Here is a 107270-nt window from a genome sequence, read left to right as displayed (position 1 = left end):
GTCGGGCCAGTTCGCTCAGGGAGGTCTGGGCGAACAGGGTGCGCAGGTCGATCTCGGCGCCGAGGTCCTGGTGCAGGCGGGCTTGCAGTTGCACGGTCAGCAGGGAATGGCCACCGAGTTCGAGGAAACCGTCGTGACGGCCGACCTGATCCAGGTGCAGCAGGTTTTTCCAGATCTCGGCGATGGCGATCTCGGTGTCACCTTGCGGCGCTTCGTAGGCCTTGCTGGCGAGGGCTTCCAGGCCGGGCTCGGGCAGGGCGCGACGGTCGAGCTTGCCGTTGGCGGTGAGGGGCAGGGCGTCCAGGTGCACGAAGGCGCTGGGCACCATGTACTCGGGCAGGTGCTTGAGCAGGGCGCTGCGCAGTTGCTCGGCCGGAACCGGTTCACCGCAGACATAGGCCACCAGGCGCTTGCTCTCGGGTTGGCCGGGATGGTCTTCCCGGGCAATCACCACCACTTCGCGGACACCGGGGCACAGCGCCAGGGCGGCTTCGACTTCGCCGATCTCGATGCGCAAACCGCGGATCTTCACCTGGAAGTCATTGCGGCCCAGGTACTCCAGCGCGCCGTTGGCCAGCCAGCGTCCGAGGTCACCGGTCTTGTACAGGCGGGCGTCCTGCTCGTTGCTGAACGGGTCGGCAATGAAGCGCTCGGCGCTCAGTTCCGGCTGGTTCAGATAGCCCCGGGCAACGCCGATGCCACCGATGTGGATTTCCCCGGCGATCCCCAGCGGCTGCGGTTTGCCACGGGCGTCGAGCACGTGCATCTGGATGTTGGCAATCGGTTTGCCGATGGGCACGCTCTCGCCGGGATCGCCAGGGCGGCAGTGCCAGGCGGTGACGTCGATGGCCGCCTCGGTCGGGCCGTAGAGGTTATGCAGTTCAACACCCGTCAGTTGCCGTTCGAAACGCCGTTGCAGAGCACGGGGCAGGGCCTCACCACTGCACAGCACGCGACGCAGGGCAGGGAAATCCTGGCTGTCGCGGTGCTCCAGGAACAGGTCGAGCATCGACGGCACGAAATGCAGCATGGTGATGCTCGCCTCGCGCATCACCCGGGCCAGGTAGTCCGGCTCCTGGTGGCCGCCAGGACGGGCCATGACCAGCTCGGCGCCGGCCAGCAACGGCAGGAAGAACTCCCAGACCGACACGTCGAAACCGAACGGGGTCTTTTGCAGGATCCGGTCGCTGGCGTCGACGCCGTACTGGTCCCGGGCCCAGAGCAAGCGGTTGACCACGCCGAGGTGTTCATTCATTACCCCCTTGGGGGTGCCGGTGGAGCCCGAGGTGTAGAGCACGTAGGCCAAATGCTTCGTGGTCAGGCCCAGGGTGCGAGGGTCCGGGTTGTGTTCGGGCTGTTCGACACGCTCGTCGTCATCGAGCACCAGCACCGGGATTGCCAACGCCGGCAACTGCTCCAGCAAGGCCCGGCTACTGAGTACGGCACGGGGACGACTGTCGTCGAGCATGTAGGCCTGGCGTGCGCTCGGCAGGTCCGGGTCGATGGGCACGTAAGCGCCACCGGCCTTGAGAATCCCCAGCAGGGCGACGACCATTTCCGGGCCGCGCTTGAGGCTCACGGCCACGCGGTCATCCGGCTTGACCCCCAGTTCGATCAGGCGATGAGCGAGCTGGTTGGCCTGGCGGTTGAGTTGTTCGTAGCTGAGCAGCGGCCCGCTGTCGCCGCGTACGGCACAGTTATGGGGACGTTGCTCGGCCTGCTGTTCGAACAGCCTGTGGATCAACACGTCCCGCGGATACTCGCGGGCGGTGGCATTGAACTCGACTTGCAGGCGCTGGCGTTCGGCCGCGCTCATCAGCGGGTAGTCGCCCACCGGCGTGTCATGCTGCTCAAGTACCGCTTCGAGCATCGAGACGATGCGTTGTTGCAGAAGACGGGCTTCTTCCACGCTGTAGTAGGCGGTGTTGAAGTTGAAGTCCAGGTGCACGTCTTCGAATGGGTGGTAGTCACGCACGAAGATCGCCATGGGCGTCTGTTCGTAGCCGTTGTCCATGGTGATGACGGTGGAAGAGGTGCCGCCGAACTGGTCGTCACCGTCCAGGCTTTCGAATGACAGCGAAACGTCGAACAGTTGCCGACGCCCGGCCTGTGCGAGGCGCAGGATGCGGTTGAGTTCGGCAATCGGGAAGCGCTGGTGGCGGTAGCAGCGGCGCAGTTGGCCGCCGGCGGCGTGCATCAGGTCCAGCAACGAGGCGTCGAGATCGACGGGCAGGCGAATCGGGCTCACCGAGGAAAACATCCCTGCGGTTTCCTTGGTGCGAGCGTTGGTGCGGTTGTGCACGGGCATGCCGATGACCATCTCATCGACGCCCACGGTACGGCAGAAATAGGTGGCGACCACGCTGATCAACACATGAGCCACCGACAGGCTGCGCTCGCTGGCGAACTGCGTCAGGTCGTTGTAGAGCGCCCGCGGCAGCATCGCCTGGACTTGCGCGCTGGGAGCCAGTTCATTGGCCTGGCCGGTCTTGAAGTCGGCCCGGCGTTGCAGCAGCGACGGTGGCAATTGTGCGTAGGTTTCCTGCCAGAACTCGCGGTCGCGCTCGTAGCGCGACGATTGCAGGTAGGCCCGGTCGTCCTCCAGGAACGACAGGTAGGAATGCCCTTGGGCGACTTCATCGTTGCCGGCCAGCAAGCCGTTGTAGGCGGCGCCCACGGCATGGCCGATCAACGCCACGCCGATACCGTCGGTGACCAGGTGGTGATAACGGTTGAGCCAGTAGTGACGGTTCGGGCCACAACGCACCATGCGCGCTTCCCAGAGCTGGCCGGTCAATTCCGGGAACGGTTGGCGGAAGGCGTTGCGCAGGTACTCCATCGCCAGTCCGGCATCGGCTTCGGCCTCGGAAAACTCCACGACGTCCAGCTTGACCTTGACCTCGGGCAAGACCCGTTGGCGGCCGATACCACCTTCATGGCTGAAGCTCAGCCGCAAGGCGTCATGGTTGTTGGCGACCAGCTCGATGGCTTTCTCGAACAGCGGTATGTCGATTTCGCCCTTGATCTCCAAGGACATGCCGATGTTGTAGTAGGGCAGGTCCGGGTGCGCGATCTGGTCGAGCCAGATGCCCTGCTGGACGGAGGCCAGTTCGTGGGTGGCGCAGTCTTGCGTGGGCAGCTTTTCGGTCGACGAATCCATTTCGGAGCACCTGCAGGCAGAATCAATTGAGGTTTGTCTCCGTTCGAATGGCGGTGCATGAAGGCCTGGGCGACTGCCAATCGGCGGATGCAAATAGTCGTGGAGAGGGACATCGGGGCCGTAGGCAGGCGCCTGATGCAAGGGGGGGCGTCGGGGGGGCTGTGGTGCGGCTGTCGATGGGCCGTCCTGCCGTCCGGTCACGCCTGATGTCCCTTCACAAGGTGGGGAAAAATTAGAGGATCCGTTTCCCGATGTCTGTCATGGGAAGCAGGGACAACGACGGGAAACGCGGCCGTGCGGCGCTTGGGCGTGGTCGCGCGAGTCTGTTATACCAACGACCCTGAGTGAGTTTGCGAGGGTTGAACATGCCACTGATCGCCGAATCGGATCGTCCGGTCTCCAAGTTCTGGAGCCTGTCCCGTTTTCCCAATCACCCGCAGGCAGGGGCGGTCGAAGTGATCGATGCGCTGGCGATTTCCAAAGAGGATTTCACCCGCCGCTACGTCGATCGCAACCGGCCCTGCCTGATCAAGAATGCCGTGCGGCACTGGCCGGCTTTCCACAAGTGGAATCGCCTGGACTACCTCAAGGCTCACTCGCACAACAGTAAAGTGGTGGTCCGCTCGCAGATCGTCTCGGAAGTCATCGGCTGGTCCAATCCCAAGGTCAAGGCCGAGCTGACCGAGTACGCGAACACGGTCTACCGGGACATGCCGTTCCATGAGTTTCTCGACAGCCTGGGGGAGGGCGATTCGCCGCTGGTGGCCGACAGTTGCCGTTTCTCGGAAGGCTCGGCCATCGAGCGGATGAAGGGGGACGTCGGTGGCCTGCCGTTCATGCCTCAGTTGGGCAAGACCCGGGCCTATCCTCCCCATCGCAGTTTCCTGTATCGCAACTCCTACACCGATTGGCACTTCCATGTCACCGACGAGACGTTCATGGCCCAGGTGGTCGGGGCCAAGGAGGTCCTGCTGCTGCCGCCGGACGAGAAGAGTTGGCGGGCGCTGCGACCGGTGATCGAAGAAGCGGGCTACCTGTACGACATCGATACCGGGCGCTTCCCCGGAACGCTGGACCTGCGTGCCCTGCGCACGGTGGTGGAGCCGGGCGATGCGTTGTACATCCCGGTCTACTGGTGGCATGCGGTCCAGTCGATGGACGACGCATTCGGCGCCACGGTCGCGGCCACGTTCCCGACCCCTTTGCATGTCAGCGGCAACATCAGTTCGCCCATCGCCAGGCGGGTGTTGCGCACCTATCTGTTTTCCCGTTATGCGCCCCTGGTGCTTGGCGCGGTGGCGTATTCCCTGGTCTATCGACTGATGAGCAAGTTGGTCGATGTCGCCACCTCCCGCGATGTGCGCACATGAGCCTGGTGAGCGACCGCAGGGGCTTCGATCTGGGGCGGGGTTTCTACTTCCTCTGGTGTGGCGAATCCCTGGCGGTCATCGGCACGGCGCTGATGGAGTTCGCCCTCGGCGTCTGGGTGTACACCCACACCGGCTCGGCGGTGGCGTTCGCCAACGTGGTACTGGCGGCCACCTTGCCGGCCGTACTGTTCCTGCCGCTGGCGGGAGGGCTGGCCGACCGGATCAGTCACCGGGTCATCATTGTCTGTTGCGATGTCAGCCTGGCGGTGCTGTTGCTGGGCGTCATGGCGTTGCTCTGGTTCGAGCGGTTGGAGCCGTTGCACCTGTATATCTTCAATTGCCTGGCGTCGATTGTCAGCGCGTTCCGCAAGCCGGCGTACCAGGCGGCCGTCAGCACGATTGTCGCCCCGGATAAATTCACCCGGGCCTCGGGGCTGATCAGCATCAGCAAGAACGCTTCGGCCCTGGTGGCGCCGCTGCTGGCGGGGGCGATCATGGCGAAGGCCGGGCTGGTGACGATTCTGGCGGTGGATCTGGTGACGTTCTGCTCCGGCACGCTGTTGGTGATCAAGGCGTTTTCCCATGTACGGCCGGTAGCGGCCCATCACGACACGATGACCAAGGGCACGGTGTTCGGCGGTGCCCTGGGCAATGTCGCCGCGGCATTGAAGTTCTTCGTCGCCGAGCGCCTGATGGCGGGGCTGCTGGTGTACACCATGATGCGTAGCGCGCTGTTGGCCCTGGCGACGTTGATGATGACGCCGTTGCTGTTGTCGACCCTGGGCAGCCAGGTCCTGGGCATGGCCTATACCTGGGCGGCCCTGGGTGGTCTGGCCGGTGCGGGGTTGTTGATTTCCATGGGCAATCCGCGCCGGTTGATGGCGATGGTGGCGGTGGCCGACCTGTTGCTGGCGGGGTGCGTCGTTGCCCTGGGGATGGTCTCGCAGGCCGTGGCCTACTGCGCCCTGGCGTTCGTCGCGATCACCATGGCGAGCATCGCCGATGCCAGTGTGAACGCGCTGTGGATGCGCAGGATTCCCTCCGGCAGCCGCGCCAGTGTGTTTGCCTTGATCAGCATGTTGACCATTGCCGCCACCAGCCTGGCCGTCATCGTCGGCGGCTTCCTGGTCGACCATTGGTTCCAGCCGGCGCTGATGCCGGGCGGCCTGTACGCCGATTCGATCGGGCGCTGGCTGGGGACAGGTCCAGGGCGTGGCGTGGGGATGCTGTTCGTGGTCGCCGGGGCGCTGTTTGCGCTGCTGCCGCTGGGCGTTCTTCTCTACGCACCGATGCGCCGCCTGGACGAGGCGCCCACGCCGATGGCCGTGGTGCGGATGGCCGACGGCCCACAGGTCGACCCGCTGTGATGCTGTACCGGATTCCCGTGACAGACAGGCCGGGCCCGCTGGGTCAACCTTCCCAGGCTGGTCCGCTGCGCCCCTCATCGCCACCGGAATCGACAACCCTCAACAAAAGGAGCACCTATGCGCCCGTCGTTTTATGATTCCAGCCGTTTTCCGCACCTCAAGAACCTGGCCGACAACTGGGAAGTGATCCGCGAGGAGTTCCTGGCCCTCGATGCACCGACCCTGACCATCAACCGCGTGGGCAAGTCGATCACCGAGATCGTCGATGAAGTGGCCGCGCACATGGAGGCCGGCGGTGAGTATGGCTGGCTCTGGGGCTGGGGCGACGACATGGACGTCATGCCGGAATGGACCCAATACGGCCTGGTCGCCTATGACACCCCGATCCCCTATGCCCGCGCCGCCATGCCCGGGACCATCGACCTGCTGAGCAAGATCCCCGGGATCAAGCTCTGCGCCTTGCTGCGCATGGAGCCGAACGTTTTCCTTGGCACCCACTCGCATACCGGCACTTGGGAAGAAGGCCTGCTGCACATGCAACTGACCATCGATGCCCCGACCACCCAGAACTATGCCTACCTCAACGTCAATGGCAACTTCAACCAGAGCACCAACGGCAACCTGGTGATCTTCGATGGCTCCCTCGACCACTTCGCCGTCAACGCATCCCGGGCTCACCGCACCGTGCTTTATCTTGAGTTCTATCGTGAGAAGCACATGGCGGCGTGAGGTGCACCGTGACGTGTCTGTACTTGCACTTGGCTTGCGCGGTTCCGGCTAACGCATCGCGGTGCTTCTGATATAACGAGCCGGCGGCGAGCCCAGTGTCTTACGGAACATACTGATGAACGAACTGACGGATTCGTACCCGAGCGCTTCTGCGGTTCGTTGCACCGACTCACCTTCGGCAAGGTTCTGCAACGCCACGATGATTTGCCATTGCTTGCGCCATTGGCCAAAGGTCAGCCCCGTTTCGCTCTTGACCAGGCGCGCCAGGGATCGCTCGCTCATGGCGACCTGGCGTGCCCACTGGGCCATGGTGCAGCGATTTGACGGGTCCTGGGCCAGGCCGCGGGCGATGAAACGCAACTGCGTGGCGGCGGGAAGCGGCAGGTACAGCTGTTCCGAGGGGGCCAGCGCCAATTGTTCGAGGAGTACGCTCGCCACGCGTGCGTTGGCAGAGGCGGGCGGATAGTTCTGAGCCTGGACACTTAGGTGCAGGATCAACTCCAGGACCAAGGGGGAAAGCACCAGCGTGCAGCATTTCTCCGGTAAAGCGGCGGCGCCGGGCTCTACGAACAGATAACCGATCTTGCCGTTGGCGGTCACCCGATTGCTGTGGGCGATGCCGCCCGGAATCCATACGCCGAATCCCGACGGCACCATCCAGACACCATCCTCTACGGTGCATACGATGCCCCCGTGATAAGCCACCACCAGTTGGCCCTTGCGGTGCGTGTGCACGGGAAACTCGGTGTCGTTCCGCTGGCTCTCCAGCATCAGCGCGACGGCGGGCTGGTCGAAGCTATCCAGTTCGAATTGATCAACCGCATAGCGATTCGTCTCGTTCATGGCACTCCATCCGGATTGTCCGAATTTGATTATAGGTTGGCAGCATACTCAATATCGGCAGGATCTCGCAGTCCCTACCATCGTCATCAAGGCCATCAAGGTGATTGCCTACGGCGAGAATCAACCGATGCTGAGCGAAATCACAGTTGCCCACCTCTACCTTCCACCCTTGCTGCTCTATCTGGGCGTTGCCACCTTGGTGTACGGGGTGCTGGAGCGGAGCGCGCGGAGTTGGCTGGATTGGACCTGGCACCCGAGCATGACGCGTTTCTTCGTGTCGCTGATCGTCCTCTCGATCCTGGTCCTGAAGTGTTGAGGGCGGCGCGATGACCATCAATCAACTCCTCAAAATGTTCGTCACCCTTGGGCTCGGCCTGATTGCGCTGCTGTTCTGCACGCAGTTGTGGCGCGCTTATGAGCTGGCCCCCTGGACGCGGGACGGGCGGGTCAGCGCGCACGTCATTCGTATTGCCCCCGAGGTGTCTGGCCAGGTTGAACAACTGCTCGTGGGAGACAACCAGTGGGTTGCCAAGGGTGACTTGCTTTATCAGATCGACCGCAGCGCCTATCTGCTTGCCCAGCAACAGCGCACGGCCGAGCTAGCCGAGGCGCGCAGCGTCTTCGAACAGCGCAGCGCACAGCTCAAGCGTCGCAACCAGCTCGGTGATGCCATTGCGCGGGAGGAGATCGACAATGCGGCCCGGGACCTGGCGGTGGCCAGGGCGCGTCTGGACGCCGCCCAGAGCCAGCTGGCCCAGGCGCGGCTTGACCTGGACCGCACGACCATTCGCTCTCCGGTAGACGGATACGTGACCCAACTGCGCCTTCAGCCGGGTGACTACGCCTCGACGGGCGAGACCAATATCTTTGTGGTCGACAGCCATAGCTTCTGGGTCACCGGGTACTTCGAAGAGACCAAGTTGGCGGGTATTCGAGTGGGCGCTACGGCGTCGATCAAGCTCATGGGCTTTTCGCCGTTGCTCGAAGGACATGTCGCAAGCATGGGCAGGGGTATCGCCGACGGCAACGAACAGCGCGGCAACAATGGTTTGCCTCAAGTGGCGCCGACGTTCAGCTGGATACGCCTGGCCCAACGGGTGCCTGTGCGAATCGAACTGGACCAGATACCGCCGGACGTGGAGCTGGCAGCGGGGATGACCGCCAGCGTCGAGGTCGTCGAGGTTGGGGCTGCGCCACGTTGGAGGCTGACGCAGTGGCTTCAGGCGTTCCTGTGAGGGGGCGCGCATTGCGAATGCTTGGCGCGTTGGCGGGATCATGGAGCCCCCAGACATCGGGCTACATGTTGCGCAGTCTTGCGGCGGCCTCTCTGGCGCTATGGCTGGGTTTCCAGTTACACCTGGAGGCGCCATTCTCGGCGGCTTCGACGGTGTTGCTGCTGATCCATCCACTTCAGGGCACGGTGGTCGGCAAGGGGTTCAATCGGGTCCTGGGAACCGTGGTGGGGCTGGCCGTCGCGTTGCTCCTGACCGGCATGTTCGCCCAGAAAATGTTGCTGTTCATCCTCGGGATCGGGGTATGGCTCGGTCTCTGTGTGGGGGCCATGACCCTGCTTCGGCACTATCACGCCACGGCGGCCGTTGTCGCCGGCTACACGGTCTGCCTTGCCCTGGGCCCCGCCATCGTCACGCCGCAGTTGGGTTTCGATCATATCGTCGCGCGCTGCACGGCGGTCGCACTGGGGGTGTTGAGCCTGAGCCTGGTGGCCACCTTGTTCAGCCGCAAGACCGTCGAGCCCAAACTGAACCGGGCCCTCCAGGACGTCTGCTCTCGCACCGTGCGGTTGCTGGCCACGCGATTCAAGGGGGAACACAGTGCGGATCCGGCGATTGCGCAACGCCCGCTCGCCATCGACATCAGCAAGGTGGACGAGCTGCTCGGAATCGGCCGAGGTGAGTCCTTGCTGATCCGTTCCAGGCTTGCGGCCCTGCAGGCAGGGCTGGCGTATCTGCATGCCGTGGTCTTGGACGGAGGCGAGACCCAACGGTGTGTTTCGCCTTCGTTCGCCCGAACGGGCATGGACCTGCAACAGCTGGCCAACGCATCGCCTGGCTTTTGCGTGGCGGCCGATCGTGTCCGGGAGATGCAACACCGTCTTGCGCAATTGCCGGAAAACAACACGAGCCAACAGCGCTTGAAGGAACAATTGGCAGACCTGTCCAGCGCCTTGTCGAGCTTCGCCAGCCTCGAGCAGGCGCCTCAGACGTCCGCTCGCGCGGTGGGTTTCCACCGACATTATGGCGACGCGCTGCGTAACGGCTTGCGAGCGCTGTTGGTGACGTTGGCAACCGCAGCTTTCTGGTACCTGTCCGCCTGGGACCAGGGACCAACGTTGCTGGCGGTATCGGGGCCGTGCTGCACCTTGCTGGCCACCAGCCCGGCGCCCGTCCAAGGCCTGGCCCGCTTCTTCGAGGGCACCGTCTACGCAATAGTGGCGGCAGCGGCGTGCAAGTTCCTGGTGTTGCCGCACATCAGCGGGCTCGCATTGCTCACAGTCGTGATGATTGCGTTCTGGGCCGTGGGGATTCAGGCCACGACCCGTCCGCGTCATGCCCTGCAAGGCATCGCTTATCTGATCGGCTTCAACACGCTCGTCAGCACAGGCCTGGCCGCCCGGTACGACTTCGCCGACTTCGCCAACCAGGCTCTCGCCTGGATCGTGGCGCTTGCCATATGTCTGTTGGCCTTCCAGCTGCTGCCGGGAAAACCCCACAGCCACCCTGACGTCCTGAGGAGGGCGATGCACAAGGACACCCAGCGGCTGCTTCGTCATGGACACCGGATGGACCTTCTCAAGTGGCAGGCAAGACAGCAGCACCGATGGGTGACCTTGCAGGCGCTGTCGGGGGCAGATGACCAGCAGGCTGCGCGGGCCGGCGTGACGGCCCTGCAATTGAGCAGACAGTTGTTGCGACTGCAACACAAAACCCGCGATCTGGAGCCTGAATCGTCGCTCGGCAAGTGCGCGCGAAGGGGCGACCGACGGATTTCGAAGCACGCTTCCCAACCAGTGATCGGCGCGGCCCAGGCACGTCGAACGTCAAGATCACTGACCCGCCTCGGGGCCCATGACCTGGCGGCTGGCTATCTGGAGTTGGCGAGGCTGCTCGAAACCTATGCAAGCGTTGCAAGCGCGGATATCCGCAAAAGCTTTCGTTAACACAACCAAGGTGAAATGAAATGGAGCCACTTTTTATTCGGATACTGTTCGGCTTGATCATGTCTGTTCCGTGGGTCGCACAGGCCTCGGACGGCGCTGATGCGCTGGAGCGCCGGCAGCAGTCCTTCAAACAGGAGCAGACACGCCCTGCGGGTGGGCATTACTCAGAGACCAGGGCACCTACGGCCGGGAAAGGAAAAACTTCTTCGGCAAGCTGATCACCGCCGGCAGCACTGATCGTCAGGGCTGCCAACACAAATGTTCAATGATTAATCTTGGTTTTCGCTGATACGAAGCATATGCTTACAATATATGAAACGTATAGAGGGCGACCCCAATGGGCATCGTGAACATCGACGACGAACTGCATGATCAACTGCGCCGGGCCACCAAGGTGTCTTGTCGCTCCATCAACGCGCAGGCGGCTTTCTGGATCAAGGTCGGCATGTTGTGCGAGATGAACCCGGAGCTGACCTTCAACGAAGTCATCCGCCGTGAGCTCGACAGCGCGGGCGTGCGCGCCCAGCCACTGGTGATGAGTTGAGCATGGTCAAAAGTCCGGAACAGGTGGCGCTGTTGGCGGAATCCGGCCGACTCCTGGCGTCTGTGTTCGAGCTGCTGGATCAAACCGCGCTCGCGGGGATGTCGACCCTCCAGGTCGATGCCATGGTGGAGCGGTTCATCGTCGACGAGCTCAAGGCCCGACCGGCGAGCAAGGGGCAGTATGGCTTTGCATTCGTGCTCAACTGCTCGGTAAACGAGGAGGTTTGCCACGGCGTGCCATCGTCCTCCAGGATTCTGCGCGATGGCGATATCGTCAATTTCGACATCACCCTGGAAAAGAATGGCTATATCGCCGACTCCAGCAAGACTTACCTTATCGGTAACGTCAGCGCCGCTGCCCGGCACCTGGTCCAGGTCACATACGATGCGATGTGGCGAGGCATCCGCGCGGTACGCCCAGGCGGGCGGTTGGGTGACATTGGCGCAGCCATCGAACATCACGCCAAGCGCAACGGTTACTCAGTGGTGCGTGAATACTGTGGCCATGGCATCGGCCAGCAAATGCACGAAGAACCCCAGGTGCTGCATTTCGGCAAGCCCGGCACCGGCCTGGTGCTGCGCGAGGGGATGGTGTTCACCATCGAGCCCATGCTCAACCAAGGCACCAGCCACGTCAGGACCCAGGCTGATGGCTGGACGGTGGTGACCCGGGACGGGGCGCTTTCCGCGCAATTCGAGCACACCGTTGCGGTGACGTCTTCGGGGGTATCGGTGCTGACGTTGCGCTCGGATGAGGTGGACAGGGTCTGAATGGTCTGGATGGGCATCGCGAAGTCATGATGCTGTCCATGGCATGCATGCTCAGGTACCTGGTTCTTCGGAGTAGCCCAGCTCGCGGATAAACATCGAGAACAGTTCCGGGTGAGAGGAAATGTCCAGCTTTGCGTAGAGATGCCGCCGGTGTGCCTTGATAGTTTCAGGGGAGATCCCGAGCCGCTGCGCCATCGCCTTCGACGAATAGCCGCGAAGAATCAGGCGAGCGATTTCAAGCTCCCGTTCCGAAAGCACACCTTTGCCAAATTTCGCCAGTGCATCGCCGACCGGGGGCAGCAGCGGCACCGAGATCCCGCTGCGGGTCCAGTTGAGCTTGAGCAAGGCCGACACCCATGAGCTGACCAGCGTCAGTTTGCCCAACTCGTCCGGGTCAAAGGCGCGGCGCATGCCCAAGGACAATGACAGCACGCCGTCCGGCAACTGCAATAAGTATTGCACCTCATCTTCCAGCACATGTTCCTTGAAGTAATTGAGGTAGTAATCCGTTTGCCGGAAGTGATCCGGAGCGACTTCTTCCAGGTGATAAAAACCGCTGACCAGCCCTTCGCGAGCGGCCTGGTAGAAAGGGTCGAGCAGGTACAGGCCATCCAGGTACAGTTCACTCGCCGCCGGTGCCGGTGCCGCGTCGTACTCGGCAAGCACATGGGGCGCGGCCTGGGCAGGAAAGTGGATCGCCAGGGCGTTGTCGAACGGCACCCATTGGCGTAGCACCAGGATGATCTGACGCCAGAACCTGGGACTGCCGATCTGCTCGATTGCCCGAGCCAGAGCGGTATGACTGACAACTTCATGAAAGAGAATGTCCACGGCGGTTTCCTTGGCGCGAGGAGGGCATTGGTGCTCGATTCCATGAAGCTGTCAACGGGGGTACCCCTTAGGGGGAATTGTCCGGTAGAGGACAGCTGCCTACAGTCCATCCCTACCAAGCGGGCCGGCGAGCCCGTCACGCATCGCATTTTCGTTCTGCCTCCTAACTCATATAACAAACGAGAGGAATGAACATATGACGTCCCACAGTGCGCCACCCTCCGAGCTCAAACCCACCCTGAGCGTCCCTGATGTCGTTGCGATCACCGTCTCCTCTGTGACACCCGCCAGCTCCGTGTTTGTCATCGCGCCCTTTGCCATCGCCCAGGCCGGTACCGGGGTCATCTGGGCATTCGTGCTCGGCGGGGTGTTGGCGCTGATGTTTGCGCTGTGCTACGCGGAACTGGGTCGAGCCCACAGCGCCGCGGGTGGGGAGTACGTGTTCGCCAAGCGAGTGTTCGGTGGCATGGCCGGCTATACCACGTTCCTGACCGTGCTCGCAATGCTGCTGTTCATTCCACCCGTCCTGGCAACGGGAGCGGCCACCTACCTCAATGCGGCACTGGGCACCCAGTTCGATGGGCAGACGGTCGCCCTGGTCATCGTCGCGCTGAGTTACCTGCTCGGCATCCTGAATATCAAGCTCAATGCCTGGGTCACGGGTGCCTGTCTGTTTCTCGAGGTGGCGGCCCTGATGGTGATCGTGGTGCTGGGCTTCGGCCATGCGCAGCAACCCATCGGCAGCCTGTTCAGCCCCGTTGCGCTCGACAATGGGCTCCTGCACGCAGCACCCTGGGCACTGGTCATCGGTGCGGTCGGCACCGCATTGTTCTCTTTCAACGGCTACGGCGGCGCCGTGCTGCTCGCAGAGGACATGAAGTGCGGCGGCCGCGGTATCCCCAGGGCGGTGTTGTGGTCGCTGGTACTGGTGGTCAGCATCGAGCTGATCCCGCTGGTCGCACTCCTGGTGGGCGCGCCATCCCTCGAACAGATGTTGGCCAGCCCTGATCCGATCGGCTATCTGCTGACGGTCCATGGCAACGAGACGCTGTCACGGCTGGTGAGTGCCGGCATCTTCCTCTCCGTGTTCAACGCCATCGTTGCCTTGGTGATCCAGATCGGCCGGGTGATCTACAGCAGTGGTCGCGATGAGCTGTGGATGCCGACCCTGAACCGCGCCTTCACCCGCATTCACCCTCGATGGGACTCGCCCTGGCTGGCGACGCTGTTCCTGGCCGTGCCTTCCGCCGCATTGACCTTCAGTTCGAACCTGGCGGAACTGACTTCCTTCACCGTCCTGCTGATCCTGTGCGTATACCTGATCGTCGGCCTGTGCGCATTGTTCAGCCGTGTGCTGCGCTGTGACCGCGAGCACCCGTACCGGATGCCGCTGTGGCCTGCTCCAGCGCTGGCGGCCGTGGTGGGGGCGGGGTACCTGCTGACCTCCTTGCTGAGCAGCGCTTCGTCCCGCGACATTTTCATCCTGCTGGGAATCCTGGTGACTTCCGTGCTGCTTTACACAACGTACGGCAAGCTGAGCCCGGCGTTCCAGAAACTCTGAACGAGAGACAACATGCGAGCACGTGACTTTGGCATCACCGTGGGCCTGGGCCAACCCGGCCCGAACAACGCTATCACCGACGTGCCTGGCGTCCGGGTCGGCCATGGGACGCTGGATACGGTCTACGACGGGAAACCGGTGCGCACCGGTGTGAGCGTGATCGAGCCACGCGGCGGTGCCGCGCGTTTTCAGCCGTGTTTCGCCGGCTGCCATGTACTCAATGGCAACGGCGATGCCACCGGCCTGGAATGGATTCGTGAAGCGGGGCTGCTAACCACGCCGATCGCAACCACCAATACCCATAGTGTTGGCGTGGTGCGCGATGCGCTGATCGCCCATGAGCATGCGACATTGGCTGATAGCTCCGTTTACTGGTGCATGCCCGTGGTGATGGAAACCTACGACGGCGTGTTGAACGACATCTGGGGCCAGCACGTGAATGCGGACCTGGTACAGCAAGCCTTGGCCGCCGTGGACGCCGGGCCTGTCGCCGAAGGCGCGGTCGGTGGAGGGACAGGCATGATTTGCCATGAGTTCAAGGGCGGGATCGGTACCGCCTCGCGAAAGCTGTCGGCGGAGCAGGGCGGATGGACACTGGGGGCCTTCGTGCAAGCCAATCATGGGCAACGCCGTGAACTCAGGGTCGACGGATATCCGGTGGGCCGGGCGCTGCTGGACCTGCCGTCGCCCTACGCCGAGCAGGACACGCCCGGCATGGGCTCCATCGTGGTCGTGCTCGCCACCGATGCGCCCTTGCTGCCCCACCAGTGCCAGCGCCTGGCACAGCGGGCTTCGCTGGGTGTCGCCCGGACTGGCGGCGGGACCGACGACTCCAGCGGCGACATCTTCCTGGCTTTCTCGACGGGAAATACCGGATTGGCGCCAGCCGATTACAACCGGCGGGACTTGCCGAAGACGGCTCAGGTGGCAATGGTCAACAACGACCATATCTCGCCATTGTTCGCCGCAGCGGCCGAAGCGGTGGAGGAGGCCATCGTCAATGCCTTGCTTGCCGGCCGAGCCATGCATGCTGCGGACGGGCGCGAGGTGCCGGCCCTGGAGGGCACTCGCTTGCTGCAAGCGCTGGAGAAAGTGGGTTGGCGGCCTTGAACACCCTGAGCATCGCCTTCGGTCGCCCGGATCCGCGCGCCGTTACAAGGTCATCCACAACCGCTCGCGCCTGGCCGCGGTGGAGGTGCCGACTCGCTGTTGCACCCTGACCCACCTCCAGGTGCCGCTGCCCATGGCCAGCACCATGGCCGGCGTCGTCAGCCTGCGCTCCCACTTGTGCAACTGGCGCAACCTCAGCAACTCCTGGGGTAATGCCGAGCCGGGCAGTTTTCGCGCGGCAGCCAACGTGAGGGCTTGTACGACCATGCCCGATACCCAGAGCAGTACGAAGAAAATATGCATCGCCTTGAGCTCAGATAAAGCATGGCGTCATGCCGGTCCATGCAGCGTGGCGTCGCGCAACATTGCCCTGGCCATGAAGAAGCCGCCGAAAGGCAGGCAGGCGCCCAGGATCGCCCTGCGAACTCTTCGAGCGTGTGGAATTGGCCCATGCCGCGGCCTATCAGGTACGCGTCTGCGCCGCCACTTCGAGCGTCACGACCCAGGCTTTCGATCTGCGCGTCCGCCATTCGCTCGACGAGGTGCGAGGCGCCGACACGCTGGTCGTGCCGGGGCTGGCCAACCTTCAGGACATGGTGGCGCCGGCCGTGCTCGACGCGATCCGCGAGGCCCATGCCCAGGGCACGCGCATTGCTGCTGCAATGGCTCGACGAACGCTTGAGCCTGCCCATCGACGTGGCCGAGATGGCCGCCTATGCCAAGGTGAGCGTCAGGACGCTCAATGTCGTTTCACCGAGCAGATGGGCATCAGCCCCGTGCAATGGATGATCCAGGCCCGTGTGGACCGTGCCCAGTGCCTGCTGGAAACCACCGACTTGCCCATCGAACGCGTCGCCGCGGAGGTCGGGTTTGGTTCGTCCGTTTCCTTGCGCCAGCATTTCCTGCACACCGTTGACACGTCACCTTCTGCCTATCGCCAGGCTTTTCGGGTGACAAGCGGCCTCTGCAGCTATACCGGCGACACCCTGGAGTCATAAAGGGCAGAACATCGGTTCGTGATATCGGTCCGCCTTCCCGGGGCGGCTAGGCCATGTCCGTCAGCGCCGGAAAGATCCGGTCGCGCCCGGCACCCTTGGCCTGGTACAGCGCTTCATCCGCCGCCATGACGAATTTCTTGTCGGTGGTGGCCTGGTCTTGTGGGGCAAGAATGCTCCAGCCGAGACTGGCCGTGACCCGTTGCGAAGGGCTCGCCGCGTGGTGGATGTTCAACTGGTGGATAGCGCGATGGATGCGCGTGGCGATCTGGTAAGTCCCGGCGGGATCTGTATCCGGCAGCAGCACCAGGAGTTCCTCACCGCCATAACGAACGGCGATATCACCCGGGCGACGCATGCTGTTCATCACCGCAGCGCCGACTTCTGTCAAACACCTGTCGCCCTCGACATGGCCGTACAGGTCGTTGAAGCGCTTGAAATAGTCGATGTCGATCATGATCAGCCCGAGCGGGCGGCCATTACGACGGCTGCGGCTCATCTCGATGGGCAGTATGGTATCGAGATGGCGGCGGTTGAACAGCCCCGTCAGGGCATCCTGGGTGGCCACCTTCTGCAGCGCCACGTGAGCCGCTTGCAGTGATGACTCGGCTTGCATCACATACCTGATTTGCCGCAGGAGGGCCTTGCCGCAGTAGGCCAGGCAGAGCAGCAGGATCAGGATCACGGCGACGGCGATAGCGGCCTCGGTGTACCAGGGTTGCATCAGGCTGCTCTTGGTCACCCCGACCGACATGAACAATGGATAGCGCGGGTTCAGTTGATAGCTGAACAACTTATCGACCTTGTCCAACACCGACGGCACCATGACTGTGCCGGACGTTGCCACGGGCAGGTGCCGGCTGAAGATCTCACCGGACGCCAAGCTCTGGCCCACCGCCGATGCCATGAACGGGGCACGGGTCAGCACCGTGCCATCCGCCAGTGCAAGCACCACGACGGTGTTCCCGTTGGACAGGAACTCGTTGTAGAAACGAATGAAATAATCCACGCGCAGGGTGGCCAGGAATACGCCGGCGAATGCACCGTCCGGACCGTTGATTCGCCTGGAAACCGGGATGACCAGATCGCCGGTGGAACGGCTCCGGATCACCGGGCCCAAGTGCAGCCCCTGGTCGTCGGGGTGAGCCTGGTGGTATTTGAAGTATTCACGGTCGGCGTTATTGGCCGAAGGCGGGTACGTGTCCTTGTCGGTGCTCAACCACTCACCGGATCGGCCATAGACAAACAGACCCGCCAACTGCGGCATGGCCAGGACCTGACTCTTGAACAGGCGATTCATGCGCGGGCGCTGGAATTTATCGACGCCGTCGACCTCGATGCGCTCAAGAATGCCAATGGACAGTACTTCGATCTGGGTCAGGGAGTCTTCGGCTTGCTGCGACAATGCATGGACGAGGTCGGCATTGTCCTTGCCGGCTTCGGCGAATTGCTGGTGATAGCTGCTGGCCAGGTAAATCAGCCCCAAACCCAGTACCGACGTCACCGCGAGGACCAGCAGAAAGTAGGCGAAACGATTCGCCGCGAATTCCCGGGCAGTGGGATAGGATGCCTGCGTGGCCGCTACCTCGCCAGGGGCAATGGATTCCTCGAGGGGCTTCATGGGTAGGTTTGCACCGTCCTGGTCCTTTGTGGCGGCTTTGACGGTCGTGGTACCACTCGATCCTTCAAAGTCAGCAGTTCCGTACTTCCTGGCTGGCGAGAGCCATCGAAGCCGCTCACGCGCTCCAGATCAAATCAATGCTCCTCACCGAAGATGGGCACGCTATGGGGAGACTAGACACCCGTGCTGAAAATGCCAAATCGGCTGATATCGGTTGCGGAATGGGCTAGGGCATGGTCGTCATTTTGACCGATTCCTGCAAAGACGTTGAAAGTCCTTGTGTTCACTTTGTCAGTTGAACAGTGAGGGGGCGTGAGTTGCGGGCGTACCGGTAAAATAATGCCCGGTGCCCAGGCCGACAGGGATCACGCGCGCTGGCGCCGCCTCCCGCCTCAACCCACCATGGCAGACCGGTAAGCACCTGGCCCTATGCCAAAAGCCTGTTTGAACTGCCGGGTAAGGTGGCTCTGATCAGCAAAGCCGAGCTCCGCGGCGACCCTGGACGGCGCAAGACCTTGCTTCAATAACACTAGCGCACAAGCCAGGCGCTTTTGCGTGACCCAGCTATGGGGCGGCAGCCCGGTTGCCTTGCGAAACACGCGGGCAAAGTGAAAGGGCGAGAGACCGACGCTGGAGGCAAGCTCCTCAAGGGAAGGGGGGAACGCCAGGCGCGCAAGCAATATTTCCCTGGCTCTGCGCACCGCTACAGGCTCATTTCCTGGCGCTGCGACCGAACCTATTCCGGCATACCGCTGGAACAGCATCAGCGTGGCTTCCCTCCAGGCGGTTTGCTGCAGCAATTCCGAAGCCTCATGTTCTGCAAACAGATGAACGTTACTGAACGCTCGCGCCACGTCTGAATCGGTCAATACGCTGCTGATAAAGCGAGGAGAGCCATTGAAACGCATATCCAGCTCAGCCAGGACCTCGGCAAGCTGCGTCAACGTGGGGTAAAAACCTCGGTAGCGCCATCCCTCATGGTGGGCGGTTGCGCCGGTATGCAACTCATCCGGATTGATCAGCACCACGCTACCGATAGGGGCAACGTGTTCACTGCCTCGATGCCGAAACCGCTGCGCCCCCGACTCGATGACCGAGATGACAAAACTGTCGTGGACGTGAGGGGTGAAGCGCTGCTGGTAATATTGGGCGTGCAGCAATTCCACGCCACCCAGGCTTGAGGCTTGCCAGAAACGCGTGTTTTCAATCTTGCTGGCCACGGTTCACCTCAGAATATCGACCTGAACAGGTAGAAGCAGCCCATGCTGACCAGGACGCTCGTCAGCACCCGTCCCGTCCAGAGCATGAGACCCACGGTGCAGAGCCCGCCCAGCAGATAGGGATTCAGAACGCTCAGGCTCAGCGTATGGCCTGGCATGAAAATGATGGGCCCGCAGATCGCCGTCAGCATCCCTGGCACCGCGAAGGAAAGGAAATCCCGGGTGCCCTGGCTCAGTCTAAACGGTAAGCGTGGCTCCAGGAACAGGTAGCGGTTCAGGAAGACAGTCGCACCCATTCCAGCGATAACGGCGAGGATCATGAGCGTCCCTCCAGGAGCCGTTTGCAGACGAAGCCCGCCGTCATGCCAGCCAACCCCGACACCACCAGCGCAGACTCCCAACGCAAATAACTGAACAGCACCGAGCAGGCAAGGGATACGAACACACACACGATCGTCGGGACCGATTTCACCACGGGGGTGACCAACGCGATGAAGGTCGCAGCGATGGAAAACTCCAACCCGAGCGATTCAAGGTTCGGAATGCTCTTGCCCAACAGGATCCCTGCCAGGGTGAACACATTCCACGCCAGGTAAAAGCTGAGTCCGACACCCAGGGCAAACCAGCGGCTGAAAGTCTTTTGATCGTACTGGCTGTTCAGCGCGAAAAACTCGTCGGTCAAAAGAAAGCCGAGGCCTATTCTCCATCGTGAAGAAAGCGAGGAAAGGGTGGCACGCATGTGCAAACCGTAAAGCAGGTGCTGGGACGTCAGGAGAAGGGTTGTCACAAGGATCGAGGACAGGCTGGCCCCTGTCTTGATCATGCCGATGGCGACGAGTTGGGCGGCACCGGCAAAAACGATGGCCGAGAAGCCCTGGCTTTCGAGAGGCGTCATCTGGGCATCGATCGCCAATGACCCAACCAGCAAGCCCCAGGGAGCACAGGCCAGGGACAATGGAATCACAGCCATCGAGCCTTTCCAGAAGGCTTGGTAAGGCGAAAGGGTGGAGCGCATGAGCAGTGCACATCGATTATGAAGGGGGTTCAGAATCCAGGATTGTGCGGTTGCCGTATTGAACGATATTGCTGTTTGGACGTTGAGCACCCTCGACCTTCGGCTGCTGATGTAGCCCCATCACGGGCAGGGAGCATACCCGCTTGCAAATGGGACCAGGTCGGTGATTTGACGCTCCCTGGAAGACCCTGCTCGGACCTTCCAGGAAGACAACGAGGCAGTCACGTCTTGAACCGCAGCACCAGGTTGTTCAGGTTCACCGCGAGTTGCGACAGCTCGTTACTGGCAACGAGGGTTTGACGGGTTCCTTCGCTGCTTTGCACCGCCAGATCGCGAATGCTGACCAGGCTTCGATCCACATCACGCGCTACATGCGCCTGTTGCTCGGACGCCGTTGCGATTTGCAGGTTGCGTTCGTTTATCTCCAGTACGGCATGGGTGATTTGCTGCAAGGATTGCCCGGCGTCTTCGGCGGTTTTCCGGGTGCTATGCACCTCCTGGGTGCTTTTGTGCATCGACTCCACCGTTGCAGAAGAGCCTGCCTGGATCGCCGCGATCATCTGTTCGATTTCCTGGGTGGAGGTTTGCGTACGATGTGCCAGGGCGCGCACTTCGTCGGCAACCACTGCAAAGCCTCGACCTTGCTCGCCTGCCCGAGCCGCTTCGATGGCGGCATTCAATGCCAGGAGATTGGTCTGCTCGGCAATGCCCCGGATGACGCTCAACACTTTGCTGATGTCCTGGGCTTGGCCGGCCAGCGCCAGCACCTGTGCGGATGAACCTTCCACCAGGCTCGTCAGGTTGCGCATGGCCGCCAGGGTTTCAGTGACACGTTCATTGCCCAGGTCTGCCGACAGGCTCGACTGCTGGGCTGCCTGGGAGGTTGACGTAGCATTGCGAGCCACTTCTTCAACGGCCGCACTCATCTCGTTGACTGCGGTAGCGGCTTGCTCGATTTCGCTGTTTTGTTGCTGCAATGTCCGGTCGGCGCTTTCAGTGATGGACGTCATTTCGACGGCGGCGGTGCTCAGTTGAGTAGACGCACCCGAAATCTCCAGAACGGTTCGCCGCAGCTTCTCCGACATGATGTTGAGCGCCTGCATCAAGCGGGATGCTTCATCTTTTCCGGTGACCTCCAACTGCCGGGTCAGATCCCCTTCGGCAATGTCTTCAGCCAGTTTCAGCGATGTGTTGATCGGGTTGACAATGCTGCGGGTCAAGGCGATAGCGAGGAAGACCGTGAGAATCAGCGCGACGATTACCACAATCATCAGGACGTTGACGCTATGGTCATACACTGCCGTCGCAATGGCGCCTGACTGCTCCGCCTCTTTTGCGTTCAGCTCGCGCATGAGCGTGAGTTTTTCTTGATAGGCAGTGGCGCGATTTGCCTGCTCGGAGTTGGCAAAGGCAACGGCCTTGTCATGGTCGGAAGTGTCCAATGCAATGACTTGCTTCAATCCATCGATGTAGGTGTTCATCGCGGTTTGGGCGTCATCGAACAGGGCGCGGTCCTTATCGCCTGTCATCAGATTCTGTCGATAGTATTCGCTGCGCGACTGTAGGGTCTCCATGGCTTGTCGTACTTTGGCTTGCGACGCGCTTTTGACTGAGGGATCGGTGCTGGCCAGCATCCTGATGCTCTCGAGGCGAGCGTGTAGAAGCGCAATTTGAATGTCATCGACCACTTGAATGCTAGGCAGTGAGTTTTCTTCTATGTCTTGTTCCGCGGTGCGCAAGTGGCCGATTTGAACGTAGGAGAAGCCTCCCAGCCCGATCAAAAGCAAAGTGATGACACCAAAGCAGAATGCAGCTCTGCGCGCGATATTGAGCGATCTCAGATTCATGTTTGGCTCCGGTGGCGTATCACATAACGCCTTCGAGAGCTGGCCCTTCGCCAGCGATTACAGGGTTGGCGAAAGCGGATGAAAATTCTGTGAGCTATTTGTGGTTTTTTTGAGAATGATGAGATGGCCCGAGATTCAGTCGAGCAGCGCTGGAGCGACTCCAGGCTTCTGGTCGGCTGTAGCCTCTCGCGAGTGGTAGAAAGCGGCCAGAAGCGGACATTCAGCGTTCATCGAGTTTGCTGCCAACACCATCAAAGAGCTGGGGCTGATGCAGCAGAAAAAGCCGGCCAGTGCAGTTCGAGAAAATGAGCGACACGGTTTTTTATCGCAGACTGGATGCATCAGGCCCGGCTACGCGGTCCCTCGTATAGTCAGCGCTCGACAGTCGCTCAAAAAAAATTCAAGCGAAGCTTGACCGAGGAGAACGATCGTTCTACATTGAGTCCATGGAGATGAAAATGACAGATACCCGAGAAAAAATTCTAACGACCGCTGAGAAACTTATTTATCAGAATGGCATTCATGCGACAGGCATGGATCTTCTGGTGAAGACCTCAGGTGTAGCTCGTAAAAGTATTTATCGCTATTTTGCGACCAAAGATGAAGTGGCAGCTGCTGCACTGAATGCTCGTGATGTACGTTGGATGCAATGGTTCAGAATGGAATGCAATAGAGCGGAAACTCCGCAAGGTCGTATTCTTAATATCTTTACGGTGCTCAAGGGATGGTTTGAGTCAGACGGATTTCGAGGCTGCGCTTTCATTAATACAGCAGGAGAAGTTGGGGATCCCGATGATCCTATTCGCCATATTGCCAAACTGCATAAGCAGAAATTACTCAATTACACACTCGAGCTGACCGAGCAGTTGAATACGGAGCACCCAGTCGTCTTGGCGAGACAACTACTCATATTAATTGAAGGCGCAATCACCATGGCGCACGTGATGGGCGATTACAGTGCCGTCGATGACGCAAAAGAAGTTGCACAGTTGCTGATTAAATAGGTGTCGCTGCAAGAAATTGACTTTCTGACATCTTCGCAAGGCGTGCGGTTCAAATATGCCCCTGACGCATATTAGTCTGCGTGGCTGCTCGTACCCGTTCGCATAGCTAGATTGTTTAGATGCTGATGTAAATCGCGATTATCATGACGCGTTGACGTTGTGATGATAATCGTTGAAATAAAGTTGTACCGTTTTGCTGAGTTCCGAAAACGTTAAATAAACCGATACATCCAATTGTCCTGGAGGCACTATCATGTCCAATGCACAAACTCGTCCGCCACTTCCTCCGTTCACTCGTGAAACGGCGATTGAGAAAGTCCGACTCGCTGAAGATGGCTGGAACAGCCGCGATCCCGAAAAAGTATCGCTTGCCTATACACTGGATACCAAATGGCGCAACCGAGCGGAATTTGCTACCAATCGCGAAGAAGCCAAAGGTTTCCTTACTCGCAAATGGAGAAAAGAGCTTGATTATCGTCTGATCAAAGAACTCTGGGCGTTTACCGACAACCGCATCGCTGTACGTTACGCATACGAGTGGCATGATGATTCAGGTAACTGGTTCCGCTCTTACGGTAACGAAAACTGGGAATTCGAAGCGGATGGCTTGATGCACCGTCGCTTCGCCTGCGTGAACGACATGCCCATCAAGGAGAGCGAACGCAAGTTCCATTGGCCACTGGGACGCCGCCCAGATGACCATCCAAGCCTGTCTGACCTCGGTCTGTAAATATCTCAACCGACCTGATCCTTTCGTTGAAAAGGCTCAGGTCGGTTTTTGAGCCCAACGCTATAAATAATTTCTTCATCAAAAATCCTCTAACCCGTAACCGCCCGCAATCCCTCCAAGCTTTATCCTCCAATTCTTTGCCGGTCCTATCCAGCTTTTCCGCCTGCCAACGATCCTCACCGTCCGCTTCGCGAAAGGTCTAGCGGTCGCAGTTTTTTCAGCCATGAGTCTATTACTGAAGTCCTCTAGCAATGCCTGCTCCATCAGGTCCACCCATGAGGCTGCAAAGGCTTCGTAAGGGTTCTGAGGGCAGCCGGCTAAAGCAGGCATCAGTACCGGCGGGACAGACGAGAGGTGCGTAATTTTCAGGCACTACCGTTTAGGGAAATAGAGTTACCTGCACTTTTGTTTACTCGATTCTCAATGTGATGTTCCATGATTGATGTGGACTATATGAATCAAGTCCAGTCGGCGCGGTGCTGTGGCCCTATTCTTAACGACGGCAACTGATTCCCCGTCGTAATGCACGAGATGGTAGCAAGTTGTTCCTCAGATCCATGCGCAGCCAAGTGGGGGCGCGCTGATGACTGCTGCATTCATAGACTGAACGCAATCCGTCTCGCTCAAGCAACAGCGCTCGTGGTCGTATGACGTCCCTGCCTGAAGACACGGCAAGGTGTGCTGGCCCGAATAGAGGATTCAAGGTCAGGGTTCCGCTTCTGATTTTGCGTTACGCCGACATGAGAGTGACAGAAGTGCCACGTTGGCTGATTTCCTCTCGCTACTCCGTTTGTAGCAAGCGGGAATTCGCGATGAGCTGGATTTTGTCAGTCAGCCGTTGGCGGTTCTTGGTAGTGGATACGGCCTGAGTAAATGCACTTCCGTGCTATTACTGCCGAGTAGAGGCGGGAAGCGCGCTGTATGGGCGCAAGTAGCGAAGGGTTATTTTTTAAGAAGGACAGGAGACAGCGGGTGTTTGAGCCCCCGTCCCTGGCGCCGAGCGATCTAGCGCCAGATGAGCGGACGGGAGAAGAGTCAATTCGTACAGCCGGTACCTATAACGTGGTACTCCATGATGTGCCGGTCGCCCTTGGAGTCGTCATAAGTCATCTGCGCCGGCACTACATCGCAGCTATCGGGTATCTGAGTAATAGACACAATGTGAGCGATGTCCAAGTGTTGAGAGTAGCGATAGGGCTCGACCGTAATATGCGCAGTCTGAGTATCTTGCTCATCGGCCATAGCGACAGAGCCAATGCAGCCTAGGAGTAAAGCGAGTAACCGTTTCATAGTGAACACCTGTAGTGAGGGCGTGAGAAGACCAAAGCACTTGAGCGGTGCTCAGTCGTAAAAAGGGTTGAGGTGTAGCCCGGTTGCCGTCAGACGCCGGGCTGACTTACATCAGAAAGGCTTGGTGGGCAGGTACTTGCCGTCCAAGGTGATAACGGCGCGATGGCCGCCCTCCGGATCTTCGACTTTCTTGATGTCCAGCTTGAAGTTGATGGCACTGATGATGCCGTCGCCGAACTTTTCGTGAACCAGAGCTTTGAGGGTGGTGCCGTATACCGACATCATTTCGTAGAAACGGTAGATAGTCGGGTCGGACGGTACGCCGTCAAAAAAACTGCCGCGAACTGGCATCGATTGCAGCAAAGCGACTTGATCAGCATCAAGCTCGAGTTTCTTGCCCACGACATGGGCGGCGCTGGAAGGCAGCGGATGCTGGCCGAGCAGGGCGGCAGTGACGAAGGCTTCGGACAGGCCGGTGCCGTCAACGATCTCGGCGAAGGACAGGTCCTTGCGAGCCTTAGCCAAAATGATGGTTTCGGTCAGTTCTTGGCGCGCGGTGCGGGTGGCTTGAGTCTGGATCATGGCGAATCTCCTAGGTTAGTAAGGGTTACAGCTACGGGTTTCAGGCGACGTGCCTGGCTTGCTGGGAAACGGCGTGAACTTCGGGGTTCTCTGCGAGGGGCACGAAAGTCCCGGTATTGCCATCGAAGGCGTCGATACGCCCGCTCTCGATGTCATAGATCCAACCATGCAGGGTGACGCGGCCTTCTTCGAGAGCCAGGCGAACGGATGGATGTGTCTGGAGGTTGGCCAGTTGCGCGATGACGTTTTCACGCACCATGGACGTAACTTTGCTCGGTAGATCCGCATGTTTGCGGGCTTCGTTAACCACCTTGGCCGAGTCGGCGTAACGGAGCCATCCGGCAACGGCAGGCATGTGATCCAGACACTTGCACGTTGCTATGGCGGTCATCGCGCCGCAGTCGGAGTGGCCGCAGATCACGATGTCTGCGACCTGGAGAGCGGCGACCGCATATTCAACAGAGGCCGAAACGCCACCCGGCTCCGGGCCATATGACGGCACGATGTTGCCGGCATTGCGGATTACAAACAGATCGCCTGGCTCGCGCTGGGTGACGAGTTCAGGCACCAATCGGCTATCTGAGCAAGAGATGAACAACGCTCTTGGGCTCTGCTGATTAGCCAAGTCCTTGAACAGTTTGACCCGCTCAGGGAAGGCGTTTTTTTGGAATTTCAGAAAACCGTCGATGATCGCTTTCATGGTTGCTGTCTCAATGTCTCTGGGTGTGAAACAAAGATTAAGCAACACATTACATAAGATAAAAGTCTCATTTATTATGGTGTTCATCAGATTATCTTATGAGTGAAATCATGCTTGCTCGTCATATCCAATACTTCCTCGCGGTTGCGGAACATCTCAGCTTCACGAAGGCCGCAGCGGCGCTGCACGTGTCTCAGCCAGCCCTTTCGCAGCAGGTGAAACAGTTGGAAGAAAGTCTTGGAGCCCAGTTGTTCGACCGCTCAGGACGCACAACTCGCTTGACTGACGCGGGAGACGTCTATCTTCTGTATGCGCGCCGTGCTTATCAGGAATTGCGAGATGCTAAAAGCGCCATCCACGATGTGAGCGATCTCTCTCGAGGCTCATTGCGCGTGGCCGTGACGCCCACGTTCACGACTTATCTGGTAGGGCCCGTGATCGAAGCATTTCACTCTCGGTATCCTAAGATCACTCTCAACCTGAAGGAGATTTCCCAAGAGCGCATCGAGGAATTGCTTTTGGTTGGAGAATTGGACGCTGGGATCGCGTTCGATGAAATAAATACACCGAATATTGATGCCATCCCTTTGCTGAGCGAAACCCTCGCTTTAGTGGTGAGTCGCAGACACCGCTTGGCCGAGGAGCGGTCCATTGGATTGCAGGCTCTGAATGCCGAGTCCCTGATTCTGCTCAGCCCAGAGTTTGCAACCCGCGAACAAATCGATCGCTACTGCCGCAAACACGCGATTCGCCCTCAGGTGCAAATGGAGGCCAATGCCCTCGGTGCAGTGATCGAAATCGTTCGTAGGACGAATCTATCGACTTTATTGCCGGCCAAAATCGCGTTGGCCCATGACGATCTGGTGGCCATCGCACTGGAGCCTGAGCGCTTGCAGCGCACCGCCGTCCTTTTGCGGCGCAAAGATGCCTTTCAGAGCGCAGCGATGCGAGTTTTCATCGAGGTGGCTAAAGAGGTATCCGTTCAGCTAAATGTGCAATAGCTGTGCTCGTCAATCTGGACGGAGCTAAGCCCGGCCTGTGACGTGGTAATAACAGGCTCAATAAAAAACAGACTGCACCTTTTTCGGAACTTTGCTGTACGGGCGAAGAGGGCCCAGCTACGCAGCGAGGACTGCCTTTTTCCTAGCCGGCCGCATACTTCAGACCCTCTATCCACTCGTCAATACGGTCGTATCGTCAAAGGCTGGGTGAAAGCCGTACGGCTTGATCCGGCAATGTATGGCACCCACACAATGAGACGAACGAATCACTGATTTATCGTAGGACGAAGAACCTGCGGGCGGTTCAGTTATTACTCGGCCATACGAGGTGGAACAAACCAACGCCGTTGTAGTCTTCAAGTGTGCCCCCAGACAACAGGCTGTTCTTACCGGGGGCGGTCCGCAACGCTGGAGTATTTTTTACATAGGAGGTTTCGGGTGCTTTGGAAATCAAATCTTGTAGTGCTCGCCCTGTCTGCCGTTGCCTTTTCGGCGCAGGCCCAATCCGATCGTGAAGTGGTCGAGGACATGGTGACCCGCTCGGCCAATGTCTGCCCAGGCCACAGCACCGAACGCACCACGCCCACAGTGAAGGCGGTGCCTGTCGGCGCGTTGCGGGTCATGCTTGATCGCGGCCTGGTGATGTGTCCAGACCGGCGTCTTGATGTCGATGCACCTGCCGTGTTCTACGGGAGGGTTGGCGTATTCGGGTGGAACCCTGAAGTGCCTGCAAGCTCGGAGGTGATCGTCAAGCAGATCGACACCATGACCCGCAAGGACGAGTATCCATCGGACACCTTGGTTTGGGATGCGACGGGTATGCCCCTCAAGCAGCGCACTGTGCCGGCTTTCGAACCCAAGCCAGGGGCTGCTGTGCTGTATCGGATACGGTAAGCCCTGTCGACGAGGCGCGTGGAGGTAAGCGTCGATGCTGCTGCATAATCCGATTTCAATCGAGGCGATCGATGGCACGTGCAAGATTTTCGCGTGCCTGCTGCTCGAATGCGTCGAAGTAGGGTGCGGTTGTATAAATGCGCTCGCGCATTAGAAAACCCTCCAGGATCTGGCGTCGCTTTTGGCGATATATAGACATCGGCACGTGCAGGTACTCGCGGCGGACTTGTTGGTCGTACTCCTCGAACCGCTCGAACGATGCCCCAAGGATCGCCAGATCCGTGTCCACCAACACCGCCTCGTCTACCGACTGCGGGACGCTGTCGTGTCGCGTTACCATGACCAGGTCGTAAAGCCTGCGGCGCGTTTCGTCGTCCAGGCCAATATCACGGGCCACTTCGTCCAGCCATTGGGCGCTGCGCAACTCATTGTCGCTGCGCAGAGGGTCGTAGATTGCGTCGTGGAACCACAGCGCGAGGTCGACTTCGGCAGGGGCCTGGCAAGCAGCGTTAACGAGTCGACGCACCTGGAGGCATTCGGCCAAGTGATTGCGGTTGTGGTACGCGCGGTGTGGCTCGTCGTAGTGCCGAATGAGTTTTTCGTGCGTCTCTTGCGACGCGCATCTGACCCCAAGCTCCGTCCAGACGCGAACCCAGGCGGTAAAACCCAGTGCCTCAGGCGCGTCGAGATCGTCGGGTGTCCTGACTCGGAATAGGTTGTTTTCTTCTGGCTGTTCCGTCATTGCTGCTCCTGCGCATTCATGTAGCGCTCTACCCAGACGATCAATTACATCCCACGCCGCACCCGCCCCGGCGCCTCACCATATACCTCCTTGAACTTCTTGCTGAAAGCCGCCTGGGATTGATACCCCACCTGGGACGCAATATCAGTCAATCCCAGGTGCGAATGGCTCAGCAGGCTGAAAGCCAGTTCCATTCGAACCTGCGTCAACAAGACCCAAGGCGAAACGCCGGCGACCCGCACGAAAGCCCGCATGAACGTTGCGCGGGACATGCTCGCAATCTCGGCCAGCGCATCCACCGTCCATTCGTAGCCCGGGTCCGCCAGCATCGACTGCCAGGCTCGGCCCAGCTGCTTTTCGGACAACAAGGCCAGGGTGCCGGTGTGTTGGCCGTGGCTTGCGAGGTGAGCGCGCAGGATCAAGGTGAACAACGCCTGGGACAAGGCATCGAGTAAGAAATGTGTGCCGACCTGATCGCTATCGGCTTCACCTCGCAACATGTCGACCAGCGCTGGCAGGGGAGCACTTGCAGGGAGAGCCGCACTGGGTATCACGAGATGTTCGGGGAGGGCGCTGAACAACAGGGAGGCACGATTGTAGTGAAAGCTTCCGCAAAGCATGTCCAGGTCCGTGCTCCCGCGGCCGATGCGGTAAAGCGGCAGTGTTCCACCGGACACTAGCTTCGGGGTCCCCGGCTCAGCCGTTTTCCCGATGCCGTGCAGGAGGTGCGGTGCCCCACGAGGCAGCAGCAGAATGTCGCCTGCTCGCATCGGCAGGCGCTGGCCGTCCGGAAATTCGACGCGGCACTCTCCCGCCAACACAATGTGATAGGGCGCTTTTCCCAAGACTTCCTGCTGGTGATCGAGTGCCCAATCGCCTTGGAACTGACACCGTAGATCCACGCTGCCCCGCACGTTGGCCAGGCTGATGAGTTTATCGATCGAATGCATTTGAGCGCTTCGCATAAAAATTTGAGTGGATCGGACAAACCCGAATCACGCCCTGGGGGGAGACTGAGCCTGTCGAAACAGTACACCAACTTGCTCAGGAGTCATGCGATGTTCAATAACTGGTCCGAACTGCTACCCACCATCCAGAAGGCTTTCGGTGCGCTCGGAAAGAGCAACCCTAAGATGGTCAAGGCCTACATGGCCCTTGGCGAGGCCTCAGCCGAAAACGATGTGCTGGATGCGAAAACCCGTGAGTTGATTTCGATTGCCGTCGCTGTCACCACCCATTGTGACGGATGCATCGCCGTCCACGCGGACGCGGCGATCAAGGCTGGAGCGAGCCGCGAAGAAGTGGCGGCTACGTTGGCAACCGCAGTTTCGCTCAACGCCGGTGCTGCCTACATCTATTCGTTACGCACGTTGGAAGCGTACGACTCGCTGAAAAAATAGAGCCTGCGGGTGCAGGCACCTGGCCTCGGTACCGTGCGGTATCGGGGCTTTTTAATGTCTGCAGGATCTTCGAACCTCCGACGCAGCGCGGTGGATAATCCACTACGATGAGACGGCGAACTCACTGACGATGGAGACATACCCATGATGAAGTACACGGGCGCCTGTCATTGTGGAGCGGTTGGCTTCGCTTTTGAGGCCGAACTTGATGAATTGATCAGTTGCGACTGTTCGCTTTGCAGCAAGCGCAATGCGTTGATGGCCACGGTGCCGCGGGAGCATTTTCGTATCAGCCGTGGTGAAGACGCGCTACGTCTGTATCGCTGGAACAGCGGCGTGGCCCAGCATTACTTTTGCGCTACATGCGGGATCTATGTGTACCACCGACGTCGCAGCAACCCTGAGGTTCTCAGCGTGAATGCGTGCTGTATCGATGGATTGGATTACCGCGCCCTGCCGTTGCGTCAGGTCGATGGCAAAAGTCGAAGTGTGGTCAGCGCGCCTTGAGCACACTGCATGTTCGACCATAGGGTACCGACCTCAATGGTTGGCACCGTGCTCAGGTCATGAGTCCAAAGGCGGGCAGAGCCTGATGCCAGTCAGATCAAGGATCCAGCGGCGCAAAACCTGTGGGAGCAAAGCTTGCTCGCGATAGCGGCAGACCAGTCAACACTGTTGCTGACCGACGTACCGTAATCGCGAGCAAGCTTTGCTCCCACAGGTTTGTGGCTTGACTCACTGGCATCAGCCCGCCTTGAACAGGATGTGTCTGTTCAACCACAAGGTGCCGACCTCAATGGTTGGCACCGTGCTCAGGTCATGAGTCCAAAGGCGGGCAGAGCCTGATGCCAGTCAGATCAAGGATCTAACGGCGCAAAACCTGTGGGAGCAAAGCTTGCTCGCGATAGCGGCAGACCAGTCAACATTGTTGCTGACTGACGTACCGTAGTCGCGAGCAAGCTTTGCTCCCACAGGTTTGAGGATCGACTGACGGGCATCAGGGCAGGCGTCTGTCTTGCAGCTCAGACGGCGACCGATTCCAGGGTCGATTCAAGGAAGCGGAAGGCGGTCTGTTTCGAGTGATGGGTCGACTCGAAGAACGCCAGGTGACTACCATTGCTCTCCACATGCAACAGGGCGTCGCTGATGGACTCGGCAATGCGCTGGGAGCCGCCGATGTGGGTGGTTTCGTCGGCGTCGCCGGCAACCACCAGCGTCGGCACGCTGATCTGTCCCAACCGTGACTGCAGCTCGGTCTTGTTCAACGCATCGTTGAGCCGTGCATAACGGTAGAACAGCTCCTCGTTGACGTAGGGGTAGAGCGCCGCATGGGCGATCGAATCCGGAATGGTCGCCAGTGTCGCCTGGTCCAGGAACAACGCCTGCAAGTCGCTGGCTTCGTTGCGGTCCACGGCGGCCGACTCCATCAGCCATTCGAAATTCTGCTGATGGGCGGTGCGCAGGCTGTTGTCGCCAAGGTTGTAGTCGCCGTGCCACAGGCTCAGGGAACTCACCCGCTCGGGGTGGGTGGCGGCGGCGCTCAATGCGATCACCGCGCCGCCGCAGATGCCCATCAAGTGCGCATTGGGCAGCTCGTAGTGGTTCATTACGTTAATCAGGTCGCCGACCTGGGCATCGGTGTCCACGGAGAGCTGGTCGAACGAGGTACAGGAACCGAACAGCCCCCGGGTCTCCCAGGTGACCACGAAGAATCGCTCGCTCAGGGCATTGAACCAGTCGCGACACAGGTCGAACGGCATACCGCAGGGCAGTGCCAGGACGATCGCCGGGCGGTTCTGATCCGTGCTGGCATGCACTGACAACGCGACGTTGTCGCGGGTGATCAGGTGCACCGTTTCAACCTCGGGCACCGAACCACTGAAATCGAAGTGTCTGACCAGGCGCCCGAATTCCCTGACGCTTTCGAACTCGTCGAAGTGGTCATAGGAAAAATCCAGCGCCTGGCAGATTTTCTTGCTGATAAACATCTCGAAGGAAGACAGCTGCGCCTCGCCATCGTGCACGTACTGCACGGCTTTGACACCGATGCGTGCGAAGGTGGCGCTGACCGCCCGTTCCGTGGCTCTCACGCTGGGGGAGGCCTGGTCGGGTGGCGGCTCATTTGCCTGAGCGAGAAAGCTCAGGCAAATGGGATCGGGCAGATGGATGGCAAGGTGCCTAAGCATCCTCACGGTCTCGCACAGGCGCGTCGCTGCGTCAGTGGAAATAGTCATGGATTGGGGGACTCCTGTCAGGCACGTTACGCATGCCACTGTCTTATGGCACTGAAAAATCAGACCGCTTCGAATTTCTTGCCTCGGGTGGTATGGGTGACAAGGCGGTTGTATTCCGGGGTCTTGTCCCCGATCACCTGGACCGCGCCGTATTTCTCAAGGCTGATGCGACCGCCGTACTCCTCGATGTGCTCGGAGTCCGGGTAGATCTTCACGAAGGACGGGACATAGCGCGAGGCGAAGCCCATGCGCATGTCCTGGGACTCGCCGCTGTGAGGGTAGGAGGCGTGCATCAGGGTCGACCAGAAAATGATGAACTGGCCGGCCTTCATCTGCATCGGCACCGCGGCGGATTCGTCAGGCTTGAAGTTCTCGTCGATCTGCAGTTGGCGATAGTCGTAGCCGAAGAAGCCGCGGCGCACGCCATCCTTGACCACCGAGCTGTGGTTGGCATCGGGATCGTAGGCCATGCGCTTGGTTTCGTCGTAGTTCATGCTGTTCTGGGTGCCAGGAATGAACTGCAGGCAACCATTGGCGATGTTGGCGTCTGTGAACGCGGTCCAGACGGTGATGGTGCCGCCGAAGTCTTCGTTCTCCGGCCACAGGATCTGCGGCTTGCCCGAGGCGTTGGCGAAGGTGTCGGCCTGGTGCCAGTCGGTGCCTTCGTCGCCGGGGTATTTGGGGAAGAACTCGGTGCGCCAGCACAGTACATCCGGACCGAGGATGCTTTCGACGCGGTCGCAGATCTGCGGACGGCAGATGTGGCTGGCGAGGAATTCGTCGTCCAGGTGGCGATCATAGTTGGCAATGTTGGTGCCGGCGGAAATCGCATCCAGGTCCTGGTAGGCCGCGGCACTGCGGTCGAGCAGGCGCAGGCGGGTGCGTTTCCAGGTTTCTTTCATTTCTTCGGGGGTATAGGCGTCGAAAGGACCGATGAAACCGTTCTTCTCGAAGGACGCGCGTTCTTCCGGGGTCAAGGCGAATTTCTTGCTCATGGGCTGTTCCTTTTCGGTCAGTGGGCTTGGACGAGGGAGCGTTGGATGCAGTCGGCCAATACCTTGGCGGTCGCACCGTTGGCCAACACGCCAGGGTCCAGGTTGACTTGGTAATGGGCCTTGAAGGTGCTCAGGGAGCGGATCAGTGCCAGGGAGGTACCGCCAAAGTCGAAGAAGTCATCATTCAGGCCGATGTTCTTCAGGCCGATGTCCTGCGACCAGACCTTGAGCACGAACTGCTCTTGCTCGGTAAGGCCGTCGGCCGCGTGTTGCACGGTGGCTTCAACGGATTCGGGCGAGGGCAGGCGTTGCTTGTCGATCTTGCCGTGGTCGGTGACCGGCAGTTGCGCCAGGGCGATGTAGGCCGAAGGACGCATGTAGTCCGGCAGGTTCGCGGCCACCAGCGCGGCGACTTCGCTGCGCACCTGTTCGGTCCAGGCATTCACGCCCTGGGTCGGTACCACGTAGGTGACCAGGCGCCAGTCGCCATCGCCGAAATCGTGACCGGCCACATGGGCGGCGGCCACGGCGGGGCTGGTTTGCAGGCAGGCTTCGACCTCGCCGGGCTCGATGCGGAAACCGCGGATCTTCAGTTGTTCGTCGCAACGCCCGGCGTAGCGGTACTCACCGTCATCGCCCAACACCACCAGATCACCCGTGCGATAGGCGCGACTTGAGGTTCCTGGCAACTGTACGAAGCGCTCGCTGTTCAGGGTCGGGCGGTTCAGGTAACCCAGCGCCACGCCGGCCCCTTCGATGTACAGCTCACCGGCGGTGCCCTGGGGCACGGGTTGCCGGTCGGCATCGAGCAGGTTCAAGCGCCAGCCATCCAGCGGGGCACCGATCGAGACCATGGCCGCGCTTTCCAGGTCCTGGCCCAGTACGCGCTTGAAGGTGGTGTGCACCGTGGCTTCGGTGATGCCGTACATGTTGATCAGTGCAGGCTTCCGGTCGCCATGGCGTTCGACCCAGGGGCGCAATACCGTGGCCGGCAGCGCCTCGCCACCGAAGACCACGTAGCGCAGCGCTAGTGGCGCCTTCGCCTGGCGGTCCGCCTCTTCGAGGCCACGGAAAGCCGATGGGGTCTGGCTCAGGACGGTCACGCCCCGGTCGACCAGCCATTGACGGGTGGCGGTTGGCGAGCGCGACACGTCGTAAGGCACGACAGCCACGTGGCCGCCGTGGGCCAGCGCGCCCCAGATCTCCCAGACCGAAAAATCGAAGCCGATGGAGTGGAACATCGACCAGACATCGTGCTCGTTGAAAGCGTATTCACGTTGGGTGCTTTCCAGCAGGCGGCTGACGTTGGCGTGGGCCACCAGCACACCCTTGGGCTCGCCGGTGGAACCGGAGGTGTAGATGACGTAGGCCGGTGCCTGGTCGGGGTTGCGGCGGTCGACCTCGCCAATCGGTTCCAGTGCCGGGCCGGCCAGCAGATTGGCCAGGGGCAGGACGCGCACGGACGGGCTCTGCGCCAGCTCGGCGGGCTCGCCGATCATCAGGCTCAGGCCGCTGTCGCGCACGATGTGTTCGACGCGCTTGCCGGGGTATTGCGGGTCGACCGGGACGTAGGCACCGCCGGCCTTGAGGATGCCCAGCAGGCTGACGACCAGGTCGACGCTGCGTGTCAGGCTCATCCCGACCAGCATGCCGTCCTTGACGCCTTCCTGGCGAAGACGGGCAGCCAGTTGCGACGAGGCCGCATCGAGTTGCGCGTAACTCAACGTGCGCGAGGCGTCGGAGACGGCCGTTCGCTCGGGGAATTCACGGGCCCGGGCGGTAAAGATTTCATGCAGGAATGCACCGGGCGTGAGGGGGGCTGGCGCGGGGTTGACCGATCCGCCAGTGTTCTTAATCGGCATGACTAACGCTCCTGTTAATTGCCAGGCGCAGCGTATTTGCGCGTTTGCGAAAACCGTTGCACTCGAGACGTCACTGCGGCCCACGGGATCGTTTAATGCGCCTGTGCGATTCGCAGCTGCCGCATTTCAGCACCGACTTCGTGCCGGCGTCTGTCGCGGGAAATGGGGACAAGCCGCTTTGGGATGAAGGTCGACAGCGACGGTGTAACCAGGCGTGTCGGCTCTGTCCCGGTTTGCGGTGCCAGACATCACCGTTGATCAGTGTTTCTATCCTTGCCCGACAGTGGGGCGCATTGGTTTTGCCCCGTACGACGTGGATCCGCGGATCCGTGGTTCAGGAGTGATGCATGAGTCTTCAAACTAACGCTTCGCCCGTGATGAGCGATGACGGGACGGCGGATTCGCTTTCCTGGCCCGGTCAGGCAATCGAAGGGCAGGTCCGCTTGTCGCTGCTCGCCGATGGCCTGAGCCTGCCGGTGGTGATCGAAGCGATCGCCACGGGTTTGGACCCGTCGGCGTGGGCCGGTACCCATCGCGAGGCTATCGAGGCCTTGCTGTGCCGCCACGGCGCGGTGCTGTTTCGCGGCTTCGAGCTCGCCTCGGTGCCGGCCTTCGAAGCGTTTGCCGAAGCCTTGTCCCCCGGGCTGCATGGCAGTTACGGCGATCTGCCGAAGAAGGAGGGTGGGCGTAACGTCTATCGCTCCACGCCTTATCCCGAACGGGAAATGATCCTCTACCACAACGAGAGCTCACACCTGGAAAGCTGGCCTCGCAAGCAGTGGTTCTATTGCGAACAGCCTTCGCGGGTCGGCGGCGCGACGCCGCTGGCGGACATCCGACAAGTGCTGCGGCACCTGCCCGCGGACGTGGTGGCACGCTTCGAACAAAAAGGGCTGATGTACAGCCGCACCTTCACCGCCGGCGTCGAACCGAGCTGGGAGTCGTTCTTCGGCACCACCGACCGTGGAGAAGTCGAACGGCGTTGCCGGGAGCAGGGCACCGATTTCGAATGGCTCGACGGCGACAGCCTGCAAGTGCGCACCCTCTGCCCGGCGGTGATCCGGCATCCGCGGACCGGCGAGGCGGCGTTCTTCAACCAGGTGCAGCTGCACCATCCGTTCTGCCTCGGCGAAGAAATGCGCGAAGACCTGCTCGACATGTTCGGCGCCGACCGTTTGCCGCGCATGGTCAGTTATGGCGATGGCACACCGATCGAAGACGAGGTCATGACCCTGGTCGGCGACGCCTATGAGGCCTGCGCCGTCAGGTTCGACTGGCGCAAGGGCGACGTGGTCATGCTCGACAACATGCTGGCCGCCCACGCACGGGATCCCTATGAGGAGCCGCGCCTGATCGTGGTGGCGATGGGCGAGATGACCGCCAGGGGCGACGTCTGGCAGCCGGCCTGAGCCATATCGCGAGTTCATTCGAGGATAGCAACCCATGAAAAACCAGAAAGAGAAGAAACCCAAGCCGGGTTCGGTCATGCGCTTGCTGTGGCGCAACCATCCCTGGCTAACGTTTTTCACCTTGATTTGTGGTGTCATCAGCGGGGTCGCGTCCATCGCGGTGGTGAGCGTGATCAACCAGGCCATCCACAATGACGGCGATCGCATGCAGGCGCTGTACTGGTTTGTCGGGCTCAGTGCCATAGCGCTGATCCTGCGCAACGGTGCCGCGCTGTTCCCGGCCTACGCCAGCATGCGGATCATGACCCGGTTGCGCATCGCGCTGTGTCGCAAGATCCTCGCCACGCCGCTGGAAGAGGTAGACCGGCGCGGTCCGCCCAACGTACTGACCATGTTGACCAACGACATCCCGCAACTGAACACGACGCTGATCGTCATGCCCACGGTACTGGTGGAGGCGACGGTCTTCCTGTTCGGCATCGCTTACCTGGCGTACCTGTCGTGGGTGGTCCTGGCCTTGACGGTTTCGCTGATGGTCCTGGGCGTGGGTTTGTACCTGTTCTTCTTCGCCAGCGGCGTCAGGTCCACCAATCGGGTTCGGGATGAATTCACCGCATTCAACGAATATACCCACGCCCTGGTGTTCGGTCTCAAGGAACTGAAGCTCAACGGCATCCGCCGGCGCTGGTTCGGCCGCTCCGCCATCGAGGCGTCTTCGACCCGGGTGGCGCGCTACAACTTCGTCGAGCGCCTGTGGTACACCGCCGCCGACAACGTGGGCCAGTTCACCCTGTCGTTGCTGATTGGTTGCCTGCTGTTCGCCGCGCCGCTGGTCAGCACGGTCGATCCCAAGGTCATGACCGCCAGTGTGCTGGCGGTGCTCTACATCATGGGGCCGCTGTCGCTGCTGGTGGGGGCGATGCCGGTGCTGGCGGCGGGCAGGGTCGCCTGTACCCGGCTCGCGGAGTTCGGCTTCGCGATCAACGATCCGCACCCCGAACCCGTTGCGGTCGAGACACCGAAAGTGCATCTGCTCGAGCACAAGAAAACCTGGGACAGCATCGAGCTGAAGGGCGTGCGGATGCATTATCAGGATCAGCATGCCGGAAGCGGTTTCTCCCTGGGGCCCATCGACCTGACGGTACAGGCCGGTGAACTGATCTACATCGTTGGCGGCAACGGTTGCGGCAAGAGCACCCTGGCCAAGGTGTTGTGCGGGCTCTATATCCCGCAAAGCGGAGAGGTGCTGCTCGACGGCTTGGCGATCACCGACGAGAGCCGCAGCGACTACCGCGATCTGTTTTCCGCGGTGTTCTCGGACTTCCATCTGTTCAACCGCCTGATCGGTCCCGACGAAGAGGAGGGCAACCCGGACCTGGCGAGCAAGTACCTGGAAACCCTCGGGTTGGCCGACAAGATCAAGATCGAAGGACTCGGTTATTCGACCCTCAAGGCCTTGTCCTATGGCCAGCAGAAACGCCTGGCCCTGGTATGCGCCTACATGGAAGACCGACCGGTGTATGTGCTCGACGAATGGGCCGCCGACCAGGATCCGCCGTTCAAGAAGTTCTTCTACGAGGAACTGCTGCCCGACCTCAAGCGGCGCGGCAAGACGGTGCTGATCATCACCCATGACGACCAGTACTTCCAGCTGGCCGACCGGATCATCAAGCTGGCGGACGGGCACATCGTCTCCGATATCAACTGCGCCATTCGCGACAAGCGCGCCTGAATGGCTGTTCTGACTGCACCGTCCGGCTGGCGATGTTGTCGCGACAACACCTCTGCCAACCCGTGAAAGACGCCTGACATCAAACCCGCCCGACAGCAGTGGACCGCCTGCCGGGTGGCGCCGGCTGTCTGCGCGCATCTGCATCATCAACTCCAGGCGTGCCCCGTTGCGTTTGCCCGGGCAGTACTGACAAATATCTGAGAAGGAACGTATGACATTTTTCTTTGCTGTGGGCGTTGTTGTCGCAATGGGCCATTCGGCCAGCCGTCGTCCGGAATCTGCCGGTGTACAAGTGACGGGGGGCAGCGTATGAACCAGTCCCTGGAGCTTGCGGCAACCTATCCGCTGACGGCGTCCCAGCGGGACATCTGGCTGGACCAGATGACCAAGGGCGATTCCCCCCTGTACACCATGGGTGGCTACCTTCACATCCGGGGTGCCGTCGACCCTGATCGTATCCAGCAGGCGGTCGAGCTGTTGGTCCGCAAGCACGATGCCTTGCGCACGGTCCTGCACTGCGACGTCGGTGGCGACGGCGTGCCCATGCAGACCCTGGTCGAGTCGCTGGAGGTACGGGTCCCGCTGATCGACTTCTCCAATCGCCCCGAACCGCAGACCGCGGCCCAGACCTGGGTACAACAGGGGCTGGAAGTGCCATTTGAGCTCGATAAGGGGCCGCTGTTTCGCTTCTACCTGGTCAAGCTCGATGACGCTTCGTTCTATTTCGTCGTCAACCTGCACCACATCATCCAGGACGGCTGGGGCATCAACCTGATGCTCGCCTCCCTCAGTGACCTGTACAACGCCCTGGGGGAAAACCGCGAGCCTGACCTGTCGGCACCGTCCTATGCCGGGTTCATCGAGGATGACGCGCGTTACCACGAATCGGACCGTTTCCAGCGGGACCAGGCCTACTGGCTCGATAAATACCGGGATGTGCCGGATCCATTGTTCACTGCCCGTTACCGTGATCGCTTCGTCGAGCCCGTGGTGCCCAGCGCCCATGCCATGACGTCTTTCCCGCAGACGTTGAACGAGCGGATCGACGCTCTGGCGCTCACTCATCAGGTCTCGCGTTTCCCGGTGCTGTTGGCGACGTTGTACGTGTACTTTGTCCGCACGACCCAGCGCGACGAACTGGTGGTGGGCCTGCCGATCCTCAATCGCTCCAATCCGACCTTCAAACAGACCGTGGGGTTGTTCACCCAGGTCAGTGCCATGCGCCTGAGATTCGCCGACGACCTGTCATTCGGCGAGCTGATCCAAGAGGTTGCGCGTGCGCTCAAGCAGGACTATCGCTACCAGCGGTTCCCTCTAAGCGACATTCATCGCTCCCTTGAGCTGCGGCGTGACAATCGTGCCCAGCTGTTCGACGTGTCGTTCTCCTACGAGGAAGAGAACTACCTGTACCGGTTCGGCGACGCCACGGCCTATTCGGTGAAGAGTTCCAACGGCCAGGAACAGATGCCCCTGGCGATCCATTTCCGGACCAACCCCAACGAGAAAAATGCCTGGGTGCACTGGATCTACAACCAGGCGTTCCTGCAGGCCGATGAAATCGAGGCAATGGCCGAGCGCTTCGTCCACGTGCTGGAGCAGGGACTGGGTGACGATACGCTGCCGATCCATGACTTTGTCCTGCCGACACCGGCTGAAGCCCGTCTGCTCCAGGCCTGGAACGCGAGCGATGAACAGCGGTATGAGCACGACCGCACGATCCACGGCCTGTTCGAAGCGCGGGCCGCCGCGCAGCCGAGCGCGGTGGCGGTGGTCCATGAAGGCCAGACCCTGACTTACGGTGAACTGAACACCCGGGCGAACCAGGTCGCCCACCGGCTGCTGGCCCTGGGGGTGTTCCCGGATGACCGGGTAGCCATCTGCGTCGAACGCGGTCTGGACATGATCATCGGCCTGTTGGGCATCCTGAAGTCCGGTGCCGGCTATGTGCCGCTGGACCCGGCCTATCCCCAGGACCGGCTGGCCTTCATGCTCGAGGACAGTTCGCCGGTGGCGTTGCTCACCCAAGCGGCGCTGCAAGACCAAGTGCCTGCGCTGTCTGTCCCGGTGCTGTTGCTCGATCAGCCAGAGGCCGCAGGCTTTGCCGAGCAGCCACGGCACGATCCGAATATCGGCACCCTGGCCTCCCATCACCTGGCCTACGTGATCTATACCTCGGGTTCGACCGGCCTGCCCAAGGGCGTGATGGTCGAGCATCGCAATGTGGCGCGGTTGTTTTCGGCCACCCAGCCGTGGTTCGATTTCGGCCCGCAAGACGTCTGGGCGCTGTTCCATTCTTTCGCCTTCGACTTTTCGGTCTGGGAAATCTGGGGCGCGCTGACCCATGGCGGTCGCCTATTGGTGGTGCCGCAACTGGTCAGCCGTTCGCCGCAGGACTGCTACGCGCTGTTGTGCGAGGCGGGTGTCACGGTGCTGAACCAGACGCCGAGCGCATTCCGCCAGTTGATCGCGGCCCAGGGCGAAAGCGAGCTGAGGCACAGCCTGCGCCAGGTGATTTTCGGCGGCGAGGCGTTGGAAACCGGCATTCTCAAACCGTGGTACGCCCGGGAAATCAACGCCGGTACGCAACTGGTGAACATGTACGGCATCACCGAAACCACGGTGCATGTGACCTATCGTGCGCTGCAAGCGGCCGATGCCCAGTTGATCGGTGTCAGCCCGATCGGCAAGCGGATTCCCGATCTGCGCCTGTACCTGCTGGACAAGTACGGCAAGCCGGTGCCCAAGGGCGTGGAGGGCGAGTTGTACGTTGGGGGCGCCGGTGTGGCGCGAGGCTACCTGAACCGGCCGGAGCTCAACGAAACGCGCTTCCTGCCCGATCCGTTCGACACCGATGCGAACGCACGGATGTACCGTACCGGCGACCTCGGTCGCTGGCTGAACAACGGTGAACTGCAATACCTGGGTCGCAACGACGAACAAGTGAAGATCCGCGGTTTCCGTATCGAGCTGGGTGAAATCGAGGCAGCACTGTCGGCTTGCGAAGGTGTCAGCGAGGCGGTGGTCATCGCCCGCGAAGACGAGCCGGGCGACAAGCGCCTGGTGGCTTATGTCATCGCCAGGGAAGACGCGCAGCCATCCGCTGTCGACCTGCGCACGCATCTGCTGGCTTCGCTGGCGGACTACATGGTGCCGAGTGCCTTCGTGATGCTCGAAGCCTTCCCGTTGACCACCAACGGCAAGCTCGACCGCAAGGCGCTGCCGGCGCCCGATTCGCAGGCCTTTGCCCGACGCAGCTATGAAGCGCCGGTGGGGCGGATTGAAGTCACCCTGGCTGCGTTGTGGGCCGAGTTGCTTGGCGTCGAGCAGGTGGGCCGCCACGACCGTTTCTTCGAACTGGGCGGACACTCGCTGCTGGCGGTCAAACTGATCGAACGCATGCGTCAGCTCGACCTGAACGCCGACGTGGGCGTGCTGTTCGGCCAGCCGACACTGGAGACCCTGGCCGCTGCCACGAGCACCAGCGGCGGTGTGGTGGTGCCGGAGAATCGGATTCCCCAGGATGTCGAGCGCATTACCCCGGACATGCTGCCCTTGGCGACCCTGACCCAGGGTGAAATCGACCGCATAGTCGCCACCGTGCCGGGCGGCGCGGACAATGTGCAGGATATCTACGGCCTGGTGCCGTTGCAGGAAGGCATCCTCTATCACCACCTGGCGACCAGCGAAGGCGATCCGTACCTGCTGCAGGCCCTGTTGCGCTTCGGCACCCGCCAGCAGTTGGACGCGTTCGGGCAAGCCTTGCAGGCGGTCATCGCCCGGCACGACATCCTGCGCACCTCGGTGGCGTGGGAAGGGCTCGGTGAACCGGTGCAGGTGGTCTGGCGCGAGGCGCGCCTGATGGTCGAAGAACTGGTCCTGGACCCGGCCGAAGGCGACATCGCCGATCAGTTGCAGGTCCGCTTCGACCCCCGCCATACCCGCTTCGATCTGCGCCAGGCGCCGATGATGCGTATTCACTTTGCCGAAGATGCCGCCGGCGGCAGTTGGGTGGCGGTGCTGCTGTTCCATCACCTGATCGATGACGCCACCTCCCTCGGCATGCTGGGCAAGGAAATCGACGCGCACCTGCAAGGTCGTTCGGCGGAGCTGCCGGTGTCGGTGCCTTACCGCAACTACGTGGCTCAGGTCCGCCTGGACAGTCATCCCGAGCAACATGAGGCGTTTTTCAGCGAGATGCTCGGCGACGTCGACGAGCCGACGCTGCCGTTCGGCCTGCAGGATGTGCAGGGCGACGGCAGCGGCATCGAAGAAGCGACGCTGGCGCTGGAGGTCGGGCTGGCCCGGCGTCTGCGTGCCCAGGCCCGGCGCCTGGGGGTGAGCACCGCCAGCCTGCACCACTTGGCCTGGGGCCAGGTGGTGGGGCGCTTGTCCGGTCGTCAGGACGTGGTGTTCGGCACCGTATTGATGGGCCGGTTGCACAGCGGACAGGAGGCCGGACATGCCTTGGGGATGTTCGTCAACACCCTGCCGTTGCGGGTCGAGGCGGGGACCCAGGGCGTGCTGGCCGCCTTGCAGGCAACCCATGGCCGGCTGGCGACGCTGCTGGGCCACGAACATGCGCCGTTGTCGTTGGCGCAGCGGTGCAGTGGCGTTGCGGCGCCGGCACCGTTGTTCAGTGCGTTGATGAACTATCGGCAGACCGCCGTGGCGGCACAGGCGAGCGAGGATGCGGGCCAGGCAAGAATCTGGGCCGGAGCGGAAATTCTCGGCGGCGAAGAACGGACCAACTACCCGCTGTCGCTGTCGGTGGATGACCTCGGTGATTCGTTCGGACTGACCGTGCAAGCCGTGGCCGGGATCGGTGCGCAACGGGTTTGCGGCTATGTGCACACCGTGCTCGAAGCGTTGGCCGATGCCCTCGACCAGGATGGCAACACCCCGCTGCACACGTTGGCCTTTGTCCCCGCCAGCGAACGCCAGCAGTTGCTGCATGACTTCAATGCCTTCGATGCGGTGTACCCGTCGGGGTTGTTGGTCCATCAACTGTTCGAGGCCCATGCTGAAGCTCAGCCTGAGATCGTTGCGCTGACGTATCAGGGGCAGAGCCTGAGCTACGGCGAGCTGAACCGGCTGTCCAACCAGATCGCCCATCGCTTGATCGAGTTGGGTGTCCGAGCCGACGACCGGGTGGCGATCTGCGTGGAACGCAGCCTGGAAATGGTGGCGGGGCTGGTGGGCATTCTCAAGGCCGGTGCCGGCTATGTGCCGCTGGACCCTGCTTACCCGGCCGAGCGCCTGGTCTACATGCTGGAGGACAGCGCACCGAAGGTGCTGCTGACCCAGCGCAGCCTGCAAGAGCGTTTTCCCACGTCCGATGTGCCTGCCTTGCTGCTCGACGGTGAGGACCGTGACGCCGTCGGCATCGACCGGCAGCCGTCCAGCAACCCGGACGCCCAGGCGAGCGGCCTGAACCCCGACAGCCTGGCGTATGTCATCTACACCTCGGGTTCCACCGGCCAGCCCAAGGGCGTGGCGATGGCGCACCGTGCCCTGGTCAACCTGATGCAGTGGCAGATCGACCAAGCCGCGCAGCAGGGGCGGGCCGCTGCGCGGACCCTGCAGTTTGCCGCGCTCGGCTTCGACGTGGCGTTCCAGGAAGTCTTCAGCACCTTGTGTGCCGGCGGCGAGTTGTCGCTGATCCATGCCGACATCCGCCTGAATTTCCACCGTCTGTTCGAGCATATCTGCCAACAGCGCATCGAACGCCTGTACCTGCCGTGCATCGCGCTGCAGGCCCTGGCCGAAGCGGTTGCCGGCGATGGCGAAGGCTCGCCGCTGGCCTGCGACCTGAAGGATGTCATCACCGCCGGCGAACAGTTGCGCATCACGCCACAGATCCGCGCATTGTTCGAGCGCCTGGATGGCTGTCGCCTGCACAACCACTATGGGCCGACCGAGTCCCACGTCACCACCGCCCTGACGTTGCCGGACGACGTCGCGGCCTGGCCGACGCTGCCGGCGATCGGCCAGCCGGTGGCCAATACGCGTATCTACCTGCTGGACGAACAGCAGCAACCGGTTCCAGTCGGCGTGGCCGGCGAGATCCACATCGGCGGGGTCTGTGTTGCCCGTGGTTACCTGAACCGCGATGACTTGACCGCCGAGCGCTTCGTCCGCGATCCGTTCGCTGTCGACGAGCAGGCGCGCCTGTACAAGACCGGTGACCTGGGCCGCTACTTGCCCGACGGCCATATCGAGTACCTGGGCCGCAATGACGATCAGATCAAGATCCGTGGCTTCCGTGTCGAGCTGGGGGAGATCGAGTCCAGGCTCTGCCAACATGGCGGAGTCAAGGAAGCGGTCGTTGTCGCCCGAGAAGACCAACCCGGCGAGAAACGCCTGGTGGCCTACATCACCGCCCAGGCGGTGGATGCGGCGCCGGAGGCCGACGCATTGCGCGCGCACTTGCAGGCGCTGCTGCCGGACTACATGGTTCCGGCGGCCTACGTGCGCCTGGAAAAACTGCCCGTGTCACCCAACGGCAAACTCGACCGCCGCGCAATGCCGGCTCCGGAAGCGGACGCCTTCGCCAGCCGTGCGTATGAAGCGCCATTGGGCGAGGTGGAAACCACGCTGGCCGGGTTGTGGGCTGACGTACTCGGTGTCGGGCAAGTGGGGCGGCACGATCATTTCTTCGAACTGGGCGGGCATTCGCTGCTGGCGGTGAAACTGATCGAACTGATGCGCAAAGCTGGACTGAGCGCCGATGTGCGGGTGCTGTTCGGTCAACCTACCTTGGCCGCCCTGGCGGCGGCGGTGGGCAGTCGTGCCGAGGTGAGCGTACCGGCCAACGGCATTGCCGCGGGCTGCGAACGGATCACCCCATCGATGCTGCCGCTGGTGACGCTGGACCAGGAGACCCTCGACCGGATCGTCGTCGGTGTGCCGGGTGGTGTCGGCAATGTCCAGGACATCTACCCCCTGGCGCCGTTGCAGGAAGGCATTCTCTATCACCACATCGCCGCCGAGGAAGGCGATCCCTACCTGCTGCAAGCCACCTTCGCGATGGACAGCCGCGCTCAACTCGACGGCTTCGTCGCGGCCTTGCAGGCCGTGATCGACCGGCACGATATCCTCAGGACCGCGCTGCTGCGCGAAGGCCTGCAGGCGCCGTTGCAGGTGGTTCTGCGCCAATGCCGGTTGACGCTCGAAGAGCAGACCCTCGATCCGGCCAAAGGCGATATCGCAGCGCAGTTGCAAGGGTTGTTCGATCCTCGCCATTGCCGGCTGGAACTCGACAAGGCGCCACTGATGCGCCTGGCCTGTGCCTGGGACAATGTGCACCAGCGCTGGGTCGCGGTTCTGCTGTTTCACCACATCGCCCTGGACCATACCGCTCTGGACGTGATGCAGGAGGAAATGCTGGCGTTCCTCAATGGCGAGGGCGGCCGCCTGGAAGCGGCCATGCCTTACCGTAATTACGTGGCGCAAACCCTGTTGGGCGTGCCGCGTGAGCAGCATGAGCGCTTTTTCCGCGACATGCTCGCTGATGTCGACGAGCCGACGCTGCCGTTCGGCCTGCGGGAAGTCCAGGGCGATGGCCGGGGCGTCGAAGAGGTCAAGCTGAACGTCGATCCGGATCTTTGCCGGCGTCTGCGGCTGCAGGCGCGCCAACTCGGCGTGAGCGCGGCAGCCTTGCATCATCTGGCATGGGCAAGGGTATTGGGGCGCGTGTCCGGTCGCGAGGACGTGGTCTTCGGCACCGTGCTGCTGGGCCGCATGCAGAGCGGCGAGGGCGCGGATCGCGCCCTGGGCATGTTCATCAATACCTTGCCGTTGCGCGTCGATGTGGGGGCGCAGAGCGTACGCGCCGGAGTCAAGACGACCCACGCGCGTCTGACCGCCCTGTTGGGCCACGAACATGCCTCGCTGGCACTGGCCCAGCGTTGCAGTGGGGTGCCGGCTTCGCTGCCGCTGTTCAGTGCCTTGTTGAACTATCGGCACAGCCCGCTCCAGGACGGCGACAGTGTCGACCGCTGGGCCGGTACGCAGGTGCTGGAAGTCATGGAGCGGACCAACTATCCATGCATGTTGTCGGTGGACGACCAGGGCACAGGCTTCCTGCTGAGCGTGCAGACGGCCGGCGGGGTTGATGCCCGCCAGGTCGGCGCCTACATGCAGACGGCCCTGGCGAGCCTGGTGGAGGCACTGGAGTGTGCGCCTGAATCCGCGATCAACGATCTGGAAATCCTGTCTGAAAACGAGCGCAGGCAGGTGCTGCAGGACTTCAACGCCACCGATGCCGAGTATCCGCTGGAACAGACCGTTCATGGGTTGTTCGAGGATCAGGTGCAGCGCACGCCGGATGCGCTGGCGGTGCGGCATGGTGAGCAACGCCTGGGCTATCGCGAGCTGAACGAGCAAGCCAACCGCCTGGCGCATTACCTGCGCCGGCAGGGCGTGCGGCCGGATTCGCGGGTGGCGATCTGTGTCGAACGCGGTATCGACATGGTGGTCGGGTTGCTGGCGATCCTCAAGGCGGGGGGCGGTTATGTGCCGCTGGATCCGGCGTATCCGGTGGATCGGATTGCCTACATGCTGGAGGACAGCGCTCCGGCGGTGGTGCTGGCCCAATCGGCAACGGTTGGTTTGTTGGCCGGCGCTTCGATGCCGGTGATCGATCTGGGCAGCGGGCTCTGGCAGGACGAATCCGTCCAGAATCCTGAGGTCACTGAACTGACCTCATCGCACTTGGCTTACGTGATCTACACCTCGGGTTCGACCGGGTTGCCCAAGGGCGTGATGATTGAACACCGGAACACGGTGAACTTCCTCACCTGGGCCCATCGGTCGTTCGATGCGCAAACCTTGTCGAAGACGCTGTTCTCGACCTCGCTGAACTTCGACCTGGCGGTGTACGAATGCTTCGCGCCACTGACGTCGGGCGGCAGCATCGAAGTGGTCACTAATGTGCTGGAACTGCAACACGGCGAGCACGACATCACCCTGATCAACACCGTGCCGTCGGCGCTCAAGGCCTTGCTGGAATCCGGTGGTCTGGGTGAGGGCGTCGACACGGTGAACGTGGCCGGTGAAGCCCTCAAGCGCAGCCTGGTAGAGGCGCTGTTCGAACAGACCTCAGTCAAGCGCCTGTGCAACCTCTATGGTCCTTCGGAAACCACGACCTATTCCAGTTGGGTCTCCATGGCCCGGGAAGACGGCTTTGCCGCCCATATCGGCAAGCCAGTCGCGAACACCCAGTTCTATCTGCTGGATGAGCACAAGCAACCGGTCCCGATGGGCGTACCGGGTGAGATCTACATCGGTGGTGCCGGTGTCGCGCGGGGTTATCTGAACCGCGATGACCTGACGGCCGAGCGTTTCCTCAAGGATCCGTTCAGCGCTGTTCCAAACGCCCGCATGTACAAGACCGGTGACCTTGGCCGCTATCTCCCGGACGGCAATATCGAATATTTGGGCCGTAACGACGATCAAGTGAAGATCCGTGGTTTCCGCATCGAACTGGGTGAGATCGAAGCGAAGCTCGCTCAACACGACGCGGTGAAAGAAGCGGTGGTCCTGGCCCGTGAAGACGTTCCGGGCGACAAGCGCCTGGTGGCCTACTTCACGCCGGCGAACGACACAGCGGACATCGAAACCCTGCGCAGCCATCTCCAAGCGCAGCTACCGGAATATATGGTTCCCGTGGCCTACGTTCGCCTCGATGCCATGCCGTTGACCCCCAATGGCAAGCTCGACCGCAAGGCCTTGCCGGCGCCGGAACACGATGCACTGATCACCCGTGGCTACGAAGCCCCCCGAGGCGAGACCGAAACCGTCCTGGCGCAGATCTGGCAGGACCTGCTAGGTCTGCAACAGATCGGTCGTCACGATCACTTCTTCGAACTCGGCGGCCATTCGCTGCTGGCTGTCAGCCTGATCGAGCGGATGCGCCAGGTCGGCCTGAGTGCCGATGTGCGCGTGTTGTTCAGCCAACCGACCCTGGCCGCGCTGGCGGTGGCTGTCGGCAACGATGGCGGCAATGAGGTGAAGGTTCCGGCCAACCTGATTGCGTCGGATTGCCAACGCATTACCCCCGACATGCTGCCGTTGGTGACGTTGTCCCAGGACGCCATCGACCGCATCATCGCGACCGTGCCGGGCGGCGCGGCCAATGTCCAGGACATCTACCCGCTGGCACCGTTGCAAGAGGGCATCCTCTATCATCACCTGGCGGCCGAACAGGGTGACCCCTACGTGCTGCAAGCGCAGTTCGCCTTCGACAGCCGCGAACGCCTGGACGATTTCACCCAGGCCTTGCAAGGCGTGATCGATCGCCATGACATCCTGCGCACGGCCATGGCCTGGGAGGGCTTGGACGAGCCGGTGCAAGTGGTCTGGCGCGAGGCCTCGCTGGGCATTGAACAGGTGGAGCTGCTGTCTGAGGACGACGACGTTGCCGTTCAGTTGAACACCCGGCAGCACCTGGATATCCGCCAGGCTCCACTGATGCGCATCAGGTTTGCCCAGGACGGGGCTAACCGGCGCTGGGTGGCGACCCTGTTGTTTCATCACATGGCGCTCGATCACACCGCACTGGAAGTGGTGCGCCACGAAATGCAGGCACACCTGTCGGGCCAGGCTGACCAATTGGGCGACGCGGTGCCGTACCGCAACTATGTGGCCCAGGCCCGCCTGGGTGTGAGCCGTGAAGAACACGAAGCGTTCTTCCACGAGATGCTGGGTGCCATCGACGAACCCACCTTGCCATTCGGTTTGCAGGATGTGCGTGGCGACGGCAGCGATGTCGAGGAGGCCAGGCAAGAGGTCGCCATCGATCTGAGCCATCGTCTGCGCAGCCAGGCCCGTCGGTTGGGGGTGAGCGCGGCGAGTCTGCACCACTTGGCCTGGGCCCTGGTGCTGGGCCGGGTATCGGGTCGCGAAGAGGTGGTGTTCGGCACCGTATTGATGGGCCGGATGCAAGGGGGCGCGGGGGCCGACCGCGCTCTGGGGATGTTCATCAATACCTTGCCGCTGGGCGTGCAGGTGGGGGCGCAGAGCGTGCGCGATGGTGTATTGGCGACGCATGCGCGGCTGACCGGGTTGCTGGGGCATGAGCACGCTTCCCTGGCATTGGCCCAGCGTTGCAGCAGCGTGGTTGCACCGACGCCATTGTTCAGTGCTTTGCTCAACTATCGTCATTCGATGGCGGAGCCCCTCGCACTGCAACCGTCCTCTGGCTGGCAAGGCATTGAGGCGCTGGGTGGCGAGGAGCGCACCAACTATCCGTTGGCGCTGTCGGTGGACGATCTGGGCGAAGGCTTCAGCCTCACCGTCCAGGCGGTGAGTGGCGTCGGTGCGCGGCGAGTCGCTGCCTATATGGAGGCCGCGCTGGCGACTTTGGCCCAGGCGCTGGAATGTGCGCCTGAGTCGTCGCTGGCCGATCTGTCGATTCTGCCCGCAGCGGAGCGTGAGCAACTGCTGGTGGCGTTCAACGCCACCGACGCCGAGTTCCCACTGGAACAGACCGTCCATGGGTTGTTCGAAGAGCAGGTGCAGCGCACGCCGGATGCGGTTGCAGTGCTGCATGGCGATCAACGCCTGAGCTATGGCGAACTGAACGAGCAGGCCAACCGACTGGCGCATTACCTGCGCCGGCAGGGCGTGCGGCCGGATTCGCGGGTGGCGATCTGTGTCGAGCGTGGCCTCGACATGGTCGTGGGCTTGCTGGCGATCCTCAAGGCGGGGGGCGGTTACGTGCCACTGGATCCGGCGTATCCGGCGGATCGGATTGCCTACATGCTGGAGGACAGCGCGCCGGCGGTGGTCCTGGCCCAGACGGCGACCCTTGGGTTGTTGGCTGATGCCACGATGCCGGTCATCGATTTGGGCAGCGGGCGCTGGCAGGACGAGTCGGTCTCGAATCCAGAGGTTGCAGGGCTGACCTCATCGCACTTGGCCTACGTGATCTACACCTCCGGTTCCACCGGCTTGCCTAAAGGCGTGATGATCGAACACCGCAACACGGTGAACTTCCTGACTTGGGCCCATCGGTCGTTCGATGCCCAGACGCTGTCGAAAACGCTGTTCTCGACCTCGCTGAACTTCGACCTGGCGGTCTACGAGTGCTTTGCACCGTTGACCAGCGGCGGCAGCATCGAGGTCGTCACTAATGTGCTGGAACTGCAACACGGCGAGCACGACATCACCCTGATCAACACCGTGCCGTCGGCGCTCAAGGCCTTGCTGGAATCCGGTGGTCTGGGCGAGGGCGTGGACACGGTGAACGTGGCCGGTGAAGCGCTCAAGCGCAGCCTGGTAGAGGCGCTGTTCGAACAGACCTCAGTCAAGCGCCTGTGCAACCTCTACGGTCCTTCGGAAACCACGACCTATTCCAGTTGGGTCTCGATGGCCCGCGAAGACGGCTTTGCCGCCCATATCGGTAAGCCGGTCGCCAACACCCAGTTCTACCTGCTGGATGAGCACAAGCAGCCGGTGCCATTGGGTGTCCCAGGGGAAATCTACATCGGTGGTGCAGGTGTCGCCCGTGGCTATCTCAATCGTGATGATCTGACCGCCGAGCGTTTCCTCACGGATCCGTTCAGCGCCACGCCCAACGCCCGGATGTACAAGACCGGCGACCTGGGCCGCTACCTGCCGGACGGCAACATCGAATACCTGGGCCGCAACGACGACCAGGTGAAGATCCGTGGTTTCCGTATCGAACTGGGCGAGATCGAAGCCAAGCTCGCCCAACACGACGCGGTGAAGGAAGCGGTGGTACTGGCCCGTGAAGACGTTCCGGGCGACAAACGCCTCGTGGCCTATTTCACTCAATCGGAAGCGGTGGACATCGAGGCTCTGCGCAGCCATCTGCAAGCGCAGCTGCCGGAATACATGGTCCCCGTGGCCTACGTGCACCTCGATAAACTGCCCCTGACCCCCAACGGCAAACTCGACCGCAAGGCCTTGCCGGCCCCGGAACACGATGCACTGATCACCCGTGGCTACGAAGCCCCGCAAGGCGAAATCGAAACCACCCTGGCGCAGATCTGGCAGGACCTGCTCAAGGTCGAGCGCGTCGGTCGTCACGATCACTTCTTCGAACTGGGCGGCCACTCCCTGCTGGCCGTCAGCCTGATCGAACGGATGCGTCAGGCCGGCCTGAGTGCCGATGTGCGTATCCTGTTCAATCAATCGACCCTGGCTGCGCTGGCGTCGGCCATCGGTGGCGGCAGCGAAGTGAGTGTCCCGGCAAACCTGATTCCTTCGGATTGTGAACACATCACCCCGGCCATGCTGCCACTGGTATCGCTGGACCAGGATGCCATTGACCGTATCGTCGCGACGGTACCGGGCGGTGCGGCCAATGTGCAGGACATCTATCCGTTGGCGCCGTTGCAGGAGGGCATCCTCTATCACCACCTGGCGGCCGAACAGGGTGACCCCTACGTGCTGCAAGCGCAGTTCGCCTTCGACAGCCGCGAACGCCTGGACGATTTCACCCAGGCCTTGCAAGGCGTGATCGATCGCCACGACATCCTGCGCACGGCCATGGCCTGGGAGGGCTTGGACGAGCCGGTGCAAGTGGTCTGGCGCAACGCGTCGCTCGGCGTCGAGCAGGTGTTGCTGCGGGATGAGGACGGTGACATCGCCGGTCAGTTGCAAGCACGCTTCGATGCGCGGCACCACCGCTTGGATATCCGCCAGGCGCCGTTGATGTGCATCCGCTTTGCTCAGGATGCAACCCACCAGCGTTGGGTAGCGACCCTGTTGTTTCATCACATGGCGCTCGATCACACCGCACTGGAAGTGGTGCGCCATGAGATGCAGGCGCACTTGCTCGGACAGGCCGGGCAGTTGGCGGCGGCGATGCCTTATCGCAACTATGTGGCCCAGGCGCGCCTGGGCGTCAGCCAGCAGGAGCACGAAGGTTTCTTCCGCGACATGCTTGGCGACGTGGACGAGCCGACGTTGCCGTTCGGCCTGCACGATGTGCAAGGCGCAGGACAGGGGATCGAAGAAGCCACGTTGGCGCTCGCCAGCAGCTTGAGTCATGACCTGAGGATTCAGGCACGCCGGCTTGGTGTGAGCGCGGCAAGTCTGGTCCACCTGGCCTGGGCGCAGGTGCTGGGCCGTGTATCGGGCCGGGACGACGTGGTGTTCGGCACCGTGCTGATGGGGCGGATGCAGGGCGGCGAGGGCGCCGACCGCGCCTTGGGGATGTTCATCAACACCTTGCCGCTACGGGTGAACCTGGGGCAGGCCGCCGTCCGTGCAGGCGTGAGAGCGACCCATGGCCGCTTGACCGCGCTGCTGGGGCATGAGCATGCGTCCCTGGCGCTGGCGCAGCGTTGCAGTGGGGTGGCGGCACCGACGCCGCTGTTCAGTGCGTTGCTCAACTACCGTCACACCGATGCGAACCAGGCCCCGTCTGCCTGGAGCGGTATTGAGGTGCTCAGTGGTGAAGAGCGGACCAACTACCCGCTGATGCTGTCGGTGGACGATCTGGGCGAAGATTTCAGCCTGACTGTCCAGGTGGTGAGCGGAATCGGTGCGCCGCGGATCTGTGCCTATATGGAAACCGCGCTGGCGACTCTGGCCCAGGCGCTGGAATGTGCGCCTGAGTCGTCGCTGGCCGATCTGCCGATTCTGCCTGCCGCGGAACGTGAGCAACTGCTGGTGGCATTCAACGCCACCGAGGCCGAGTATCCGCTGGAACAGACCGTTCACGGGTTGTTCGAGGAGCAGGTGCAGCGCACGCCGGAAGCAATGGCAGTGCGGCATGGCGATCAGCGCCTGAGCTATCGCGAGCTGAACGAGCAAGCCAACCGCCTGGCGCATTACCTGCGCGGGCAGGGCGTGCGGCCGGACTCGCGGGTGGCGATCTGTGTCGAGCGCGGTCTCGACATGGTGGTCGGGCTGCTGGCGATCCTCAAAGCGGGGGGCGGTTATGTGCCGCTGGATCCGGCGTATCCGGCGGATCGGATTGCCTACATGCTGGAGGACAGCGCGCCGGCGGTGGTGCTGGCCCAATCGGCAACGGTTGGTTTGTTGGCCGGTGCTTCGATGCCGGTGATCGATCTGGGCAGCGGGCTCTGGCAGGACGAATCCGTCCAGAATCCTGAGGTCACTGAACTGACCTCATCGCACTTGGCTTACGTGATCTACACCTCGGGTTCGACCGGGTTGCCGAAGGGCGTAATGATCGAACACCGGAACACGGTGAACTTCCTCACCTGGGCCCATCGGTCGTTCGATGCGCAAACCCTGTCGAAAACGTTGTTCTCCACGTCGCTGAACTTCGACTTGGCAGTCTACGAATGCTTCGCACCGCTGACGTCGGGCGGCAGCATCGAAGTGGTCACTAATGTGCTGGAACTGCAACACGGCGAGCACGACATCACCCTGATCAACACCGTGCCGTCGGCGCTCAAGGCTCTGCTGGAGTCCGGTGGGCTGGGTGAGGGCGTGGACACCGTGAACGTGGCCGGTGAAGCCCTCAAGCGCAGCCTGGTAGAGGCGCTGTTCGAACAGACCTCAGTCAAGCGCCTGTGCAACCTCTATGGTCCTTCGGAAACCACGACCTACTCCAGTTGGGTATCGATGGCCCGCGAAGACGGGTTTGCCGCGCATATTGGCAAACCGGTCGCCAACACCCAGTTCTATCTGCTGAATGAGCACAAGCAACCGGTCCCGTTGGGCGTACCGGGTGAGATCTACATCGGTGGTGCCGGTGTCGCGCGGGGTTATCTCAATCGTGATGACCTCACTGCCGAGCGTTTCCTCAAGGATCCGTTCAGCCGTGAACCGAATGCCCGGATGTACAAGACCGGCGACCTGGGTCGCTACCTGCCGGATGGCAACATCGAATACCTGGGCCGCAACGACGACCAGGTGAAGATCCGTGGTTTCCGTATCGAACTGGGCGAGATCGAAGCCAAGCTCGCTCAACACGACGCGGTAAAAGAAACGGTGGTACTGGCTCGTGAAGACGTGCCGGGCGACAAGCGCCTGGTGGCCTACTTCACGCCGGCGAACGACACAGCGGACATCGAAACCCTGCGCAGCCATCTCCAAGGGCAGCTACCGGAATACATGGTCCCCGTGGCCTACGTTCGCCTCGATGCCATGCCGCTGACCCCTAACGGCAAGCTCGACCGCAAGGCTTTGCCGGCCCCGGAACACGATGCACTGATCACCCGTGGTTACGAAGCCCCGCAAGGCGAAACAGAAATTGCCCTGGCACAACTCTGGTCCGAGGTGCTCAAGGTCGAGCGCGTCGGCCGTCATGATCACTTCTTCGAACTCGGTGGCCATTCCCTGCTGGCCGTCAGCCTGATCGAGCGGATGCGCCAGGCCGGCTTGAGCGCCGACGTGCGCGTGCTGTTCGGCCAGCCGACGTTGATGGCGCTGGCGGCAGCGGTGGGCAGTGGCAGCGAAATCGTGGTGCCGGACAACGGTATCCCGCCGGGTTGCACGCGGATCACCCCCGACATGCTCACACTGACCCACCTGGATCAGGAGGCCATCGACCATATCGCGTCGAAAGTGCCGGGTGGCATGGGCAACGTACAGGACATCTACCCGCTGGCGCCGTTGCAGGAAGGCATCCTCTATCACCATCTGGCTGCCGAACAGGGCGACCCTTATGTATTGCAGTCGCAGTTCGCCTTCGACAACCGCGCGCGCCTGGATGAGTTTGTCCAGGCCCTGCAAGTGGTGATCGATCGCCACGACATCCTGCGTACCGCCATCGTCTGGGAGGGCCTCGATGAACCTCAGCAAGTGGTCTGGCGCGAGGCGCGTCTGGGGCTGGAGACGTTCGTTGCGGATCCACAGGCCGGTGCCGTCAGCGAACAACTGCACAGTCGTTTCAATGCCCGGCACTATGCCCTTGACCTGACCCAGGCCCCGCTGATGCGCCTGGCGTTCGCGGAAGATCAGCCCAACCAGCGCTGGATCGCGATGCTGCTGTTCCATCACATCGCCCTCGATCATGCGGCGATGAAAGTGGTGCAGCGCGAAATGCTGGCGTATCTGCAGGGTCGGGCTGACCAGTTGGACACCCCCGCGCCGTACCGCAACTATGTGGCTCAGGCCCGCCTGGGGGTGAGTCGTGAAGAGCATGAAGGCTTCTTCAGCGACATGCTCGGCGATGTGGATGAGCCGACGCTGCCGTTTGGCCTGCACGATGTACAGGGCGACGGTGACGATATCGAGACGGCGACACAGCTGCTCGACAGCGACCTGAGCCGTCGCCTGCGGCGTCTGGCCCGCCAGTCAGGCGTGGGCGCGGCGAGCCTGCACCACTTGGCCTGGGCGCAGGTGCTGGGCCGGGTCTCGGGCAGGAGCGATGTGGTATTCGGCACGGTCCTGATGGGCCGGATGCAGGGCGGCGAAGGGGCCGATCGTGCGTTGGGCATGTTCATCAATACCCTGCCGCTTCGCGTCGGTGTCGATGAGCGGGACGTCAAGGCCGGCGTCAAGGAAGTGCACGGTCGACTGACCGCCCTGTTGGGGCATGAGCATGCCCCATTGGCACTGGCCCAGCGTTGCAGCGCGGTGGCCGCGCCGACGCCGCTGTTCAGCGCCTTGCTCAACTACCGTAACTCCAGCGAACAAGCCAACGGACAGGACACCCTGGCGGCCTGGCAGGACATCGAAACCCTGGGCGGTGAAGCACGCACCAACTATCCGCTGACCCTGTCGGTGGATGACCTGGGTGAAGACTTCGCCTTGACCGTCCTGGCCAGCCACGGCGTGGGCGCGCAGCGGATCTGTGCCTACATGGAAACCGCCCTGCACAGCCTGGCCAAGGCCCTGGAGTTCAACCCCACGACATGCCTGCACAGTCTGGAGGTGCTGCCGCAAGTCGAGCGCCGGCAAGTGTTGATGGGGTTCAACGCCACTTGCCGTCGTTATCCGCAGCAGCGGACCGTCAATGACTTGTTCGAAGCACAGGTGCAGGCACATCCCGATGCCGTTGCCGTGGTCCATGACGAGCAACGCCTGACTTACCGCGAACTCAATGCCAGGGCCAACCGCCTGGCCCGTCATCTGATTGGTCTGGGTACTCAATTGGGCGACAGCGTGGCCATTGGCTTGGCACGTTCGACCGACTTGCTGGTCAGTCAATTGGCCGTGCTCAAATGTGCTGCCGTCTACGTGCCGCTGGATGTCAACGCGCCGGTCGAGCGCCAGCAATTCATGGTCCAGGACAGTGGCGCACAGCTGGTGTTGACCCTGAGCACCCTGGTTGTGCCTGAAGGTGTGCAACGGTTGGACCTGGATACCGTCGAGCTGGACGAGTCTGCCGATAACCTGGACCTGACCCAGGACGCCGAGTCGGTTGCGTACATCATGTACACCTCCGGTTCCACCGGGATGCCGAAGGGCGTGCTGGTGCCGCATCGGGCGATCAACCGCTTGGTGATCAACAACGGCTACGCCGATTTCAACCAGCAGGACCGGGTGGCGTTCGCTTCGAACCCGGCCTTCGATGCCAGTACTCTCGATGTGTGGGCGCCGTTGCTCAACGGCGGCTGCGTAGTGGTGGTCGAGCAGGATGTGTTGCTGTCCCGGGAACGGTTCGCGGCGTTGTTGACCGAGCAATCGGTCAGCGTGTTGTGGATGACCGCCGGGCTGTTCCACCAGTACGCCGACGGCCTGCTGCCGGTGTTCAAGCAACTGCGTTACCTGATCGTGGGTGGCGATGTGTTGGAACCGGCGGTAATCGCGCGCGTGCTCAAGGATGGCGCACCGCAACATCTGCTCAACGGCTATGGCCCGACCGAAGCCACGACGTTTACCACCACTTACGAAATCAAGAACGTGGGCGAGGGCGGTATCCCGATTGGACATCCGATCGGCAACACCCGCGTCTACGTGTTGGATGCGAACCAGCAGCCGGTGCCGGTGGGTGTGGCGGGTGAGTTGTACATCGGTGGCGATGGCGTAGCGAACGGCTACCTGAACCGTCCGGAACTGACCGCCGAGAAATTCGTCGCCGATCCGTTCAGCGCCGATCCGGCGGCCTTGCTCTACCGCACCGGCGACCTGGCGCGCTGGCGTGCCGACGGAGCCGTGGATTACCTGGGTCGCAACGACGACCAGGTGAAGATCCGTGGCTTCCGCATCGAACTGGGCGAGATCGAAGCCCGACTCGCACAACATGAGGCTGTGAAGGACTGCGTGGTCCTGGCCCGCGAAGACGTGCCGGGTGAGAAACGCCTGGTGGCTTATTTCACTCAAGCGCTGGACGTGGACATCGAGGCGTTGCGCGCCCATCTGCAAGGGCAACTGCCGGAGTACATGGTGCCGGTGGCCTACATGCGCCTCGACGCATGGCCGCTGACCGCCAACGGCAAATTGGATCGTCGCGCACTCCCGGCGCCGGATCTTGACTCACTCGCCACACGGGCCTATGAGGCCCCGCAAGGCGAAGTCGAAGCCACGTTGGCACAGCTATGGCAAGACCTGCTCAACGTCGAGCGCATCGGTCGTCATGATCATTTCTTCGAGCTGGGCGGTCACTCGTTGTTGGCGGTGACGTTGATCGAGCGCATGCGCCAGGCCGGCTTGAGCGCTGACGTGCGGGTGCTGTTCAGCCAGCCGACCCTGGCGGCGCTGGCCGCGGCCGTCGGTAGCGGCAAGGAGGTCAAGGTGCCTGTGAACCTGATCGCCTGCGGCTGTGAACGGATTACGCCGGACATGCTCACGCTGATACAGCTTGATCAGGAAGCGATTGATCAGGTCGTGGCAACGGTGCCGGGCGGCGCGCGCAATGTGCAGGACATCTACCCGTTGGCGCCGTTGCAGGAAGGTATCCATTACCATCACCTGGCCGCCGAGCAGGGCGATCCCTATGTGTTGAAAATCCTGTTTGAAGTACGCAGTCGGGATCGGCTGTCGGCTTTTGCGGCTGCGTTGCAGCATGTCATCGACCGGCACGACATCCTCCGTACCAGCGTGGTGTGGCAAGGGTTCGATTCGCCAGTGCAAGTGGTCTGGCGCAACGCGCCGCTGGCGGTGGATGAGGTGGCGCTGGCAGCCGGGGCGGGCGATGTCGCTACCCTGTTGCAGGAGCGTTTCGATCCACGGCATTACCGTCTCGATATCACCCGGGCGCCCATGATGCGCCTGGTGTTTGCCCAGGACGCGGCCAACCAGCGTTGGGTCGCGATGCTGCTGTTCCACCATATGGCGCTGGACCACACCGCCATGGAGGTGGTGCGGCACGAGATGCAGGCGCATCTGTTGGGCGAGGCCGAGCCGCTGGCCGCGGCTGTGCCGTATCGCAACTATGTGGCCCAGGCTCGCCTGGGCGTGAGCCAAGCGGAGCACGAAGCATTCTTCCGCGAGATGCTCGGTGATGTAGACGAGCCGACGCTGCCGTTCGGTCTTCAGGATGTGCAGGGGGATGGACGGGATATCGAGGAAGCCAGACTGCCTGTCGACCTGTCGTTGAGCCTGCGTCTGCGAGCCCAGGCGCGCCAGCTCGGCGTGAGTGCGGCCAGCCTGGTTCACCTGGCCTGGGGGCAGGTGCTGGGCCAGGTGTCCGGCAAACCGGATGTGGTGTTCGGCACCGTGCTGATGGGGCGGATGCAAGGTGGCGATGGGGCTGATCGGGCGCTGGGCATGTTCATCAACACCTTGCCGTTGCGGGTGGATGTGGGCGACCAGGGCGTGCGTGACGGCGTGAACGCCACTCACGCCCGGTTGACCGGCCTGCTGGGGCACGAGCATGCCTCCCTGGCGCTGGCCCAGCGTTGCAGCGGCGTAGCCGCGCCGATGCCGTTGTTCGGTGCGTTGCTCAATTATCGGCATAGCGCGGTTGACGGGCATTCGAGCGAGACCCTGGCCGGTTGGGAAGGCATCGAGACCCTCGACATCGAAGAACGCACCAACTATCCGCTGAGCCTCTCGGTGGACGACCTGGGCGAAGGCTTCGGCCTGACGGCGCTGGCCGTACCGCAGATCGGCGCACAGCGGGTCTGTGTCTATATGAACGTCGCGCTGGAACATTTGGTGGAGGCCCTGGAGCAGGCACCGCAGACGCGATTGGACAGTCTGTCGATCCTGCCGGCGGACGAGCGCCAGCAGGTGGTGGCAGACTTCAACGCGAGCACTCGCAGCTATCCACGGGACAGCACCGTCCATGGCCTGTTCGAAGCCCAGGTGCAGGCGCATCCCGACGCCGTTGCCGTTGTCCATGCCGGGCATGGCCTGACTTACCGCGAACTCAACGCCAGGGCCAACCGCCTGGCTCGCCACCTGACTGGTCTGGGCACCCAGCTGGGCGACAGCGTGGCCATCGGGCTGGCGCGTTCGGTTGACCTGCTGGTCAGTCAATTGGCCGTGCTCAAATGTGCTGCCGTCTACGTGCCGCTGGATGTCAACGCACCGGTCGAACGCCAGCAGTTCATGGTCCAGGACAGTGGCGCACGGGTGGTGCTGACCCTGAGCACGATGGTTGTGCCTGAAGGTGTGCAACGGATGGACCTGGATACCGTCGAGCTGGACGAGTCTGCCGATAACCTGGACCTGACCCAGGACGCCGAGTCGGTTGCGTACATCATGTACACCTCCGGCTCCACCGGGATGCCGAAGGGCGTGCTGGTGCCGCATCGGGCGATCAGCCGCTTGGTGATCAACAACGGTTATGCCGATTTCAACCAGCAGGACCGGGTGGCGTTCGCCTCGAACCCGGCGTTCGACGCCAGCACCCTGGATGTCTGGGCACCGTTGCTCAACGGCGGTTGCGTGGTGGTGGTCGAGCAGGATGTATTGCTGAACCAGGAGCGCTTTGCGGCGCTGTTGACCGAGCAGTCGGTCAGTGTGCTGTGGATGACCGCCGGGCTGTTCCACCAGTACGCCGACGGCCTGCTGCCGGTGTTCAAGCAACTGCGTTACCTGATCGTGGGTGGCGATGTGTTGGATCCGGCGGTAATCGCGCGCGTGCTCAAAGATGGCGCACCGCAACATCTGCTCAACGGCTATGGCCCGACCGAAGCCACGACGTTTACCACCACTTACGAAATCAAGAACGTGGGCGAGGGCGGTATCCCTATCGGTCGACCTATCGGCAACACCCGCGTCTACGTGCTGGATGCGAACCAGCAGCCGGTGCCGGTGGGTGTGGCGGGTGAGTTGTACATCGGCGGTGACGGTGTCGCCCTCGGCTACCTGAACCGTCCGGAGCTGACCGCCGAGAAATTCGTCGCCGATCCGTTCAGCGCCGATCCGGCGGCCTTGCTCTACCGCACCGGCGACCTGGCGCGCTGGCGCGCGGACGGCACCGTGGATTACCTGGGGCGTAACGACGACCAGGTGAAGATCCGTGGTTTCCGTGTCGAACTGGGCGAGATCGAGGCGCGGCTGGGCCAGTGCGTCGGCGTGAAGGACGCCGTGGTGGTGGCGCGGCAGGATGAAGCCGGGCCGAAACGCCTGGTGGGTTATGTGATTCCGGAAGCGGACGTCAGCCTGTCGGTACACGACCTGCGCAGCCAGTTGGCAAGCACGCTGGCCGAGTACATGGTCCCCAGCGCCTTTGTGGTGCTGCCATCCTTCCCATTGACTGCCAACGGCAAGCTGGACCGCCGCGCGCTGCCGGCCCCGGATGCCGATGCCTATGCCAGTCGCGAATACGAAGCTCCGCAAGGCGAAGTGGAGCAGACCCTGGCCCGGCTCTGGGCCGAGGTGCTCAAGGTCGAGCAGGTGGGGCGTCACGACCACTTCTTCGAACTCGGTGGCCATTCGCTGTTGGCGGTGACCCTGATCGAGCGCATGCGCCAGGTCGGTTTGAGCGCCGATGTGCGGGTGCTGTTCAGTCAGCCGACCCTGGCGGCACTGGCGGCCGCCGTCGGCAGCGGCAAGGAAGTCGAGGTGCCGGCGAATCTCATCGAGTCCGGCTGTGGGCGTATCACCCCGGCCATGCTGCCGTTGGTGAGCCTCGACCAGGAAACGATCGACCGGATTGTCGCCACCGTTCCGGGTGGCGCGTCCAATGTGCAGGACATCTACCCGCTGGCGCCGCTACAGGAAGGCATCCTCTATCATCACCTGGCCGCCGAACAGGGCGACCCCTATGTGCTGCAATCGCAGTTCGCCTTTGACAACCGTGAACGTCTCGACGCGTTCGTCGACGCGTTGCAGGGGGTGATCGACCGTCACGACATCCTGCGCACCAGCGTGGCCTGGGAAGGTCTGGACGAACCGGTGCAACTGGTCTGGCGTCACGTGAGGCTGGAGCCGCAATGCTTCGAAGCCGATGCCACGGCCGGCGATGTCGCCACGCAACTGGCGAGCCGCTTCGATGCTCGCCATTATCGCCTGGACCTGCGTCGAGCACCGATGCTGCAGCTGGTCTACGCCCAGGATGAAGCCCAGGATGAAGCCCAGGAGCGTTGGGTGGCGACCCTGCTGTTCCACCACATGGCGCTGGACCACACTGCGCTGGAAGTGGTGCAACACGAGATGCAGGCGCACTTGATCGGCGAGGCCGGGCAACTGACTGAAGCCGTGCCGTATCGCAACTACGTGGCCCAGGCCCGACTGGGCATGAGCGAGGCGGAACACGAGGCGTTCTTCCGCGAGATGCTGGCTGACGTCGATGAGCCAACGCTGCCCTTCGGGTTGGCACAGGTGCAAGGCGACGGACGCGGCATCGGGGAAGTGAGCGAAGCGCTCGGTCACGCGCTGAGCCTTCGTCTGCGGACCCAGGCCCGACTGCTCGGTGTGAGCGCCGCGAGCCTGGTCCATCTGGCCTGGGCCCAGGTCTTGAGCATGGCGACCGGACAGAAAGACGTGGTGTTCGGCACGGTATTGCTGGGCCGGATGCAGGGCGGCGAAGGAGCCGACCGGGCGCTGGGCATGTTCATCAATACCTTGCCGGTCCGTGTGCCGGTGGATGAGCAGAGTGTGCGTGACGCGGTCCGCATGACCCACGGGCGCTTGACCGGCCTGTTGGGCCACGAGCATGCGTCGCTGGCCCTGGCTCAGCGTTGCAGCGGCGTGGCCGCGCCAACCCCGCTGTTCAGCGCACTGCTGAATTATCGGCACAGTGCGACTCAGATAACGGACGAAGTGTTGTCGGCCTGGAGCGGTATGCAGAGGCTGTCCAGCGAGGAACGGACCAACTATCCGCTGACATTGAATGTCGATGACCTGGGTGACGATTTCAGCCTGACGGTCCAGGTGGATGCGCAGCTCAGTGCCCAACGCATCAGTGGCTATATGCAGGTTGCCCTGCAAAGCCTGGTGGATGCCTTGGAGCACGCCCCGCAAACGCCGATGCACAGCCTGACGGTGTTGCCTGCGGCCGAGCGCCGGCAGTTGCTGGAGACCTGGAATGCTTCGGATGCGGTGTATGCCGATGATGCATTGATCCATCGGCAATTCGAGGCCTGGGCGGCGGCGCAATCCGACGCCGTGGCTGTGGTGTTCGAGGACCGCACGCTGACCTACGGCGAACTCAATGCCCGGGCCAACCAGCTTGCCCACCGGTTGCTGGCCCTGGGCATTCGTCCGGATGACCGGGTAGCGATCTGTGTCGAGCGTGGCCTGGACATGATCATTGGTCTGTTGGGCATCCTCAAGGCGGGTGCCGGTTATGTGCCGCTGGATCCGGCTTATCCTCAGGAGCGCCTGGCGTTCATGCTCGACGACAGCGCGCCGGTGGCATTGCTCACCCAGTCGCATCTGTTGGCTCATCTGCCCGGGCTGTCTGCCTCCGTATTGCTGCTCGATCAGCCTGAAACAGCGGGTATCGCGCAACAACCGCAGCACAACCCCGGTCTCGAGACGCTGACGTCCCGGCACTTGGCCTATGTGATCTACACCTCCGGTTCCACTGGTTTACCGAAAGGGGTAATGGTCGAGCATCGCAACGTCGCGCGGTTGTTCTCGGCCACCCAAGCGTGGTTCGACTTCGGCCCGCAGGACGTCTGGGCGTTGTTCCACTCCTTCGCCTTCGACTTCTCGGTCTGGGAAATCTGGGGCGCGCTGACCCATGGCGGTCGTTTGTTGGTGGTGCCGCAGCTGGTCAGCCGTTCGCCACAGGACTGCTACACACTGTTGTGCGAGGCGGGCGTCACGGTGCTGAACCAGACGCCGAGCGCGTTCCGTCAGTTGATCGCAGCCCAGGGCGAAAGCGACCTGAACCACAGCCTGCGGCAAGTGATTTTCGGCGGTGAAGCCTTGGAAACCGGGATCCTCAAGCCCTGGTACGCCCGCGAAGCCAATGCCGGCACGCAACTGGTGAACATGTACGGCATCACCGAAACCACCGTGCACGTGACCTACCGTGCGTTGTCTGCCGCCGATGCCCAACTCACCGGCGTCAGCCCCATCGGTAAACGCATCCCTGACTTGCAGTTGTATGTGCTCGACGCCCGGCGCGAACCCGTGCCGGTTGGTGTGGTCGGCGAAATGTACGTCGGTGGCGCGGGTGTCAGCCGGGGCTACCTGAACCGCGACGAACTGACCGCCGAGCGTTTCCTGAAGAACCCGTTCAGCGATGAACCGAACGCCCGCATGTACAAGACCGGCGACCTGGGTCGCTGGCTGGCGGACGGCAGCATCGAATACCTGGGCCGTAACGATGACCAGGTGAAGATCCGTGGCTTCCGTATCGAATTGGGCGAAATCGAAGCAACACTGGCGGCCTGCGCGGGTGTCAGCGAAGCGGTGGTCATCGCCCGCGAAGACGAGCCGGGCGACAAGCGCCTGGTGGCCTATGTGATTGCCGAAGCAGGTGCGCAACCAACGGCTGCTGAGCTGCGCACGCAGTTGCTGGGTTCGCTGGCGGACTACATGGTGCCGAGTGCCTTCGTGATGCTCGAAGCCTTCCCGTTGACCACCAACGGCAAGCTGGATCGTAAGGCCTTGCCGGTGCCGGATCAGTCGTCGGTGGCAACCCGTGAATACGAAGCTCCGCAGGGGACAGTCGAGACGACCATCGCCGCGCTATGGCAAGACTTGCTGGACCTGGAGCGGATCGGTCGCCATGACAACTTCTTCGAATTGGGCGGCCATTCGCTGCTGGCGGTGAAGTTGATCGAGCGCATGCGTCAGGTCGACCTGAGCGCCGATGTGCGCGTGTTGTTCGGTCAGCCGACCCTGGCTGCGTTGGCTGCGGCCGTGGGCGGTGTCCACGAAGTCGTGGTGCCGGCCAACCTGATACCGGACAATTGCACCCGCATCACCCCGGAGATGCTGCCCTTGGTCGACCTGGACCAGGACGCTATCGAGCGGATCGTTGCCACGGTGCCCGGCGGCGTCGCCAATGTGCAGGACATCTATGCCCTGGCGCCGTTGCAGGAAGGCATTCTGTATCACCATCTCGCCGCCGCCCAGGGCGATCCCTACCTGCAATATGTGATGTTCGGTTTCGACAGCTTCACGCGCCTGGAAAGTTTTGCCGAGGCGTTGCAAGCGGTCGTTGCCCGCCACGACATCCTGCGCACCGGTGTGGTCTGGGAAGGCCTGGCCGAGCCGGTGCAGGTGGTCTGGCGCGATGCTCGGTTGCAGGTCGAATCGGTGTCGCTGAATCCGGCGGCAGGCGATATCGCCATGCAACTGCACCAGCGTTTCGATCCGCGGCACTATCGCCTGGACATCCGCCAGGCGCCGCTGATGCGCATCGCTTATGCGCAAGACCCGGCGAACCAGCGCTGGGTGGCCATCCTGCTGTTCCATCATTTGGTGGACGACGCGACGTCGCTGGCGGTGCTGTCTGCGGAAATCGAGGCGCACATGCTCGACGAGCGGCAGCACCTGTCGGCCTCTGTGCCGTATCGCAACTACGTGGCCCAGGCCCGCCTGGGTGTGAGCTCTGAGGCTCATGAAGCGTTCTTCCGCGACATGCTGGGTGACCTCGACGAACCGACGCTGCCGTTCGGCTTGCAGGATGTGCAAGGCGACGGCAGTGGCATCGAAGAGCTTCGCCAGGACGTCGATGCCGATCTGAGTCGACGGGTGCGAGCCCAGGCCCGTCAGTTGGGCGTGAGCGCGGCCAGCCTGTATCACCTGGTCTGGGCGCAGGTGCTGGGCAAGGTGTCGGGCAAGGACGACGTGGTGTTCGGTACCGTGCTGGTGGGCCGGATGCAGGGCGGCGAGGGTGCCGACCGGGCGCTGGGGATGTTCATCAATACCTTGCCGCTGCGGGTGAGCCTGGGGCAAACCGCTGTCGGTGCGGGCGTGAAGGCGACCCATGCACGCTTGACCGCGTTGCTCGGCCATGAGCACGCCTCGTTGGCCCTGGCGCAACGTTGCAGCGGCGTGGAAGCGCCGACGCCGTTGTTCAGTGCCTTGCTCAACTACCGCCATACCGGCGCGCTGACCTCGACCGAGGCGTTGTCGGCCTGGGAGGGTATCCAGGTGCTCGGTGGTGAAGAACGGACCAATTACCCATTGACCTTGAACGTCGACGACCAAGGCGAGGCATTCAGTTTCACGGTCATGACGCCGGCACGCATTGGTGCGCAGCGCCTATGCGGCTACGTGCAACAGACGCTGGAAAGTCTGATCGTGATGCTGGAGCAGACACCTGAAGCGCCGTTACATCGGTTGTCCATCCTGCCCCACGACGAACGCCGCAAGTTGCTGCTGGAATTCAATGCCAACGAAGCCGATGACCTGCAGCAATCGTTCATTCACGAGCTGTTCGAAGCCCAGGCGCATCGCACGCCTGAGGCCGTGGCGGTGGTGCATGGCGAACAACGCCTGAGTTATCGCGAGCTGAATGCCCGGGCCAATCGGTTGGCGCATTACCTGCGTAAACAGGGCGTACAGCCGGATTCCCGGGTGGCGATCTGTGTCGAGCGTAGCGCGGACATGGTGGTCGGCCTGCTGGCGGTGCTCAAGGCCGGCGGTGGCTATGTACCGCTGGATCCGGCTTACCCGGCGGATCGCCTGGCCTACATGCTGGAAAACAGCGCGCCGATTGCCGCACTCACGCAAGCCCGGACCAGGGGCCTGCTGTCCCACGGGGCGGTGCCACTGATCGACCTGGATGCCGGTGTCTGGCAGGACGAACCGGACCACGACCCGCAGGCAGCGGATCTGACGCCGGGCCACCTGGCCTACGTGATCTACACCTCCGGCTCCACCGGGCTGCCCAAGGGGGTGATGGTCGAACATCGCGGCTTGAACAACCTGCTGGACTGGTACCTCGACGACCTGGCCTTCCATGCCGGCGACGCGGTGCTGCTGGCCTCGTCCTATAACTTCGACCTGACCCAGAAGAACATCCTCGCCCCACTGATGGTCGGCGCCTCTTTGCACCTGGCCGAAGAACCGTTCAACCCGAGCGCCATCGTCGCCCAGGTCGCCGAGGCCGGGATCACCCACCTCAACATGTCCCCCAGCGCCTTCCACGCCCTAGTGGACGCCGATCGCCACGCGTCACTGGCCTGCCTGGAACGGGTGGTACTGGGTGGCGAACCGATTCAGGTCGCCATGCTAGAAAAACTGTCGCTGCCACGGCCGGCGATCATCAACAGCTACGGGCCGACCGAGTGCAGCGACGTGGTTGCCTGGCACACCGTCGACACTGACCTGGACACCTACCGGAACCAGTCGATCCCCATCGGTCGGCCGATCCGCAACATGCAACTGCATGTGCTGGACAGCCACGGCCAGTTGCTGCCGGTGGGTGTGCCCGGCGAGATCCACATCGGCGGTGTCGGTGTGGCACGGGGTTACCTCAACCTGCCGCAACTCAGCGCCGAACGCTTCATTGACGACCCGTTCAGCGAGCGGGCCGGAGCCCGCCTGTACAAGACCGGCGACATCGGTCGCTGGTTGCCCGACGGCACCCTGCAGTACCTGGGGCGCAACGACGATCAGGTGAAGATCCGTGGTTTCCGTATTGAACTGGGGGAGATCGAAGCCAGGCTCGCCCAGCACGAGGTGGTGAAGGAGGCCGTGGTCCTGGTCCGTGAAGAGGTGCCGGGCGATAAACGCCTGGTGGCCTGGTTCACGGCCTGTTCCCCGGACGAAACGACGGATATCGAGGCGCTGCGTGCGTACCTGCTGGCACACCTGCCGGCCCATATGGTGCCGATGGCCTACGTGCGCCTCGACGCATTGCCGTTGAGCCCTAACGGCAAGCTCGACCGCAAGGCGTTGCCGGCACCGGATCTGACGTCGGTCATCACCCGTGGTTACGAAGCCCCGATCGGCGAAACCGAAATCAATCTGGCCCGCCTGTGGGCCGAGGTCCTCAACGTGGAACGCGTTGGCCGTCACGATCACTTCTTTGAGCTGGGCGGGCACTCTTTGCTGGCCGTCAGCCTGATGGAGCGGATGCGCCAGGAGGGCATGGAAGCGGATGTACGGACGCTGTTCGAGCAACCCACGCTCTCGGAATACGCGGCCACGACAGAAAAAATGGAGATTGTCCTGTGAGTGTGATCGAACTGTTGGCGACATTAAAAGAAAAAGACGTACAGCTTTCGGTCAACGGCGACCAGCTCGTTGTACGGGGCCGGAAACAGTCATTGAAGGAGCCTGCGGTACTGGCCTTGTTGCGAGAGCACAAAGCCAAACTGATCGAGTTGATCAACAGCGGCGAGTATGACGACGGCAAGACCGCTGAGGTCGACGTTCCAGCCAATGGCATTGCTGTCGATTGCGCTCGGATCACGCCAGAAATGCTGCCGCTGGTCACACTGGATCAACCGACCCTCGACCGCGTCGTCGCCACGGTGCCGGGCGGGGCGGCCAATGTGCAGGATATCTATCCGCTGGCACCCTTGCAGGAAGGGATTCTCTATCACCACTTGACCGCGACCCAGGGCGATCCCTATGTCCTGCAGGCGCATTTCAGCATCAGCAATCGCGAGCGTCTGTCGGACTTTGTCGATGCCCTGCAACACGTGATCGATCGCCATGACATCCTGCGCACGGCCATCGTCCGCGAGAATCTGGAGGCACCGCTCCAGGTGGTCTGGCGCCAGGCTCGACTGGGCGTCAAGGACATCAGCGCCGAGCTGGCCGAGGGCGACGTCCTTACGCAACTGCAAGCCCGTTTCGACCCTCGTCACTATCGCCTGGATCTCAGCCAGGCACCGCTGCTGTTGCTGGTGTGTGCCGAGGACCCCGCCAACCAGCGCTGGGTCGCCATGCTGTTGTTTCATCACATGGCTCTGGACCATGCCGCATTGGCGGTCGTGCAGAACGAAATGCAAGCCTGGTTGATGGGACAGGCCGGGCAATTGCAGCCGGCTATCCCTTACCGTAACTATGTGGCGCGAACCCGCCAGGCGGGTCAGCGCCAGGCCGATGAGGCGTTTTTCAGCAAGATGCTGGGTGATCTGGATGAGCCGACCTTGCCGTTCGGGCAGCAGGATGTGCTGGGCGACGGCAGCGCCATCGAAGAGCACCACCAACCGCTGAGCCAGGAGCTCAGTCGCCGGGTGCGGATGCAGTCGCGTCAGCTCGGGGTCAGCGCGGCAAGCATCTTCCACCTGGCCTGGGCCCAGGTGCTGGGCTGCGTCTCGGGGCGTGAAGATGTGGTGTTCGGTACCGTGATGCTGGGGCGCATGCAGGCCGGTGAAAGCCTGAGCCGGGCGCTGGGCATGTTCATCAATACCTTGCCGTTGCGGGTGGGCGTGGGCGCGCAGAGTGTGTGCGACGGGGTGAAAAGCACCCATGGCTGGCTGAGCGCCTTGCTCAGTCATGAATATGCCTCCCTGGCCCTGGCACAACGCTGCAGTGGCGTGGCGGCACCGGCGCCGCTGTTCAGCGCACTGTTGAACTATCGCCACAGCGCTGGGGCGGCCCAGGTTCCCGGGCCGGAAGTGCTCCAGGCCTGGGAGGGCATTGAAGCCCTGAGCGCGCAGGAGCGGACCAACTATCCCTTGATCCTCTCGGTGGACGATTTCTCCGATGACTTTGCCCTGGAGGTGCAGGCGAGCGCGCAGATTGGCGCGCAGCGCATCTGCGATTACATGCAGGCAGCGCTTGAGTACCTGATCACGGCGCTGGAAAGCGCCCCGCAATCGCGGCTCAACAACCTGTCGGTGCTGCCGCAGGGTGAGCGTGAGCGAGTGTTGCAGTCATTCAACGACACCGATCGTGCTTATCCGCAGGCGCAAACGGTTCATGCCTTGTTCCAGGCGCAGGCGCAGGCCCGCCCGGATGCGCTGGCGGCGGTACAGGCAGGACAGACCCTGACCTATCGGGAACTGAACGCCAAAGCCGACGGCTTGGCCCGGCATCTGATTGCCCTTGGCGTGCGGCCCCAGGATACGGTGGCCATCGTGCTGCCGCGCTCGCTGGACCTGTTGATCAGTCAACTGGCGATCCTCAAGTGCGCGGCGGTCTACCTGCCGCTGGACGTCAATGCACCTGCGGAGCGCCAGCAGTTCATGCTGCAGGACAGTCGGGCCGTGCTGGTGTTGACCCACGGCACCGAGAGCCTGGCCGATGGCGTGCGGCGGGTGGATCTCGATAGTCTCGACCTGGAGGGGCTGCCGGCATGGGACGGTTCGCCGCCGCAGTCGAGCGAAGCACCGGCCTATATCATGTACACCTCCGGCTCCACTGGCACACCGAAAGGCGTGCTGGTGCCGCACCGGGCCATTTCCCGGCTGGTCATCAACAACGGTTATGCCGACTTCAACGAGCAGGATCGCGTGGCGTTCGCTTCGAACCCGGCTTTCGACGCCAGCACCCTGGAAGTCTGGGCACCGTTGCTCAATGGCGGTTGTGTGATTGTGGTGGAGCAGGACGTATTGCTGTCCCAGGAACGGCTGCCAACGTTCCTGCTTGAACAGTCGGTCAATGTGTTGTGGATGACGGCGGGGCTGTTTCACCAGTACGCCGCCAGCCTGATGACAGTGTTCAGGCAACTGCGCTACCTGATCGTCGGCGGCGATGTGCTGGATCCGACCGTGATCGGCCGCGTCCTGGAACACGGCGCACCGGAGCATCTGCTCAACGGCTACGGACCAACGGAAGCCACCACCTTCTCGACCACCTACGAGATCAAGTCGGTCGACGCGGGCAGCATTCCGATTGGTCGTCCGATCGGCAACACACGAGTCTACCTGCTGGACGCCCAGCATCGGCCCGTGCCCCACGGTGTACCCGGCGAGTTGTATATCGCCGGCCTGGGCGTTGCGAACGGCTATTTGAACCGGCCGGAGCTGACCGCCGAGAAGTTCATCCAGGATCCGTTCAACCCACAGGCCTTGATGTACCGCACCGGTGACCTGGGGCGCTATTTGCCGGACGGCAACATCGAATACCTGGGCCGGAACGACGGTCAGGTGAAAATCCGCGGGTTCCGCATCGAGCCGGGCGAGATCGAAGCCCGGCTGGCACAACACGAGAGCGTAAAAGACACGGCGGTACTGGTTCGTGAAGACGTGCCGGGGGAAAAGCGCCTGGTCGCCTACTTCACATTGCAACCGCCTTGCGACAACGTGGATATCGAAGCGCTGCGCACCCACCTGCAAACCCGCTTGCCGGATTACATGGTGCCGGCTGCCTATGTGCGGCTCGATGCCTTGCCACTGACTGCCAACGGCAAGCTCGATCGCAAGGCCTTGCCGATGCCGGACCAGGCGTCGATCCTGACGCGCGGTTATGAGGCGCCCGTGGGCGAAACCGAAACCCTCCTGGCGAAGTTGTGGACGCAGATCCTCAATGTCGAGCGGGTGGGGCGTCACGATCACTTTTTCGAACTGGGCGGCCACTCCCTGCTGGCGGTCAACCTGATCGAGCAGATGCGCCAGGTCGGCTTGAGCGCCGATGTACGGGTGTTGTTCGGCCAACCGACCCTCGCGGCACTGGCCGCGGCGGTGGGCAGCGGCAATGAAGTCCAGGTGCCGGCCAACGGTATCGTTCCCGGTTGTGAACGGATCACCCCGGACATGTTGCCCCTGGCCACATTGACCCAGGACGCTATCGACTGCATCGTCGCAACGGTGCCGGGCGGTGCCGCGAATGTCCAGGACATCTACCCGCTGGCGCCCCTGCAGGACGGCATTCTTTATCACCACCTCTCGGCGCAACAGGGCGACCCCTATGTGCTGCAGGCGATGTTTGCCTTCCAGGACAAACCGCGCCTGAATGCCTTCGCGCAAGCGCTGCAAGGCGTGATCGATCGCCACGACATTCTGCGGACTTCGGTGCTGTGGGAGGGGTTGGAACAGCCGATGCAGGTGGTCTGGCGCAAGGCCGTCCTGAGCGTCGAACCGTTCGATGCACAAGCATCGGATGGCGACGTCGTGGCCCAGCTGCATTCGCGCTTCGATTCCCGTCATCATCGCCTCGATATCCGCCAGGCTCCGCTGATGTGTCTTCGATTTGCCCGTGACCCGCTCAACGAGCGTTGGGTGGCGATGCTGTTGTTCCACCACATCGCCCTGGACCATACCGCGTTGGACGTGGTGCAACAGGAAATGCAGATGCACCTGCTGGGGCAGCAGGAACAATTGCCGGCAGCGATGCCGTACCGCAATTACGTGGCCCAGGCGCGCCTGGGTATCAGCGAGGAACAGCACGAGGCCTTTTTCCGGGACATGCTCGGTGATGTCGATGAGCCGACGCTGCCCCTTGGTTTGCAGCAGGTGCAGGGTGACGGTCGCGGTATCGAGGAAGCGCGGCTCGCAGTGAATGCCGATTTGAGTCGCCGTCTGCGGGCCCAGGCACGCCGGATGGGCGTGAGCGCCGCCAGCCTTCACCATCTGGCCTGGGCACAGGTGCTGGGGCGCTTGTCCGGGCGCGAGGATGTGGTGTTCGGCACCGTACTGATGGGGCGGATGCAGGGTGGCGAAGGCGCCGACCGGGCCCTGGGGATGTTCATCAACACCTTGCCGCTGCGAGTGATGCTGGATGAGCAGGGCGCGGAGGCCGGGGTCAAGGCGGTCCACGAGCGGCTGACTGCATTGCTTGGTCATGAGCATGCTTCGCTGGCCCTGGCGCAACGTTGCAGCCGCGTCGCGGCTCCGGCCCCGCTGTTCAGTGCCTTGCTGAACTATCGGCACAGTGCCGCCGGGGTCATCTCGGCGCAGGCCACGGCCGCCTGGCAGGGCATGGAAGCCCTGGACAGCGAAGAACGCACGAACTATCCGCTGGCGCTGTCGGTGGACGACCTGGGCGACGGCTTTTCCCTGAGTACCCTGGTGTCGCAAGGCGTTGGCGCAAGCCGCATCTGCGCGTACATGTACACCGCGCTCGAGCGGTTGGTGCAGGCGCTGGAGCAAGCGCTGCAAACCCCGCTCAACCGTCTGGAAATCCTGCCGCAGGTCGAACGCGACCAGTTGCTGGTGGACTTCAACGCCACCCGGCGCATCTATCCTCAGGACGAGACCGTGTTGGCGCTGTTCGAGGCCCGGGCGGCCCACTTGCCGCAGGCAATTGCGGTGAAACATGGACAGCGGCAAGTGACTTATGGGGAGCTGAACGCGCAAGCGAACCGCCTGGCCCATCACCTGATCGGTCTTGGCGTGCGACCGAACGACTGTGTGGCGATCCTGTTGCCGCGTTCGATCGATCTGCTGACCAGCCAGTTGGCCATTCTCAAGTGCGCGGCGACCTACGTCCCGCTGGACCGGAATGCTTCGCTGGAGCGGCAGGGATTCATGCTCGCGGATTGCCGGGCGTTCTTTGTATTGACGTCCAGCAGCGAGTCGATACCCCCGAACGTGCGCCGCGTTGATCTGGACACGCTGGAACCGCACGGGGCCACCCACAATCCAGGGCTTGAACAGTCCAGCGAGTCGATTGCCTACATCATGTATACCTCTGGCTCCACGGGTCAGCCCAAGGGCGTACTGGTTCCACACCGGGCAATCAATCGGTTGGTGATCAATAACGGCTATGCCGACTTCAATGAGCATGACCGGATCGCCTTTGCCTCCAACCCGGCGTTCGACGCCAGTACCATGGACGTGTGGGGCGCGCTGCTCAACGGCGGGCAGGTGGTGGTGATCGATCATGAGACGCTGCTTGAGCCGGCACGTTTCGCCCACGTGCTGAGTGAGTCGGGGGCCACGGTGTTGTTCGTGACCACGGCGATCTTCAATCAGTACGTGCAACTGATTCCTGAGGCCATGGCTGGTCTGCGTATTCTGCTGTGCGGTGGCGAACGGGCCGATGTGGCGTCGTTCCGGCGCCTGCTGAGCCTGGCGCCGGCGTTGCGCCTGGTGCATTGCTATGGCCCGACTGAAACCACCACCTACGCCACTACGCTGGAAGTGAAGGCGGTGGCCGAAGACGCGCAGAGCGTGCCGATTGGCGGACCGATCTCCAATACCCAGGTGTACGTGCTGGATGCGCGCCAGCAACTGGTTCCGTTGGGTGTCGTCGGCGAAATCTACATCGGCGGCAAAGGCGTGGCGAAGGGGTATCTGAACCGTCCCGACCTCACTGCGGAGAAATTCATTGCCGATCCGTTCAGCGACGAGCCTGGGGCGTTGCTGTACCGCACGGGCGACCTTGGCCGCTGGTTGCCGGAAGGCAGCCTGGAGTGCCTGGGGCGTAACGACGATCAAGTGAAGATCCGGGGTTTCCGGATCGAACTGGGTGAAATCGAAGCCAGACTGGTCACCTGTGCAGGGGTGCAGGATGCCGTGGTGATGGTGCGGGCCGATGAATCGGGCGAGAAACGCCTGGTGGCCTATGTCATTGCGCAGCCGGAAGTCACGTTGACTGTGGCCGGGCTGCGGGAGCAGTTGTCCGCAACCCTGGCCGAGTACATGGTGCCCGGCGCGTTCGTGTTCCTGCCGCTTTTCCCTCTGACACTCAACGGCAAGGTGGACCGCAAGGCGCTGCCCGCGCCGCATGCCGAGGCCTACGCGAGCGAAGCCTACGAGGCGCCGCAGGGGGAAATCGAACAGACCCTGGCCGGCTTGTGGGTGGACCTGTTGAAGGTGGAACGGGTCGGCCGTCACGATCATTTCTTCGAACTGGGCGGTCATTCGCTGTTGGCGATGAGGTTGATCGAGCGGATGCGTCAGGCCGGTCTGTCGGTAGACGTGCGCGACCTGTTCAGCCAGCCAACGCTACGGGCATTGGCCGCTGCGGTGGGTGGGCATCGCGATGTGGTGGTACCGGCCAATGCCATTGTCGAAGGTTGCGAGCGGATCACGCCGGACATGTTGCCACTGGCCATTCTGAGCCAGGAGGCCATCGACCGGATCGTGGCGAGCGTGCCGGGTGGTGCGGGCAACGTCCAGGACATCTACCCCCTGGCGCCGTTGCAGGAAGGCATCCTGTATCACCATCTGACCGCAAACAGAGGTGACCCCTACGTGTTGCAGACGCTGTTCGGTTTTGATGACCGCAGTCGTCTGGATAGCTTCGCCCAGGCGTTGCAGCAGGTGATCGATCGCCATGACATCCTCAGGACATCGATGGCTTGGGAAGGGCTCGACGAACCGGTGCAGGTCGTGTGGCGTCGGGCGCAACTCAGCTTCGAGGCATTCGAACCGGAAGCTGACGGCGCAGAAGTTGTTGCACAAATGTATGAGCGTTTCGATGCCCGTCATTACCGGCTGGATATGCGCCAGGCGCCGTTGTTGCGCCTGGTGTTCGCAGAAGATGTCGCCAATCAGCGCTGGGTGGCGATGCTGTTGTTCCATCACTCGGTGCTGGACCATACCGCGCTGGAGGTGTTGGAGCGGGAAATGCAGGCCCACTTGCTCGGCAGGGCCGACCAGCTGGGCGCTGCGGTGCCTTACCGCAACTACGTGACCCAGGCGCGCCTCGGCGTCAGCCAGGAGGAGCACGAAGGGTTCTTCCGCGACATGCTTGGCGATATCGATGAGCCGACGCTGCCGTTCGGCCTGCGGGATGTGCAAGGTGACGGTAACGGCGTGGAGGAGGTAAAGCTGGCGCTGGGGGCGGGACTGTGTCGTCGTCTTCGTGGCCAGGCGCGGCAGTTGGGTGTCAGTGCGGCGAGCCTGATGCATTTGGCCTGGGCACAGGTGCTGGGCCGTGTCAGCGGACGCGACGAAGTGGTCTTCGGCACGGTGCTGCTGGGTCGGATGCAAGGCGGAGAGGGTGCCGATCATGCGTTGGGCATGTTCATCAATACCCTGCCGTTGCGGGTGAGCCTGGGTGGGTGCGGTGTGCGGGAGGGTGTGAAAACCACGCATCAACGGCTCACCGCACTGCTCGGTCATGAGCACGCTCCGCTGGCCCTGGCCCAGCGTTGCAGTGGCGTGGTAGCGCCGACGCCGCTGTTCAGTGCCATGCTCAATTATCGCCATTGCTCGGTCGAAGTCACCGCGCAGATGGTGTCGGCGTGGCAGGGGATCGAGTCCATCGGTGGTGAGGAACGTACCAACTACCCGTTGACGCTGGCCGTGGATGATGAGGGCGAAGGGTTCAGCCTGGTGGTGCAGGTGGCGCGCGGAATCGGTGCGCAACGCATCGGCGAGTACATGCAAACCACCCTCGAAAGCCTTGTAACCGCACTGGAGCAAGGATCCGACACGCCGCCGTACGAGCTGGAGAGCCTGCCGGCGGTCGAGCGCCAACACCTGCTGGAAACGTTCAACGCTACGGCCGTCGACTATCCGCAAGGGTTGACCTTGCACGGTCTGTTCGAAGCGCAGGCACTGGCGTCACCAGACGGCATTGCAGTGGTGGCTGACGCAGAGCAGCTGAGTTACGCGCAGTTGAACCACCGGGCCAACCAAATCGCCCATCGCTTGCTTGCCCTGGGTATTCACGCGGATGACCGCGTGGCGATCTGCATGGACCGCAGCACGGACATGGTCGCGGCGCTGCTGGGCATTCTGAAAGCGGGCGCTGCCTACGTGCCGCTCGACCCGGATTATCCGGCTGACCGTTTGGCCTACATGCTGGAAAACAGCGCCCCGGCCGTGGTGCTGATCCAACGCGCCTTGCAGGCGAGCCTGCCCGCGACCAACGCCAGGGTGATGGTGCTCGAAGAGCAAGACTTCGCCACGCAACCGACCGGCAATCCGCAGGTGCAAGGCCTGCGGGCCGATCACTTGGCTTATGTGATTTACACCTCTGGCTCCACCGGCCTGCCCAAAGGCGTGATGAACGAGCATGGTGCGGTGGTCAACCGCCTGTTGTGGATGCAGGAGGCCTACACGCTGAGCGCCGCGGATGCGGTGCTGCAGAAGACCCCGTTCAGCTTCGACGTCTCTGTGTGGGAGTTCTTCTGGCCGCTGTTCACCGGTGCCCGGCTGGTGATGGCGCGTCCGGGCGGGCATCGCGACCCGGCGTACCTGCGCGAAGTGATCCAGACCCAGGGCATCACCACGCTGCACTTCGTCCCGTCGATGCTGGACGTGTTCCTGGCCCATGGCGAAGCTGGCGAATGCGAGGGGTTGCGCCAGGTGATGTGCAGTGGCGAAGCCTTGCCGGGCCATCTGGTGCGTCGCTTCAAGGCGCAATTGCCAGGGGCTGCGTTGCACAACCTGTACGGCCCGACCGAAGCGGCGGTGGACGTCACCGCCTGGGACTGCACGGGCGCCGAGACACCGGACAGCACGCCGATCGGCAAGCCGATCGCCAACACTCGGATCTACCTGCTCGACGCCCACCAGCAACCTGTGCCTATGGGCGTGGCCGGGGAGATCTACATCGGTGGCGTCCAGGTGGCGCGAGGGTATCTGCACCGTGCGGAGCTGACGGCCGAGCGTTTCCTCGCCGACCCGTTCAGCGACCGTCCGAACGCGCGGATGTACCGCACCGGCGACCTGGGTCGTTACCTGGCGGACGGCAATATCGACTACCTGGGCCGTAACGACGATCAGGTGAAGATCCGCGGTTTCCGTATCGAACTGGGCGAGATCGAGGCCAAGCTTGCCCAGCACGGGGCGATCAAGGAAGCCGTGGTGCTGGCTCGCGAAGACGTGCCGGGGGCCAAGCGGCTGGTGGCGTACTTCACCGTGCACGGTGACGAGCACCGCGTCGAGATCGAAAGCCTGCGGACTCAGTTGCAAGGGCAACTGCCGGAATACATGGTACCGGCAGCCTATGTGCAACTTGAAGCGTTGCCGCTGACGCCGAATGGCAAATTGAATCGCAAGGCGCTACCGGCGCCGGACCTGGCGTCGGTCATTACCCGTGAGTACGAAGCGCCGCAAGGTGAAGTCGAAGTCGCCATTGCCGGAATCTGGCAGGATTTGCTGGACCTGGAGCGGATCGGTCGCCATGACAACTTCTTCGAGTTGGGCGGTCATTCGCTGCTGGCGGTGAAAATGATCGAACGCATGCGCCAGGCCGGTTTGAGCGCCGATGTGCGCGTGCTGTTCGGCCAGCCGACATTGGCTGCATTGGCCGCTGCGGTTGGTACGTGCACGGATGTTGTGGTGCCGGTCAACCGGATCCCGCACGGCTGCTCGCGGATCACCCCCGCCATGTTGCCCCTGGCCGACCTGGACCAGGAGGCCATCGACCGAATCGTCGCCACCGTGCCCGGCGGCGTTGCCAACGTGCAGGACATCTATGCCCTGGCGCCGTTGCAGGAAGGCATTCTGTATCACCATCTCGCTGCCGCCCAGGGCGATCCCTACCTGCAATATGTGATGTTCGGTTTCGACAATTTCACCCGCCTGGAGGATTTTGCCCAAGCGTTGCAAGCGGTCGTCGCCCGTCACGACATCCTGCGCACCGGTGTGGTCTGGGAAGGCCTGGCCGAGCCGGTGCAGGTGGTCTGGCGTAACGCGGAGCTGGGTGTGGAAGCGGTACCGCTGGACCCGGCGGCAGGCGATATCGCCATGCAACTGCATCAGCGTTTCGACCCGCGGCACTACCGCCTGGACGTGCGCCAGGCGCCGATGATGCGAATTGCCTATGCGCAAGATCCGATGAATCAACGCTGGGTGGGCATCCTGCTGTTCCATCACCTGGTGGACGATGCCACCTCCCTGGCGGCGCTGGCGGCGGAAATCGAGGCGTACATGCTCGGGCAAGCACAGCGTTTGCCAATATCGGTGCCGTATCGCAATTACGTGGCCCAGGCCCGCTTGGGCGTAAGCCGTGAGGCTCATGAAGCGTTCTTCCGCGACATGCTGGGTGACCTCGACGAACCGACGCTGCCGTTCGGCTTGCAGGATGTGCAAGGCGACGGCAGTGGCATCGAAGAGGTTCGCCAGGACGTCGATGCCGATCTGAGTCGACGGGTGCGAGCCCAGGCCCGTCAGTTGGGCGTGAGCGCGGCCAGCCTGTATCACTTGGTCTGGGCGCAGGTGCTGGGCAAGGTGTCGGGCAAGGACGACGTGGTGTTCGGTACTGTGCTGGTCGGCCGGATGCAGGGCGGCGAGGGTGCCGACCGGGCGCTGGGGATGTTCATCAATACCTTGCCGCTGCGGGTGAGCCTGGGGCAAACCGCTGTCGGTGCGGGCGTGAAGGCGACCCATGCACGCTTGACCGCGTTGCTCGGCCATGAGCACGCCTCGTTGGCCCTGGCGCAACGTTGCAGCGGCGTGGAAGCACCGACGCCGTTGTTCAGTGCCTTGCTCAACTACCGTCATACCGGGGCGACGACGTCGACCGAAGCGTTGTCGGCCTGGGAGGGTATCCAGATACTCAGTGGCGAGGAGCGCACCAACTATCCGCTGACCTTGAACGTCGATGACCAAGGCGAGGCATTCAGCTTCACGGTCATGACGCCTGCACAGATGGGCGCACAACGCATCTGCGGTTATGTGCAGCAGGCGTTGCTAGGCCTGATCCGGATGCTCGAGCAGACACCGGGGGCACCCCTTCACGATCTGCCGATTCTGCCCGCAGCGGAGCGTGAGCAACTGCTGGTGGCGTTCAACGCCACCAAGGCCGAGTATCCGCTGGAGCAGACCGTCCATGGGTTGTTCGAGGAGCAGGTGCAGCGCACGCCGGATGCGCTGGCGGTGCGGCATGGTGAGCAACGCCTGAGCTACCGCGAATTGAACGAGCAAGCCAACCGCCTGGCGCATTACCTGCGCGGGCAGGGCGTGCGGCCGGATTCGCGGGTGGCGATCTGTGTCGAGCGTGGCCTCGACATGGTCGTGGGCTTGCTGGCGATCCTCAAGGCGGGGGGCGGTTATGTGCCGCTGGATCCGGCCTATCCGGCGGATCGGATTGCCTACATGCTGGAGGACAGCGCGCCGGCCGTGGTGCTGGCTCAGTCGGCGACCCTTGGGTTGTTGGCTGATGCCACGATGCCGGTCATCGATTTGGGCAGCGGGCGCTGGCAGGACGAGTCGGTCTCGAATCCAGAGGTTGCAGGGCTGACCTCATCGCACTTGGCCTACGTGATCTACACCTCCGGTTCCACCGGCTTGCCGAAAGGCGTGATGATCGAGCACCGCAACACGGTGAACTTCCTGACTTGGGCCCATCGGTCGTTCGATGCGCAAACCCTGTCGAAAACCCTGTTCTCGACCTCGCTGAACTTCGATCTCGCGGTTTACGAGTGCTTTGCACCGTTGACTAGCGGCGGCAGCATCGAGGTCGTCACTAATGTGCTGGAACTGCAACACGGCGAGCACGACATCACCCTGATCAACACCGTGCCGTCGGCGCTCAAGGCGCTGTTGGAGTCGGGTGGGCTGGGCGAGGGCGTGGACACGGTGAACGTGGCCGGTGAAGCGCTCAAGCGCAGTCTGATGGAGGCACTGTTCGAACAGACCTCAGTCAAGCGCCTGTGCAACCTCTATGGTCCTTCGGAAACCACGACGTACTCCAGTTGGGTCTCGATGGCTCGCGAAGATGGGTTTGCCGCGCATATTGGCAAACCGGTCGCCAACACCCAGTTCTACTTGCTGGATGAACATAAACAACCGGTGCCGCTGGGTGTACCGGGAGAGATTTACATCGGCGGCGCTGGTGTCGCCCGTGGCTATCTCAATCGCGATGACCTGACGGCTGAACGTTTCCTCAAGGATCCGTTCAGCCGTGAACCGAATGCCCGGATGTACAAAACCGGCGACCTCGGCCGCTATCTCCCGGACGGCAATATCGAATACCTGGGCCGCAACGACGACCAGGTGAAGATCCGTGGTTTCCGCATCGAACTGGGTGAGATCGAAGCCAAGCTCGCTCAACACGACGCCGTGAAGGAAGCGGTGGTACTGGCCCGTGAAGACGTGCCGGGCGACAAACGCCTGGTGGCTTATTTCACTCAATCGGAAGCGGTGGATATCGAGGCTCTGCGCAGCTATCTGCAAGCGCAACTGCCGGCCTATATGGTCCCCGTGGCCTACGTGCACCTCGATGAACTGCCCCTGACCCCCAACGGCAAGCTCGACCGCAAGGCCTTGCCGGCACCCGATAGCAGCGCGTTTTCCCTGCGTCTTTATGAAGCCCCCCTGGGTGACACCGAGATGAAGCTTGCGGCGCTGTGGGCCGAGTTGCTGAAGGTCGAGCGCGTTGGTCGCCATGACCATTTCTTTGAACTGGGCGGACACTCGTTGTTGGCCGTGGCGCTGATCGAACGCATGCGCAAGGAAGGCATGGAGGCCGATGTCCGTGTGTTGTTCGGTCAACCGACGCTGGCATTGGTGGCCGCGGCGGTGGGGCAGGTACAACGCATCGAAGTGCCCGAGACGAAGATTCCGGCGCTCACGCGCCAGCGACGCATCTGAGTCCGATGGGAGCGAGCCTGCTCGCGATAGCGGTGGGTCAGCGGTGGGTCAGCTTGCGGTGATGTTGGCCGTGCCGCCGTCATCGCGAGCAGGCTCGCTCCCACAGTTTTCCGCATCGCCTTGCCAATCCTGTTCACCCCAGATCCCTCTGTGGGAGCGGGCTTGCTCGCGAAAGCGGAGCGTCTGTCACATAGATGTTGACTGTGCCACCACCTTCGCGGGCAAGCCCGGCTCCCACAGGGTTGGGCGGGGTATGTAGATGCTGCGTACACCCGAATCAATGTGGGAGCGAGCCTGCTCGCGATAGCGGAGTGTCTGTCACACATATATTGAATGTGCCACCACCTTCGCGGGCAAGCCCGGTTTCTACAGGGTTGGCATCCACCTGTTCGTCGTCGGGACTTGTCCCTGCTTCCCATGACAGACATGCCCTACTGAATGCTCTAATTTTTTTTGGCCTGTAAGGAGACAGTCCCGGAGAGGGATCTCCTTCGGTTGAACATGACGATATTCACTGCATTGGCCCGCACGCGGTGATCGGCCCGTCCACCGCCAATCCTCGCGTCCAGGCGACACGCCGTATCTGAAAGCCACATTGATCGTCAACCACTCCGAACCAGAAAAGCAGGTCCTTCGATGCAATTCAGCGAACTGATGGCAGCGCTTTCCAAGCACCCGATTCGTCTCCAGCAGGATGGCGACAACCTTGTGATCGAGGGCGATGACGAAGGGCTGGAGAGCGCGGTATGGGACAGCCTGGTCGTCCATAAGTATGAACTGCTCGCACTGCTGGAGAGAAACGGTGGCGACTGGTTGAGCCCGGCGTTCCGCATCACACCGGACATGTTGCCGCTGGCCAGCCTGACTCAGGAGCAGATCGACCGGATCGTCGACGGCGTGCCCGGTGGCGCCGGTAATGTTCAGGACATCTACCCGCTGGCACCGTTGCAGGAAGGCATTTTCTACCATCACCTTGCCGCAGAGCAGGGCGATCCCTATGTGTTGCAGACCTTGTTCGGGGCAGATCGGCGGGCCCGCCTGGATGATTTTCTCCAGGCCTTGCAAGGCGTGATCGATCGCCACGACATCTTGCGCACCTCGGTGGTGTGGGAGGGGTTGGAGGAGCCGATGCAAGTGGTCTGGCGCGAAGCCACTCTGGCCCTGGAGGAGCTGGTGCTCGATCCGGCCGAGGGCGATATCGAGTGGCAACTGCATCAGCGTTTCGATACCCGACGCCACCGTCTGGACGTAGGCCGGGCGCCGTTGATGCGCCTGGTCTGTGCTGAAGATCGGGCTAACAACCGCTGGGTGGCGATGCTGTTGTTCCACCATATGGCGCTGGACCATGCAGCCCTGGAGCTGGTGCAGCATGAGATGCAGGCATTCCTGCTCGGCCGGGCCGATGCATTGCCTGAGCCGGTACCCTTTCGCAACTACGTGGCACAGGTGCGCCTGGGCGTAAGCGCCGAAGCCCACGAAGAATTTTTCCGCGAGATGCTGGGGGATGTCGATGAGTCGACACTGCCATTCGGCCTGCAAGAGGTGCAGGGTGCAGGGCCGGGCATCGAGGAAGCCACGTTGACACTTGCCAGCAGCTTGAGCCTGGGCTTGAGGACCCAGGCGCGTCAGCTCGGAGTGAGTGCTGCGAGTCTGGTCCACCTGGCCTGGGCGCAGGTGCTGGGCCGTGTGTCGGGTCGGGACGATGTGGTGTTCGGCACCGTGCTGATGGGGCGGATGCAGGGCGGCGAAGGTGCCGACCGCGCCTTGGGCATGTTTATCAACACCTTGCCGCTGCGGGTGAACATTGGCGGGCAGGACGTGCGCGCCGGGGTCAGGTCCACCCATGCACGGTTAACCGCATTGCTCGGCCATGAGCACGCCTCCCTGGCTTTGGCCCAGCGTTGCAGCGGCGTGGTTGCACCCGCGCCGCTGTTCAGTGCCTTGCTCAACTATCGCCACACCGGCATGGCGACGTCCACCGAGGCGGTGTCGGCCTGGAACGGTATCCAGGTGCTCGGTGGTGAAGAGCGCACCAACTACCCGCTGATGCTCTCGGTGGACGATCTGGGCGAGGGTTTCAGCCTCACCGTCCAGGCGGTGAGCGGGATCGGCGCGCCGCGGATCTGCGCCTATATGGAAACCGCGCTGGCGACTTTGGCCCAGGCGCTGGAATGTGCGCCTGAGTCGTCGCTGGCCGATCTGCCGATTCTGCCTGCCGCGGAACGTGAGCAACTGCTGGTGGCATTCAACGCCACCGAGGCCGAGTATCCGCTGGAACAGACCGTCCACGGGTTGTTCGAGGAGCAGGTGCAGCGCACGCCGGAAGCAATGGCAGTGCGGCATGGCGATCAGCGCCTGAGCTATGGCGAGCTGAACGCGCAAGCCAACCGCCTGGCGCATTACCTGCGCGGGCAGGGCGTGCGGCCGGATTCGCGGGTGGCGATCTGTGTCGAGCGTGGCCTCGACATGGTGGTCGGGTTGCTGGCGATCCTCAAAGCGGGAGGCGGTTATGTGCCGCTGGATCCGGCCTATCCGTCGGATCGAATTGCCTACATGTTGGAAGACAGTGCGCCGGCGGTGGTTCTGGCTCAGTCGGCGACCCTTGGGTTGTTGGCTGATGCAACGATGCCAGTGATTGATTTGGGTAGCGGGCGCTGGCAGGACGAATCCGTCTCGAATCCAGAGGTTGCAGGGCTGACCTCGGCGCATCTGGCTTACGTGATCTACACCTCCGGTTCCACCGGCTTGCCTAAAGGCGTGATGATCGAACACCGCAACACGGTGAACTTCCTGACTTGGGCCCATCGGTCGTTCGATGCCCAGACGCTGTCGAAAACCCTGTTCTCGACCTCGCTGAACTTCGACCTGGCGGTCTACGAGTGCTTCGCGCCGTTGACCAGCGGCGGCAGCATCGAAGTGGTCACTAATGTGCTGGAACTGCAACACGGCGAGCACGACATCACCCTGATCAATACCGTGCCGTCGGCGCTCAAGGCGCTGTTGGAGTCGGGTGGGCTGGGCGAGGGCGTGGACACGGTGAACGTGGCCGGTGAAGCGCTCAAACGCAGTCTGGTGGAAACGCTCTTCGAACAGACTTCAGTCAAGCGTCTGTGCAACCTCTACGGTCCTTCGGAAACCACGACCTACTCCAGCTGGGTATCGATGGCTCGCGAAGACGGGTTTGCCGCGCACATCGGCAAGCCGGTCGCCAACACTCAGTTCTACTTGCTGGATGAACACAAGCAACCGGTGCCATTGGGTGTTCCTGGGGAAATCTATATCGGTGGTGCCGGTGTGGCTCGGGGTTATCTGAATCGCGACGATCTCACCGCCGAACGCTTCCTGAAAGATCCATTCAGCGCTGTTCCAAACGCCCGGATGTACAAGACCGGCGACCTGGGCCGCTACCTGCCGGACGGCAACATCGAATACCTGGGCCGCAACGACGACCAGGTGAAGATCCGTGGTTTCCGCATCGAACTGGGTGAGATCGAAGCCAAGCTCGCTCAACACGACGCGGTGAAGGAAGCCGTGGTGCTGGCCCGGGAAGATGTACCGGGCGACAAGCGCCTGGTGGCTTATTTCACTCAATCGGAAGCGGTGGATATCGAGGTTCTGCGCAGCCATCTGCAAGCGCATCTACCTGAATACATGGTTCCTGGGGCTTATGTGTTCCTCGACGCACTGCCCCTGACCCCCAACGGCAAGCTCGACCGCAAGGCCCTGCCAGCCCCGGACCTGGACTCGGTCATCACCCGCGGCTACGAAGCCCCCCGAGGCGAAATCGAAACCACCCTGGCGCAGATCTGGCAGGACCTGCTCAAGGTCGAGCGCGTCGGTCGTCATGATCACTTCTTCGAACTCGGCGGCCACTCCTTGTTGGCTGTCAGCCTGATCGGGCGGATGCGTCAGGTCGGTTTGAGCGCCGATGTGCGCGTGCTGTTCGGCCAGCCGACGTTGATGGCGCTGGCGGCAGCGGTGGGCAGTGGCAGCGAAATCGTGGTGCCGGACAACGGCATCCCACCGGGTTGCACGCGCATCACGCCGACGATGCTGCCCCTGGTCGAGTTGGACCAGCAAGCCATTGACCGCATCGTCGCGACAGTGCCGGGCGGCGTGGGCAACGTACAGGACATCTACCCGCTGGCACCGCTGCAGGAAGGCATCTTCTTCCACCATCTTTCGGCTGAACAGGGCGATCTGTATGTATTGCAGTCGCAGTTTGCCTTCGACCATCGGGAACGGCTCGATGCGTTCATCGAGGCGTTGCAGGTGGTAATCGATCGTCACGATATCCTGCGTACCAGCGTGGTCTGGGAAGGCTTGGAGTCGCCGGTGCAAGTGGTCTGGCGCGAAGCGAAGCTGCACGTTGAAGCGGTCGACCTCGATCCGGCCGCCGGTGACGCCGTGGCGCAGTTGCAGCAGCGCTTCGACCCGCGACACCATCGCCTGGATGTCAGCCAGGCACCCTTGATGCGCCTGGCCTATGGACAGGATGCCGCCAATCATCGATTGGTCGCGACGCTGTTGTTCCATCACATGGTGCTCGACCACACGGCGCTGGAAGTGGTGCAGCACGAGATGCAGGCGCATCTGATGGGTGACGTCGGGCAACTGGCCGACGCGGTGCCCTATCGCAATTATGTGGCCCAGGCACGCCTGGGTATGAGCCGGGAAGAACATGAGGTGTTTTTCCGCGAGATGCTCGGTGATATCGACGAACCGACATTACCGTTCGGCCTGCAGGATGTGCAGGGCAGTGGCCATGGCATCGAAGAGGCCCGGCAATCGGTGGCGGCTTCCCTGGACTTGCGTTTGCGAGCCCAGGCCCGTCAGTTGGGAGTAAGCGTCGCCAGCCTGGTGCACTTGGCCTGGGCCCAGGTGCTGGGCAAGGTGTCCGGCAAGCAGGATGTGGTATTCGGTACTGTGTTGATGGGACGGATGCAGGGCGGTGCCGATACCGAGCGCGCCCTGGGGATGTTCATCAACACCTTGCCATTGCGGGTCCAGGTGGGGCACCAGGGCGTGCGGGCGGGTGTCAAGGCCACCCATGCGCGGTTGACCTCGCTGTTGGGCCACGAACATGCCTCCCTGGCCCTGGCCCAGCGTTGCAGTGGTGTGGCGGCGCCGTTGCCGCTGTTCAGCGCCTTGCTCAACTACCGACACAGCGCCACGGGTGCGGTTTCGGCGCAGGCGACGGATGCTTGGCAAGGTATCCATGCCCTGGATGGCGAAGAACGCACCAACTATCCGCTGACATTGAACGTCGACGACCTGGGCAACGGGTTCCGCTTGTCGGTGCTGGTAGCCGCGCAGATTGGCGCGCAGCGGGTCTGCGGCTACATGCACACGGCCCTGGAAAAACTCGTGGAGGCGCTGGAGCAGACGCCCCAGGCCGCGTTGTATCGCCTGCCGGTTCTGCCGGAAGCGGAGCGTGAGCAACTGCTGGTTGCGTTCAACGCCACCGAGGCCGAGTATCCGCTGGAGCAGACCGTTCATGGGTTGTTCGAGGATCAGGTGCAGCGCACGCCGGATGCGCTGGCGGTGCGGCATGGTGAGCAACGCCTGAGCTACCGCGAATTGAACGAGCAAGCCAACCGCCTGGCGCATTACCTGCACGGGCAGGGCGTGCGGCCGGACTCGCGGGTGGCGATCTGTGTCGAGCGTGGCCTCGACATGGTCGTGGGCTTGCTGGCGATCCTCAAGGCGGGGGGCGGTTACGTGCCGCTGGATCCGGCGTATCCGGCGGATCGGATTGCCTACATGCTGGAGGACAGCGCGCCGGCCGTGGTTCTGGCTCAGTCGGCGACCCTTGGGTTGTTGGCCGATGCTTCGATGCCGGTCATCGATCTGGGCAGCGGGCTCTGGCAGGACGAATCCGTCCAGAATCCTGAAGTCACTGAACTGACCTCATCGCACTTGGCTTACGTGATCTACACCTCGGGTTCGACCGGATTGCCCAAGGGCGTGATGATCGAACACCGCAACACGGTGAATTTCCTGACCTGGGCGCATCGGTCGTTCGATGCGCAAACCTTGTCGAAGACGCTGTTCTCGACCTCATTGAACTTCGACCTGGCCGTGTACGAGTGCTTTGCACCGTTGACCAGCGGCGGCAGCATCGAGGTCGTGACTAATGTGCTGGAACTGCAACACGGCGAGCACGACATCACCCTGATCAACACCGTGCCGTCGGCGCTCAAGGCGCTGTTGGAATCCGGTGGGCTGGGCGAGGGTGTGGACACGGTGAACGTAGCCGGTGAAGCCCTCAAGCGCAGTCTCGTCGAGGCGTTATTCGAACAAACCCAGGTCAAGCGCCTGTGCAACCTCTACGGTCCTTCGGAAACCACGACCTACTCCAGTTGGGTATCGATGGCTTGCGAAGACGGGTTTGCCGCGCACATCGGCAAGCCGGTCGCCAACACCCAGTTCTACTTGCTGGATGAGCACAAGCAGCCGGTGCCATTGGGTGTCCCAGGGGAAATCTACATCGGTGGTGCAGGTGTCGCCCGTGGCTATCTCAATCGTGATGATCTGACCGCCGAGCGTTTCCTCACGGATCCGTTCAGCGCCACGCCCAACGCCCGGATGTACAAGACCGGCGACCTGGGCCGCTACCTGCCGGACGGCAACATCGAATACCTGGGCCGCAACGACGACCAGGTGAAGATCCGTGGTTTCCGTATCGAACTGGGCGAGATCGAAGCGAAACTCGCCAAACATGACGCGGTGAAAGAAGCGGTGGTATTGGCCCGTGAAGACGTGCCGGGCGACAAACGCCTGGTGGCCTATTTCACTCAATCGGAAGCGGTGGATATCGAGGTTCTGCGCAGCTATCTGCAAGCGCAACTGCCGGCCTATATGATCCCCGTAGCCTACGTGCAGCTTGACGCACTGCCTCTGACCCCCAACGGCAAGCTCGACCGCAAGGCCTTGCCGGCCCCGGAACACGATGCACTGATCACCCGTGGCTACGAAGCCCCCCGAGGCGAAGTTGAAACCGCCCTGGCGCAGATCTGGCAGGACCTGTTGGGCCTGCAACAAGTAGGGCGTCACGACCACTTCTTCGAGCTGGGCGGCCATTCGCTGCTGGCCGTCAGCCTGATCGGACGCATGCGCCAGCTCGGCTGGTCGGCGGACATCCGCGTGCTGTTTGGTCAGCCGACCTTGATGGCGCTGGCCGCCGCTGTCGGTAGCGGTCGCGATGTCGAGGTGCCGGACAATGGCATTCTGCTGGGGAGCACCCGGATCACGCCGTCGATGCTGCCGCTGGTCGTTCTGGACCAGCAGGCCATCGACCGTATCGTCGCGACGGTGCCGGGTGGTGCGCGCAATGTGCAGGATATCTACCCGCTGGCACCGTTGCAGGAAGGCATTCTCTACCACCACATTGCGGCGGCCACCGGTGACCCCTATGTGCTGCAAGCAACGTTCACCGTCGCCGACCGTGAACGTCTCGACGCGTTTGCCCATGCGCTGCAGGCGGTGATCGATCGTCATGACATCCTGCGTACATCGGTGGTCTGGGAAGGCCTCGATGAGCCGGTGCAAGTGGTCTGGCGCAAAGCGCAACTGGCGGTGGAGGAGGTGGTACTGGCTGCCGCTGCGGGGGATATCGCCGGACAACTGCGCGAGCGCTTCGACACACTGCATTACCGTCTCGATATGCAACAGGCGCCGCTGATGCGCATTGCCTTTGCCCATGACCCGGCCAACCAGCGCTGGGTCGCGCTGTTGCTGTTCCATCACATGGCACTGGATCACACGGCACTGGAAGTGGTGCGCCACGAAATGCAGGCACATCTGCTGGGCCAGGCCGAACAACTGGGTGCAGCGGCACCTTTCCGCAACTACGTGGCCCAGGCTCGCCTGGGTGTCAGCCGCGAGGAGCATGAAGCATTCTTCCGCGACATGCTCGGCGACATCGACGAACCAACGCTGCCCTTCGGTGTGCAGGATGTGCGCGGCGACGGCAGCGATATCGAAGAGGCCGGGTTGCACCTTGGCGCAGACCTGAGTCGCCGTCTGCGGGCCCAGGCCCGGACGCTGGGCGTGAGTGCTGCGAGCCTGCATCACCTGGCCTGGGCGCGGGTGCTGAGCCAGGTGTCCGGCAAGCAGGACGTGGTGTTCGGCACCGTGTTGATGGGCCGGATGCAGGGCGGCGACGGTGCCGAGCATGCGTTGGGCATGTTCATCAACACCTTGCCGCTTCGGCTGGACGTGGGCGACCAGGATGTGCGCGGCAGTACCAAGGCCGCACATGCCCGGTTGACCGGCCTGCTGGGGCATGAACATGCGTCCCTGGCCCTGGCTCAACGTTGCAGCGGCGTGGTCGCGCCGATGCCGCTGTTCAGTGCCTTGCTCAACTATCGGCACAGCGGCGCGGATGTGACTTCGGCCGATACATTGGCGGCCTGGAACGGCATCGAGATCCTGAGCAACGAAGAGCGCACCAACTATCCGCTGACGCTGTCGGTGGACGACCTGGGCGAAGATTTCCACCTGACCGCACTGGCGCTGCCGCAGATCGGCGCGCAGCGGATCTGCGCCTACATGAACGTTGTGCTGGAAAACCTGGTGTCTGCGTTGGAGCAGGCACCACAGACGCCGTTGGACAGCCTATCGGTCCTGCCGTCGGCCGAGCGTCGCCAACTGCTGGTGGAATTCAATGCCACGACCCGCAGCTACCCGCAGGACAGGACCGTTCATGGTCTGTTCGAGGCACAGGTGCAGGCCAATCCCGAGGCGCTGGCGGCAGTGCATGACGAGCATAGCCTGACCTACGCCGAGCTGAACGCCCGGGCCAATCGCCTGGCCCGTCATCTGGTCGGCCTGGGCGTTCAGCCGGGCGAGCGCGTGGCAATTTTGCTGGAGCGTTCTCTTGAGCTGTTGGTCAGCCAACTGGCGGTACTCAAATGCGCCGCCGCCTTCGTACCACTGGATATCCATGCGCCCCTGGAACGCCAGCAGTTCATGGTCGAAGACAGCGGGGCGCGGGTCCTGCTGACCCTGAGTGCCACGACCGCGGCGCGAGGTCCTGTGCGTGTTGACCTGGATTGCGTGGCGCTGGATGAAGCCTCCGCGAACCTCGACCTGATGCAGAGCGCCGAATCGGTTGCCTACATCATGTACACCTCGGGTTCTACCGGCACACCGAAGGGTGTGCTGGTGCCGCATCGGGCGATCAACCGCCTGGTGATCAACAACGGCTACGCCGACTTCAATGCCCGGGATCGGGTGGCGTTTGCCTCCAACCCGGCGTTCGATGCCAGCACCCTGGATGTCTGGGCACCGTTGCTCAACGGCGGTTGCGTGGTGGTGGTCGAGCAGGATGTGTTGTTGTCCCGGGAGCGCTTTGCCGCGCTGTTGATCGAGCAGTCGGTCAGCGTGCTGTGGATGACCGCCGGCCTGTTCCACCAATATGCCGCCGGCCTGATGCCGGTGTTCAAACAGCTGCGTTATCTGATCGTGGGCGGAGATGTGCTCGATCCGGCGGTGATCGGTCGTGTCCTGAAAGAAGGCGCGCCGCAGCATCTGCTCAACGGTTATGGCCCGACGGAAGCGACCACGTTCACCACCACGCACGAAATCCGTACCGTGGGTCAAGGGGGGATTCCGATTGGTCGTCCGGTCGGCAACAGCCGGGTCTATGTGCTGGACACCCGACAGCAAGCCGTGCCGGTGGGTGTGGTGGGCGAGTTGTACATCGGTGGCGATGGTGTGGCGAAAGGGTACCTGAACCGCCCCGAGCTGACCGCCGAGAAGTTCGTCGCCGACCCGTTCAGCGCCGATCCGACGGCCTTGCTCTACCGCACCGGTGACCTGGCGCGCTGGCGCGCGGATGGCACCGTGGACTACCTGGGGCGTAACGACGATCAGGTGAAGATCCGTGGTTTCCGTGTCGAACTGGGCGAGATCGAGGCGCGGCTGGGCCAGTGCGTCGGCGTGAAAGACGCCGTGGTGCTGGCGCGCCAGGACGAAAACGCTCCTAAACGCCTGGTGGGTTATGTGATTCCGGAAGCGGACGTCAGCCTGTCGGTACACGACCTGCGTAGCCAACTGGCAAGCACCCTGGCCGAGTACATGGTCCCCAGTGCCTTTGTGGTGCTGCCATCCTTTCCACTGACCGCCAACGGCAAGTTGGATCGTCGCGCACTACCGGCCCCCGACGCTGATGCCTACGCCAGCCGCGAGTACGAAGCTCCGCAAGGCGAAGTGGAGCAGACCCTGGCCCGGCTCTGGGCCGAGGTGCTCAAGGTCGAGCAGGTGGGGCGTCACGATCACTTCTTCGAACTCGGCGGCCATTCGCTGCTGGCGGTGACCCTGATCGAGCGCATGCGCCAGGTCGGGTTGAGCGCCGACGTTCGCGTGCTGTTCAGCCAGCCGACCCTGGCCGCACTGGCCGCGGCGGTGGGCAGCGGCAAGGAAATTACGGTTCCTGACAACCGGATTCCGCTGGATTGCGAACACATCACCCCGGATATGTTGCCGCTGGTCAACCTGACCCAGGACACGATCGACCGGATCGTGGCGACCGTGCCGGGCGGCGCCCGCAATGTGCAGGACATCTATCCCCTGGCGCCATTGCAGGAAGGCATCCTCTATCACCATTTAGCCGCCGAACAGGGCGATCCCTACGTGCTCCAGTCGCAGTTCGCTTTCGATAGCCTCGGACGCTTCGAGGCGTTCGTCGAGGCGTTGCAGGTGGTGATCGATCGCCACGATATCCTGCGCACCAGCGTGGCCTGGGAAGGCCTGGACGAACCGCTGCAGATGGTCTGGCGCAAGGTCCTGCTGGAGCCGCAATGCTTCGAAACCGATACCACGGCCGGCGATGTCGCCACGCAACTGGCGAGCCGCTTCGATGCTCGCCACTATTGCCTGGATCTGCGCCGTGCACCGATGTTGCAGTTGGTCTACAGCCGGGACGAGGCCCAGGACCGTTGGGTGGCGATCCTGCTGTTCCATCACATGGCGCTGGACCACACCGCCCTGGATGTGATGCAGCATGAAATGCAGTTGCATCTGTTGGGGCAAGGCGAGCGGCTGGGCGAAGCGATGCCTTATCGCAACTATGTGGCCCAGGCCCGGCTGGGGGCGAGCGAGGCGGAACACGAGGCGTTCTTCCGTGACATGCTCGGCGATATCGACGAGCCGACACTGCCCTTCGGCTTGCAGGATGTGCAGGGGGACGGCCATGGCATCGATGAGGTCCGCGAGCCGGTGGATCTCCTGCTGTCCAGGCGTCTGCGGGCCCAGGCTCGGCAGTTGGGCGTCAGTGCCGCGAGCCTGGTGCACCTGGCCTGGGCGCAAGTACTGGGCAAAGTGTCCGGCAGCGAGGAGGTGGTGTTCGGCACGGTATTGCTGGGCCGGATGCAGGGCGGCGAAGGGGCCGACCGGGCGCTGGGGATGTTCATCAACACCTTGCCGTTGCGCGTGGATGTGGGCGCCCAGGAAGTTCGTAGCGGGGTCAAGGCGACTCACGCTCGACTGACGGCTCTGCTTGGCCATGAACATGCCTCCCTGGCCCTGGCCCAGCGTTGCAGTGGCGTGGCGGCACCGACGCCGCTGTTCAGTGCCTTGCTCAACTACCGTCACAGCGCCGCCGAGGTGACCCAGGATGCTCTCTCGGCCTGGAACGGGATCGAGGCGCTCAGTGGTGACGAACGCACCAACTATCCACTGACCCTCAACGTCGACGACCTGGGGGAAGGTTTCTCCCTCACGGCCCTGGTCGAAACCTCGATCGGAGCGGCACGCATCTGCGGCTACATGCAGATGGCGCTGGACAACCTGGTCACCGCCCTGGAGCAAGCGCCGCACACCGCATTGCACACTTTGACGGTCCTGCCGCCGGCCGAACGCCAGCAGTTGCTGGAGATCTGGAATACCGGTGATGCCGAGTATGCCGCGGATGCCCTGATTCATCGTCAGTTCGAAGCCTGGGCAACGGCCCAGCCTGACGCCGTGGCGGTGGTCCATGAAGAGCAGACGCTGACTTATGGTCAGCTCAATGCCTGCGCCAACCAGTTGGCCCATCGTCTGCTTGCCCTGGGTATTCGCCCGGACGACCGGGTGGCGATCTGTGCCGAACGCGGCCTGGAGATGATCGTCGGCCTGCTGGGTATCCTCAAGTCCGGCGCCGGTTATGTGCCGCTGGATCCGGCCTATCCGGCGGAGCGCCTGGCCTACATGCTGCACGACAGCCAGCCGGTGGCCTTGGTGACTCAGTCGCACTGTCGCGACAACCTGCCCCCGATGACGGTGCCGACCATCGTCCTCGACCCGCTCGAAATCGATGACATCGCCCAGCAGCCGTCACACAACCCCGATGTGCCCGGCCTGCTCGCCAGTCACCTGGCCTATGTGATCTACACCTCCGGCTCCACCGGGCTGCCCAAGGGCGTGATGGTCGAGCACCGCAACGTCGCGCGGTTGTTCTCGGCCACCCAGCCGTGGTTCGATTTCGGCCCGCAAGACGTGTGGGCGCTGTTCCATTCCTTTGCCTTCGATTTCTCGGTCTGGGAAATCTGGGGCGCGCTGACCCATGGCGGCCGCTTGCTGGTGGTGTCGCAACTGGTCAGTCGCTCGCCGCAATATTGCTATGCACTGCTGTGCGAGGTCGGAGTGACCGTCCTCAACCAGACGCCGAGCGCGTTCCGCCAGTTGATCGCAGCCCAGGGCGAAAGCGACCTGAACCACAGCCTGCGGCAAGTGATTTTCGGCGGTGAAGCCTTGGAAACCGGGATCCTCAAGCCCTGGTACGCCCGCGAAGCCAATGCCGGCACGCAACTGGTGAACATGTACGGCATCACCGAAACCACCGTGCACGTGACCTACCGTGCGTTGTCTGCCGCCGATGCCCAGCTCACCGGCGTCAGTCCCATCGGTAAACGCATCCCTGATTTGCAGTTGTATGTGCTCGACACCCGGCGCGAACCGGTGCCGGTCGGTGTGGTCGGCGAAATGTACGTCGGTGGCGCGGGGGTGAGCCGGGGTTATCTGAATCGCGATGAACTGACCGCCGAGCGCTTCCTCGACAACCCGTTCAGCAAAGAACCGAACGCCCGCCTGTACAAGACCGGTGACCTTGGTCGCTGGCTGGCCGACGGCAGTATCGAATACCTCGGACGTAACGACGATCAGGTGAAGATCCGTGGTTTCCGTATCGAGTTGGGCGAGATCGAGGCCAAGCTGGCTGCCTGTAACGGCGTGCGTGAGGCCATGGTGCTGGCACGTCAGGACACCCCGGGTGACCAGCGTCTGGTGGCCTATGTGATTGCCGAGGAGGGCGAGCCACCGTCGGCGGCCGAGCTGCGCGCGGAACTGTTGGGGTCTCTGGCGGAGTACATGGTGCCCAGTGCGTTCGTGATGTTGACGGTATTCCCGTTGACCACCAACGGCAAACTGGACCGCAAGGCGCTGCCGGTGCCCGATCAGTCCTCGGTGGTGAGCCGTGAATACGAGGCGCCCCAAGGCGAGGTCGAGACGGCCATTGCCCGGATCTGGCAAGACCTGCTGCACGTGGAGCAGGTCGGTCGCCATGATCATTTCTTTGAAATGGGCGGTCATTCATTGCTTGCGGTGAAACTGGTCGAGCGCATGCGCCAGATCGACCTGGCTGCCGACGTTCGCGTGCTGTTCGGCCAGCCAACGCTGGCGGCATTGGCGGCGGCCGTAGGCGGCGTGCGCGAAATCGTGGTGCCGGCCAACCGCATTCCCGCCGACTGCACACGGATCACACCGGACATGTTGCCCCTGGTCGATCTGGACCAGGACGGTATCGACCGCGTCGTCGCGTCGGTGCCGGGTGGTGTACGCAACGTGCAGGACATCTATGCCCTTGCTCCATTGCAGGAGGGGATCCTTTATCACCACCTTGCTGCGGCCCAGGGCGACCCCTATCTGCAATATGTACAGTTCACCTACGACAGCCGCGCCCGCTTGGACGACTTCGCCAGGGCGTTGCAAAACGTGGTGTCTCGCCACGATATCCTGCGCACGGGCGTGGTCTGGGAAGGGCTGGACGAACCTGTGCAGGTGGTCTGGCGCGAGGCCCGGCTGGGGCTCGATGAGATCGTACTGGACCCGGCGGCGGGAGATATCGCGCAACAACTGCGCGAGCACCTGCACCCTCGCCATCATCGCCTGGACATCCGTCAGGCGCCGATGATGCGCATCGGCTATGCCGAAGACGTGGCGAACAATCGCTGGGTCGGCATGCTGCTGTTCCACCACATGGTCGACGACGCGACCTCCCTGGCCATGCTCACGGCGGAAATCGAAGCCCATGTGATGGGGCGCGAGCATCTGCTGGCAGCCTCGGTGCCGTATCGCAACTATGTAGCCCAGGCCCGCCTGGGCATCAGCCGCGAAGAACACGAAGGGTTCTTCCGCGAGATGCTGGGCGACGTGACCGAGCCGACGTTGCCGTTCGGCCTGCAGGATGTGCAGGGCGACGGACGGGGGATCGAAGAGGTTCGCCAGCCGGTCGATGGGGCGCTCAGCCAGCGCCTGCGGGCGCAGGCCCGTCAGCTCGGGGTGAGCGCCGCGAGCCTGTATCACCTGGCCTGGGCGCAGGTGCTGGGCCGTGTCTCGGGCAAGGACGACGTCGTGTTCGGCACCGTGTTGCTGGGCCGGATGCAAGGTGGCGAGGGCGCCGACCGGGCACTGGGGATGTTCATCAACACCTTGCCGTTGCGGGTGGACCTGGGCGCGCAGGGTGTACGTGCCGGAGTCAAGGCGACCCATGCACGCTTGACCGCTTTGCTCGGCCATGAGCATGCCTCTTTGGTGCTGGCCCAGCGTTGCAGTGGCGTGGCCGCGCCGGCACCGTTGTTCAGCGCACTGCTGAACTATCGCCACCTCGGTGCGCAGACGGCTTCCAGCGACGCCATCGCGGCCTGGGAGGGTATCCAGGTGCTGGGCGGCGAAGAACGGACCAACTATCCGCTGACGTTGTCGGTGGATGACTTGGGCGAAGGCTTCAACCTGACCGTCATGGCTGAAGCGTCGATCGGCGCCGGGCGTGTCTGCGGCTATGTGCAATGTGTGCTGGAGCATCTGTTGGAGGCGCTGGAGCAATCGCCCCTGGCGCCGTTGAACGGGTTGCCGATCCTGCCGCCGGCCGAGCGCCGACAATTGCTGGAAACCTGGAATGCTTCGGAAGTGGCTTACCCCGACAACGCCCTGATTCATGGGCAGTTCGAGGCCCGGGCCGCGGCACAACCTGATGCCGTGGCGGTGGTGTTCGAGAGCCGAACGCTGACCTATGGCGAACTCAATGCCCGGGCCAACCGGCTTGCCCATCATTTGCTGTCCCTGGGCATTCGCCCGGATGATCGGGTAGCGATCTGTGTCGAGCGTGGCCTGGACATGATCATCGGTCTGTTGGGCATCCTCAAGGCGGGTGCCGGTTATGTGCCGCTCGATCCGGCCTATCCGGTCGAGCGCCTCGCCTACCTGTTGCAGGACAGTGCGCCGGTTGCCGTGTTGGCACAAAACGCGACACGTCGCTTGTTGGACGACATCTCGGTCCCCGTGGTCGCTCTCGATAGCGACGACTGGCAGGACCAATCCGTGCGCAATCCGCAGGTGGCGGGGCTGGATGCCAGCCATCTGGCCTATGTGATCTACACCTCGGGTTCGACCGGCTTGCCCAAGGGCGTGATGGTCGAACACCGCAACGTCGCGCGACTGTTCTCGGCCACTCAAGCGTGGTTCGACTTCGGCCCGCAGGACGTCTGGGCGTTGTTCCACTCCTTCGCCTTCGACTTCTCGGTCTGGGAAATCTGGGGCGCGCTGACCCATGGCGGTCGCCTTTTGGTGGTGCCGCAACTGGTCAGCCGTTCGCCGCAGGACTGCTACGCACTGTTGTGCGAGGCCGGAGTGACAGTCCTCAACCAGACGCCGAGCGCGTTCCGCCAATTGATCGCGGCCCAGGGCGAAAGCGACTTGAGCCACAGCCTGCGCCAGGTGATCTTCGGTGGCGAGGCCTTGGAAACCGGCATCCTCAAACCGTGGTACGCCCGGTTAATCAATGCCGGTACGCAACTGGTGAACATGTATGGCATCACCGAAACCACCGTACACGTGACCTACCGTGCACTGTGCGCGGCGGATGCGCAGTTGGTCGGCGTCAGCCCGATTGGCGGGCGTATTCCCGATCTGCAACTGTACGTGCTTGATGCTCAACGCGAGCCGGTACCGGTCGGCGTGGTGGGAGAGATGTATGTCGGCGGCGCGGGTGTCAGCCGGGGCTATCTGAACCGCGACGAACTGACCGCCGAGCGTTTCCTGAAGAACCCGTTCAGCGATGAACCGAACGCCCGCATGTACAAGACCGGCGACCTGGGTCGCTGGCTGGCGGACGGCAGCATCGAATACCTGGGGCGCAACGACGACCAGGTGAAGATCCGCGGCTTCCGTATCGAGCTGGGCGAGATCGAGGCGGCGCTGGCGGCTTGCGAAGGGGTCAGTGAGGCGGTGGTCATCGCCCGCGAGGACGAGCCGGGCGACAAGCGCCTGGTGGCCTATGTCATCGCCAAGGAAGACACGCAGCCAGCGGCTGCCGAGCTGCGCACGCAGTTGCTGGGCTCGCTGGCCGACTACATGGTTCCGAGTGCTTTCGTGATGCTGGAAGCCTTCCCGTTGACCACCAACGGCAAGTTGGATCGCAAGGCGTTGCCGGCCCCGGATCAGTCGGCGGTGATCAGCCGTGAATACGAAGCCCCGCAAGGGGAAGTGGAAAGCGCCATTGCCCGGATCTGGCAGGACCTGCTCAAGCTCGAACAAGTGGGGCGCCACGACAACTTCTTCGAACTGGGCGGCCACTCGCTGCTGGCGGTGAAGTTGATCGAGCGCATGCGCCAGGTCGACCTGAGCGCCGATGTGCGCGTGTTGTTCGGCCAGCCGACCCTGGCTGCGCTGGCCGCCGCGGTCGGTGGGCACACGGAAGTCGTGGTGCCGGCCAACCTCATTCCCGCTGGTTGCACGCGAATCACCCCGGACATGCTGCCCCTGGCCGACCTGGACCAGGAGGCCATCGACCGGATCGTGGCCGCCGTGCCCGGCGGCGTCGCCAACGTGCAGGACATCTATGCCCTGGCGCCGTTGCAGGAAGGCATTCTCTACCATCACCTGGCGGCGGAGCAGGGTGATCCCTACGTGTTGCAGGTGATGTTCGGCTTTGACAATCGCGAGCGCCTGCAAGCCTTTTCCCAGGCCTTGCAGAGCGTGGTATCGCGTAACGATATTCTGCGCACCAGCATGGCCTGGCAGGGGCTGGAGTCACCGGTGCAGGTGGTCTGGCGCCACGCGACGCTGGCCCTTGAAGAAATCGCGCTGGATCCGGCGGCAGGCGACGCAGTGCAACAGTTGCACGAACGTTTCGACCCGCGTCACTACCGGCTCGACATTGCCCAGGCGCCGTTGATGCGGCTGGCCTACGCCCAGGACCTGGCAAACCAGCGTTGGGTCGGCATGTTGCTGTTCCATCACATGGCGCTGGACCACACCGCCCTTGAGGTGGTGGTACATGAGATGCAGGCCAGCCTGTTGGACCAGGCTGAGCTGCTCGCACCGGCTGTGCCATACCGCAATCATGTCGCCCAGGCCCGATTGGGCGTGAGTCGCCAACAGCACGAAGCGTTCTTCCGCGACATGCTGGGTGACATCGACGAACCGACGCTGCCGTTCGGTCTGCAAGATGTGCAGGGCGACGGCAGCGGCATTGAAGAAGTGCAACAAGGCGTGGATGCGGCATTGGCCCAGCGCTTGCGGGCGCAGGCCCGTCAGCTCGGGGTGAGTGCGGCGAGCCTGGTTCACTTGGCCTGGGCCCAGGTGGTCGGGCGCGTCTCAGGGCGTGAAGAGGTGGTGTTCGGCACCGTACTGATGGGCCGGATGCAGGGTGGCGACGGGGCAGACCGGGCGCTGGGGATGTTCATCAATACCTTGCCGTTGCGGGTGAGTGTGGGGCGTGTCGATGTCCGTGCCGGCGTGAAGGCGACGCACGCACGGTTGAGCGGGTTGTTGGGACATGAACATGCCTCCCTGGCATTGGCCCAGCGCTGCAGCGGTGTACCGGCCTCACTGCCGCTTTTCAGCACGCTGTTGAACTATCGGCACAGCGCCGGTGAAGCCGCGTCCGGCACGGCCATCTCGGCCTGGCACGGGATTCACACCCTGAGCATGGAGGAACGGACCAACTACCCGTTGTGCCTGAACGTCGACGACCTGGGCGAAGGTTTCCTGCTGACGGCCCAGGCGGTGGTCGAAGTGGGGGCGCGACGTGTCTGCGGCTACATGCACATGGCGCTGGAGAGCCTGGTGCAAGCGCTGGAGCATGCACCTGATACCCCTTTGCGCGAGTTGGCGATTGTACCTGCCGACGAACGCGAGCAATTGCTGATGGCCTTCAACGCCACCGAGGCCGAGTACCCGCTGGAACAGACCATTCATGGGCTGTTCGAGGAGCAGGTGCGGCGCACGCCGGATGCGCTGGCGGTGCGTCATGGCCGGCAACAGCTCAACTATCGCGAGCTCAATGGGCTCGCCAACCGGTTGGCCCATTACCTGCGCAAGCAGGGTGTGCAGCCGGATTCACGGGTGGCGATCTGCGTCGAGCGTGGCCTCGACATGGTCGTGGGCTTGCTGGCGATCCTCAAGGCGGGGGGCGGTTATGTGCCGCTGGATCCGGCGTATCCGGTGGATCGGATTGCCTACATGCTCGAAGACAGTACTCCGGCGGCGATCCTGGTGCAGAAGGCCACACGCGGCTTGCTGGGCGAGACGGCGGTCCCGTTGATCGACCTCGACAAAGGCATCTGGCAGGACGAGGCGGCGCCCAATCCGCAGGTCGAAGGCCTGACGTCGGCGCATCTGGCCTACGTGATCTACACCTCCGGTTCCACCGGCTTGCCGAAAGGGGTGATGATCGAACACCGCAACACGGTGAACTTCCTGACTTGGGCCCATCGGTCGTTCGATGCCCAGACGCTGTCGAAAACCCTGTTCTCGACTTCACTGAACTTCGACTTGGCAGTCTACGAATGCTTCGCACCGCTGACGTCGGGCGGCAGCATCGAAGTGGTCACTAATGTGCTGGAACTGCAGCAGGGCGAGCACGACATCACCCTGATCAATACCGTGCCGTCGGCGCTCAAGGCTCTGCTGGAGTCCGGTGGGCTAGGCGAGGGCGTGGACACGGTGAACGTGGCCGGTGAAGCGCTCAAACGCAGTCTGGTGGAGGCGTTGTTTGAGCAGACCTCAGTCAAACGTCTTTGCAACCTCTACGGTCCTTCGGAAACCACGACCTATTCCAGTTGGGTCTCGATGGCTCGTGAAGACGGGTTTGCCGCGCACATCGGCAAACCGGTCGCCAACACCCAGTTCTACTTGCTGGATGAGCACAAGCAGCCTGTACCGCTGGGCGTCCCAGGGGAAATCTACATCGGTGGTGCAGGTGTCGCCCGTGGCTATCTCAATCGTGATGATCTGACCGCCGAGCGTTTCCTCACGGATCCGTTCAGCGCCACGCCCAACGCCCGGATGTACAAGACCGGCGACCTGGGCCGCTACCTGCCGGACGGCAACATCGAATACCTGGGCCGCAACGACGACCAGGTGAAGATCCGTGGCTTCCGTATCGAACTGGGCGAGATCGAAGCGAAACTCGCCAAACATGACGCGGTGAAAGAAGCGGTGGTATTGGCCCGTGAAGATGTACCGGGCGACAAGCGTCTGGTGGCTTACTTCACTCAATCGGAAGCGGTGGACATCGAGGCTCTGCGCAGCCATCTGCAAGCGCAGCTGCCGGAATACATGGTCCCCGTGGCTTATGTGCACCTCGATGAACTGCCGTTGACCCCCAACGGCAAGCTCGACCGCAAGGCCTTGCCGGCCCCGGAACACGATGCACTGATCACCCGTGGTTACGAAGCCCCCCAAGGCGAAATCGAAATCACCCTGGCACAGATCTGGCGGGATTTGCTCGGCCTGCAACAGATCGGTCGTCACGACCAGTTCTTCGAACTGGGTGGCCATTCGTTGCTGGCGATGCAACTGATCTCCCAGGTTCGTTCGCGCCTAGGCGTGGAGTTGAGTCTGACGGCGCTGTTCGCTCATCCCGCACTCATGGAACTGGCGCAGGCCGTGTCCCAGGCCGGGCGCAGCACATTGCCGGAGATCGTCAGGGCTTCCCGCGACGAACCCCTGCCGCTGTCGTTCGCCCAACAGCGCCTGTGGTTCCTGGCGCAGATGGAAGGGGCCAGCTCGGCTTACCACATGCCGGCCGGCTTGCGTCTGGGCGGCACTCTGGATCGCATCGCCTTGCAACGGGCGCTGGATCGCATCGTCGCTCGTCATGAGGCGCTGCGGACCACCTTTGTGCAGGCCCAGGGCGAGGAGGCCCGGCAGTGCATCGCCGCGGCCGATAGCGGTTTTGCCTTGCTGCAACATGACTTGTCCGACCGGAGCGATGCCGAAGCCGAACTGCACGCGTTGGCGGCGCGGGAAGCCGTCGACGCCTTCGATCTGGAGCATGGCCCGCTGATCCGTGGTCGGTTGATCCGCCTGGGTGACGAGGACCATGTGCTGCTGGTGACCATGCACCACATCATCTCGGATGCCTGGTCCATGGGGGTGCTGATCAAGGAACTGTCGGCGCTCTACGAAGCGTTCCGGCATGACCTGGACGATCCGCTGCCGGCGCTGGCCGTACAGTACGGCGACTACGCCCTGTGGCAACGCCGCTGGTTGAGTGGCGAGGTGTTGCAGACCCAGAGCCGCTATTGGCAGCAAACCCTGGCCGATGCGCCAGCGCTGCTGATGTTGCCGGCGGACCGGGCGCGTCCGGCGCAGCAGGACTACACCGGCGCGGCGTTACCGCTGGCGTTCGACGCCGAGCTGACGGCCGATCTCAAAACCTTGAGCCAGCGTCACGGCGTCACCCTATACATGACGTTGATGGCCGCCTGGGCGGCGTTGTTGAGTCGCCTTTGCGGCCAGGACGACGTGGTGATCGGTTCGCCGGTGGCCAACCGCACGCGGTCGGAAGTCGAAGGGCTGATCGGTTTCTTCGTCAACACCCTGGCCGTGCGCATCGATGTCTCCGGCGCACCGACAGTCGAGGCTTTGCTGGCGCGTGTCAGGAACCAGACCCTTGGTGCCCAGGCGCACCAGGACCTGCCGTTCGAGCAAGTGGTGGAAGTGCTCAATCCGGTGCGCAGCCTGTCCCACAGCCCGCTGTTCCAGGCCATGTTGTCCTGGCAGACCCTGGACAACAGCGAGCTGGTGTTGGGCGACCTGAAGCTCGAAGGCCTGGGTGTGGCGAGCAACATCGCCAAGTTCGACCTGTCCCTGGAACTGGGCGAGGCCCAGGGGCAGATCTTCGGTGCGTTGGAATACGCCACGGCCTTGTTCGACGAGGCCACGGCACAGCGTTACCTCGGCTACTTCGAGCGGATGGTGCGCGCCATGGTGGCGAGCGACCAGGCGCTGATCGAGCAGATCGCCTTGGTGGACGACGTCGAACGCCAGCATCTGCTGGTGGGGCTCAACGCCAACCAGGCACCGTACCCCCGTGAACAAACGATCCATCAACTCTTTGAAGCCCAGGTCGCGGCCCGGCCACACGCCATTGCCGTGGTGTTCGAAGGCGAGCGCCTGAGCTACGCCGAACTGAATCGCCAGGCCAACCAATTGGCGCACCATCTGATCGGGCTGGGCATCCGCCCGGACGACCGCGTGGCGATCTGCGTCGAGCGTAGCGCCGAGATGCTGGTGGGACTGTTGGCGGTACTCAAGGCCGGCGGCGGTTACGTGCCGCTGGATCCGGCGTATCCCGCCGAACGATTGGCCTACATGATCGCCGACAGTGCTCCGGTGGCGCTGTTGACCCAACGGGCGCTGCAAGACCGCTTGCCGCCACTCGCGACGCCGGTGGTGCTGCTCGACTACGTCGAACGGGTGCGCAACGGCATTGCCGCTGGCCGCGAAGACAACCCGGTCGTCGCGACTCTCGGCGTGCGCCACCTGGCCTACGTGATCTACACCTCGGGTTCGACCGGCGCCCCCAAGGGCGTGATGATCGAACACCGTGGTCTGGTCAATTACTGTGTGGATGCCGTGCGGCTGTTCGAGCTGACGCCGGCCGACACGGTGCTGCAGCAGAACACGCTGAACTTCGACCTGTCGGTGGAAGAGATTTTCCCAGCGCTGGTCGCCGGTGCCACCCTGGCGCCGACCCGACAGCTGTTCGGCAGCGTCGAGTTGCAGCAGAACGCCGAGATCCAGCCAACCTTCGTGCATCTGACCGCCGCGCATTGGCATACCCTGGCGGCTGAATGGCACCACACGCCGGCGCAGGCCCGCGATCATCTGCGCGACGTGCGGTTGGTCAACGTCACCGGCGATGCCTTGTCGATACAGAAACTGCAGATGTGGGACGCGGTGCGCCCGGTCCATACCCGACTGATCAATACCTATGGCCCGACCGAGGCGACCGTGTCGTGCACCGCCGCCTACATGCACTACGACGCCGACGGTGCGGCCGGCAACGCCACCATCGGCACGCCGATGGCGAACACCCGTATCTACCTGCTGGACATGCACCGTCAGCCAGTGCCATTCGGCGTGGCGGGAGAGATCTACATCGGTGGCGATGGCGTGGCCCGGGGTTACCTGAACCTCGACGCGATCAATGCCGAGCGCTTCCTCGTCGATCCGTTCAGCGACCAGCCCGATGCCCGCATGTACAAGACCGGCGACCTGGCCCGTTATCGTCCCGACGGACGCATCGAGTACCTGGGACGCAATGACTTCCAGGTCAAGGTGCGGGGATTCCGTATCGAACTGGGTGAAATCGAAACCAAGCTCAGCCACTGCATCGGGGTCAAGGAAGCGGCGGTGATCGTGCGCGAGGACACGCCGGGGGACAAGCGCCTGGTGGCCTACGTCGTGCCACAGGCCGGCGTCACCCTGAACGCAGCCGCCTTGCGCTCGGAGCTCTCGACCCTGCTGGCCGAGTACATGGTGCCGAGTGCATTCGTCAGCCTGGCCGCGCTGCCGCTGACGCCGAACCGCAAGCTCGACCGCCAGGCGCTGCCGGCGCCGGATGCCGACGCGTTCGCCAGTCGCGTGCATGTAGCACCACAAGGCGCCACGGAAATCGCCTTGGCGCAGATCTGGCAAGGCATGCTCAATGTAGAAACGGTGGGGCGTCACGACCACTTCTTCGAACTGGGTGGGCATTCATTGCTGGTGATGCGCTTGATTGCCCAGGTGCGCGAGCAGTTGGGGGTGGAGCTGAGTCTGAATGAGGTCTTTGCCCAACCCGAGCTGAGCGCATTGGCCCAGGTGCTGTCCCGAGCGGCACGCAGCACCCGGCCGGACATCGTGCCGGTGTCCCGTGAGCAGGCATTGCCGTTGTCGTTTGCCCAGCAACGCTTGTGGTTCCTTGCGCAGTTGGACAACGCCAGCGCGGCGTATCACATCCCCACCGGCCTGCGGTTGCGCGGTGCGCTGGATAGCTGCGCGCTGGGTCGTGCCCTGGATCGCATCGTCGCCCGTCACGAAGCCTTGCGCACGACCTTTGTCCAGGGCCAGGAAGTGGAGCAACGCATTGCTCCGGCCGACATCGGTTTCGCCTTGCAACGGTATGACCTGTCCGCCCATCCGGATGCCGAGGCCGAGCTGTCGCGCATGGCCGGGGAGGAGGCGCGACAGGCGTTCGATCTGTCCCGTGGCCCGTTGGCCCGTGGTCGCCTGGTGCGCATGGGCGAGGCTGATCATGTGCTGCTGGTGACCTTGCACCACATTGTCTCGGACGGCTGGTCCGCCGATGTACTGACCCGTGAGCTGGGCGTGCTGTACGCGGCATTCAGCCAAGGCCAGGACGACCCGCTGCCGGCCTTGCCGGTGCAATACGCCGATTACGCCATCTGGCAGCGGCGCTGGCTCACCGGCGAGGTGTTGAGCCGCCAGGAACGTTACTGGCAGGACACCCTGGCCGGTGCACCGGCACTGCTGACCTTGCCGACGGACCGGCCACGGCCGGCCCAGCAGGATCATTCCGGTCATGCGGTGGGGATCGCCTTCGATGAAACGCTGACCGAAGGCCTCAAGGCCCTGAGCCAGCGCCATGGCGCCACGTTGTTCATGACGGTGATGGCCGCCTGGGCCGCGCTGCTGAGCCGGATGTCCGGGCAGGATGATGTCGTCATCGGTACTCCGACGGCGAACCGCATGCAGGCGGAGGTCGAAGACCTGATCGGCTTGTTCGTCAACACCCTGGCGGTGCGCGTCGAGGTTTCGTCCGAACTGACCGTCGAGACCTTGCTGCAACGGGTCAAGGCCCAGACCCTGGGCGCCCAGGCGCACCAGGACTTGCCGTTCGAACAGGTAGTGGAAGTGGTCCGGCCGCTGCGCAGCCTGTCCCACAGCCCGGTGTTCCAGGCCATGCTGTCGTGGCAGAACAGCGAAACCGCTGGGATGGAATTGTCCGACCTGTCGCTACAAGGGCTGGGTGTGACCAGCCGCACTGCCAAGTTCGATGTGTTGCTGGACATGGCCCTGATCGATGGTCGTCTGTTCGGTTCGCTGGAGTACGCCACGGCGCTGTTCGACCAGGCCACGATGGAGCGCTACCTCGGTTACCTCGAATGCATCCTGCGCGCCATGGTTGCCGATGAACAGACCTTGGTGGCGCAGATCCCGCTGTTGGAAGACGCTGAGCGCCAGCATCTGCTGGAGGCGCTCAATGCTACAGCCGTCGACTATCCGCAAGACCTGACCCTGCATGGCCTGTTCGAGGCACAGGTGGCAGCTTCCGCAGAAGCGGTCGCCGTGGTGTTCGAAGAGCAACAACTGAGCTACGCCCAGTTGAATCAGCGAGCCAACCAGATCGCCCATCGCTTGCTCGCCCTGGGTATTCACGCGGATGACCGCGTGGCGATCTGCATGGACCGCAGCACGGACATGGTCGCGGCGCTGCTGGGCATTCTGAAAGCGGGCGCTGCCTACGTGCCGCTCGACCCGGATTATCCGGCCGACCGTTTGGCCTACATGCTGGAGAACGGCGCACCGACGGTGGTGCTGACCCAACGCGCCTTGCAGACGAGCCTGCCCGCGACCGACGCCAGGGTGATGGTGCTCGAAGACGAAGACTTCGCCACGCAACCGACCGGCAATCCACAGGTAGAAGGCCTGCGGGCCGATCACTTGGCTTATGTGATTTACACCTCCGGCTCCACCGGCCTTCCCAAAGGCGTGATGAACGAGCATGGCGCGGTGGTCAACCGCCTGTTGTGGATGCAGGATGCCTACACGCTGAGCGCCGCGGACGCGGTGCTGCAGAAGACCCCGTTCAGCTTCGACGTGTCGGTGTGGGAGTTCTTCTGGCCGCTGTTCACCGGTGCCCGGCTGGTGATGGCGCGTCCGGGCGGGCATCGCGACCCGGCGTACCTGCGTGAGGCCATCCAACGGCATGGCATCACCACGCTGCACTTCGTCCCGTCGATGCTGGACGTGTTCCTGGCCCATGGCGAAGCTGACGAGTGCGAGGGGTTGCGCCAGGTGATGTGCAGCGGCGAAGCCTTGCCGGGGCATCTGGTACGGCGCTTCAAGGCGCAATTGCCAGGGACTGCGTTGCACAACCTGTACGGCCCGACCGAAGCGGCGGTGGACGTCACCGCCTGGGACTGCACGGGCGCCGAGACACCGGACAGCACGCCGATCGGCAAGCCGATCGCCAACACTCGGATCTACCTGCTCGACGCCCACCAGCAACCTGTGCCTATGGGCGTGGCCGGAGAGATCTACATTGGTGGCGTCCAGGTGGCGCGAGGGTATCTGCACCGTGCGGAGCTGACGGCCGAGCGTTTCCTCGCCGACCCGTTCAGCGACCGTCCGAACGCGCGGATGTACCGCACCGGCGACCTGGGTCGTTACCTGGCGGACGGCAATATCGACTACCTGGGCCGTAACGACGATCAGGTGAAGATCCGCGGT

Annotated in this window: 38 protein-coding genes and 2 pseudogenes (1 of these 40 running past the window's edge); 23 read left to right on the top strand and 17 right to left on the bottom strand. The window is 62.6% G+C overall.

Features of this window, described 5'->3' with window-relative positions:
* The coding region (locus tag CGA22_RS15190) for a non-ribosomal peptide synthetase (RefSeq protein WP_188258637.1) at nt 1–3160 on the bottom strand (3160 nt) is incomplete at its 3' end.
* Nucleotides 3161–3525: 365 nt separating this feature from the next.
* On the opposite strand from CGA22_RS15190, the gene CGA22_RS15185 reads away from it, so the two are divergent.
* From CGA22_RS15185 to CGA22_RS15175, 3 genes are all read left to right on the top strand, one after another.
* Nucleotides 3526–4530, top strand: a complete 1005-nt coding sequence (locus CGA22_RS15185) for a cupin-like domain-containing protein (RefSeq protein WP_041024149.1) — start codon at nt 3526–3528, stop codon at nt 4528–4530.
* Nucleotides 4527–5897: an MFS transporter gene (locus CGA22_RS15180; RefSeq protein WP_041024148.1), complete on the top strand. Its 1371-nt coding sequence runs from the start codon at nt 4527–4529 to the stop codon at nt 5895–5897. Before CGA22_RS15185 ends, CGA22_RS15180 begins: the two co-directional genes overlap by 4 nt.
* A gap of 117 nt (nt 5898–6014) precedes the next feature.
* Nucleotides 6015–6626 carry an aspartyl/asparaginyl beta-hydroxylase domain-containing protein gene (locus CGA22_RS15175; RefSeq protein ID WP_024780235.1) on the top strand — a complete coding sequence of 204 codons (612 nt, stop codon included), beginning with the start codon at nt 6015–6017 and terminating at the stop codon, nt 6624–6626.
* 48 nt (nt 6627–6674) lie between these two features.
* On the opposite strand, the gene CGA22_RS15170 is transcribed toward CGA22_RS15175, so the two are convergent.
* Entirely contained in the window at nt 6675–7469 is a 795-nt protein-coding gene (locus tag CGA22_RS15170; RefSeq protein ID WP_041024147.1) for an AraC family transcriptional regulator, read from the bottom strand.
* Here CGA22_RS15170 and CGA22_RS15165 point away from each other — a divergent pair.
* The 5 genes from CGA22_RS15165 to map all read left to right on the top strand — a co-directional run bounded on the left by CGA22_RS15165 (nt 7468) and on the right by map (nt 11961).
* Nucleotides 7468–7785 (top strand): DUF1656 domain-containing protein, encoded by a 318-nt coding sequence (locus tag CGA22_RS15165; RefSeq protein WP_156996966.1) that lies wholly within the window; start codon nt 7468–7470, stop codon nt 7783–7785. The two genes, CGA22_RS15170 and CGA22_RS15165, sit on opposite strands and share 2 nt — an antisense overlap.
* Nucleotides 7786–7795: 10 nt before the next feature.
* A complete protein-coding gene (locus tag CGA22_RS15160) occupies nt 7796–8704 on the top strand; it encodes an HlyD family secretion protein (RefSeq protein ID WP_041024146.1) in 909 nt (302 codons plus the stop codon).
* Nucleotides 8705–8769: 65 nt separating this feature from the next.
* On the top strand, nt 8770–10647 hold the full coding sequence (locus tag CGA22_RS15155; protein ID WP_223194783.1) for an FUSC family protein: 1878 nt from the start codon (nt 8770–8772) through the stop codon (nt 10645–10647).
* Nucleotides 10648–10984: 337 nt separating this feature from the next.
* The gene (locus tag CGA22_RS15150; protein ID WP_041024143.1) at nt 10985–11191 is read left to right on the top strand and encodes a ParD-like family protein; all 207 of its coding nucleotides are present in this window, start codon (nt 10985–10987) and stop codon (nt 11189–11191) included.
* Between the two features lie 2 nt (nt 11192–11193).
* The gene (map, locus tag CGA22_RS15145; protein ID WP_041024142.1) at nt 11194–11961 is read left to right on the top strand and encodes a type I methionyl aminopeptidase; all 768 of its coding nucleotides are present in this window, start codon (nt 11194–11196) and stop codon (nt 11959–11961) included.
* A gap of 51 nt (nt 11962–12012) precedes the next feature.
* Here map and CGA22_RS15140 read toward each other — a convergent pair whose 3' ends face one another.
* Entirely contained in the window at nt 12013–12792 is a 780-nt protein-coding gene (locus CGA22_RS15140) for a helix-turn-helix transcriptional regulator (protein ID WP_041024141.1), read from the bottom strand.
* A 196-nt stretch (nt 12793–12988) separates the two neighbouring features.
* Here CGA22_RS15140 and CGA22_RS15135 point away from each other — a divergent pair, with 196 nt between their 5' ends.
* Nucleotides 12989–14353, top strand: coding sequence for an APC family permease (locus tag CGA22_RS15135; protein WP_041024140.1), 1365 nt, complete (start codon nt 12989–12991; stop codon nt 14351–14353).
* A 12-nt stretch (nt 14354–14365) separates the two neighbouring features.
* Nucleotides 14366–15463, top strand: a complete 1098-nt coding sequence (locus CGA22_RS15130; protein WP_041024139.1) for a P1 family peptidase — start codon at nt 14366–14368, stop codon at nt 15461–15463.
* Nucleotides 15464–15505: 42 nt separating this feature from the next.
* Here CGA22_RS15130 and CGA22_RS15125 read toward each other — a convergent pair whose 3' ends face one another.
* Nucleotides 15506–15766, bottom strand: a complete 261-nt coding sequence (locus CGA22_RS15125; RefSeq protein WP_052435187.1) for a hypothetical protein — start codon at nt 15764–15766, stop codon at nt 15506–15508.
* A gap of 140 nt (nt 15767–15906) precedes the next feature.
* On the opposite strand from CGA22_RS15125, the gene CGA22_RS15120 reads away from it, so the two are divergent.
* Nucleotides 15907–16461, top strand: a complete 555-nt coding sequence (locus tag CGA22_RS15120; protein WP_177329283.1) for a helix-turn-helix domain-containing protein — start codon at nt 15907–15909, stop codon at nt 16459–16461.
* A 46-nt stretch (nt 16462–16507) separates the two neighbouring features.
* Here the strand turns inward: CGA22_RS15120 and CGA22_RS15115 are convergent, their stop codons facing one another.
* The 5 genes from CGA22_RS15115 to CGA22_RS15095 form a co-directional block, all read right to left on the bottom strand.
* Complete coding sequence (locus CGA22_RS15115) at nt 16508–18079, bottom strand: sensor domain-containing diguanylate cyclase (protein WP_052435186.1); 1572 nt, start codon at nt 18077–18079, stop codon at nt 16508–16510.
* A gap of 392 nt (nt 18080–18471) precedes the next feature.
* A complete protein-coding gene (locus CGA22_RS15110; RefSeq protein ID WP_041024137.1) occupies nt 18472–19299 on the bottom strand; it encodes an AraC family transcriptional regulator in 828 nt (275 codons plus the stop codon).
* 8 nt (nt 19300–19307) lie between these two features.
* Nucleotides 19308–19619 carry an AzlD domain-containing protein gene (locus tag CGA22_RS15105; RefSeq protein ID WP_041024136.1) on the bottom strand — a complete coding sequence of 104 codons (312 nt, stop codon included), beginning with the start codon at nt 19617–19619 and terminating at the stop codon, nt 19308–19310.
* On the bottom strand, nt 19616–20314 hold the full coding sequence (locus tag CGA22_RS15100) for an AzlC family ABC transporter permease (protein ID WP_041024135.1): 699 nt from the start codon (nt 20312–20314) through the stop codon (nt 19616–19618). Before CGA22_RS15100 ends, CGA22_RS15105 begins: the two co-directional genes overlap by 4 nt.
* Before the next feature lie 221 nt (nt 20315–20535).
* The gene (locus tag CGA22_RS15095) at nt 20536–22161 is read right to left on the bottom strand and encodes a methyl-accepting chemotaxis protein (RefSeq protein ID WP_041024134.1); all 1626 of its coding nucleotides are present in this window, start codon (nt 22159–22161) and stop codon (nt 20536–20538) included.
* Between the two features lie 446 nt (nt 22162–22607).
* Between CGA22_RS15095 and CGA22_RS15090 the strand changes: the two genes are divergently transcribed.
* Together CGA22_RS15090 and CGA22_RS15085 are read left to right on the top strand one after the other, a co-directional pair.
* On the top strand, nt 22608–23165 hold the full coding sequence (locus CGA22_RS15090) for a TetR/AcrR family transcriptional regulator (RefSeq protein WP_041024133.1): 558 nt from the start codon (nt 22608–22610) through the stop codon (nt 23163–23165).
* 253 nt (nt 23166–23418) lie between these two features.
* Nucleotides 23419–23895 carry a DUF1348 family protein gene (locus tag CGA22_RS15085; RefSeq protein WP_041024132.1) on the top strand — a complete coding sequence of 159 codons (477 nt, stop codon included), beginning with the start codon at nt 23419–23421 and terminating at the stop codon, nt 23893–23895.
* Nucleotides 23896–24930: 1035 nt separating this feature from the next.
* Here the strand turns inward: CGA22_RS15085 and CGA22_RS15080 are convergent.
* The 3 genes from CGA22_RS15080 to CGA22_RS15070 form a co-directional block, all read right to left on the bottom strand.
* The gene (locus tag CGA22_RS15080) at nt 24931–25185 is read right to left on the bottom strand and encodes a DUF2790 domain-containing protein (protein ID WP_041024130.1); all 255 of its coding nucleotides are present in this window, start codon (nt 25183–25185) and stop codon (nt 24931–24933) included.
* A 111-nt stretch (nt 25186–25296) separates the two neighbouring features.
* The gene (cynS, locus tag CGA22_RS15075) at nt 25297–25767 is read right to left on the bottom strand and encodes a cyanase (RefSeq protein ID WP_041024129.1); all 471 of its coding nucleotides are present in this window, start codon (nt 25765–25767) and stop codon (nt 25297–25299) included.
* A gap of 40 nt (nt 25768–25807) precedes the next feature.
* Nucleotides 25808–26467 carry a carbonic anhydrase gene (locus CGA22_RS15070; RefSeq protein ID WP_041024128.1) on the bottom strand — a complete coding sequence of 220 codons (660 nt, stop codon included), beginning with the start codon at nt 26465–26467 and terminating at the stop codon, nt 25808–25810.
* Nucleotides 26468–26577: 110 nt separating this feature from the next.
* Between CGA22_RS15070 and cynR the strand changes: the two genes are divergently transcribed.
* The 3 genes and pseudogenes from cynR (at nt 26578) to CGA22_RS15060 (ending at nt 28362) form a co-directional block, all read left to right on the top strand.
* Nucleotides 26578–27468 (top strand): transcriptional regulator CynR, encoded by an 891-nt coding sequence (cynR, locus tag CGA22_RS15065; RefSeq protein ID WP_041024127.1) that lies wholly within the window; start codon nt 26578–26580, stop codon nt 27466–27468.
* A 108-nt stretch (nt 27469–27576) separates the two neighbouring features.
* Nucleotides 27577–27797: pseudogene (locus tag CGA22_RS27140) on the top strand (tyrosine-type recombinase/integrase); the annotation flags it as partial.
* 109 nt (nt 27798–27906) lie between these two features.
* Nucleotides 27907–28362 (top strand): hypothetical protein, encoded by a 456-nt coding sequence (locus CGA22_RS15060; RefSeq protein ID WP_041024126.1) that lies wholly within the window; start codon nt 27907–27909, stop codon nt 28360–28362.
* Between the two features lie 55 nt (nt 28363–28417).
* Here CGA22_RS15060 and CGA22_RS15055 read toward each other — a convergent pair whose 3' ends face one another.
* Nucleotides 28418–29104: a hypothetical protein gene (locus tag CGA22_RS15055; RefSeq protein ID WP_041024125.1), complete on the bottom strand. Its 687-nt coding sequence runs from the start codon at nt 29102–29104 to the stop codon at nt 28418–28420.
* Nucleotides 29105–29148: 44 nt separating this feature from the next.
* Nucleotides 29149–30054 carry an AraC family transcriptional regulator gene (locus CGA22_RS15050; protein ID WP_041024124.1) on the bottom strand — a complete coding sequence of 302 codons (906 nt, stop codon included), beginning with the start codon at nt 30052–30054 and terminating at the stop codon, nt 29149–29151.
* 108 nt (nt 30055–30162) lie between these two features.
* Here CGA22_RS15050 and CGA22_RS15045 point away from each other — a divergent pair, with 108 nt between their 5' ends.
* Together CGA22_RS15045 and CGA22_RS15040 are read left to right on the top strand one after the other, a co-directional pair.
* Nucleotides 30163–30504 (top strand): carboxymuconolactone decarboxylase family protein, encoded by a 342-nt coding sequence (locus CGA22_RS15045; RefSeq protein ID WP_041024123.1) that lies wholly within the window; start codon nt 30163–30165, stop codon nt 30502–30504.
* 144 nt (nt 30505–30648) lie between these two features.
* Complete coding sequence (locus tag CGA22_RS15040; protein ID WP_041024122.1) at nt 30649–31011, top strand: GFA family protein; 363 nt, start codon at nt 30649–30651, stop codon at nt 31009–31011.
* Between the two features lie 515 nt (nt 31012–31526).
* Here CGA22_RS15040 and CGA22_RS15035 read toward each other — a convergent pair.
* From CGA22_RS15035 to syrB1, 3 genes are read right to left on the bottom strand one after another with little or no spacing between them, the layout of a single operon-like run.
* Nucleotides 31527–32738, bottom strand: coding sequence for an alpha/beta fold hydrolase (locus CGA22_RS15035; RefSeq protein WP_041024121.1), 1212 nt, complete (start codon nt 32736–32738; stop codon nt 31527–31529).
* A 59-nt stretch (nt 32739–32797) separates the two neighbouring features.
* Nucleotides 32798–33733: a syringomycin E biosynthesis L-threonyl-[L-threonyl-carrier protein] 4-chlorinase SyrB2 gene (syrB2, locus tag CGA22_RS15030; RefSeq protein ID WP_041024120.1), complete on the bottom strand. Its 936-nt coding sequence runs from the start codon at nt 33731–33733 to the stop codon at nt 32798–32800.
* A gap of 17 nt (nt 33734–33750) precedes the next feature.
* On the bottom strand, nt 33751–35595 hold the full coding sequence (syrB1, locus tag CGA22_RS15025; RefSeq protein ID WP_188258636.1) for a syringomycin E biosynthesis L-threonine--[L-threonyl-carrier protein] ligase SyrB1: 1845 nt from the start codon (nt 35593–35595) through the stop codon (nt 33751–33753).
* 347 nt (nt 35596–35942) lie between these two features.
* Between syrB1 and CGA22_RS15020 the strand changes: the two genes are divergently transcribed.
* From CGA22_RS15020 to CGA22_RS15000, 5 genes and pseudogenes are all read left to right on the top strand, one after another.
* Nucleotides 35943–37004 carry a TauD/TfdA family dioxygenase gene (locus CGA22_RS15020; protein WP_041024119.1) on the top strand — a complete coding sequence of 354 codons (1062 nt, stop codon included), beginning with the start codon at nt 35943–35945 and terminating at the stop codon, nt 37002–37004.
* Between the two features lie 34 nt (nt 37005–37038).
* Nucleotides 37039–38736: a cyclic peptide export ABC transporter gene (locus CGA22_RS15015; RefSeq protein ID WP_041024118.1), complete on the top strand. Its 1698-nt coding sequence runs from the start codon at nt 37039–37041 to the stop codon at nt 38734–38736.
* 276 nt (nt 38737–39012) lie between these two features.
* A complete protein-coding gene (locus tag CGA22_RS15010; protein WP_411157120.1) occupies nt 39013–68109 on the top strand; it encodes a non-ribosomal peptide synthase/polyketide synthase in 29097 nt (9698 codons plus the stop codon).
* Nucleotides 68106–81263, top strand: a complete 13158-nt coding sequence (locus CGA22_RS15005; RefSeq protein ID WP_052435185.1) for a non-ribosomal peptide synthetase — start codon at nt 68106–68108, stop codon at nt 81261–81263. Before CGA22_RS15010 ends, CGA22_RS15005 begins: the two co-directional genes overlap by 4 nt.
* Nucleotides 81264–81941: 678 nt before the next feature.
* A pseudogene (locus tag CGA22_RS15000) lies at nt 81942–107270 on the top strand (non-ribosomal peptide synthase/polyketide synthase) (its annotated part continues 576 nt past the right edge of the window); the annotation flags it as partial.

Origin of the sequence: Pseudomonas sp. PSB18 (genome assembly GCF_014596565.1) — a bacterium.
Taxonomy (GTDB): Bacteria; Pseudomonadota; Gammaproteobacteria; order Pseudomonadales; family Pseudomonadaceae; genus Aquipseudomonas.
The sequence above is the reverse complement of the archived record's forward strand: the minus strand, read 5'-3'. Positions and strand labels throughout refer to the sequence as shown.

Excerpts from the sequence above, each read along its gene's own strand:
- CGA22_RS15185 (WP_041024149.1), top strand. The coding sequence starts at position 3,526 with ATGCCACTGATCGCCGAATCGGATCGTCCGGTCTCCAAGTTCTGGAGC.
- CGA22_RS15180 (WP_041024148.1), top strand. The coding sequence starts at position 4,527 with ATGAGCCTGGTGAGCGACCGCAGGGGCTTCGATCTGGGGCGGGGTTTC.
- CGA22_RS15175 (WP_024780235.1), top strand. The coding sequence starts at position 6,015 with ATGCGCCCGTCGTTTTATGATTCCAGCCGTTTTCCGCACCTCAAGAAC.
- CGA22_RS15165 (WP_156996966.1), top strand. The coding sequence starts at position 7,468 with ATGGCACTCCATCCGGATTGTCCGAATTTGATTATAGGTTGGCAGCAT.
- CGA22_RS15170 (WP_041024147.1), bottom strand. The coding sequence starts at position 7,469 with ATGAACGAGACGAATCGCTATGCGGTTGATCAATTCGAACTGGATAGC.
- CGA22_RS15160 (WP_041024146.1), top strand. The coding sequence starts at position 7,796 with ATGACCATCAATCAACTCCTCAAAATGTTCGTCACCCTTGGGCTCGGC.
- CGA22_RS15155 (WP_223194783.1), top strand. The coding sequence starts at position 8,770 with ATGTTGCGCAGTCTTGCGGCGGCCTCTCTGGCGCTATGGCTGGGTTTC.
- CGA22_RS15150 (WP_041024143.1), top strand. The coding sequence starts at position 10,985 with ATGGGCATCGTGAACATCGACGACGAACTGCATGATCAACTGCGCCGG.
- map (WP_041024142.1), top strand. The coding sequence starts at position 11,194 with ATGGTCAAAAGTCCGGAACAGGTGGCGCTGTTGGCGGAATCCGGCCGA.
- CGA22_RS15135 (WP_041024140.1), top strand. The coding sequence starts at position 12,989 with ATGACGTCCCACAGTGCGCCACCCTCCGAGCTCAAACCCACCCTGAGC.
- CGA22_RS15130 (WP_041024139.1), top strand. The coding sequence starts at position 14,366 with ATGCGAGCACGTGACTTTGGCATCACCGTGGGCCTGGGCCAACCCGGC.
- CGA22_RS15125 (WP_052435187.1), bottom strand. The coding sequence starts at position 15,766 with ATGCATATTTTCTTCGTACTGCTCTGGGTATCGGGCATGGTCGTACAA.
- CGA22_RS15115 (WP_052435186.1), bottom strand. The coding sequence starts at position 18,079 with ATGAAGCCCCTCGAGGAATCCATTGCCCCTGGCGAGGTAGCGGCCACG.
- CGA22_RS15105 (WP_041024136.1), bottom strand. The coding sequence starts at position 19,619 with ATGATCCTCGCCGTTATCGCTGGAATGGGTGCGACTGTCTTCCTGAAC.
- CGA22_RS15100 (WP_041024135.1), bottom strand. The coding sequence starts at position 20,314 with ATGCGCTCCACCCTTTCGCCTTACCAAGCCTTCTGGAAAGGCTCGATG.
- CGA22_RS15095 (WP_041024134.1), bottom strand. The coding sequence starts at position 22,161 with ATGAATCTGAGATCGCTCAATATCGCGCGCAGAGCTGCATTCTGCTTT.
- CGA22_RS15090 (WP_041024133.1), top strand. The coding sequence starts at position 22,608 with ATGGAGATGAAAATGACAGATACCCGAGAAAAAATTCTAACGACCGCT.
- CGA22_RS15085 (WP_041024132.1), top strand. The coding sequence starts at position 23,419 with ATGTCCAATGCACAAACTCGTCCGCCACTTCCTCCGTTCACTCGTGAA.
- CGA22_RS15080 (WP_041024130.1), bottom strand. The coding sequence starts at position 25,185 with ATGAAACGGTTACTCGCTTTACTCCTAGGCTGCATTGGCTCTGTCGCT.
- cynS (WP_041024129.1), bottom strand. The coding sequence starts at position 25,767 with ATGATCCAGACTCAAGCCACCCGCACCGCGCGCCAAGAACTGACCGAA.
- CGA22_RS15070 (WP_041024128.1), bottom strand. The coding sequence starts at position 26,467 with ATGAAAGCGATCATCGACGGTTTTCTGAAATTCCAAAAAAACGCCTTC.
- cynR (WP_041024127.1), top strand. The coding sequence starts at position 26,578 with ATGCTTGCTCGTCATATCCAATACTTCCTCGCGGTTGCGGAACATCTC.
- CGA22_RS15055 (WP_041024125.1), bottom strand. The coding sequence starts at position 29,104 with ATGACGGAACAGCCAGAAGAAAACAACCTATTCCGAGTCAGGACACCC.
- CGA22_RS15050 (WP_041024124.1), bottom strand. The coding sequence starts at position 30,054 with ATGCATTCGATCGATAAACTCATCAGCCTGGCCAACGTGCGGGGCAGC.
- CGA22_RS15045 (WP_041024123.1), top strand. The coding sequence starts at position 30,163 with ATGTTCAATAACTGGTCCGAACTGCTACCCACCATCCAGAAGGCTTTC.
- CGA22_RS15040 (WP_041024122.1), top strand. The coding sequence starts at position 30,649 with ATGATGAAGTACACGGGCGCCTGTCATTGTGGAGCGGTTGGCTTCGCT.
- CGA22_RS15035 (WP_041024121.1), bottom strand. The coding sequence starts at position 32,738 with ATGACTATTTCCACTGACGCAGCGACGCGCCTGTGCGAGACCGTGAGG.
- syrB2 (WP_041024120.1), bottom strand. The coding sequence starts at position 33,733 with ATGAGCAAGAAATTCGCCTTGACCCCGGAAGAACGCGCGTCCTTCGAG.
- syrB1 (WP_188258636.1), bottom strand. The coding sequence starts at position 35,595 with ATGCCGATTAAGAACACTGGCGGATCGGTCAACCCCGCGCCAGCCCCC.
- CGA22_RS15020 (WP_041024119.1), top strand. The coding sequence starts at position 35,943 with ATGAGTCTTCAAACTAACGCTTCGCCCGTGATGAGCGATGACGGGACG.
- CGA22_RS15015 (WP_041024118.1), top strand. The coding sequence starts at position 37,039 with ATGAAAAACCAGAAAGAGAAGAAACCCAAGCCGGGTTCGGTCATGCGC.